100 protein-coding genes, 1 tRNA gene, 1 other RNA gene and 1 pseudogene (2 of these 103 cut by a window edge) are annotated in these 114652 nt (G+C 60.4%); 62 read left to right on the forward strand and 41 right to left on the reverse strand.

From position 1 onward, the window contains the following. The 7 genes and pseudogenes from infB to AAID99_RS01175 form a co-directional block, all read left to right on the forward strand. Positions 1 to 1116: pseudogene (gene infB, locus AAID99_RS01145) on the forward strand (translation initiation factor IF-2); its annotated part reaches 1038 nt to the left of the window's first position; the annotation flags it as partial. Beyond that, positions 1113 to 1541: a 30S ribosome-binding factor RbfA gene (gene rbfA, locus AAID99_RS01150; protein WP_188424804.1), complete on the forward strand. Its 429-nt coding sequence runs from the start codon at positions 1113 to 1115 to the stop codon at positions 1539 to 1541. The pseudogene infB and the gene rbfA, both read left to right, overlap by 4 nt. A gap of 15 nt (positions 1542 to 1556) precedes the next feature. Continuing rightward, the gene (gene truB / locus AAID99_RS01155) at positions 1557 to 2510 is read left to right on the forward strand and encodes a tRNA pseudouridine(55) synthase TruB (RefSeq protein WP_498492842.1); all 954 of its coding nucleotides are present in this window, start codon (positions 1557 to 1559) and stop codon (positions 2508 to 2510) included. Further along, on the forward strand, positions 2494 to 2763 hold the full coding sequence (gene rpsO, locus AAID99_RS01160) for a 30S ribosomal protein S15 (RefSeq protein ID WP_127102740.1): 270 nt from the start codon (positions 2494 to 2496) through the stop codon (positions 2761 to 2763). Before truB ends, rpsO begins: the two co-directional genes overlap by 17 nt. Before the next feature lie 247 nt (positions 2764 to 3010). Then, positions 3011 to 5164 (forward strand): polyribonucleotide nucleotidyltransferase, encoded by a 2154-nt coding sequence (gene pnp / locus AAID99_RS01165; protein ID WP_188425376.1) that lies wholly within the window; start codon positions 3011 to 3013, stop codon positions 5162 to 5164. A gap of 59 nt (positions 5165 to 5223) precedes the next feature. Further along, positions 5224 to 6654 carry an NAD(P)H-dependent flavin oxidoreductase gene (locus AAID99_RS01170; protein WP_188424814.1) on the forward strand — a complete coding sequence of 477 codons (1431 nt, stop codon included), beginning with the start codon at positions 5224 to 5226 and terminating at the stop codon, positions 6652 to 6654. Between the two features lie 31 nt (positions 6655 to 6685). Further along, positions 6686 to 8704: an FUSC family protein gene (locus tag AAID99_RS01175; protein ID WP_498492845.1), complete on the forward strand. Its 2019-nt coding sequence runs from the start codon at positions 6686 to 6688 to the stop codon at positions 8702 to 8704. Here the strand turns inward: AAID99_RS01175 and AAID99_RS01180 are convergent. The 5 genes from AAID99_RS01180 to AAID99_RS01200 form a co-directional block, all read right to left on the reverse strand. Further along, positions 8642 to 9064 carry a DUF1489 family protein gene (locus AAID99_RS01180; RefSeq protein ID WP_188424817.1) on the reverse strand — a complete coding sequence of 141 codons (423 nt, stop codon included), beginning with the start codon at positions 9062 to 9064 and terminating at the stop codon, positions 8642 to 8644. The two genes, AAID99_RS01175 and AAID99_RS01180, sit on opposite strands and share 63 nt — an antisense overlap. Before the next feature lie 2 nt (positions 9065 to 9066). Further along, positions 9067 to 10152: a nucleoside hydrolase gene (locus tag AAID99_RS01185; protein WP_498492847.1), complete on the reverse strand. Its 1086-nt coding sequence runs from the start codon at positions 10150 to 10152 to the stop codon at positions 9067 to 9069. Positions 10153 to 10298: 146 nt separating this feature from the next. Further along, positions 10299 to 11456, reverse strand: a complete 1158-nt coding sequence (gene hemW, locus AAID99_RS01190) for a radical SAM family heme chaperone HemW (protein ID WP_498494233.1) — start codon at positions 11454 to 11456, stop codon at positions 10299 to 10301. After that, positions 11453 to 13441: a potassium transporter Kup gene (locus AAID99_RS01195; protein ID WP_188424822.1), complete on the reverse strand. Its 1989-nt coding sequence runs from the start codon at positions 13439 to 13441 to the stop codon at positions 11453 to 11455. Before AAID99_RS01195 ends, hemW begins: the two co-directional genes overlap by 4 nt. A gap of 128 nt (positions 13442 to 13569) precedes the next feature. Beyond that, positions 13570 to 14247, reverse strand: coding sequence for a YggS family pyridoxal phosphate-dependent enzyme (locus AAID99_RS01200; RefSeq protein WP_188424824.1), 678 nt, complete (start codon positions 14245 to 14247; stop codon positions 13570 to 13572). Positions 14248 to 14325: 78 nt separating this feature from the next. Between AAID99_RS01200 and AAID99_RS01205 the strand changes: the two genes are divergently transcribed. The 4 genes from AAID99_RS01205 to AAID99_RS01220 are packed head-to-tail and all read left to right on the forward strand — an operon-like array spanning position 14326 to position 19286. Then, positions 14326 to 15588, forward strand: a complete 1263-nt coding sequence (locus tag AAID99_RS01205) for an RsmB/NOP family class I SAM-dependent RNA methyltransferase (RefSeq protein WP_267310871.1) — start codon at positions 14326 to 14328, stop codon at positions 15586 to 15588. 31 nt (positions 15589 to 15619) lie between these two features. After that, positions 15620 to 16294, forward strand: a complete 675-nt coding sequence (gene rpe, locus AAID99_RS01210; RefSeq protein ID WP_188424828.1) for a ribulose-phosphate 3-epimerase — start codon at positions 15620 to 15622, stop codon at positions 16292 to 16294. A gap of 26 nt (positions 16295 to 16320) precedes the next feature. Next, on the forward strand, positions 16321 to 18132 hold the full coding sequence (locus AAID99_RS01215; RefSeq protein WP_498492851.1) for a heparinase II/III family protein: 1812 nt from the start codon (positions 16321 to 16323) through the stop codon (positions 18130 to 18132). Continuing rightward, positions 18129 to 19286: a glycosyltransferase family 4 protein gene (locus AAID99_RS01220; protein WP_188424832.1), complete on the forward strand. Its 1158-nt coding sequence runs from the start codon at positions 18129 to 18131 to the stop codon at positions 19284 to 19286. Before AAID99_RS01215 ends, AAID99_RS01220 begins: the two co-directional genes overlap by 4 nt. Here AAID99_RS01220 and AAID99_RS01225 read toward each other — a convergent pair whose 3' ends face one another. From AAID99_RS01225 to AAID99_RS01245, 5 genes are all read right to left on the reverse strand, one after another. Next, a complete protein-coding gene (locus tag AAID99_RS01225; protein ID WP_498492853.1) occupies positions 19287 to 19901 on the reverse strand; it encodes a response regulator in 615 nt (204 codons plus the stop codon). It lies immediately after the preceding gene. Then, on the reverse strand, positions 19898 to 20992 hold the full coding sequence (locus AAID99_RS01230) for a sensor histidine kinase (protein WP_498492855.1): 1095 nt from the start codon (positions 20990 to 20992) through the stop codon (positions 19898 to 19900). The genes AAID99_RS01225 and AAID99_RS01230 overlap by 4 nt, the downstream gene beginning before the upstream one ends. Next, the gene (locus tag AAID99_RS01235; protein WP_498492857.1) at positions 20989 to 21582 is read right to left on the reverse strand and encodes a hypothetical protein; all 594 of its coding nucleotides are present in this window, start codon (positions 21580 to 21582) and stop codon (positions 20989 to 20991) included. Before AAID99_RS01235 ends, AAID99_RS01230 begins: the two co-directional genes overlap by 4 nt. 187 nt (positions 21583 to 21769) lie before the next feature. Beyond that, positions 21770 to 23026, reverse strand: a complete 1257-nt coding sequence (gene tyrS, locus AAID99_RS01240; RefSeq protein WP_188424840.1) for a tyrosine--tRNA ligase — start codon at positions 23024 to 23026, stop codon at positions 21770 to 21772. 158 nt (positions 23027 to 23184) lie between these two features. Further along, positions 23185 to 23850 carry an alpha/beta hydrolase gene (locus AAID99_RS01245; RefSeq protein WP_025841477.1) on the reverse strand — a complete coding sequence of 222 codons (666 nt, stop codon included), beginning with the start codon at positions 23848 to 23850 and terminating at the stop codon, positions 23185 to 23187. A 457-nt stretch (positions 23851 to 24307) separates the two neighbouring features. Here AAID99_RS01245 and AAID99_RS01250 point away from each other — a divergent pair, with 457 nt between their 5' ends. The 7 genes from AAID99_RS01250 (at position 24308) to AAID99_RS01280 (ending at position 29733) form a co-directional block, all read left to right on the forward strand. Continuing rightward, on the forward strand, positions 24308 to 25411 hold the full coding sequence (locus AAID99_RS01250; RefSeq protein WP_498492860.1) for a cysteine desulfurase family protein: 1104 nt from the start codon (positions 24308 to 24310) through the stop codon (positions 25409 to 25411). Continuing rightward, positions 25408 to 26556 carry a cysteine desulfurase family protein gene (locus AAID99_RS01255; RefSeq protein ID WP_188424845.1) on the forward strand — a complete coding sequence of 383 codons (1149 nt, stop codon included), beginning with the start codon at positions 25408 to 25410 and terminating at the stop codon, positions 26554 to 26556. Before AAID99_RS01250 ends, AAID99_RS01255 begins: the two co-directional genes overlap by 4 nt. Positions 26557 to 26579: 23 nt before the next feature. Further along, the gene (locus AAID99_RS01260) at positions 26580 to 26894 is read left to right on the forward strand and encodes a ferredoxin family 2Fe-2S iron-sulfur cluster binding protein (RefSeq protein ID WP_188424847.1); all 315 of its coding nucleotides are present in this window, start codon (positions 26580 to 26582) and stop codon (positions 26892 to 26894) included. 56 nt (positions 26895 to 26950) lie between these two features. Beyond that, the gene (mnmA, locus tag AAID99_RS01265; protein WP_188424849.1) at positions 26951 to 28015 is read left to right on the forward strand and encodes a tRNA 2-thiouridine(34) synthase MnmA; all 1065 of its coding nucleotides are present in this window, start codon (positions 26951 to 26953) and stop codon (positions 28013 to 28015) included. Positions 28016 to 28021: 6 nt separating this feature from the next. Next, positions 28022 to 28690, forward strand: coding sequence for a glutathione S-transferase family protein (locus AAID99_RS01270; protein ID WP_188424851.1), 669 nt, complete (start codon positions 28022 to 28024; stop codon positions 28688 to 28690). Positions 28691 to 29176: 486 nt separating this feature from the next. Then, complete coding sequence (gene dksA / locus AAID99_RS01275) at positions 29177 to 29590, forward strand: RNA polymerase-binding protein DksA (RefSeq protein ID WP_188424860.1); 414 nt, start codon at positions 29177 to 29179, stop codon at positions 29588 to 29590. A gap of 68 nt (positions 29591 to 29658) precedes the next feature. Continuing rightward, positions 29659 to 29733, forward strand: a tRNA-Thr gene (locus tag AAID99_RS01280). Positions 29734 to 29852: 119 nt separating this feature from the next. Here AAID99_RS01280 and AAID99_RS01285 read toward each other — a convergent pair. Continuing rightward, positions 29853 to 30653, reverse strand: coding sequence for an SDR family NAD(P)-dependent oxidoreductase (locus AAID99_RS01285; RefSeq protein WP_188424861.1), 801 nt, complete (start codon positions 30651 to 30653; stop codon positions 29853 to 29855). A gap of 129 nt (positions 30654 to 30782) precedes the next feature. Then, the gene (locus AAID99_RS01290) at positions 30783 to 31574 is read right to left on the reverse strand and encodes an SDR family NAD(P)-dependent oxidoreductase (RefSeq protein WP_498492864.1); all 792 of its coding nucleotides are present in this window, start codon (positions 31572 to 31574) and stop codon (positions 30783 to 30785) included. 719 nt (positions 31575 to 32293) lie between these two features. Here AAID99_RS01290 and AAID99_RS01295 point away from each other — a divergent pair. The 6 genes from AAID99_RS01295 (at position 32294) to AAID99_RS01320 (ending at position 36693) form a co-directional block, all read left to right on the forward strand. Further along, positions 32294 to 33202 (forward strand): methylenetetrahydrofolate reductase, encoded by a 909-nt coding sequence (locus AAID99_RS01295; protein WP_188425378.1) that lies wholly within the window; start codon positions 32294 to 32296, stop codon positions 33200 to 33202. 60 nt (positions 33203 to 33262) lie between these two features. Continuing rightward, positions 33263 to 33535: a putative hemolysin gene (locus AAID99_RS01300; protein ID WP_229719469.1), complete on the forward strand. Its 273-nt coding sequence runs from the start codon at positions 33263 to 33265 to the stop codon at positions 33533 to 33535. A gap of 245 nt (positions 33536 to 33780) precedes the next feature. Continuing rightward, positions 33781 to 34485 (forward strand): HAD family hydrolase, encoded by a 705-nt coding sequence (locus tag AAID99_RS01305; RefSeq protein ID WP_188424865.1) that lies wholly within the window; start codon positions 33781 to 33783, stop codon positions 34483 to 34485. 651 nt (positions 34486 to 35136) lie between these two features. Beyond that, positions 35137 to 35877, forward strand: coding sequence for an HAD family hydrolase (locus AAID99_RS01310; RefSeq protein WP_188424867.1), 741 nt, complete (start codon positions 35137 to 35139; stop codon positions 35875 to 35877). 127 nt (positions 35878 to 36004) lie between these two features. Beyond that, the gene (locus AAID99_RS01315) at positions 36005 to 36217 is read left to right on the forward strand and encodes a hypervirulence associated TUDOR domain-containing protein (protein ID WP_188424869.1); all 213 of its coding nucleotides are present in this window, start codon (positions 36005 to 36007) and stop codon (positions 36215 to 36217) included. Beyond that, complete coding sequence (locus tag AAID99_RS01320; RefSeq protein ID WP_188424871.1) at positions 36214 to 36693, forward strand: DUF3465 domain-containing protein; 480 nt, start codon at positions 36214 to 36216, stop codon at positions 36691 to 36693. Before AAID99_RS01315 ends, AAID99_RS01320 begins: the two co-directional genes overlap by 4 nt. 54 nt (positions 36694 to 36747) lie before the next feature. Here the strand turns inward: AAID99_RS01320 and clpA are convergent, their stop codons facing one another. Both clpA and clpS read right to left on the reverse strand, forming a co-directional pair. Next, positions 36748 to 39084, reverse strand: coding sequence for an ATP-dependent Clp protease ATP-binding subunit ClpA (gene clpA / locus AAID99_RS01325; RefSeq protein ID WP_498492868.1), 2337 nt, complete (start codon positions 39082 to 39084; stop codon positions 36748 to 36750). 120 nt (positions 39085 to 39204) lie between these two features. Continuing rightward, positions 39205 to 39633, reverse strand: a complete 429-nt coding sequence (gene clpS, locus AAID99_RS01330) for an ATP-dependent Clp protease adapter ClpS (protein ID WP_498492870.1) — start codon at positions 39631 to 39633, stop codon at positions 39205 to 39207. A gap of 268 nt (positions 39634 to 39901) precedes the next feature. On the opposite strand from clpS, the gene AAID99_RS01335 reads away from it, so the two are divergent. The 9 genes from AAID99_RS01335 to AAID99_RS01375 all read left to right on the forward strand — a co-directional run bounded on the left by AAID99_RS01335 (position 39902) and on the right by AAID99_RS01375 (position 49574). Beyond that, the gene (locus tag AAID99_RS01335) at positions 39902 to 40930 is read left to right on the forward strand and encodes a D-alanyl-D-alanine carboxypeptidase family protein (RefSeq protein WP_229719529.1); all 1029 of its coding nucleotides are present in this window, start codon (positions 39902 to 39904) and stop codon (positions 40928 to 40930) included. A gap of 122 nt (positions 40931 to 41052) precedes the next feature. Further along, complete coding sequence (gene map / locus AAID99_RS01340; protein ID WP_188425381.1) at positions 41053 to 41850, forward strand: type I methionyl aminopeptidase; 798 nt, start codon at positions 41053 to 41055, stop codon at positions 41848 to 41850. 109 nt (positions 41851 to 41959) lie between these two features. Next, a complete protein-coding gene (gene ggt, locus AAID99_RS01345; protein ID WP_498494236.1) occupies positions 41960 to 43684 on the forward strand; it encodes a gamma-glutamyltransferase in 1725 nt (574 codons plus the stop codon). Between the two features lie 57 nt (positions 43685 to 43741). Then, an RNA gene (gene ffs / locus AAID99_RS01350) (signal recognition particle sRNA small type) lies at positions 43742 to 43838 on the forward strand. A gap of 32 nt (positions 43839 to 43870) precedes the next feature. Then, positions 43871 to 45925, forward strand: coding sequence for a DNA polymerase III subunit gamma/tau (locus tag AAID99_RS01355; protein ID WP_188424877.1), 2055 nt, complete (start codon positions 43871 to 43873; stop codon positions 45923 to 45925). Between the two features lie 18 nt (positions 45926 to 45943). Beyond that, on the forward strand, positions 45944 to 46267 hold the full coding sequence (locus AAID99_RS01360; RefSeq protein WP_188424879.1) for a YbaB/EbfC family nucleoid-associated protein: 324 nt from the start codon (positions 45944 to 45946) through the stop codon (positions 46265 to 46267). Between the two features lie 25 nt (positions 46268 to 46292). After that, positions 46293 to 46892, forward strand: coding sequence for a recombination mediator RecR (recR, locus tag AAID99_RS01365; protein WP_229719471.1), 600 nt, complete (start codon positions 46293 to 46295; stop codon positions 46890 to 46892). Beyond that, positions 46889 to 47650 (forward strand): SDR family oxidoreductase, encoded by a 762-nt coding sequence (locus tag AAID99_RS01370; protein WP_188424881.1) that lies wholly within the window; start codon positions 46889 to 46891, stop codon positions 47648 to 47650. Before recR ends, AAID99_RS01370 begins: the two co-directional genes overlap by 4 nt. A 22-nt stretch (positions 47651 to 47672) precedes the next feature. Beyond that, positions 47673 to 49574, forward strand: a complete 1902-nt coding sequence (locus AAID99_RS01375) for a glycosyltransferase family 2 protein (RefSeq protein ID WP_188424883.1) — start codon at positions 47673 to 47675, stop codon at positions 49572 to 49574. A 25-nt stretch (positions 49575 to 49599) separates the two neighbouring features. On the opposite strand, the gene AAID99_RS01380 is transcribed toward AAID99_RS01375, so the two are convergent. Together AAID99_RS01380 and AAID99_RS01385 are read right to left on the reverse strand one after the other, a co-directional pair. Further along, positions 49600 to 50118, reverse strand: coding sequence for a hypothetical protein (locus AAID99_RS01380; protein WP_188424885.1), 519 nt, complete (start codon positions 50116 to 50118; stop codon positions 49600 to 49602). 44 nt (positions 50119 to 50162) lie between these two features. After that, complete coding sequence (locus tag AAID99_RS01385; RefSeq protein ID WP_188424887.1) at positions 50163 to 50489, reverse strand: FYDLN acid domain-containing protein; 327 nt, start codon at positions 50487 to 50489, stop codon at positions 50163 to 50165. 183 nt (positions 50490 to 50672) lie between these two features. Between AAID99_RS01385 and aroA the strand changes: the two genes are divergently transcribed. From aroA to AAID99_RS01420, 7 genes are all read left to right on the forward strand, one after another. Next, complete coding sequence (gene aroA / locus AAID99_RS01390) at positions 50673 to 52016, forward strand: 3-phosphoshikimate 1-carboxyvinyltransferase (protein WP_498492874.1); 1344 nt, start codon at positions 50673 to 50675, stop codon at positions 52014 to 52016. Further along, positions 52016 to 52648 (forward strand): (d)CMP kinase, encoded by a 633-nt coding sequence (gene cmk, locus AAID99_RS01395; protein WP_188424891.1) that lies wholly within the window; start codon positions 52016 to 52018, stop codon positions 52646 to 52648. Before aroA ends, cmk begins: the two co-directional genes overlap by 1 nt. Positions 52649 to 52992: 344 nt before the next feature. Next, positions 52993 to 54687 (forward strand): 30S ribosomal protein S1, encoded by a 1695-nt coding sequence (gene rpsA / locus AAID99_RS01400; RefSeq protein WP_188424894.1) that lies wholly within the window; start codon positions 52993 to 52995, stop codon positions 54685 to 54687. Positions 54688 to 54884: 197 nt separating this feature from the next. After that, the gene (locus AAID99_RS01405) at positions 54885 to 58241 is read left to right on the forward strand and encodes a glycosyltransferase family protein (protein WP_188424896.1); all 3357 of its coding nucleotides are present in this window, start codon (positions 54885 to 54887) and stop codon (positions 58239 to 58241) included. Positions 58242 to 58261: 20 nt separating this feature from the next. After that, entirely contained in the window at positions 58262 to 61228 is a 2967-nt protein-coding gene (locus AAID99_RS01410; RefSeq protein WP_498492877.1) for a glycosyltransferase, read from the forward strand. Between the two features lie 59 nt (positions 61229 to 61287). Next, entirely contained in the window at positions 61288 to 62301 is a 1014-nt protein-coding gene (locus AAID99_RS01415; protein ID WP_267310843.1) for a CgeB family protein, read from the forward strand. A 132-nt stretch (positions 62302 to 62433) separates the two neighbouring features. Continuing rightward, positions 62434 to 63330 carry a hypothetical protein gene (locus tag AAID99_RS01420; protein WP_498492880.1) on the forward strand — a complete coding sequence of 299 codons (897 nt, stop codon included), beginning with the start codon at positions 62434 to 62436 and terminating at the stop codon, positions 63328 to 63330. Positions 63331 to 63333: 3 nt separating this feature from the next. Here AAID99_RS01420 and AAID99_RS01425 read toward each other — a convergent pair whose 3' ends face one another. From AAID99_RS01425 to carA, 4 genes are all read right to left on the reverse strand, one after another. Then, positions 63334 to 64545 (reverse strand): threonine ammonia-lyase, encoded by a 1212-nt coding sequence (locus tag AAID99_RS01425; RefSeq protein ID WP_188424903.1) that lies wholly within the window; start codon positions 64543 to 64545, stop codon positions 63334 to 63336. 55 nt (positions 64546 to 64600) lie between these two features. Then, positions 64601 to 65074: a transcription elongation factor GreA gene (gene greA, locus AAID99_RS01430; protein WP_025841509.1), complete on the reverse strand. Its 474-nt coding sequence runs from the start codon at positions 65072 to 65074 to the stop codon at positions 64601 to 64603. A gap of 442 nt (positions 65075 to 65516) precedes the next feature. Continuing rightward, entirely contained in the window at positions 65517 to 68771 is a 3255-nt protein-coding gene (gene carB / locus AAID99_RS01435) for a carbamoyl-phosphate synthase large subunit (RefSeq protein ID WP_498492882.1), read from the reverse strand. A 3-nt stretch (positions 68772 to 68774) separates the two neighbouring features. Further along, a complete protein-coding gene (gene carA / locus AAID99_RS01440; protein ID WP_267310839.1) occupies positions 68775 to 70127 on the reverse strand; it encodes a glutamine-hydrolyzing carbamoyl-phosphate synthase small subunit in 1353 nt (450 codons plus the stop codon). A 166-nt stretch (positions 70128 to 70293) separates the two neighbouring features. Between carA and AAID99_RS01445 the strand changes: the two genes are divergently transcribed. From AAID99_RS01445 to AAID99_RS01485, 9 genes are all read left to right on the forward strand, one after another. Continuing rightward, complete coding sequence (locus tag AAID99_RS01445; protein WP_267310838.1) at positions 70294 to 70746, forward strand: GatB/YqeY domain-containing protein; 453 nt, start codon at positions 70294 to 70296, stop codon at positions 70744 to 70746. 14 nt (positions 70747 to 70760) lie between these two features. Further along, positions 70761 to 72569: a DNA primase gene (gene dnaG, locus AAID99_RS01450; RefSeq protein ID WP_498492885.1), complete on the forward strand. Its 1809-nt coding sequence runs from the start codon at positions 70761 to 70763 to the stop codon at positions 72567 to 72569. 248 nt (positions 72570 to 72817) lie between these two features. Next, positions 72818 to 74767 (forward strand): RNA polymerase sigma factor RpoD, encoded by a 1950-nt coding sequence (gene rpoD, locus AAID99_RS01455; protein ID WP_498492887.1) that lies wholly within the window; start codon positions 72818 to 72820, stop codon positions 74765 to 74767. Between the two features lie 2 nt (positions 74768 to 74769). After that, a complete protein-coding gene (locus AAID99_RS01460) occupies positions 74770 to 75360 on the forward strand; it encodes a GNAT family N-acetyltransferase (protein WP_498492889.1) in 591 nt (196 codons plus the stop codon). A 188-nt stretch (positions 75361 to 75548) separates the two neighbouring features. Then, positions 75549 to 76013, forward strand: a complete 465-nt coding sequence (gene rpsF, locus AAID99_RS01465; RefSeq protein WP_188424928.1) for a 30S ribosomal protein S6 — start codon at positions 75549 to 75551, stop codon at positions 76011 to 76013. A 5-nt stretch (positions 76014 to 76018) separates the two neighbouring features. After that, a complete protein-coding gene (gene rpsR / locus AAID99_RS01470) occupies positions 76019 to 76300 on the forward strand; it encodes a 30S ribosomal protein S18 (protein ID WP_023977644.1) in 282 nt (93 codons plus the stop codon). Between the two features lie 10 nt (positions 76301 to 76310). After that, positions 76311 to 76889, forward strand: coding sequence for a 50S ribosomal protein L9 (rplI, locus tag AAID99_RS01475; RefSeq protein ID WP_498492892.1), 579 nt, complete (start codon positions 76311 to 76313; stop codon positions 76887 to 76889). A 137-nt stretch (positions 76890 to 77026) separates the two neighbouring features. Further along, positions 77027 to 78226 (forward strand): class I SAM-dependent methyltransferase, encoded by a 1200-nt coding sequence (locus AAID99_RS01480; RefSeq protein ID WP_498492894.1) that lies wholly within the window; start codon positions 77027 to 77029, stop codon positions 78224 to 78226. 247 nt (positions 78227 to 78473) lie between these two features. After that, positions 78474 to 80675, forward strand: coding sequence for a TonB-dependent receptor (locus tag AAID99_RS01485; RefSeq protein ID WP_498492896.1), 2202 nt, complete (start codon positions 78474 to 78476; stop codon positions 80673 to 80675). A gap of 296 nt (positions 80676 to 80971) precedes the next feature. On the opposite strand, the gene AAID99_RS01490 is transcribed toward AAID99_RS01485, so the two are convergent. From AAID99_RS01490 to AAID99_RS01555, 14 genes are all read right to left on the reverse strand, one after another. Next, positions 80972 to 81178, reverse strand: a complete 207-nt coding sequence (locus AAID99_RS01490; protein WP_188424936.1) for a cold-shock protein — start codon at positions 81176 to 81178, stop codon at positions 80972 to 80974. A gap of 165 nt (positions 81179 to 81343) precedes the next feature. Continuing rightward, positions 81344 to 82162, reverse strand: coding sequence for a 16S rRNA (adenine(1518)-N(6)/adenine(1519)-N(6))-dimethyltransferase RsmA (rsmA, locus tag AAID99_RS01495; RefSeq protein ID WP_498492899.1), 819 nt, complete (start codon positions 82160 to 82162; stop codon positions 81344 to 81346). Further along, positions 82159 to 83646 (reverse strand): peptidylprolyl isomerase, encoded by a 1488-nt coding sequence (locus AAID99_RS01500; protein ID WP_371869807.1) that lies wholly within the window; start codon positions 83644 to 83646, stop codon positions 82159 to 82161. The genes rsmA and AAID99_RS01500 overlap by 4 nt, the downstream gene beginning before the upstream one ends. Before the next feature lie 10 nt (positions 83647 to 83656). Further along, positions 83657 to 85969, reverse strand: coding sequence for an LPS-assembly protein LptD (locus AAID99_RS01505; RefSeq protein ID WP_498492901.1), 2313 nt, complete (start codon positions 85967 to 85969; stop codon positions 83657 to 83659). After that, positions 85969 to 87120: an LPS export ABC transporter permease LptG gene (gene lptG / locus AAID99_RS01510; protein WP_188424942.1), complete on the reverse strand. Its 1152-nt coding sequence runs from the start codon at positions 87118 to 87120 to the stop codon at positions 85969 to 85971. Before lptG ends, AAID99_RS01505 begins: the two co-directional genes overlap by 1 nt. Beyond that, positions 87110 to 88261: an LPS export ABC transporter permease LptF gene (lptF, locus tag AAID99_RS01515; protein WP_188424944.1), complete on the reverse strand. Its 1152-nt coding sequence runs from the start codon at positions 88259 to 88261 to the stop codon at positions 87110 to 87112. The genes lptG and lptF overlap by 11 nt, the downstream gene beginning before the upstream one ends. A 64-nt stretch (positions 88262 to 88325) precedes the next feature. Beyond that, on the reverse strand, positions 88326 to 88679 hold the full coding sequence (locus AAID99_RS01520) for a hypothetical protein (RefSeq protein WP_229719474.1): 354 nt from the start codon (positions 88677 to 88679) through the stop codon (positions 88326 to 88328). Between the two features lie 123 nt (positions 88680 to 88802). Beyond that, positions 88803 to 89537 carry a c-type cytochrome biogenesis protein CcmI gene (gene ccmI, locus AAID99_RS01525; RefSeq protein ID WP_188424946.1) on the reverse strand — a complete coding sequence of 245 codons (735 nt, stop codon included), beginning with the start codon at positions 89535 to 89537 and terminating at the stop codon, positions 88803 to 88805. Next, the gene (locus AAID99_RS01530; RefSeq protein WP_188424948.1) at positions 89534 to 90007 is read right to left on the reverse strand and encodes a cytochrome c-type biogenesis protein; all 474 of its coding nucleotides are present in this window, start codon (positions 90005 to 90007) and stop codon (positions 89534 to 89536) included. Before AAID99_RS01530 ends, ccmI begins: the two co-directional genes overlap by 4 nt. Continuing rightward, entirely contained in the window at positions 90004 to 90564 is a 561-nt protein-coding gene (locus AAID99_RS01535) for a redoxin family protein (RefSeq protein WP_229719475.1), read from the reverse strand. Before AAID99_RS01535 ends, AAID99_RS01530 begins: the two co-directional genes overlap by 4 nt. After that, positions 90561 to 92567 (reverse strand): heme lyase CcmF/NrfE family subunit, encoded by a 2007-nt coding sequence (locus AAID99_RS01540; protein ID WP_498492905.1) that lies wholly within the window; start codon positions 92565 to 92567, stop codon positions 90561 to 90563. The genes AAID99_RS01535 and AAID99_RS01540 overlap by 4 nt, the downstream gene beginning before the upstream one ends. Beyond that, positions 92564 to 93079, reverse strand: coding sequence for a cytochrome c maturation protein CcmE (gene ccmE / locus AAID99_RS01545; protein ID WP_188424951.1), 516 nt, complete (start codon positions 93077 to 93079; stop codon positions 92564 to 92566). The genes AAID99_RS01540 and ccmE overlap by 4 nt, the downstream gene beginning before the upstream one ends. 68 nt (positions 93080 to 93147) lie before the next feature. Further along, the gene (locus AAID99_RS01550) at positions 93148 to 93315 is read right to left on the reverse strand and encodes a hypothetical protein (RefSeq protein ID WP_498492907.1); all 168 of its coding nucleotides are present in this window, start codon (positions 93313 to 93315) and stop codon (positions 93148 to 93150) included. Beyond that, positions 93312 to 94100 carry a heme ABC transporter permease gene (locus AAID99_RS01555; RefSeq protein ID WP_229719476.1) on the reverse strand — a complete coding sequence of 263 codons (789 nt, stop codon included), beginning with the start codon at positions 94098 to 94100 and terminating at the stop codon, positions 93312 to 93314. The genes AAID99_RS01550 and AAID99_RS01555 overlap by 4 nt, the downstream gene beginning before the upstream one ends. Before the next feature lie 178 nt (positions 94101 to 94278). On the opposite strand from AAID99_RS01555, the gene AAID99_RS01560 reads away from it, so the two are divergent. Then, entirely contained in the window at positions 94279 to 94695 is a 417-nt protein-coding gene (locus AAID99_RS01560) for an EVE domain-containing protein (protein ID WP_498494238.1), read from the forward strand. Positions 94696 to 94723: 28 nt separating this feature from the next. Here AAID99_RS01560 and pdxR read toward each other — a convergent pair whose 3' ends face one another. Next, positions 94724 to 96160 carry a MocR-like pyridoxine biosynthesis transcription factor PdxR gene (gene pdxR / locus AAID99_RS01565; RefSeq protein ID WP_498492909.1) on the reverse strand — a complete coding sequence of 479 codons (1437 nt, stop codon included), beginning with the start codon at positions 96158 to 96160 and terminating at the stop codon, positions 94724 to 94726. A gap of 100 nt (positions 96161 to 96260) precedes the next feature. On the opposite strand from pdxR, the gene AAID99_RS01570 reads away from it, so the two are divergent. Further along, a complete protein-coding gene (locus tag AAID99_RS01570; protein ID WP_188424959.1) occupies positions 96261 to 96899 on the forward strand; it encodes a pyridoxamine 5'-phosphate oxidase family protein in 639 nt (212 codons plus the stop codon). Between the two features lie 27 nt (positions 96900 to 96926). On the opposite strand, the gene AAID99_RS01575 is transcribed toward AAID99_RS01570, so the two are convergent. From AAID99_RS01575 to AAID99_RS01590, 4 genes are all read right to left on the reverse strand, one after another. After that, complete coding sequence (locus AAID99_RS01575) at positions 96927 to 97724, reverse strand: siderophore-interacting protein (protein WP_498492911.1); 798 nt, start codon at positions 97722 to 97724, stop codon at positions 96927 to 96929. Further along, positions 97721 to 98332 (reverse strand): PadR family transcriptional regulator, encoded by a 612-nt coding sequence (locus AAID99_RS01580; protein ID WP_188424962.1) that lies wholly within the window; start codon positions 98330 to 98332, stop codon positions 97721 to 97723. Before AAID99_RS01580 ends, AAID99_RS01575 begins: the two co-directional genes overlap by 4 nt. Positions 98333 to 98494: 162 nt before the next feature. Continuing rightward, positions 98495 to 99877: an NAD-dependent succinate-semialdehyde dehydrogenase gene (locus tag AAID99_RS01585; protein ID WP_188424964.1), complete on the reverse strand. Its 1383-nt coding sequence runs from the start codon at positions 99875 to 99877 to the stop codon at positions 98495 to 98497. Positions 99878 to 99882: 5 nt separating this feature from the next. Beyond that, the gene (locus AAID99_RS01590; RefSeq protein ID WP_229719477.1) at positions 99883 to 100365 is read right to left on the reverse strand and encodes a hypothetical protein; all 483 of its coding nucleotides are present in this window, start codon (positions 100363 to 100365) and stop codon (positions 99883 to 99885) included. A 215-nt stretch (positions 100366 to 100580) separates the two neighbouring features. On the opposite strand from AAID99_RS01590, the gene AAID99_RS01595 reads away from it, so the two are divergent. Further along, complete coding sequence (locus AAID99_RS01595) at positions 100581 to 101417, forward strand: EcsC family protein (RefSeq protein ID WP_188424966.1); 837 nt, start codon at positions 100581 to 100583, stop codon at positions 101415 to 101417. A 161-nt stretch (positions 101418 to 101578) separates the two neighbouring features. Here the strand turns inward: AAID99_RS01595 and AAID99_RS01600 are convergent, their stop codons facing one another. Beyond that, positions 101579 to 101743: a hypothetical protein gene (locus AAID99_RS01600; RefSeq protein ID WP_188424968.1), complete on the reverse strand. Its 165-nt coding sequence runs from the start codon at positions 101741 to 101743 to the stop codon at positions 101579 to 101581. 121 nt (positions 101744 to 101864) lie between these two features. Between AAID99_RS01600 and aat the strand changes: the two genes are divergently transcribed. From aat to AAID99_RS01650, 10 genes are all read left to right on the forward strand, one after another. After that, entirely contained in the window at positions 101865 to 102530 is a 666-nt protein-coding gene (gene aat / locus AAID99_RS01605) for a leucyl/phenylalanyl-tRNA--protein transferase (RefSeq protein WP_188424970.1), read from the forward strand. 20 nt (positions 102531 to 102550) lie between these two features. Continuing rightward, positions 102551 to 103183 carry a DUF4412 domain-containing protein gene (locus AAID99_RS01610; RefSeq protein WP_188424972.1) on the forward strand — a complete coding sequence of 211 codons (633 nt, stop codon included), beginning with the start codon at positions 102551 to 102553 and terminating at the stop codon, positions 103181 to 103183. 2 nt (positions 103184 to 103185) lie between these two features. Further along, positions 103186 to 103782, forward strand: coding sequence for a hypothetical protein (locus tag AAID99_RS01615; RefSeq protein WP_188424974.1), 597 nt, complete (start codon positions 103186 to 103188; stop codon positions 103780 to 103782). A gap of 168 nt (positions 103783 to 103950) precedes the next feature. Then, positions 103951 to 104319 (forward strand): hypothetical protein, encoded by a 369-nt coding sequence (locus tag AAID99_RS01620; protein WP_188424977.1) that lies wholly within the window; start codon positions 103951 to 103953, stop codon positions 104317 to 104319. A 21-nt stretch (positions 104320 to 104340) separates the two neighbouring features. Continuing rightward, the gene (bcp, locus tag AAID99_RS01625) at positions 104341 to 104802 is read left to right on the forward strand and encodes a thioredoxin-dependent thiol peroxidase (RefSeq protein ID WP_188424979.1); all 462 of its coding nucleotides are present in this window, start codon (positions 104341 to 104343) and stop codon (positions 104800 to 104802) included. Positions 104803 to 104817: 15 nt separating this feature from the next. Beyond that, a complete protein-coding gene (locus AAID99_RS01630) occupies positions 104818 to 108030 on the forward strand; it encodes a hypothetical protein (protein WP_498492916.1) in 3213 nt (1070 codons plus the stop codon). A gap of 78 nt (positions 108031 to 108108) precedes the next feature. Next, on the forward strand, positions 108109 to 109494 hold the full coding sequence (locus tag AAID99_RS01635) for a replication-associated recombination protein A (protein ID WP_498492918.1): 1386 nt from the start codon (positions 108109 to 108111) through the stop codon (positions 109492 to 109494). Beyond that, on the forward strand, positions 109491 to 110486 hold the full coding sequence (locus AAID99_RS01640; RefSeq protein ID WP_498492920.1) for an RluA family pseudouridine synthase: 996 nt from the start codon (positions 109491 to 109493) through the stop codon (positions 110484 to 110486). The genes AAID99_RS01635 and AAID99_RS01640 overlap by 4 nt, the downstream gene beginning before the upstream one ends. After that, on the forward strand, positions 110483 to 112975 hold the full coding sequence (locus AAID99_RS01645) for an AsmA family protein (protein ID WP_498492922.1): 2493 nt from the start codon (positions 110483 to 110485) through the stop codon (positions 112973 to 112975). The genes AAID99_RS01640 and AAID99_RS01645 overlap by 4 nt, the downstream gene beginning before the upstream one ends. After that, positions 112972 to 113703, forward strand: a complete 732-nt coding sequence (locus AAID99_RS01650) for an ATP12 family protein (RefSeq protein ID WP_498492924.1) — start codon at positions 112972 to 112974, stop codon at positions 113701 to 113703. The genes AAID99_RS01645 and AAID99_RS01650 overlap by 4 nt, the downstream gene beginning before the upstream one ends. Positions 113704 to 114114: 411 nt before the next feature. Here the strand turns inward: AAID99_RS01650 and ispF are convergent, their stop codons facing one another. Continuing rightward, on the reverse strand, positions 114115 to 114652 hold the end of the coding sequence (ispF, locus tag AAID99_RS01655) for a 2-C-methyl-D-erythritol 2,4-cyclodiphosphate synthase (RefSeq protein WP_188425389.1). The gene runs 626 nt beyond the window's last position; 538 of the gene's 1164 nt are visible here — the last part of the coding sequence; the start codon falls outside the window, past its right edge; its stop codon occupies positions 114115 to 114117.

Consider the following 114652-nt stretch of genomic DNA (forward strand, 5'->3'; position numbering starts at 1 on the left):
ATCGTGGTCGAAGCCCTGGGCGGTGACGTGCAGGATGTCGAGGTTTCGGCGCTGAAGCGTACGGGTCTGGACAAGCTGGAAGAAGCCATTCTGCTTCAGGCAGAAGTGCTCGACCTCAAGGCGAATCCGAACCGTGTGGCCGAAGGGTCCGTCATCGAAAGCCGTCTCGACCGTGGTCGCGGTCCGGTGGCGACTGTGCTGGTCCAGAAGGGTACGCTCAACCGCTCCGATATCGTGGTGGCTGGCGCCGAGTGGGGCCGCGTGCGCGCCATGCTCGACGACAAGGGCCGTCAGCTCAAGGAAGCTGGCCCCTCCATGCCGGTCGAACTGCTTGGCATCACCGGTGTTCCGGGTGCTGGCGAGCCGTTCGTGGTTGTCGAAAACGAGAACCGTGCCCGCGAGATCTGCGAGTTCCGTCAGCGTCGCCAGCGTGACAAGATGGCCGCTGGTCGTGCCGCAGCCCGTGGTACACTCGACCAGATGCTGGCCCGTATCCAGGCTGGTGAGCAGAAGGAAGTGGCTCTGCTCATCAAGGCTGACGTGCAGGGTTCTGCCGAGGCGATCGAGGCTTCCGTGCTCAAGCTCGAGCATGAGGAAGTGCGCATCCGCGTGCTGAACGCTTCTGTCGGTCAGATCACGGAAAGCGACATCCAGCTTGCCAAGGCATCCAACGCCATCATCGTCGCCTTCAACGTGCGTGCAACGACGCAGGCACGTGAGATGGCGCAGCGTGAAGACGTGGATATCCGCTACTACTCGATCATCTATCAGGTGACCGACGATGTGGAGCAGCTGGTCAAGGGCAAGGTTGCGCCCAAGCATCGCGAGAAGTTCCTGGGCTACGCCGAGATCCGCCAGGTGTTCAACATCACCAAGGTTGGCAAGGTTGCGGGCTGCTATGTCACGGAGGGCGTGGTCAAGCGCGGCTGCGGCGTGCGTCTGCTGCGTGACAACGTGGTGATCCATGAAGGCGATCTGAGCCAGCTCAAGCGCTTCAAGGACGACGTCAAGGAAGTGGCTCGCAACTACGAATGCGGTCTGTCCTTTGCCGGTTACAACGACCTGCGCGAAGGCGATGTCGTCGAGTGCTTCGAGATGGAAGTGATCCCTGCATGAGGGGATCGCGTTCCAAGGTTCCGGGGTTCTCAGGCCCCGGCGACGCCGCCGGCGGACCGTCGCAGCGTCAGTTGAGAATGTCCGAAGAGGTCCGTCGTGTCCTCTCGGAGATTTTCGCGCGCACTGAGTTCCGCGACCCTGAACTGGTCGACGTGCGTGTGACGGTGACGGAGGTGCGTATTTCGCCCGACTTCCGTCACGCCACAGCGTTCGTATGCCGTCTGGGTCGGAGTGACGTCGAGGAAATCCTTCCTGCGCTGAAGCGTGTCGCCCCTTTCCTGCGGACAGGGCTGTCCAAGACACTGCGTTCGCGCATGGTGCCAGAGATCCATTTCCAGCCCGATACGGCTCTGGAACACGCAATGGACATGGACGCGCTCATGCGCACACCCGAGGTCAAGCGCGACCTCGAATCAAAAGACTGAACGGAGCGACCCATCATGGGACGCAAGAAAGGGCAGGATATCGACGGCTGGCTGGTCGTCGATAAGGGCCTGCATATCGGCTCCACCGATGTCGTGAACAAGGCGCGTCGCCTGTTCGATGCGAAGAAGGCCGGTCATGGTGGCACACTCGACCCCCTCGCGACGGGTATTCTGCCTGTTGCTTTCGGTCAGGCCACCAAGACAATTCCCTACATCATGGATGCGACCAAGCGTTATAGCTTCACGCTTTTCCTGGGCGAATCCCGCACGACGGACGATCGTGAAGGGGAGGTGGTTGCCACGAGCGCACACCGTCCATCGGATGAGGAACTGCGCGCGGCGCTCCCGGCGCTGACGGGTGACATCATGCAGGTCCCACCTGTCTATTCGGCGTTGAAGGTCGATGGTGAGCGCTCCTATGATCTCGCCCGTGCTGGCAAACCGCCCGAACTGCCCCCGCGCCCGGCGCGTGTTGACTCCATCGTTCTGGTCGAACGCCCTGATCGCGATCACGCGATTTTCGAGGTTCAATCGGGCAAGGGCGTCTATATGCGCAGCCTCGCCCGAGACATTGCCCTGGCCTGTGGAACTGTCGGGCATATCGCTGTCCTGCGTCGGACCAAATGCGGTCCGTTCGAGGAGAAACATGCGATAACACTGGACAAGCTGATCCAAAATGACGACAAGGCCGATGCACTTTCAGCGTTTCTGCGCCCGGTCTCGACCGCGCTGGCCGACATCCCGGCTCTGGCCGTGACCGACGCAGAAGCACAGGCCTTGCGCTTCGGTCAGAGCCTCGCTCTGACAGACCGCCTCGATCTGATGCTGACAATGCAGGATGGCGACATTCTGCAGGCCCAGGAGGGGGGGTGTCTTGTCGGGTTGTGCCGCGTCCAGGAGGGCCGTCTCAAGCCGATACGGATATTCGAGTCGTTTAAATACGGAGACAGAGATGTCGATTACAGCTGAACGCCGCACGGCGCTTATCGAAGAATACAAGACCAATCCGACCGATACCGGGTCACCGGAAGTCCAGGTTGCCCTGCTGAGCGAGCGCATCGTCAACCTGACGGGCCATCTGCAGACGCACAAGAAGGACTTCCACTCCCGTCGTGGTCTCCTGATGCTCGTCGGTCAGCGTCGTGGCCTGCTTGACTACCTCAAGCGCAAGGACCAGGGCCGCTACCAGACCCTTATCGAGCGTCTCGGCCTGCGCCGCTAACATGCTCGGGCGGAGCGCCTCGTCTCCGCCACTGCCCGCCGTCCTTCTGGCGGCGGGCCAACAGGCTGCGCCTTTGAACGTTGAAGCTGGAGACAGAACCGGCCTTCGGCGTTTCAGGCCACATGGTGACATGCCGGTCCGATCCCGGTCGTTCTTGCCATGCCGTCCGAAACGCTGCCAGCCAGTCAGGGCCCGTTCCCTCCTTCTCCCCGTTCCCGGTGACAAGCCGCATTCTCAGGACTGAATGATGTTCAACTACTTCCGCAAGGAAATCGACTGGGCAGGCCGCCCGCTCGTCATCGAAACCGGCAAGATTGCCCGTCAGGCTGACGGTGCTGTTGTCGTGACCTACGGCGACACGGTTGTGCTTTGCACGGCCGTTGGCGCAAAGAGTGTCAAGCCGGGTCAGGACTTCTTCCCGCTGACGGTCAACTATCAGGAAAAGGCTTACGCAGCTGGCCGTATCCCAGGTGGCTTCTTCAAGCGCGAAGGGCGTCCTTCCGAGAGCGAAACCCTGATTTCGCGTCTGATCGACCGTCCGATCCGTCCGCTCTTCCCGGATAACTTCCGCAACGAAGTGCAGGTCACGGCGACTGTTCTCAGCCATGACATGGAGAACGACCCCGGTCTGGTCGCGCTCATCGGCTGCTCGGCTGCCCTGACGCTTTCTGGTATTCCTTTCTATGGTCCGGTCGGCGTTGCTCGCGTTGGCATCATCGACGGTCGTACGGTCATCAACCCGACCGTTGCCGAGATGAAGGAAAGCGCCCTCGACCTGGTTGTTGCCGGTACGACCGAAGGCGTGCTGATGGTTGAATCCGAGGCTTCCGAGCTTTCGGAAGAAGTGATGCTCGACGCCGTCACCGCCGGTCATGCCGCATTCCAGCCGGTTATCGATGCGATCATCGATCTTGCCGAGCATGCTGCAAAGCAGCCCTGGAATCTCGAAGGCCCGACCAAGGAGCAGATCGCTCTGCGCAAGCGCGTGGAAAAGATCGGCACCAAGCTCATGGCCGATGCCTACAAGGAAAAGGCAAAGCAGGCGCGTTACGAGAAGATCGCCATCGCCAAGGGGCGCATCATCGAAGGGCTTCTTGAAGAAGGTCTCGACGTCGATTCTGCCAAGCCGATGCTCAAGGAGCTCGAGGCTCAGGTCGTTCGTGGCGCCATTCTGAAGACCGGCCAGCGTATCGATGGTCGCGACACCAAGACGGTCCGTCCGATCGTGTCCGAAGTCGGCATCCTGCCGCGCGCTCATGGTTCCGCGCTGTTCACCCGTGGTGAGACGCAGGCTCTGGTCGTTGCCACGCTCGGCACGACGCAGGACGAGCAGATCATTGATGCGCTTGAGGGCGAATACCGCTCCAACTTCATGCTGCACTACAACTTCCCTCCCTATTCGGTCGGTGAGTGTGGTCGCATGGGCAGCCCGGGCCGTCGTGAAATCGGTCATGGCAAGCTGGCCTGGCGCGCTCTTCACCCGCTGCTGCCGGGCAAGGACCGTTTCCCGTACACCGTGCGTATCGTGTCTGAAATCACCGAGAGCAACGGCTCTTCGTCGATGGCAACCGTCTGCGGCTCGTCTCTGGCCCTCATGGATGCCGGCGTGCCGCTGCCGCGCCCTGTTGCCGGTATCGCCATGGGTCTGATCAAGGAAGATCGCGGCTACGCCGTTCTTTCCGACATTCTCGGCGACGAAGATCATCTCGGCGACATGGATTTCAAGGTGGCCGGTACGGAAGCGGGCATCACCGCGCTTCAGATGGACATCAAGATCACCTCGATCACGCCTGAAATCATGAAGGTTGCGCTCGAGCAGGCCCGTGATGGCCGTCTGCACATCCTCGGCGAAATGGCGAAGGCGATCGACGAAGGCCGTGAAGGCGTGTCGCGCAATGCGCCGAAGATCACGACCATGACCATCGCCAAGGAAAAGATCCGCGATGTGATCGGTTCGGGTGGCAAGGTCATTCGCGAGATCGTCGAGTTCTCGGGTGCCAAGGTTGATATCAACGACGAAGGCGTGATCACCATCGCGGCCTCGAATGACGAGCAGGCCCAGAAGGCCATCTCGCGCATCGAAGGTATCGTGGCAGAGCCGGAAATCGGTCGCATCTACGATGGCAAGGTCGTCAAGACCGCCGATTTCGGCGCGTTCGTGAACTTCCTCGGCCCGCGCGACGGTCTGGTGCATATCTCCGAGCTGAGCGATGCCCGCGTGGCCAAGACCACGGATGTCGTCAAGCAGGGTGACGCCGTGAAGGTGAAGGTTGTCGGCTTCGACGACCGCGGCAAGGTAAAGCTCTCGATGCGTGTCGTCGACCAGCAGACGGGCGCCGATATCTCGGAAAGCGTCGGCGCAAAGCCGTCCCGTCCGTCCAGACAGCGTGACGCTGACTGACCTGCCGTTTCATGAGGGGGCGGTGCAAAAGCCGCCCCACTCGGAGTACAACATAGATTATGATGTCGATTGATACCGTCCGCATGGCTGGCCGGGATGTTCTTCCCCTTGTTGAAGGTGGGAAGGGCGTTTCGGTCTCGACTGGTATTTCTGCCGGGCATTGGGCCGCCGCTGGTGGCGTAGGCACCGTTTCTGCCGTCAATGCCGACAGTTATGATAAAGATGGCAACCGCATTCCGCAGACCTATTCAGGCCGCACGCGGCGCGAACGGCATGAAGAGCTGATTCGCTACGCCATCGAAGGCGGTATCACCCAGGTCAGGATTGCCCGCGAGATCGCAGGCAGCAACGGCATGATCAACGCCAATCTTCTTTGGGAGATGGGTGGCGCCGAGTTGGTGATCGAGGGCATTCTCGAACAGGCTCCCGGACTGATCGACGGTCTCACCTGCGGCGCAGGCATGCCCTATCGTCTTTCCGAAATCGCGGCGCGTCATAACGTTCATTACTATCCGATCGTCTCCTCCGCGCGTGCCTTCAACGCGCTGTGGAAGCGCGCCTATCACAAGACGGCCGAGCTTCTGGGCGCGGTCGTTTATGAAGATCCGTGGCGTGCCGGTGGGCATAACGGGTTGTCGAACACCGAAAACCCGCTGCACCCGGAAGATCCGTATCCGCGCGTTGCTGCGCTGCGCAAGGCGATGAACCAGTTCGGTCTCGAAACCGTGCCGATCATCATGGCCGGCGGCGTGTGGTGGCTCGAGGAATGGGCGCACTGGTTCAATAATCCGGAAATCGGCCCGATCGTGTTCCAGTTCGGCACACGACCGCTTCTGACGCAGGAAAGCCCGATTCCGGATGCCTGGAAACGCCGCCTGCGCCAGCTGCATGAAGGCGATGTCTATCTCAATCGCTTCTCGCCAACGGGGTTCTATTCCTCGGCGGTGAATAACAGCTTCATGATGAATCTGCGTGGCCGCTCGGAACGCCAGGTGGCGTATAGCAGCGAGCCGGTGGGTGAGCACGACACGCCCCATGGCATCGGTGCGCGCAAGCGCGAGGTGTTCATGACCGCAGCCGATCGCGCTCATGTTCTGGCCTGGGAGGCCGCAGGTTATACCGAGGCCATGCGCACGCCGGACTCGACCCTCGTGTTCGTGACCCCGGAAGAGAGCCGCGTGATCGTGGCCGAGCAGGTTGCCTGCATGGGCTGCCTGTCTGAATGCCGCTTCTCCAACTGGAGCCAGCGCGGGCCGAATTACACCAATGGTGCCAAAGCTGACCCGCGTTCCTTCTGTATTCAGAAGAGCCTGCAGGACATCGCGCATGTCGATGACAGTGCCGGTCAGGCACTGGCCGATCAGGTTGTTGATAATAACCTGATGTTTGGTGGCACCAATGCATGGCGTTTCGGAAGCGATCCGTTTTATGCTGCTGGCTTCACGCCGACAGTCAGACAACTGGTCGAGCAGATCATGACGGGGCGCTGAGCGCCCCCTTTTTGCAAAGGAGCGTTGCGGCATGATGAAGACGCATTCCCGTCTTTCTGCCTCTCGCCCTTTTGCTTCTCTGATTACCTCCGCTACCAATCATCTTGCGCGTTATGCTATCACGCTCTCCCCCGAACAGCTCAGCCTGTATGAGGGAGGACGTGCGGCTCTTGTTACGGCGCTGGCGCTGGCGCCGTCACTGTTCTTCGACCAGCCCGTCCTGGCCTGGATCGCCTTCGCCTGTTTCTGGGCCTGTCTGATCGATCCGGGCGGTCCCGACCGCGAACGTTTTCAGGTTCTCGGTGGGTTCACGCTTGCCGGGACGGCGCTGGTTTTCATTGTCTCCGCCCTGAGCGTCTTCGGCTCTCTTGCGACCTTGCCCCTGGTGGCTCTGATTGGTCTGGGCTGCGGGCTGGCGCGCGTCTTTTCTCCTGCGGTCATGCAGCTCTGGGTACTGGCGGGCTGCGCTGCTGTCGCGGCGACGGGATTCCCCTCTGCGCCGGTGAGGGCTGCCGAGATAGCCGGTCTGTTCTTTGCAGGCGGCGCTCTTGCCACGCTGTTCTGCCTCGTACTGTGGCGGCAGCAGCCCTATGCGCCTGCACGGCGCAGCATTGCCGCAACCTATTATATCCTCGACCTGATGGCACGTGAGCTTGCAGCGGGGCGGCTGCGTGAAACGGTGCATCGCCAGGCAGCGCGCAACGCCATCGAGCGTGCCCGTGGATTGCTGACGGTGCTCGATGCACGACACGGCAATTTCCGGCTCAGGCGCCGCATGGAAGCAGCCCTGACGGCCGCCGAGCGTGTCTTTACGGCGCTTCTGGCGCTTGAACACCAGGCAGAGGCCGGGCCTCTCGCGCCTGAGTTGCGCAATCTGCTCGCTCGTCTCGGGATGGCCTGCCATGAATGCATGCGTCAGGCGGCCCGACCCGAACCCGATTTCAGAATTCTCGGGCAGCTGGCCCAGACATTGGATCGCAAGGCGCGTATCGGGGGCGTGGTACATGCCATGCCGATTATCGCCTGTGCCGAGGCGTTCGAGCGCATGATCGCGGCGTTCTCGCGCCGCCATCAGGAGGCGGAGGCAGCGCAGGGCGCTGCTCTGAGAGTGCTTACACCTGCGATATGGCGTCATGCCTGTCGTCTTTCCCTCGCCTTGACCCTGACGCAGATCGTCTGTCTCTACGGGGGGGAGGGATTTTCCTACTGGGCGTTGATCGCCGCCCTGCTCGTGATGCAGCCCGCAGGCAATGTCACGCTGGTGCGCAGCGTCGAGCGTGTGATCGGCAGTGTCGGCGGCAGTCTTCTGGCCGCGCTTTGTGCACTGGTCCTGCCAGGCAAATCGGCCCTTCTGGTCGTCGCAGTCTTCATGTCGCTCGCCGCCATCGCCACGAGGGCGGTCAATTACACCATGCTGGTGTTTTTCCTGACCGGCCTTGTCGTGGTGATTGCCGAGGCCGTGATGCCGGGGGGCGGCATTATCTGGGCGAGAGTGCTGGATAATCTGATCGGCAGCGGTATCGCCCTGTTCTGTGTGCTGCTGCTCTGGCCTCAGCGCAGCGATGCCGATCGTGACGGGCTGGTGAAGCGCGCCATTGAGGCGAATTTCCGCTATGCGAGCCTTGTTCTGCACGGCGACCGTCTGCCGGGTGAGACGGACAAGGCGCAGCGTGAGGCAGGCATGACCACGATTGCGGCCGAATTCTCACGCGGGGGGCTGCCACTTTTCGGCGGGTTGGCCGTGCAGCTGCATGACGGCGATTTTCTGATTCGTCAGGAAACGCTGAAAGCGTTGCGTCGGCTGAGTGGCGAGATGACGCTTTACCGCTTCGATATGCAGAATGGCCTTCGGGATCCGAATGCAGACGAGGCGGCCCGTTTCGAAGGATGGAGCGAGGCGCTCACCAGAGGCGAGGCCCTGCCGGAAATCATCTCTCTGTTGCGTGACGAGGCGCTGCTTCTGCGTCTGGCGCGCCGCCACCCCGCTTCAGATCAGGCAGAGTTCCGAGAGGCTGCGACGCAGGGCGGGCGGCAGATCCTCGATACCTGAGACGGCGCTCCCACCGCCCAGATCGGGTGGGGCGTCCTCCGGCTTGAGGTAGCGCCAGCCCTGAAACGGACGCATGGCCCGTGGATGCACGGGGATGATGTCGTCTGTTACCAGGATATGCGTGCCGAGCTGCCCATCGGGTCTGGTGAAGGGGCGAAACCCGACGATGGGCTGACGGCACAGAACAAGCCCACCCATGACACGATAGAGCGAGCCCTGTCCGCTGATCTCATCGGCCTGTTTCGGCATGGTGCGGGTACGGATCACGCCATATCCCTCGACGCGCTCGCCGCGCTGCATCCAGGCGGCAAGTTCATCGAGTGTGGTGCATCCAACCACCAGTTTGATCATGTTGAGCAATATCAGTGCTTACCCATGAAGCCCTGCGCCCAGTCGGCATAGTCTTTCTTGAACCGGGCGGTGTCGATGGCCTGGATGATACGCACCTTGCGCACGCCCATCCCCCTGGGGGCGAGGGAGTCGGGCCAGACATAGGCATGGCCATAGCCGATGCCCTTGCTGATCTCGACATCCATGTAGGCATCCTGTGCCTTGGTCACGAGTGCCGGATCGGCCACAATGGCGCTCGTGACCTCGTCCCACATCGCAAGCGGCACGTTGTATTTCACCAGATAATCGGTGACCGGCGTCTTGTGGTTGTGTGCGATAGCGGCGACTTCGTCTTTCGACAGCACGACATCGTTGGAGACATTGGCCACCGAAGTGATGCGTGGCCAGGGTGCGGTGAGGGTGATATGCGCCGCTTCCGGATCGAAGATCAGGTTGAAATCCGAGCCGTTATCGGCATTTCCCGTGACGGACATCATCGACAGATCAAGATACCCGCCCATGAAGACGAGCTGCTTGGCCGTGCTGGCAAAGCTCGGGTCGAGCCTGATGGCGAGTGCGAGATTGGTCATTGGCCCCGCTTCAATAATCGTCACCTCATGCGGATGGGCATGAACCTGCTGGATCATGAACAGGGCGGCCGGAATACCCTGCGGCTGGAGCGTGGGGGCACCATCGGGCGTTGTGGCGACGGCGGGTTGCGTGTCAGGCGTATTGCTCATCGAACCCAGGCCGCCCCAGGCCCCTTTCCAGGGAAGGGTGCCGAATTGCTGCTCGCGCAGGCGGGTAAGGGCCACTGTATTGACCAGAGGCTGAGTCGCCCCGTCGAATACCGGCACATCGTGATGGCCGGAAATCTCGAGGAAACGACGGATGCGCGCGCTCTCGGCATTCTCCCAGTCATCACCCGCCACCACTGTCAGGCCGAGCACCCGGAGTTTCGGGTTGTTCAGCAGCGGGATGACGGATTGGATGTTTGAGCCACCTGGGCCGAGATAGTCATTATCGGCAATGACGAGTTCCGGTCCTGAAGAAGCCCCGGCATGGGCTGAACCGATCGTAAGGGCGGCAAGAGCCAGACTGGCAAGGAAACGACGCATGGAAAGCTCTTACTCCGAGAAGGGGGAAGGGTTCCCCCGTTACTCGTTTCTAGCTGATCGGTGTCGCAAGGGAAGCAGGCGTTTGCGCCTTTGGGCCGCAGCCTTGCGGAAAAACAAACGCTGCGTCGTTCAGGGCGGTCGTCGCCCTAGAGGACGAGTGCCCCGAGTAGGGCTTCAAGCCTGATACGCCCTTCATCGGTCGCAATCAGGCGCTGTTCGGTGAGCGTCAGATAGTCTTCCTCCAGCGCGCCTTCGAGAATGCGTGCATCGACGCAATCCTGCATCCTGCGGCCAGTACGCTTTTCGAACCAGTCAAGCGCAATCCCTTCACGCAGGCGCAGGCCCATCAGCAGGGCTTCGCGTCCTCGCTCTTCGGAGGAAAGCGGGGTTTCATCGGTTGAGCCGCTCCCGCGCTGCTCTACCCGATCCGCCCAGATTTCCGGCGCCCTGTGGCGGCGTGTGGCCATAAGCGCGCCATCAAGTGTCAGGCGCCCATGGGCACCCGGGCCAATGCCGATATAATCCTGATAGCGCCAGTAGGTCAGGTTGTGACGGCTCTCCGCGCCGGGGCGGGCGTAGTTCGAGATTTCGTAATCCTGCAGCCCGTAGAGGCCGGCAATCTCGGCGGTCTTTTCGTAAAGAAGGGCTGCATCGTCTTCTTCAGGCAGGACGAAACGCCCTTGCCGGTAAAGCCCTTCAAACTTCGTTCCCTGCTCGATGGTCAGCTGATAGAGCGAGAGATGATCGGAGGCGAGATCGAGCGCCCGACGCAATTCGGCCTCCCATGCGCTCAGTGTCTGGCCGGGGCGCGCATAGATGAGGTCAAAAGACAGCCGGGGAAACAGGGTGCGTGCGGTTTCGAGCGCGGCAATGGCCTGGGAAGCCGAATGCTCGCGCCCCAGAAAACGCAGATCTGTCTCATCCAGACTTTGTATGCCCAGAGAGACACGATTGACGCCGGCCTCACGAAACGCGGCGAGCTTGCCGCGCTCGACGCTGGTGGGATTGGCCTCGAGCGTGATTTCAAGATCCTCGGGCGCGTCGAAATGCTGGCGTGCATCCTCGATCAGCAACGCCACGGTCTCGGGCTGCATCAGGGAGGGGGTACCCCCACCGAAAAAGATCGAGCGCAAGGCCCGCCGCCCCGTGCGGGCGGCGTCAGAGGCGAGCTCCTGCCTCAGCGCTGTCGTGAAGCGCTGATGGGGAATCTCGTCCCGCACATGGGAGTTGAAGTCGCAATAGGGGCATTTCGCCAGACAGAATGGCCAATGCACATAAAGCGAGAGCGGGGTGGGGTCGCTCAGATTGCGATCCTCACGCCCAGCTCGACCACGCGGTCTGGCGGAATGCGGAAGAACTCGGTGCTGGGGGTGGCATTACGCACCATCAGCAGGAACAGCCACATGCGCCAGATCGAGAGTTTGGACAGGGTAGAGCGCACCACCAGCTCACGGGAGACGAAATAGGAGGCCTGTATGGCATCGAACTCGACCCCGGCGGCATTCAGCTCTTCGAGTGCCTTGGGCAGGTTGGGCATTTCCATGAAGCCGTAGCGCACGATCACCCGATAGATGTTCGGTGCAAGTTCCTGCACCATGGCGCGATGGCCGCGCTCTGCTTCCGGCTGGTCGAGGTTCTGCACGGTGACGAACAGCACATGATCATGCAGCACCTTGTTGTGCTTGAGATTATGCAGCAGGCAGGTCGGCACCGTGTCGGGATTGGCGGTCAGGAACACGGCCATTCCCGGCACACGCACGGTGCGCGATTGCGGCAGTCGCGCGAGGAACGACGCCATGGGCAATGAGTCCGCTGCCTGACGGGCGCGGATAAGGCTGCGGCCACGCGCCCATGTTGTCATGAGGATCGTTGCCGACACACCGATCGCGAGCGGCACCCAGCCCCCATCGGGAATTTTCAGCACATTGGCTGCAAAGAACGTGCCGTCACTGATCAGGAAGAACCCGAAGACGAGACCGGCCAGCGGCACGCTCCAGTTGAACACGCGGCGGAACACGACCATCGCCAGCACGGCGGTGCACATGAAGGTGCCGGTCACAGCAATGCCGTAAGCCGCGGCCAGAGCCGAGGACGAGCGGAAGGAGAGCACCAGCAGGATCGAGCCCAGAGCCAGCACCCAGTTGAAGACGGGCAGATAGATCTGCGCTTCTTCTTCTGCATTGGTGTGCATGATGCGCATGCGCGGCAGATACCCGAGCTGAATGAGCTGGCGGCAGAGAGAGAACCCGCCGGAGATACCGGCCTGGCTCGCAATGACTGTTGCCATGGTGGCAAGCAGCAGAAGCGGGATCTGCGCCCAGCCGGGGGCCAGATGATAGAACGGGTTCTGCAGCGCGGCCGGGTTGCGAAGCAGCAATGCGCCCTGACCGAGATAGTTGAGCGTCAGTGAAGGCAGGACGAAGAACAGCCAGGCATAACGGATCGGGGCACGGCCGAAATGCCCCATATCGGCGTAGAGTGCCTCGGCACCTGTCACGGAGAGCACGACCGAGCCAAGCGCGATGAAGGCAAGCCAGCCGTGATAGAAGACAAACTGCGCGGCATAATAGGGCGAGAGGGCCATGAGAATGCCGGGTGTCTGCATGATGGAGTGAATGCCCATCACTGCCAGCGTCAGGAACCACACCATCATGATGGGGCCAAACGCGCGGCCGATCTTGCCTGTGCCAAGAGCCTGCGCGCTGAAAAGCGCGATCAGGATGATGATCGCCACCGGGATGATGATATGCGAGGCCGAGGGCACAGAGACCTCGATGCCCTCGATGGCTGAAAGCACCGAAACGGCAGGGGTGATGATGCCGTCACCGAAGAACAGGCAGGCGCCGCCGATGCCGACAATGCCGAAGATCCATCGGAATTTCGGTGATTTGCAGACGCGCTGGGCCAGTGACATGAGGGCGATAATTCCGCCCTCGCCATCATGATCGGCCCGCATCACCAGCATGACGTATTTGATCGTCACAACCAGCATCAACGCCCAGAAGATCAGGCTTTCAATGCCCATGATCTCCCAGCTTTCTGCCGGGTGACGAATGGAACCGACGATCTGGACCGAGGCCTGAAAGGCGTAGAGCGGGCTCGTGCCGATATCGCCATAGACGACGCCCAGCACACCCAGAAGCCCCGCGAGGCCGACCGGTGCCTTCTTGTGCAGATCTTCAGTCGCACCGAACTCACGGATTGAGCCGTGTCCGTCGGTCGCCGTCTTCGCACTGGCTGGTGCTGCGGCGTTTGTCGAACCTGGCAATCCGTCAGGCCTGTCTGTCATTTCTGTTCCAACTCATGGCAAGCACGCTGCGTCGCACACATAGATGTGAGCGATCACTGACATAAGGCCTGCCATACGATGGTTTTTCCGGCGACCGCAAGCACGCTATCGCAGTGGCTTTTGTGAAATCAGGGTTTGGGACGGGTGCCGAAGATGGCGGTGCCGACACGGACGAGCGTGGCCCCGTGCGCGATGGCCGTTTCGAAGTCGGCAGACATCCCCATCGAACATTCGATTAATTCATGTTCATGTGCGAGCTGCGCCAGAAAAGCGAAATGGGGCGCCGGATCTTCCTCTTCAGGCGGAATGCACATCACGCCTTTCAGGGAGTCGCCGAAACGGGTCTTGCAAAGGGTGATGAACTGCGAAGCCTCGTGGCGAGGCACGCCAGATTTCTGCGGCTCGTCGCCCGTATTCACCTGAACGAACAGATCAGGCAGCTGCCCGAGGCGGTCAGCAGCGCGTGACAGCGCATCGACCAGACCGGGGCGATCGACGGACTCGATGACATCGGCGAGACGACAGGCCTCCAGTGCCTTGTTCGTCTGCAGGCTGCCGATGATGTGCAGCTTCAGATCGGGCCAGTGTTCGCGCAGGGCCGGAAATTTTTCCCTGGCTTCCTGCACACGGTTTTCGCCAAAGATCCTCTGCCCGGCTGTCAGGGCTTCCTCGACGGCAGAGGCCGGGTGAAACTTGCTGACCGCGACCAGCCTGACGGCTTCTGCCGGGCGTCCGACGCGCACGCATTCATGCCCGATACGGGCGCGGATCTGATCGAGACGGGAAGAAAGCGTGTCGTTTGACATGGCCGGTTCCGTAAGTTGTTGCTGTTCGGATGCAGGAAGGGGTAGCGCGCCGCTTCGCGAAATGCCATTGGCAAGGCAATGTCCAAAGCACCTTCACAGATTCCCGCCGATCCGACACGCGATCTGGCCTTCGATATTCTCTGCGGTGTCGTCGAGCATCGACGCATGCTGGAGACGACGCTCGACCGCAGCGCGCTGACCGATCCGCGCGACCGCGCCAGCGCGCATCGTCTGGCGGCTACCGTTCTGCGCCATATGGGCAGCATGACCGAGCTGCTTCAGCCGCTGCTGCGACGCGAGCCGCCTGCGCCCGTACGCTGCGCGTTGCTCATGGGGGTGGCACAGCTTCGTCATCTCGAAACCCCGCCTCATGCCGCTGTCGGCACCATCGTCTCGCTGCTGCGCCGCCGCGGGCTGGCGCCCTTTGCAGGGCTTGCCAATGCCGTTCTGCGCCGTGTCGCGCGTGATGGCGATGAACTGGCGGAAGGACTTGATGCCGATCGTCTGGACGTGCCTGCCTGGCTCTGGACCGCATGGGACAAGCGCGCGCGCGATATCGCGGCAGGCCTGCACCGTGAGGCACCCATCGATCTGACCCTTCGCCCCGGCGCTGCCGCTCCCGAGGGCGGTGAGGTCATGCCCAATGGCAGCCTACGTTTCGCGCCAGGTACGCGCGTGACCGAACTGGAGGGCTTCGACGAGGGCGCTTTCTGGGTGCAGGATGCCGCTGCCACCATGCCGGCGCGTCTGCTGAACATTCAGCCCGGCCAGAGCGTGATCGATCTCTGTGCGGCACCGGGCGGCAAGACGGCCCAGCTGGCTGTGGCAGGCGCCGAGGTTATTGCGGTCGAACGCGAAGAAACGCGGGCGAAGCGTCTGAAACAGAATCTCGACCGGCTAGGGCTGGACGCGAAGGTCGTTATTGCCGATGCGCTCGTCTGGCAGCCTGAAGAAAAGGTCGATGCTGTCCTGCTCGATGCGCCGTGCTCTGCCACCGGCACGCTGCGCCGTCACCCCGATGTGCTCTGGGTCAAGCGCCCGCGTGATGTGCTGGCTCTGGCCAAGGATCAGGACCGTCTGATCGACGCAGCGGGAGCCATGCTCAAGCCCGGCGGTGTGCTGCTTTATGCCGTCTGTTCGCTTCAGGATGAGGAAGGCCCGCAGCGCGTCGCCGCAGCTCTCAAGCGTGGCTGGGTGCTGGAGCCTTTCACAGCGGAAGACCTCGCCTCCATGCCCGAAGCCCTGACGAAACAGGGAACATTCCGTACACATCCCGGCATGTGGGCCGAGCATGGCGGGATGGATGGATTTTTCGCGGCAAGGCTGCGCAAAAGCACCTGAAACAGATCTGCGTTAGAAAAAAGGTAGGATAATGCCCCAGCTGAAAACCCCCCTGATTGCCCCGAGCATTCTCAGTGCCGATTTTGCGTGCATGGGTGCAGAGGTCGAGGCCGTGGTGCGTGATGGGGCCGACTGGCTGCATCTCGATGTCATGGATGGGCATTTCGTACCGAACATGACCTTCGGCCCCGGCATGGTTGCCGCCCTGCGCAACCGAACGGACAAGCCCTTCGACGTGCATCTCATGATCGAGCCCGCCGATGCGTTCATCGAGGCCTTTGCCAAGGCCGGGGCAGACCATATCCATGTTCATGTGGAAAACAATCCGCATGTGCATCGCACGCTTCAGCATATCCGTGCGCTCGGCAAGAAGCCGGGCATTGCCATCTGCCCCGGCACGCCGCCCGAGGCGCTCGAATATGTGCTCGATCTGGTCGACATCATTCTGGTGATGACGGTCAATCCGGGCTTTGGCGGGCAGAAATTCCTCGAGAGCCAGGTGCCCAAGATCCGCAAGCTGCGCCAGATGGCCGATGCGACGGGCCGTGATATCCGCATCGGCGTGGATGGGGGGATCGACCTTACCACGGCGTCGCTCGCAACGGGCGCCGGTGCCGATATGATGGTCGCAGGGACTTCCATCTACGGTCAGGATGATTATGCTGCTGCAATCAACTCTTTGAGACAGGCGGGGAGCCTGTCCTGATCTTCTGACCGAGGGAACCTACCGGCATGTTCGGACGCTGGGCGCGTGAAGCTCGTCTTTCATTAGCCCGGCTTCCATCGAGCGTGCCGGGCATCGCCCGTGCGCCCGATCGTCCCGTTCATGCGATACGCGATATCTGGCCGGGCAATCCTGACCATGGTGCGCTGCTGGTGAGCGGTGCGGCCCGTTTCGAAGGCCGCAACATTCCCCTGCGTGCGCATGACTGGGAATATGCCGATCTGGCCCCTGTCACACGCGAATGGCTTCAGGGCTTCACCTGGCTGCGCGATCTGCGCGCACTCGGCAGCGACGAAGCCCGTCTCTATGCCCGCTCGATCGTCGGCAGCTGGCTCGATCAGCCACCCATCGACCCGCTGGTGCTCAATGCCCCTGCAACAGGGGCGCGACTGGCCTCCTGGCTCGGTCATTTCGATTTCTTTGCATCTTCCGCAAGCGAGGCTTTCCGTCAGAAAGTGATGGATCGCCTTCTGGTCGAGGGACGCCTGATTTCCATCATGCTGCCTCTGGCCGAGCAGGGATGGCGCAACCTGACCGCTCTCAAGGGGCTGCTTGCTGTTGCGGTGGCGATCCCGTCGCAGACCGGGTTTCTGCACCGCTTTCACCGTTATCTCGATCAGGAACTGGATCGTCTGACGCTGCCCGATGGGACGCTGCGCGAACGGAGTCCGCAGGCGCAGATGGAAGCCGCGCGCGAGCTTGCCGAAATCAGCGTGTTCATGCGTATGGCGCAGCTGTCACCTTCCGAAAAAGTACAGAACGCGCTCGCCCGTATCTGCCCGGTTCTGCGCGCCCTGCGTCATGGCGATGGCAGTCTGGCGTTGTTTCACGGCAGCAAGGAGCAGGATGACCGTCAGATAGACCGGATCATCCAGTACGGGGCACGTCAGCGTCTTCTGGCGTCATCCATGCCTGATGGCGGGTTCTGGCGTATTTCAGCAGGCAAGGCGCTCCTGTTCGTCGATGGCGCGCCTCCTGCAGGCGCCCCCCATGACGGCAATGCCCATGCGGCGCCGCTTGCGCTGGAGTTCTCGCATGGCAGACAGCGTCTTTTAGTCAATTGTGGTGCCGCTTCGACCGGGATGTGGAAACAGGCGCTGCGCGAGACGGCTGCGCATAGCTCGCTGGTGGTTGAGGAAACCTCCTGCTGCGACTTTACCCCGGCGGGCACGATCGCCCGTCGCCCCGCCCATGTAACGCTTACCCATCAAAGCCAGGATGGTGCGCACTGGGTCGATGGTCAGCATGATGGCTGGTATCCCGGTTTCGGCGCCAGCTGGCGTCGTCGGCTCTATCTCGGCCCTACAGGAGAGGATCTTCGTGGCGAGGAATGTGTCGATGGCGAACGCCGGGTGGCCTTTGCCCTGCGCTTTCATCTCCACCCCTCGGTTCAGGCCGAACTCGCCCCTGATGGGGACGAAGTGCTGATGCATGCAGGCGGGATGATCTGGCGCTTCCGGCAGGAGGGGGGCGTGCTCTCTCTGGAACGGAGTGTCTATGCAGGGGGTGAAAAGCCGGTAGCAAGCCATCAGATCGTCATTCGTCCGCCGGCGGCCGAGGTGACGGCAGTGTCGACCGGTAGCGATGCAGTGACAACATCGACTTCGCAGGAGCCCAAGGAGACCGAAGGGGCTCCTGAGGGCGAAACAATGCCTTCCTCCCAGCCGGGAGAGCCAAGCGAAGCCGGCGCGGGTGCGACTGCGGATACGCAGTCTCCGACGACTGCCAGCGCGCCTGCATTGCCGGAGCTCCCTCACAGGAACGAGCCTCTACCTGCAAGGCAGGTTGTGCAATGGGTCATGGAGCGCGTACCGGAATGATCTGGCGCCGCAAGCGGGCTCCGAGCCGTGCCGGGGGAGAGGGCAGCAAACGCATTCTCGAAATCGCGAATGTCGATTTTGCCATGAAGCAGTTTCTGCATCCACTCATGCAGGCGCTGCGTGACGCCGGGCATCATGTGGAAGGTGGCTGTGCAGACGGGCCGCATCTTGCGACACTGCGTGAGGACGGGTTCGTGGTGCATGCGCTGCCAATGGCGCGTTCCTACTCACCCATTGCCCAGTTCCGGGCGCTTCGGGCCCTGATCCGGCTGATCCGGCGCATGCAGCCGGATCTCGTTCATGGCCATATGCCCATCAGCGGGCTGCTGGCGCGTGTGGCGGCGTGGTGGTGCGGCGTCCCCTGCATCGCCTATACCTGCCACGGCTTTCTGTTCAATCAGCCAGGCTCCTTCAAGCGTCGCGCCCTTTCTTTTGTTCTCGAATGGGCCGCCGGGCAGATTACCGATCGCTACATGACCGTCTCGCATGCAGAGGCGCGCGACGCACGAAGGCTGTATATTCATCGCGGGGCGCAAGGCATTGGCAATGGGCGCGATCCGGCGCGCTACAGGCCAGATGCCCAGGCGCGCGCGGAGATACGTCAGGCCCTCGGTCTGGGTGACGATCAGGTCGTGATCATCGCCGTGTCGCGTATCGTTCGGCACAAAGGCTACCCTGAATTGCTGCGCGCCATGGAGAGCGTTCCTGACGCCGTGCTCGTGATCGTCGGTGAGCGTCTGCCTTCAGATCATGGAGACATGATGGGGCAGGAATTCGCGCGTGCGACGGAAATTCTGGGGTCCCGTCTCAAATTGCTGGGCTATCGCGACGATACGCAGCGCGTGCTGGCGGCTGCCGATATCTTTACCCTGCCAAGCCATTTCGAGGGGCTGCCGATGTCGGTCATTGAGGCCATGCTGACCGGCCTGCCTGTTGTGGCAACCGATATTCGTGGCCCTGCCGAACAGATTGTGTCGGGAGAGTCCGGGCTTCTCGTGCCGCCGGGTCTCGCCGCGCCTCTGTCAGAGGCCTTGACGGAGCTGGTTCGCGATCCGTCGCGCCGTCAGGCGATGGGGGAGGCAGCCCGTGCGCGTGCTGTCGCTCTCTATGGCCAGAAGCGCGTGCTTGAGCGCGTGGTTGCCATTCTGAGCTGATCAGAGCCAGCCATTCTGGCGGGCGATGCGGCTGGCCTCGACACGGTTTCTGGCCCCGATCTTCTGGATGATGTCTGAAAAGCAGTTGCGAAGTGTGCCGGGCGACAGGTCGAACAGCGTTGCGATCTGTTCGCTCGAACGCCCTGACTCGACCAGTCGCAGAATGGCCCGATCGCGGGAATTGAGCGGATCGTGGGCCGCGTCCCAGACCTGTTGCGCGAGTGTGGGGTCTATGGCGCGCCCGCCGCGGCCGACATTGCGCAAGGCTTCGGCAAGCTGGGCAAGAGGCGCGTCTTTCAGGAGATAGCCTCTGACACCTGCATTGAGCGCTCGCTTCATATAGCCTGCACGCGCGAAGGTGGTGACGATCACGACGACCGTATGGGCCTTGGTTGTATAAAGCTTTTCCGCCAGTTCGATGCCGCCGAGTTCAGGCATTTCGATATCGGTGAGAAGAATATCCGGGCGGAGTGTCTGCACAAGCGCGAGTGCGTCCCGCCCGTTGGCGGCTTTGCCGACGATCTCGAAATCGGGTTCCAGGGAGAGCAGGGAGGCGAAGGCCTCCAGAAGCATGACCTGATCTTCAGCCAGAACAAGCCGCAGCTTCTGTCTCATGGAGCATTCCCTAGCGTGACAAGGAGCGTCGTTCCATCGCGTCGAGGGGTGATGACAAGGCTGCCATCAAGCTCGACCAGGCGCGCGCGCATGCCCGTTATACCATTCCCCTCCCGGAATGAAAGGGTGATTTCCTCTCTCGCGTCCCGCGAACGGGTGTCGCGTATTTCGAGTTCTGCCTGATCGCGGGCATTGCGCCGGAAGGTGATGCTGCATGTCTCTGCCCCGGCATGACGCAGGATATTGGTCAAGGCTTCGCGCAGCACCATGATCAGCACCGCTTCCGAGCGAGGAGGCATCAATGTGGTGTCACCGTTCACGGCGACAGAAATGCCAGCGTCCTTGAGCGCAAGACAGCCGTCGGCCAGTTCCTGCTTCAGGCTGGTGAGGCGTATGGCCGAGACAGCGAGCCTCGTCTCGGCAAGCGCCTGACGCGTTTTCTCGCCGATTTCATGGAGTTCGCAGGCGGCCCCCTGCGGATTATCCGGGAGGTAACGCAGGGCGAGGTCTGCCTTGAGGGCAATCAGGGTCAGGGAGTGTCCGAGCGTATCGTGCAGATCACGGGCGAAACGCTCGCGTTCTGTCATGAGTGTCAGCGCCCTGATCTCCTCCTGCGCGGCCGCCAGAGCCTCGTTCTGTCTATGGAGATCCATCGATAGTCTGGTCGTGGTCAGAACGCCAAGCGCCACGATGAGAGTGATCAGACTGCCGATCAGTCCCTCATCAAAACGCCAGCTCAGGAAGCCATAAGCGGCAAGAATGGGGGCGAGGGCGCAAAAACGGGAAACACGCGAGCGTATGGCTCCGCAGGTAGCGGCCGCCGAGATAAAGAAGATTCCCCAATATCCCCCGAACGGAATGAGCGCAGTGCCGATCAGGGCATAGACACCGGCCCGCAGACCGACCGTGAGAGCAAAGCGCCCCGGCAGGAAAGGCAGGACCATAAAGAGCCCGGCGCCGCAGAGAAAAGCGATGACAGCGAGCGGTGTCGTGCCCCGTGCGAGCCAGGGCAGGGGATAGAGCAGAAGATAGAAGGCGAAACTGAAGCGGCGAACCAGCGCAGCACGGGTAAGGCCTTGCGTCTCGCTCATGAAAGCACCTGTACGTCATGTGCGCCTGTGCGGACGGGCTCAGGCGCTGTATCCCGAACCGCTCGGGGCGGGAGGCTGTTCATGAGACGCAGTACAGCGCCCAGCCAGCAGGATGTCGCGGTACCGAGTCCGGCAACCAGCATGTGCCAGGGCTGAGGGAGCGCCAGAGAAAAAAGTGTGACGAGCAGAATGGCGAGGCCTGTACCGATATGAACAGGTTCTTTCATGGCCCGCCCCAATGGCAGGTAGGAGGCTCCGATCACGAGACCCGCGACGAGCAGCATGAGATCGGGTCTATGCAAAATCGATAACACTGTTCCCGCGGTCATCAGCAGTATGACACGCGCGCGCCTGGTGCGGGCCGCAAGAACACGATCAATGACAAATTCCGGCCGGCCGAGATCGATATCGCGTGTCAGAAAACCCCAGGCAAGGGGAAGGGTGATGGCGGCAAGAAGGGTGGCACATATCCATAGAGGCCAATGCAGCACAGCAAGGCCCCGCATCCCCCAGGCGGCAGCAAAGGCAAGCCCGCCCAGATCGGTCAGGGCATAGCGCCAGTATCGCGGGCGTTTGAAGAAGGCACCCATTTTTCGGTCTCCCATGATCGTCGTGTCACGCAGGCGATCATGGGAGAAGTTTCGATTCGGCAATAGTGTGCTGCGTCACCGCCGTGGCGTGACGCAGCATGACAGGAGGTTCATGCGCTGTGGCAGCAACCCAAACGGGTGCGAAAACAGCGTGTTACCTATATAGGCCGGACCTTGCGGGTAGGCGTCAGACCGGCCGCAGCAGAAGATGGCGCTTCTTGCCGGAAGAAAGCTTGAGAACGCCCTCAACCAGATCATCAGAGGTGATGACGCGGTTCTCATCCTGTATGGGCTCGTCGTTCAGGCGTGCGCCGCCACCACGGATCAGTCGTCGTGCTTCGCTGTTTGTCGCGACCAGGCCAGACTCACCAAAGAGGCGGAAAGCCGGAATTCCTGCTTCCAGATCGGCTTTTGGCAGATCGCGCGAGGGCAGATCGGTCGCCAGACCGCCTGCCTCGAAAGCCTGACGCGCCGTTTCTGCCGCTGCAAGAGCGGCTTCGCGCCCGTGGCAGATTGCCGTTGCTTCCGTGGCCAGGATTTTCTTGGCTTCGTTGATCGCAGCCCCTTCCAGGGCGCCAAGGCGCTCGCATTCCTCAACCGGCAGATCCGTGAAGAATTTGAGGAAGCGCCCGACATCGGCGTCTTCTGTGTTGCGCCAGAACTGCCAGTACTCGAACACTGGAAGCTTTTCCGCGCTTACCCAGGTCGCGCCATTGGCCGATTTGCCCATTTTGGCGCCGGATGACGTGGTGACCAGCGGCGTCGTCAGACCAAAGACCTGTTTGGAATCCGTGCGGCGTGCCAGATCGATACCGGCAACGATATTGCCCCATTGATCAGAGCCGCCCATTTGCAAAACTGCGCCATGACGACGGTTCAACTCGCGGAAATCATAGGATTGCAGGATCGAATAGTTGAATTCGAGAAAGGTCAGGCCCTGTTCGCGGTCGAGGCGCTGCCTGACGCTTTCAAAGGAGAGCATGCGGCTGATCGAGAAATGTACCCCAACATCCTGTAGCAGCTCGATATAGGAGAGGCGGTCGAGCCATTCGGCATTATTGGCCAGCATCGCATCGCTGGGGCCCGATCCGAAGCTCAGAAACTGGCGCAGACTGACCTCGATGCCAGCCAGATTATGCGCGAGCTTTTCGGGGCTCATCAGGGCGCGTGCTTCGTCGCGAAAGGACGGATCGCCGATCTTGGCCGTGCCGCCGCCCATCAGGGCAATAGGGCGATGGCCGTGGCGCTGCATCAGGCGCAGCATCATGATGGAGAGGGCGTTGCCAACATGAAGCGAGTCGGCTGTCGGGTCAAAACCGATATAGCCTGTGACCGGACCAGCGCACAGGGCGTCATCAAGAGCGGCAAGGTCGGTGCATTGGAAAATATAGCCCCGAGCGTCAGCCTCTTTCAGAAAAGGACTTTTCAGCGCGTGCTCTGCCATATCGGTCTATCCACTATCATGAGGCGGGTTGAGGCTGGGGGTCGTAGCATGAAAAGAGCGCAAAGCCGACCGTGACCACCATAAAGCGGTGCGAAACCTCAATAAAAAAGGCGGGGAAAGCCCCCGCCTTTTGAAATATCTGCACCACTGGGCACAGATCAGTCTGCGGCAATCGCCAGGACACGGCGGTTGCGCATCACCGTCACATGGTCTTCGAGCGCAGACGCAACTTTTTCGGCTTCGCTTGCGAAGATATGGTTGGCGCCCTCGAAGATGCGATAATCGACCTCGACATTCTTCTGGGTGTTCAGCTTGTCGACCAGCTTGCGAATGCCTGGCTCGGGGGCCATGTCATCCTTGTCGCCCGCGATCATCAGCCCGCCGCAGGGGCAGGGCGCCAGAAAGCCGAAATCATAGTCATTGGCCGGAGGCGCAACGCTGATCCAGCCGCTGATTTCCGGACGACGCATCAGAAGCTGCATGCCCACGAAGGCGCCGAAGGAATAACCCGCAATCCAGAGCTCGCTGGAATTGGGATTGACCATCTGCATCCAGTCGAGAGCAGCGGCGGCATCTGAAATTTCGCCGATCCCGCCATCATAGCGCCCCTGCGAACGGCCTACGCCGCGCGAGTTGTAGCGCATGACCGAAAAACCCATTTTCTCGAACGACCGATACATCGTGTAGGTGATGCGGTTGTTCATGGTGCCGCCGTGAAGCGGATGTGGATGCAGAACCAGTGCGAGCGGCGCATTCGGCTCGTCAGAATGGTGGTAGCGACCCTCCAACCGGCCATCAGGGCCGGCGAACATGACTTCAGGCATCAAAATGCTTCCGAATTGACCTCTTGCCCGCGATTTGAAGCCGGCAGAGGGATGTGTTTTTATTGTGAGAAATGAACCTGATCGCGCGAGGCTTGCACAAGAAGGGGCAAAAGACCCTCTGCGAAGCGGTTCATGATGAACGGCGCGGAAGCGTCAGCCGTACTGTACCGTGTGAACGGCTGGTCGAGGGTGAAAGCCACGAAGGGATTCGACAGGCGTTGAAACGCACATGGACAAGCTCCTCGACGGTGAGAGAATACCAGGCCGATATTCCCTGACGCGGCGCGGGCATTTTCCGGGGGGTAAAACGCCCACCGCAAACGACCGCCACGCCATCATTGGCGCAGTGTATAACGAGGCTGTAGGGTAAAATTCCACAGAAATCGTCAAAGGGCGCGATTTCACCTGCGTGAGGTTTTGACTTGCACTTGTTCGGCCCAAACCGATTTATAGGCGCATGACGGTTTATCTTGACGCGAATGCTACCGAAATTCTGCGAGATGGCGCCATGGCAGCCATGCTGGATGCTGTGCGCCTTACAGGTAATCCCTCATCGGTACATGGGCCGGGCCGTGAGGCGCGCCGCCTGCTGGAAGCTGCCAGGGAAACGATTGGCCGTTTCTGGAATGCCGGGCCGGAACAGGTGGTTTTCACCTCTGGCGGTACCGAGGCCAATGCACTGGCAATTCATGCTTTCGGTGAGGGCAGGCGTCTGCTGATCGGCGCAACCGAGCATGATGCTGTGCGCATGGCCTCGCCCGATCATGAAGTTCTGCCAGTATTGTCCGATGGCAGTTTGTGCCTCCAAGCGCTCGAGACGGCGCTCCAGCGCGGTGGTCCGGCACTTGTCTGCGCCATGGCTGCCAATAATGAGACGGGTATCCTGCACCCCATCGAGACCGTCAGGATGTTGTGCACGCGATATGGCGCGCTGCTTCATGTCGATGCCGTGCAATTGGCGGGGCGCCATGTCGAAGGCGAGGCAAGATTGACGGTCGAGGGGCTGACCAGCCTCGCCATTTCCGGACACAAGGCGGGAGGCATCAAGGGCGCAGGGGCTCTTGTTCTCGGCGCCGAGGGACATGTTGCGCCCATGCTGCGTGGTGGCGGACAGGAACGGGGGCGGCGTGGTGGCACACAGGCCCTGCCAGCCATTGCCTCAATGGCCGCTGCTTTCGAACTGGCTGCAGCGCAGGACTGGGCGCCTATTGCCGCCTTGCGCGACCGTGTCGATGAGGCGGCATTATCCTGCGGGGCGATAATAACCGGAGGGGGCGGCCGCCCGCGCCTGCCCAATACGACATCGCTGATTTTGCACGGTGTTTCGGCCCAGACGCAGCTCATGATGCTCGATCTGGCAGGCTATGCGGTCTCGACCGGCTCGGCGTGCTCGTCCGGCAAGGTAACGGCTTCTCACGTGCTTCAGGCCATGGGGCTGGATGACGATGCCGCCTGTGCCATAAGGGTATCGCTTCCCTGGAATGCGACAGAAAGCCAGATTGACGGGTTTATTCTGGCCTATCGGGACATGGCGGGCCGTCTGGGGAAAAAAGCGGCATGATCTATCTCGATAATCAGGCCACGACGCGCTGCGACCCGGAAGTGGTATCGGCGATGTTGCCTTGGTTCAGTGAGCATTACGGGAACCCGCATAGCGAGGGCCACAAGGCGGGTGATCTGGCTGCCGAGGCGGTTGAAAACGCCCGTGCGGCCGTGGCGTCGCTGATCGGGGCCACACCGAGAGAGATTGTCTTCACCTCCGGAGCGACCGAGGCCAATAATCTCGCTATCAAGGGGGCCGCGCGCCATCTCGCACGTCAGGGAAGCGAACGCCGGCGGCTGATCACGGTAGCCACTGAACATAAATGCGTGCTCGAATCCGTGCGAGATCTTGCTGCAGAGGGTTTCGAGCCGGTCATCCTGCCTGTCTGTCGTGACGGGCTCGTGAGCGCACGGGATCTCTCTGTGGCGCTCGAGGTGCCGACGGCGCTTGTCAGTATCATGAGCGTCAATAACGAGACCGGCGTTATTCAGAATATCGAAACCCTCTCGGCCCTGACCCGTCAGGCTGGGGCGCTGTTTCATACCGACGCAGCCCAGGCTGCCGGGAAAATGAGCCTCACCTGTGCGTCGAGCGATCTGATGTCGCTTTCGGCTCATAAATTCTACGGGCCGAAAGGCATTGGCGCGCTTTATGTCAGACATAAGCCACGCACGCGCTTGCAGCCGCTTTTTTCTGGCGGTGGTCAGGAGCGTGGCCTTCGTTCCGGAACACTGCCAACGCCGTTGATCGTAGGGTTTGGTGAGGCAGCCCGGCTGGCCCAGAAAGCCCTGTCTGGGGAAGCGCCACGGCTTGAAGGCCTGCGCGCGCAATTGCTCGAGGGGCTCGAGCGCCTCTTTCCCGGCCTCGTGGTGAATGGTGCTCAGGCGCGGCGCATAGCAGGGGCGCTCAATCTGATGTTTCCGCCCGGCTATGCAGCGCGTGACATCATGGCGGCGTTGCCTGATATCGCCCTTTCAACGGGCTCGGCGTGCAGTTCGGCCGAGATCACGCCGTCTTATGTGCTGACCGCCATGGGGCTGGATGCAAAAGACGCTGCACGATGCTTGCGTCTGTCGGTCGGACGCTTTACCTCCACGCCCGAGATCGTGCAGGCCCTCGAGGAATTCGGGTTGGCGGCACGCGAGGCCCGTCGTGCCTCGTAACGAAGAAGCAGGGTGACAAGAACATGCCTCATATGATTTTCGTCGAGCAGGACGGCAGCCGCAAGGAAGTCGATGCCCCTATCGGCCTGTCTGTGCTCGAAATCGCGCATAAGCACGATATCGAACTCGAAGGCGCCTGCGAAGGCTCGCTGGCCTGCGCTACCTGTCACGTGGTGGTCGATCCGGAATGGGCAGACAAGCTCTCTGCGCCGACGGATGACGAAGAAGACATGCTCGATCTGGCTTTCGGGCTCGAAAAGACTTCCCGTCTGGGCTGCCAGATCGTTATGACGGAAGCGCTGGACGGTCTGGTCGTGCGTCTGCCCAAGGCGTCCTGAGTACTGGCGGATCCCATATCGGGGTTCGCCCCTTTTTCAGACAATAGAGAGATCTCATGCGTATCCTAGTTGCCATGTCGGGAGGCGTGGACAGTTCTGTTGTGGCCGCGACCCTGAAACAGGAGGGGCATGAGGTCATTGGCGCCACGCTGCAGCTTTACGATCACGGACAGGCCGTCTCGAAGCCGGGCGCCTGCTGTGCGGGGCGCGATATCCTCGACGCACGCGCCGTAGCAGACAGGCTCGACATCCCGCATTATGTGATCGATGCCGAAGAGCGTTTCCGCAGCAGTGTGATGGCGAGCTTTGCTGACAGCTATGCGCGTGGCGAGACCCCTGTACCCTGCGTTGCCTGCAACCAGGGTGTGAAATTTACCGATCTGCTCAGCATGGCGCGCGATCTGGGCTGCGAGGCCATGGCAACCGGCCATTATGTGCGTCGTGTCGAGGGCGAAGGGCGCGCAGAACTGCATCGCCCGGCCGATCTGTCACGCGACCAGTCATGGTTTCTGTTTGCGACCACGCAGGATCAGCTTGATTATCTTCGCTTCCCGCTTGGCGATATGCCCAACAAGGAAGCGGTGCGTCAGAAAGCGCAGGAATTCGGTCTGGCCATTGCAGCCAAGCCCGACAGTCAGGATATCTGCTTCGTGCCCTCAGGCACCTATGCGTCGGTGGTCGAGAAGCTGCGCCCCGAGACCAATGGTGCAGGCGAGATTGTCGATGAGACCGGGCGCGTGCTTGGCCAGCATGAGGGCATCGCCCGCTACACGGTCGGGCAGAGCAAGCGTCTGGGCGATATCCATACCAAGGATGGGCGGCGCCAGATCGTGAAGCGCATCGACGCCACGACACGTCGTATCATCGTCGGGCCCAAGGAAAGTGCTGGTCGCATCGAGTTCGCGCTGCGTGACATGAACTGGCTGATCGAGCCGCTGCTCGAGGGCGTGCGCTGTCATGTGCAGATCAGGGCGCGTGAAGTCTCGCGTGAGGCTTGGGTCTATCCGCTTGCCGATGGCGCAAAGGTGGTGTTGGATGAGCCCGCCATGCCCGCGCCGGGTCAGGCCTGCGTGCTCTATCAGGGGAGCAGGGTGCTGGGCGGGGGCTTCATTCTTTCCTGAGAGGAAGTGTCTGCCTTGGATCGTCTCGTCATCGGTACGCGCCGCTATTCTTCCTGGTCTCTCCGTGGCTGGCTGGCGGTGCGTTGTGCCGGGCTGGATGTGCCCGATGAGGTGATTGCCCTGCGCGGCGCCGGGCAGACGAGCGAGATCCATGCCATCTCGCCCAATGCCCTGGTACCCTATCTCGAACATCGGGGTGCGAAGATCTGGGAAAGCCTTGCGATCTGCGAATATTGTGCTGAAATCGCGCCTTCACTCTGGCCGAGCGAACGCGTGGCCCGTGCGGCGGCACGCAGCATTGCCTCTGAGATGCATGCTGGTTTCAGGGCCTTACGTCAGGCCCTGCCCATGAATCTCGGCCGCGAAGGGCGTGTGCTGGCTGTCATGCCGGATGAGGCGCAGCGTGATATCGAGACAATCGACCGTCTGTGGAGCGTAACGCGTGGACAATTCGGCGCTTCCGGCCCGTATCTGTTCGGGGCCGATTTCACCAATGCCGACATCATGTTTGCGCCGGTCGTATCGCGCTTCACCTCCTACGGGATCGTGCTGTCACCCGTTGCCGATGCGTATCGCACCGCCGTGCTCGATCACCCTCTGATGCAGGAATGGCAGCGCCTTGCCGCGCTTGAGCCCGTTGAATGGCAGCTCGACCGCTATGAAAGTATTGCCTGAGACTTTGCGGAACCCGGGGTAGTTCCCGGGTTTCCGTTGTGTCTGACCGGGAGGAGCGGGGTCATCGTTTCTCCCCTCGACCGACCGGTCTGGAATTACGGTATTGCCAGATCAGGGCTTTATGGTCCTTCATCCAGTATCGTGAAAATCAGATCAATAAACTGCGGTTGTCAGCATTCTGTTGTGTGGGCAACAGAGACTTGCCGGTTACGATGTGGGATTATTATTTCGTCGAGAAATAAAGCCTGCTCGAAATTTATATGATATTTTTATTTCACTCGCTTGTTGGCGGAAATTCTTTATTCAGTCAGGGTCGGCGAGCGCTATTTTTTCAATTCAGACTTGGCGAACGTTGCGCGTCCAGTTATAAGCCGCGCCAAACGAGCCATGCCGACATGCTCAGGATACGGGTTCGGCCCAAGTTCCCATCCAGAAGGCAATGCGGGGCGGCGCGGCCCAAGCGACTTGCGTTAAGGACAGACGTGCATGATCACGCTCCCACCGGATTATCGGCCCTCTGACGAAGAAGAATTCATGAATCCGCTTCATGTGGAGTTCTTTAAACAGAAGTTGCTCCGCTGGCGCAATGATCTGCTCAAGGAAGCCAATCTGACGCTTGCCAGTCTTTCCGAAGGCGGCATTCATGAAGCCGATGTGACCGACCGTGCGAGCGTCGAAACCGATCGCGCCCTTGAGCTGCGCACCCGGGACCGCGCCCGCAAGCTGATCGGCAAGATCAATCTGGCCCTTCAGCGCGTCGAGAACGGGTCTTACGGCTATTGTGAGGAAACCGGCGAGCCCATCGGCCTGAAGCGCCTTGAAGCACGTCCCATCGCGACCATGACGATTGAAGCGCAGGAGCGTCATGAGCGTATGGAAAAAATTCACCGCGACGACTGATTCTTTTGAAAAAAAGCGCTTTCGGGGCTTGCAGCTTTCGGGCTGAGAAGCTACGAAGCGCTCCAGTTGCTGCTGTAGCTCAGTGGTAGAGCACTCCCTTGGTAAGGGAGAGGTCGCGAGTTCAATCCTCGCTAGCAGCACCACTTTCCCTGAAAGAAAAAATACTCAGACAACCAGCCCGGTCGGCTAGGTTGTTTTTTGTCGTTTGTGCTTCTTGCGGCAGGTTATGCTTCGCCGGAGCGAGGCACAACCCATTGTCAGCTCAGAGAATGCCGCCCGAGATCGGCAGGGTCACGCCCGTGATATAGCTCGAATCCTCGCTCAGCAGGAAAGCGACTGTTCCAGGAATTTCCTCGATATCGCCAAGGCGACGCATCGGCACGCCAGCCACCATTTCGACCTTCACCTTCTCGGGGTCGGTTGAGAAATACTGGGTGTTGGTTGCGGCCTGAAGCTCGGTCTGGCGGTCCCACATGAAGCCGGGGCCCATCAGGGCAGGGGCAATTCCGTTGACACGGATATTATGCGGGGCGAGATCCTTCGAGGCTACCTGCGTGAGGCCAACCACACCGAATTTCGATGAGCCATAGGCAGCCATGTTGGGCGGACCCTGCAGGCCAGCCATGCTGGCCGTATTCACGATGCTGCCCGAGCGGCGCTCGACCATGCGGCGCGACACGGCGCGCAACACGTGAAAGGCCCCCACGAGATCGATATTCACGACGCGCTGGAAATCCTCGACCGGATAATCCTGAACCGGCGCGAAGGCTCCCTGATAACCGGCATTGTTGAACAGGAAATCGATCGGTCCGACCGTTTTCTCGGCGTATTCCACGGCTTCTTCGACGCTGGCGTAGTTCGTGACATCGCAGACAACCGTCTTCACCTTCACGCCGTGCTCGGCAAAGCCCTTGGCAACGTCATCGAGCTTGGCCTGATCGAGATCAAGCAGCACTACATGGCTGCCTTCCTTTGCAAGGCGTCGGGCAACGGCCAAGCCGATATTCCCTGCGGCACCAGTCACAAGGGCGGTCTTGCCTGCGAAGCGTTTCGTATCACTCATTGATTGTTTTTCCTTCGAGGCCTGCACCAGATCGACGATCCCGCGCAGGCAAAACGGCGCCGTCCCGCAAGGAGGCGGCGGGCATTATCTGCTAACTATCCAGAAGCCTTTCGGTCGCATCGGCCTGGATCAAAGTGTCTTGAGCATGCCGCCATCGACGAAATAGGACGATCCTACGCTGTACGAGGCCTTGTCCGAGCACAGGAAGACAAAGAAATTGGCCAGTTCTTCCGGTGAGCCGAAGCGCTTGATGGGGGCATGTTCGTCAGCCACTGACTGCAGATAGCCTTCCCAGTCGCCGCCGCTCTCGCTTGTGAGTTGCTTGGCGGTCTTTACCCAGTCGGGCGTCAGGATCAGGCCCGGATTGACGCAATTCACCCGGATATTGTCCTTGATCACTTCGGTGGCGAGCGTTTTGGAGAACATCATCAATGCGGCCTTGGTGACGTTATAGATCGGCTCGTACCACAGAGGCTGTGCGGCGCAGATCGAGGCGTTGTGGATGATGGCACCACCACCTCGTGTTTTCATGCCCGGCACGAGACCGCGTGCCAGGCGCACCGCCGCCATCACATGCAGCTCCCAGTAGAACTGCCATTTGTCATCGGGCGCTTCCATGATCGTCTCGTTCGAGCCGGTGCCTGCATTGTTGATCAGGATATCCGCGCCACCAAAGGCCTCGTCGATCTGGCGAACCACGCTCTCGACACCCTCGGCCGTTGCGACATCGGCAGAAATAGGCAGGCAGCGCACGCCATGGGTTTCGGCCAGCTGGCGGGCAGCGCTTTCCAGCCTATCCTTGTCGCGGGCAACCATGACGATATGGGCGCCCTCACGGGCCAGGCCCTCGGCCACAGCCAGACCAATTCCGACGCTACCGCCTGTTACGACCGCTACCTTGTTTTTCAGGTCCAGATCCATCTTATCGCTCCTTTGTGAGACTAAGGTGGCCCGAAACGGCCCACCGGATGACTGCGACTGAACGGGGATATTCGTCTTTGCAAAAGGGGGGAGGGCGAACACGATGAAGTGTCATCGAACACGCCACAGTGAGGTGGCCAGAAAGCGTTCCTGATCGAGCTGTCAAAAAGTGTTTTTGCGCTGAAACAGCGAATTTTACCTGACGCACCATTGGAGAGCCCCTTGGTGAGCGGATGGGAGTCATTTGCCTTCTAGGGGCAGTGGCACGCCCGGGCGGCGGGCGATGCAGAGGCAGAAAGAGCATGCTTTCGGGGAAGGCTTCCAACGGTCCGACGATCGGGCGTGCTCTGTCAACGGAGGCCTATGGTGTCTGGGCAGCGGTGGGATGGGTTGTCCTGCCTCGTATATGGCTGACAGGAAGATGGCCAAGGCGTCCTTCAAGTACACGCTCTCGGAAAGAGAGTGTCTCTTGCGGCGGTGCCGATGGCAGAGGGAGGGGATGCCCTCTGTCGCTGACAGCCAGTCGCTGGGGTGCGACGGCACGAAATGTCGCGATCGCTCCCGCTCGCGTTTACCTGCCCAGCCTTGAAGGCAAGCTGCTTGCCGGTGCGGGCTTGCTGAGCAGCTTCTGGATCGCGCAAACAGCAGAAAACAGGGTCTGACAAACAGACTCGCAGGCAAGGTGTATGATGGCTGAAATAGACGCCGTAATTCCCGGAATGATCAGCGAGCCGATATCGGATTGGGCAGCGCGGAGTACCGGAAGTCCTCCCGGGGTTTCTTTTGAGTTTTTTCCGCCCAAGACCGGTCAGGCTACTGAAAATCTCATCGACGTCGCTATGAGGCTTGCCCGCTACACGCCGGAATTCATGTCCATGACCTATGGCGCTGGCGGCGCGGCTCAGGAGCGCACCCGTGTTGTTGCGTCAGCGCTGCAGGCGCGGGTTGCCACGCCCATTGCCGCGCATCTGACCTGTGTCGGGGCAGCGCGCCGCGAGGTTGACGCGGTTGCCGAGGCGCTCTGGCAGGACGGCATACGTTCCATCGTGGCGCTGCGTGGCGACGTACCTGATGGAGGTGCCTATATCCCTCACGACGAGGGGTATCGAGATGCAGCAGAACTGGTGGCGGGGTTGCAGCAGGCGCATGATTTCGAGATTTCGGTTGCGGCCTATCCGGAGCCTCATCCCGACAGCCGGGGCGAAAAAGAGGATCTCGCTTATCTGCGTCGGAAATGGGAAGCTGGCGCGACACGTGCCCTGACGCAGTTCTTCTTCGAGCCGGAGCCCTTTCTGCGTCTGCGCGACCGTGTTGCTGCAGCGGGTATCGGTATTGACCTCGTGCCCGGTATTTTGCCTGTTGGGACTATGGCCCAGACGCGCAAATTTGCCACGCAATGCGGCACGACCCTGCCGCCCTGGCTTGAGAGCCGCTTTGTCGGGCTCGATAAAGACCCCGTGACGACAGGGATGGTCAGCACGGCGCTTGCCGCTTCACTGTGTTTCGAACTTCAACGCGAAGGGGTGGCCGATTTTCATTTCTATACCCTCAACCGTGCCGAACCGAGCATCGCGCTCTGCGCGCTTCTGGGGCGGGTTCCGGTTGCAGTGGAAGAGGCGCATGCCTGAAATGTCATCGACGCGTGGCAGAGTGCTCATTATGCAAATTCAAGGCAGGAGATCGTGATCATGACCCCCATTTCAACGCGCGCTACCAGTGTCGGGGCCTTGCTGATGGTTTGTCTTGCCCTTGCCGGGTGTGGGGGAAAGCCTCCCAGACAGGAGCGAACGGGTATGGCCAATCCGGCATCGGTCTATTGCAAGGAGCAGGGTGGCAAGCTTGAGATCAGACATGAGAAAGAGGGAGAGGTCGGTTATTGTCACCTCCCTTATGGGCGTATTGTCGAAGAATGGGTGTTGTGGCGGGCCGGTCATCACGCGGCGCATGCGCCTGTGCCATGAAGTCTGCCGCTCCAGACCGTCATATGGCGGTCTGGCGGGTGAAGTGCCGAGGATGTGAAGAGCGGCGTTGAACAGCAGCGCGCGGCAATCGTTAAAGATGTGGGGGCAGGCGCTCCCGCGCCGTGAATGTTTTAGCTTCCGGGCTTTCCAAGCTTGGAAGCAGTCAATCGCCTAGGCCCGCTCCGGTGTCTGGGCCATGTGACAGAGGCGTTCCGGCAGGTTTTTTTGACGTTATGAGGGAATGAATGCCCGCCCCCAACTTGCCCGGCCATCTGGTTACCACCCCGCAGATTTCTGTACGCGGTGTCATTTTCGATATGGATGGACTGCTTCTCGACAGTGAGACACTGGCGATGGAGGCCCTGATCTGTGCCGGGCGCGATCTCGGTTACGATCTGACACTCGCTTTCTGCAAGCGCATGATCGGGGTGCCTGAGGATGGTTGTGCCGCTCTGTTGCGTGACACCTTTGGAGAGGCCTTTCCGTCAGAGCGGTTTTTTGCCTTGCAGGCGGAGCATCTGCGCCGGTTCATCAGTGACGGACGCCTCGCGGTCAAGCCTGGCGTCGTTGCACTGCTCGATCTTCTGGATGCGCGGCATATTCCCCGGGCTATCGCCACGTCTTCAGGGCGCGACCGCACTGAAGACCAGTTGCGTCGCGTTGCGCTTATCGATCGGTTTGACGCTATCGTAAGCCGTGATGATGTCACACGTGGCAAGCCTGCGCCCGACCCCTATCTCGTCGCGGCCTCGCGCATCGGTGTAGCTCCCGAGCTCTGCCTGGCTCTGGAAGATTCGACGAATGGCGCTCACGCCGCTCTTGCGGCGGGGATGCGCGTCATTGTGGTGCCCGATATGATTGAGCCAACCGATGAGATAAGGGAAAAAGCCTTGGCAATCGTAAGTGATCTCTCTGTCGTGCAGGACTATCTCATGCGCTACGCCCGCTGACGCATCGGGCGAGATCCCTGATCTTTTTCTGCAGTGCACCAGCGCCGATTATCCGGAGCAGTTTCGCGCCGCGGAATGAGCGCTTCAGCTGAGGCCAATCACTGCAATTCGCGGCATCTGCCCAGCGTCGCCCCTCTTATCGTTCCGCCGATGCAGGGCAAACCTATTAAGGCGGCATGACAAAGTACGACAAAAATTTCACCTGATCGTTGCGAAACTGCAAAGCTGAGCGAGCGCTTTTCTAGCAATGTCGGTGTTACGGCGAACACTTGAAGAGCGACCGCGTGGTTGCTTGAACTGGCAGATTTGCGACGAATAAAAATCGACGGTCATCTGTGTATCGATGTATAAATACAGTAGATACAAATAAAAAATAGAATTATGCCTAATTTACGATTTCATAAAAAAGTAACAAATGAAAAGTCAGTATCACAACAAGTGTGGTGCGTCTGAATGCGCTTGGCAACCGCCTCAAATGACAGGAAAAATTTCTAAAAAATTCATATTTTCGACATTGTTTGACATTTTTTCCTTGAATTATGCTTTCTGGTGACTATCTTAAGGTCATACACACGATTTCGTGATTGCCCCCAAACCTGAATGCAGGCTGTGTCCGATGACACGCGTGCATGCCTCGAAAAGGACAATGCCATGACCGTAGCCCCCGCCCATGCCACCGATATCCCTGCCGCCATTCGCGAAGACGGCTCCCTGAAGCTCGTCATTTTCGACTGTGACGGTGTGCTTGTTGATGGTGAGCATCTCTCAACCGCCAAGATGGCCGAAGAAGCCCGTCACCATGGCTGGGATCTCTCGAATGAAGAGGCCCACAAGATTTTCACCGGCGGTGAACTGGTCAAGATCGGTGAACGCATCGGTCGTGAGACCGGCAAGGAAATGCCCGCAGACTGGGACATGATGATGCAGGACCGCATCGTCAAAATGATGGAGACAGAGGCCGAAACCATCGATGGCGCGCATGAAATGCTGCAGAGCGTTCATGATCTCGGCTTGCCCATCCGCATTGGCTCCAACTCCTCGGGTGCTGAGATGGAGGCCAAGTTCTCCAGCACGGGTCTCGATGAATTGCTTGAGGAAGAGCGTATCCATTCGGGTCGTGACCTCGATATGCCTAAGCCCCGCCCGGATCTCTATCTCCATGCTGCCGAGCTCGAAGGCGTTGGCCCCGAGCATTGCATCGTGCTGGAAGATTCAGACACAGGCGCCGAAGCGGCCCGTCGTGCTGGCATGGCCTGCGTACTGCTGCGCGATCTGGACAAGCCTGCCCCGAGCTGGCCGGGCCTGCTGCGTATTGGTCATCTTTCGGAGTTCCCGCAGATCCTCCGTCAGATCCTTGACGCACAGACCAGCGATCGTCCCATCGCCGCCTGAGCCCTTACTGGATAGTCTCTGGAAAAGCCGCCCGCCTTGGGCGGCTTTTTTTATGGGGGCCTTACTCCGTCTGGAAACATCGGTGCCGTTACGAGCGTTCGCGCCATACACAGCAAGGATCTGGCTCATGTCGGCAAAAGACTTCAAAAAAGGTGACGATGTCACCTGGAAGACCAGCAATGGCGAAACCGAAGGTCATGTGGTCAAAACAGTGACCAAGCCCATGAAGATCAAGAAGAACGAGATCAAGGCATCGAAAGATGATCCCAAAATTCTCGTCGAGAGCGACAAGACGGGCGCCAAGGCGGCACACAAGCCGGAGACACTGCACAAGAAATGAAGATCTCTCATCTTTCCCTCCGTCACGGGCGTAAGCTACTGGCCGCAGGGCTTCTGGCCACATTGTCGTCGGGTGTGGCGCAGGCGCAGGTCGCGTCGGTGCAATGCGACAACCAGAAATTCCTCTCCGATCAGGCGGGATTTCTGCAAACCGGGCCGACACGCGTTGACCTTCCTGAGCATGTTTGTGGCGAGGTGGTTTCTGTGACGCAGAGATCGCGCCGTACGCGAAGCGGGGTGCATGGCTATTTCGTCATGCAGGTGGCGCCAGGCCGTCAGATACGCATCGTGTCTGATCTTGATCGCATGCAGGCGCCAGACTGGCCTTGGGTCAGGCCGGGTGACCCGGTTGAAGTTGTCGGGCGCTACTATTTCGATTCAGCCCGTAGTCAGGGCATCGACTGGACTCATCATGGAACAGGGCGACATTGGGCGAGCCCCGGCTATGTTCAGGTCAATGGAAAGCGATACGAATAAAAAAAGCGGTGGGTTTCCCCACTGCTTTTTTATTGAGGTCCGGGTTATCGGGTCTCAATTATTGCTGGCTGCTTCCGACCGCTCATCGGAATCCTCTTCGCCTGTCTTGCTCGCTGCGGGCGTGGCCTCGAGGAACTCGAAATTGAGCGCATTGTCCTTCAAGCCAATACGCACCGCGCCACCATTGACCAGCGCACCGAAGAGCAACTCTTCTGCAAGAGGCTTCTTGATATTGTCCTGAATGACACGTCCAAGCGGTCTGGCGCCATAGTGACGGTCATAACCACGTTCAGCCAGCCACTCCTTGGCCGCAGAGGTGATTTCAATCGTGACGTGGCGGTCAGCAAGCTGCGCCTCAAGCTGCAGCACGAACTTCTCCACTACGCGTCCGACAGTCTCGGGGGTGAGATTGGCAAACGGGATGATCGCATCCAGACGATTGCGGAACTCGGGGGTGAAGAGCCGCTTGATGGCGTCCTCGTCCTCACCCACGCGATCGGTACGTCCGAACCCAACGGCCTCCTTGCTCAGATCGGCAGCGCCTGCATTGGTCGTCATGATCAGGATGACATTGCGGAAATCGATTGTCTTGCCGTTGTGATCGGTCAGACGGCCATGATCCATGACCTGCAGCAGGATATTATAGAGTTCGGAATGCGCCTTTTCGATCTCGTCGAGCAGCAGCACGGCATGAGGGTGCTGGTCGATGGCATCTGTCAGCAGGCCACCCTGATCGAAGCCTACATAGCCTGGTGGCGCGCCGATCAGGCGGGAAATGGAGTGGCGCTCCATATATTCCGACATATCGAAACGGATCAGTTCGATGCCAAGTGACGACGCGAGCTGCTTGGCAACCTCCGTCTTGCCGACACCGGTCGGGCCGGAGAACAGGTAATTGCCGATCGGCTTCTCGGGATCACGCAGACCGGCGCGCGCCAGCTTGATGGCCGAGGTGAGGACCTCGATGGCGCGATCCTGACCGAACACCATGTTCTTGAGGTCGCGCGAGAGCAGGCGCAGCGTCTCGCGGTCATCGGTCGAGACCGATTTGGGCGGGATGCGCGCAATCTTGGCCACGATTTCTTCGATGTCCTTGAGCGTGACTGTCTTGCGACGCTTGCTCTCGGGCAGAAGCATACGTGAAGCGCCAGCCTCATCGATGATATCGATCGCCTTGTCCGGCAGCTTGCGGTCATGCATGTATTTTGCCGAAAGCTCGACCGCCGCCTTGAGGGCATCATCGGTGTAACGCACCTTGTGATGGCGCTCGTAATTGCCCTTCAGCCCGCGCAGGATCTTGATGGTGTCGCTGATCGAGGGCTCCGGCACATCGATTTTCTGGAAGCGACGCACAAGGGCGCGATCCTTCTCGAAATGCTGGCGATATTCCTTGTAGGTGGTCGACCCGATGCAACGCAGCGTGCCAGCGGCGAGGGCAGGCTTGAGCAGGTTCGAGGCGTCCATTGCCCCGCCCGATGTCGCGCCCGCGCCGATAACCGTGTGGATCTCGTCGATGAAGAGAATGCCGCCCGGTGTCTGGTCCAGTTCGGTGACCACTGCCTTGAGGCGTTCTTCGAAATCGCCACGATAGCGCGTGCCAGCCAGCAGCGCGCCCATGTCGAGTGAGAAGATCGTCGCATCCAGCAGGACTTCAGGCACGTCACCTTCGACAATGCGCTTGGCCAGGCCTTCGGCAATGGCCGTCTTGCCGACACCCGGATCACCTACATAAAGCGGGTTGTTCTTGGTGCGGCGGCACAGGATCTGAATGGTACGTTCGACCTCATTGTCGCGCCCGATCAGCGGATCGATCTTGCCGTCTTCAGCGCGCTTGTTGAGGTCGACGCAATAGGCGGCCAGCGCTTCCTGCGGCTTGGCGGCTTTGCCCTGTTTTTCTTCCCGCTCGCCCTCTTCCTTGTCACGCGACCCGGTGGGGGTGCGACGGCTCGACTTATCGGGGGCCTTGGCAATGCCATGCGAGATGAAATTGACAGCATCGAGACGCGTCATGTCCTGCAGCTGCAGGAAATACACGGCATGGCTCTCGCGCTCGGCAAAAAGGGCCACCAGCACATTGGCGCCGGTTACCTCATCACGACCGGTCGATTGCACATGAATGGCCGCGCGCTGGATCACACGCTGGAAAGCGGCAGTGGGTTTGGGCTCGGTCGGGCGCTCGGAGGCAAGGCCCGCAAGGTCCTTGTCGAGGAATTCCGTGAGGTCGGTGCGCAGCTTTTCGAGGTCGATACCGCAGGCCTTGAAGACAGTTACCGAGTCGGTGTCTTCGGTCAGGGCCAGAAGAAGATGTTCGAGGGTCGCATATTCATGTCGCCGTTCTCCGGCGAGGGTGAGGGCGCGATGGAGCGTCTGTTCGAGCATACGAGACAACATGGGGGCGCTCCTTTGGGTCAGGCGTGACGGGCCAACAGGACTGGATGTAGGCTTATCTTGGTTTAGAAAAAGAATACTCTCTATGTGGTTTCAGGGACTGATGGCCGACAAGGGGCGCGATCAGGCCTTTTCGATCATACATTGCAGCGGGTGCTGGTTCTGCCGGGCGAGATCCATCACCTGTGTCACCTTGCTCTCGGCCACTTCGAAGGTGAAGACACCGCAGATGCCGACGCCCTTCTTGTGAACATTGAGCATGATATTCGTCGCTTCTTCGCGCGATTTGGAAAAAAAGCGTTCCAGAACGTGCACAACGAATTCCATCGGTGTGTAATCGTCATTCAGCATCAAAACCTTGTACATCGCCGGACGGCGTGTCTCGGGTCGTGCCTGGATGACGACGCTGATATGCGATTCGTCGTTGCCGCCATCCTTGCTGGGCGGCTCATCCGGGGTGGAGGCGCAGACAAGCGCAGGCGCGCCGGAAGTAAAGCCGGGCGAGATAAAGGTCTCGGTGGTCGTGGCGCGGTAGTGCATGGTCAGGAGCATATGGGATGAAAACGTCGATCGCAAAGATCTAACGCGGAACAAACCGCCAGATTTCCGCTGAAGGCGCCGTTTACCTTATTTTTCCCGCAATTGGCGCAGATGATCGTGGACGACAGGAAAGGCGTCTGTCTATGATGGGAAAACCGCCAGTGAACCGGGGGCACAAGTGACCTACTGCATGCAATCCGCAAAGAAGAAACGCCTCCAGAAGGCTGAGAATGCGGGTAAGACGCGCAAATGGGTTGTGTTCACGCGCACGGCGCTGGGCATGTGCCTGAGCGCTGGTGTGGTTGCCGTGCCGAAAGTGGCGCACGCCCAGTATGCCGGTCACATCAGTTCCTATGTCGTCGACGTCAATAGCGGTGCCGTGCTGTCGCAGGTCGATCCCGATCTCCAGCGCTATCCGGCGTCGCTGACCAAGCTCATGACGCTCTATATGGCGTTTCGTGCCCTGAAGGCTGGCGAAATCACGCCTGACACCACGGTGCCCGTCTCGATCCATGCCTCGACCCAGGCACCGTCGAAGCTCGGTCTTGTGCCTGGTACGCGTTTTGTGGTGCAGCAGGCGATTCTCGGGCTCGTCACGAAATCGGCCAACGATGCTGCCTGCGCTCTGGGCGAACTGCTTGGTGGCGGCGATGAAGTGCGTTTTGCCAATATGATGACGCAGCAGGCGCGCGCGCTCGGCATGTCCAACACGACGTTCCGTAATGCGTCAGGCCTGCCTGACCCCGATCAGGTGACGACGGCCCGCGACCTGTCGATGCTCGCACAGCATCTCGTTCAGGATTTTCCCGAATATTACCATTACTTCTCGACGCCGATGTTCGCTTTTCACGGGCGCATGATCCCCAACCATAATCCCATGCTCAAGACCTATGCAGGGGCAGATGGCATGAAGACGGGATATACGGATCTGGCAGGTCATAACCTCATCACCTCGGCCCAGCGCAGCAATGTCCGTCTGGTAGGCGTGGTGCTGGGTGCGCGCTCCAATCCGCAGCGCAACGCCATGATGGCCAATATTCTCGATCAGGGTTTCGCATCTGAAGGCGTGGCACCCATGGCGCCGTTGCATCAGCCCACAGTGCTGGCGCGCAATGTGCGTCGCCGTGGTCATGCCTCGGGTGGGTCGAGCGCCGTCTTCGAGGTGGCCGAGGCGCCGACGGGTCCGCGCCGCTACCAGCCGGTTGCGCATGGTGCCAGGCATCACACTGTCGCCAGCGCCAATGTGCGCATGGCGACCTCACGCCATGTCGTTGCGACGAAGAAAAAATCCCGTCACCAGAAGGGCTGAACCCGGACGCCGCGAAAAAACGCGGCGTTGATCTTGCCCCTGACGCCTCGGGCGCGCATTTTCTCTGAATTCTTTGCAAGATGACAGAATTCAGCAGGAGGTGAAATCAGCGCATGGACAGTATGGAGTCGTATCATGGGGTTCCCATCCACACCGAGGAAGATTTTGTCGGTCTGAGAAAGGCGGGGCAGCTGGCAGCTGCGACGCTCGACATGATCACGCCCTATGTGGTGCCGGGTGCCAAGACCGACGATCTCAACCGGCTGATTCATGAGTACACGCTCGATCACGGTGCGATTCCGGCGCCGCTGAACTATCGCGGCTTTCCCAAATCCTGCTGCATCTCGATCAATCACGTTGTCTGTCACGGCATTCCTGGTGAACGCCTTCTGAAGGATGGTGATATCGTTAATATCGACGTCACCTCGATTCTTGATGGCTGGTATGGTGACACGTCACGCATGTATCTGGTCGGGGCTGTGCCGCGTAAGGCTGTCAACCTCGTCGATGCGACCTACAAGGCGCTGATGCTCGGTATTGCCGAAGTCGCCCCGGGCAAGACGCTGGGTGATGTCGGCCATGCCATACAGAGCTTTGCCGAAGGGCTGCGTCTCTCGGTCGTGCGCGATTTCTGCGGCCATGGCATCGGACGCGAATTTCACGCAGAACCGCAGGTCGTTCATTACGGCAAGCCCGGCAAGGGGCTGAAACTGCAGGAAGGTATGGTCTTTACCATCGAGCCCATGCTCAATCTCGGCAAGGAAGGTACAAAGACGCTTGAGGATGGCTGGACAGCTGTTACGCGTGACCGCTCCCTTTCAGCGCAGTTCGAGCACATGCTTGCCGTCACACGCGATGGATGCGAGATTTTCACACTTTCACCCGCTGGTTACACCAAGCCCCCGTACAAGCTGGGCTGAACGGTAAGGAACGATCTACGTGAAGCGTGTCTGCACCCGGACGGCAGCCCTGTCGTTCCTTCTCGCCGGTATTTCCCTGCCGAGCCTGTCCCTCGCAGCTCCGGCTGCGATGCCCTACGATCCGCTGGCCTTCGGGACAGTCAATCCCGAGCTGAAACCGGCCAGGCCGGTCGAGGGGACACGGGGCATGGTGGTGTCGGCGCAGCATCTTGCTTCCGAAGCCGGGCGCCAGATTCTCGCCGCTGGCGGGAACGCAGCTGATGCAGCGGTCGCTGTCGGCTATGCGCTGGCTGTTGTTTACCCGGCTGCGGGTAATATCGGCGGCGGCGGGTTCATGACCCTGCGCCTGCCGGATGGCAAAACGACATTCATCGATTTTCGCGAACATGCGCCGGGCGCAGCGACGCCCACGATGTATCAGGATGCCCAGGGCAAGGTGGACCAGAAGGCGTCGATCGAGGGCTGGCGTGCCATAGGCGTGCCCGGTACCGTTGCAGGGCTAGAGGAAATTCATCACCGATGGGGCAAGCTCAGCCGTGCGAAGGTCATGGCACCGGCGATTGCTCTGGCCGAGAAGGGATTCGTGCTGGGGCAGGGTGATGCCGATCTGCTCCATACCAGCACGGAGGCCTTTCAGAAGGATGCCCATGCGCGTGGCATTTTCTTGCGCCCCGATGGCACCCCGCTCCAGAAAGGCGACCGCCTGGTTCAAAAGGCGCTTGCAAAGACGCTGCGCAGTATCGCGCAATCGGGTGCCGATGTTTTCTACAAGGGCGAGATTGCCCGGCAGATCGTCGCGGCGAGCAAGGAAAGCGGGGGTATTCTGACCCTTGCCGATTTTGCAGCCTATCACCCGCGCGAGTTTGCGCCGATCCATTGCAGCTATCGCGGTTATGACATCGACACGGCGCCCCCTCCGAGCGGTGGTGGGGTCGCGCTTTGCGAGATGCTCGATATCCTCTCCGGCTATGACATGAAGGCTCTTGGCCTACGCAGCGTGGCCGGTGTGCAGCGTCAGGTCGAAGCCATGCGTCATGCCTATTCGGATCGTCGTGACCTAGGCGACCCTGATTTCGTGAAAAATCCGGTCGCCCATCTGATTGACCCGGCTTATGCCGCCGAAATTCGCAAGGGTATTCCCCTCGATCATGCGCTGAATTCTGACGCTCTGGTGGCCGGGGCTGCAATGCCCATGGCGGCGCAGCCCTCCGCAGGCGACACCCATGAAAAGCACGAGACGACGCAGTTTTCTGTCGCCGATCGCTCGGGCTTTGCCATTTCGGCTACCTACACGCTCAATGGCTGGTTCGGTGCCGGTGTGATCGGTGGCGATACGGGCTTCTTCCTCAATGACGAGATGGATGATTTCTCGGCCAAGCCTGGCAGCGCCAACATGTTCGGCATTGTCGGCTCCGAGGCTAATGCCATCGCGCCGGGCAAGACGCCTCTTTCTTCCATGGCGCCCACGATCATCTCTCATGAGGGCAAGCCTTTCATGGTGATCGGCAGTCCCGGCGGGTCGCGCATTCCGACCATCGTGCTGTCGGTTGTGCTCGGGGTGATCGATGGCGGGCTGGATATCCAGCAGGCAGTCGATCTGCCGCGTATTCATGAGCAGTGGAAGCCGGTGGCCATCGAACTGGAGCCGCGTGCGCTCAGTCCTGACGTCATGCAGGCCCTGCAACTCGAAGGCTATTCGCTGTCTCCCCACCGTCCATGGGGTGTTGCAGAGGGTATCCTTTTCGGACGTCCTTCAGTCGCTGCAGCGCAGACCGGCAAGCTTTATGGCGGCTGGGATCGTCGTCATGAGGGTGGCGGCGCGAGCGGGTTGTAAAAAAACCTGCACCTGCCTCTTGCGCAAGAGAGGCAGAATGGTGTTAACCCTGCACCGGGAGGTCGGCCTTGGACGGACGGCTTGCGAACCCGGTCAGGTCCGGAAGGAAGCAGCCGCAGTGAGTTTTGTTCGGGTCATGTGTTCGGCCTCCCACCCTCTGAAGCAGCCGGTCTCGCTTTTCCGCGCATGACCCCTTCAGACGATATCCCCACCCCAGAAGAAATTCCGCTCCCCCCAATGGAAGAGGGCGGTTTTTTCGATGCGCCTCCTGCGCCGACACCGATTCTGACTCCCGAGCCGCAGAAACCGGCAGAGCGAAGCGGGCCCTATCGTGTTCTGGCGCGCAAATATCGCCCCCAGCATTTCGATGATCTGATCGGTCAGGACGCCACGGTACGTATCCTGCGCCGGGCCTTCCAGCTGGGCCGCGTGGCCCATGCCTTCATGCTCACCGGGGTGCGTGGCGTCGGCAAGACCACAACCGCGCGTATCATCGCGCGGGCTCTGAACTGTATTGGCGTGGACGGTCAGGGCGGCCCTACGGCTGATCCATGCGGCGTGTGCGCCAATTGCACCGCCATACTCGCCGATCGCCATCCCGACGTTCTGGAAATGGATGCGGCCTCGCGCACCGGCGTGGACGATATCCGCGAAATCATCGAGGCAACGCGTTTCCGGCCCATGCAGGGGCGTATGAAGGTCTTCATCATCGATGAGGTCCACATGCTCTCGCGCAATGCATTCAATGCGTTGCTGAAGACGCTTGAAGAGCCTCCCGAGCAGGTAACGTTCATTTTTGCGACGACAGAGCTGCGCAAGGTGCCCGTCACCGTGCTGTCGCGCTGTCAGCGTTTCGACCTGCGTCGCGTGCCACAGGAAATGCTGATGCAGCATTTCGCCGGTATTGCAGAAAAGGAATCGGTCGCGTTTGCCGATGAGGCGCTCTCGCTCATTGCGCGTGCTGCCGATGGTTCGGTACGCGACGGCCTCTCCTTGCTCGATCAGGCGATTGCCCAGGGCGAGGGAGAAGGTGCCGCGCGCATCGAAGCGCCCATGGTCAGCGCCATGCTGGGGCTTGCAGACCGCCAGCTTGTCTTTGACCTGTTTGAAGTGCTGATGCAGGGCAAGGCCGATCAGGCGCTTTCGATCAGTGGCCAGGCCTATGCTCAGGGTGCCGATCTCGGCATTCTGCTGACTGATCTGCTCGATCTGATTCATATCATCTCGCGTCTCAAGGCCATCCCGAGCCTTCGCCATAGTCGCGAACTGCCCGAGGCTGAGCGTGATCGTGGCGCGTCTCTTGCCGATCGTCTGCCCAATGCAGAGCTCGGGCGCGCCTGGCAGATCCTGCTCAAGGGCATTCAGGAAGTCGAACAGGCGCCAGACCGGCGTGCGGCAGCCGAGATGGTGCTGATCCGTCTTTGCTATGCCAGCACACTTCCGACTCCCGATCGTCTGGCACGGTTGGTCATGCAGATGCCTGCAGATGGACAGGAGGGCGGCGCCTCTGGCCTGCCCTCAGGCCAGACATCTGACGACGGAGCGGGGCTGACGGCTCGCGGGACGATGGCAGGGCCAGCCGGTGATGGTGGCGATGACCGCCCGCGTGCCGCGCTGCGTCTCGTGGCCAATGGCGGTGTGGCCTATGAAACGCCAGACCTCGCGCCCGCGCCGATCCTGACGCCAGCGCCGCCGCCGCCAGAGAGCGAGCGCGCCGATCCACCGCCGCCGCCTTTGCGCTCGTGGCGTGAGATCGTCGCCTTCGTGGCGCGCGAGTCAGAGGCGATGCTGCACGGTATCCTGCGCCATTCTGCGCATCTGGTGCGCTTTGAGCCACCGCGCGTCGTGCTGCGCATGGCGCGTGGAACGCCGCCGCGCATCGAAACGCGGCTTCAGGCCCTGCTCGAACGCGTTTATCCGGGTCAGTGGCAGATCGAGACCTCGCAGGAAGAAGGCGAGCCGACGCTTGATGAGCAGGGTGCGGAGATTGTGGCTCTGCATCGTGAGGAATTGCATGCTCATCCATTGCTGCGCGCCATTCTCGATGTCTTTCCCGATGCCCGTGTCGGCGAACCCAAGGATCTGTCGCTCGATGAATACGGGTTGCCGCCCGAAGAGCTTGAGGCGCCCGAAAGCTGGGCGACAGAGCCGGTGGCCCCCGATCTGGACTTTGCCCCGATCGATGCCGATCTGATGGATGATGATGACTGGCACGATTTCGGCGGCGGGTCCTCTTTCTAGTCTCAAGGAGCAAACACCATGAAGAATCTCGCAGGGCTGATGAAGCAGGCGTCCCAGATGCAGTCGCGCATGGAAGACGTTCAGAACACACTCAATGCGCTGACGGTTGAGGGCGTTTCGGGTGCGGGTCTGGTCAGTGTCACGCTGAGCGGCAAGGGCGACATGCGCGCGCTCAGGATCGACCCCAAGCTTGCTGACCCGAATGAGGTCGAGATGCTGCAGGATCTGATCATCGCCGCCTTTGCCGATGCACGCACCAAGGTCGAAGCGGCCAATGCGGAAGAAATGCGCAAGGTCACCGGCGGCATCGACCTGCCTGCCGGTCTGAAATTCCCGTTCTGATCAACCCCACAGGGAGCGCAGGGTCATGATGGGTGGTGGCGATGTTGAAAGGCTGATCCAGCTGTTATCGCGCCTGCCTGGTCTCGGGCCGCGTTCCGCAAGGCGGGCCGCGCTGGTGCTGCTGCGCTCACCCCAGACAAGGCTGCTCCCGCTTGCTCAGGCCATGGAAGCGGCTGCGCATTCAGTGCGAAGCTGCCATATCTGTGGCACGCTCGATAGCAGTGACCCCTGCAGTATCTGCGCCGATCCGTCGCGCGATCACGGATTGATTTGTGTGGTCGAGACGGTGGGCGATCTCTGGGCGCTGGAACGCTCGCGTCTGCATCCCGGGACGTATCAGGTGCTTGGCGGCGTGCTTTCCGCGCTCTCGGGCACGGGGCCGGAAGATCTCAATACGGCCTCTCTTCTGTCGCGTGTGGCTTCCGGTGAGGTGCGCGAGGTCATTCTGGCGCTCGGGGCAACAGTGGAAGGCGCCAGTACAGCCCATTGGTTGCAGGAAAAGCTCTCTGCTCACAAGGTTGCTGTGACACGCGTTGGTCACGGTGTGCCCATCGGTGGCGCGCTGGATGTGCTCGATGACGGCACGCTTGCAGCGGCTCTTTCAGCAAGGCGGCCTGCGCAATGAAACATGTCGCACCACGCGCCGATATTGCGCCCTTGATCCCGCGGGCCGCTCTGGTGACGGGAGGCGTCAGGCGTATTGGCAGGGCACTCGTCGAGGCTCTGGCGCAGGAGGGCTTCGCCATCGCGCTTCATTGTCGCAGTCATGCCGATGAAGCGCGTGCGCTTCTGGCGACGCTCGACGTCACGGGCTGTGTGCTCGAAGCCGATCTTTCGAAAGAGGCCGACGTCGCCTCGCTGATGAGTGACGCTACAAAGGCTCTCGGGCCGATTGGTGTGCTGATCAACAATGCGTCGGTTTTCGAACGTGACGAATGGCATGATGCGACCCGTGAGTCGTGGGATCGGCACATGGAGACCAATCTGCGGGCGCCTTTTGTGCTGATGCAGGATTTCGCCCGCGCTCTGCCCGAGACGGCCCAGGGCATGGTGCTCAATCTTCTCGATCAGCGTGTCTGGAATCTGACGCCGCACTTCGTCAGCTATACGCTCTCGAAAGCAGGGCTCTGGACTCTGACCCAGAGCATGGCGCTCGCGCTTGCGCCGCGTATTCGTGTCAATGCGATCGGCCCGGGCCCCGTCCTGCCGGCTATCGGGCAGAGTGATGAGCATTTTGCCCGAATGCGTCAGAATGCGCCTCTGCAAACGGGTGCCGATCCGCAAGAAATTGTCACGGCCATGACCGCTTTACTGCGCATGCCATCAGTAACCGGGCAGATGATTGCGCTGGATGGCGGTCAGCATCTACAGTGGCGCGCTTGATATAAAAGGTGGACCCGGCGAGATGACCTCATTTCAGTGTCGTATGACCAATGGTGAGCGTGTCATCTGCACGATTTCCAAGGTTGTTACAGAGCATCAGACAGTGCTTTGTCTCGATTCTGAAAACCTGACCTTGTCGCACCGTGCGCCTCAGGACGCATCGCGTCAGACATTGGCCATGAGATGGTCCTGCGCGCCTGGTCTGCTATTGCTTGTGACCGCCAATGGCGAGTGGCCTGAGGCGGGCTCTGCATTCCAGCGCGGTGGCTGGACACCGGAATTTGCCTTGCTTTCCGCCATCAGGCAGCAGGGCGAGAAGATGGCCCTCAAAGGTTTCGGGCACCCCAATTTCCTCACGGCGGAAATCGATACCGGGCGTATTTTTACGGATCGCACGGCCGTTTCCGACTGGGAGCGCTTCACTCTCGTGCCTGTGGAACTGCCCGCAAACGCGCGATGGGATGATTTTGCGACGCAGTTTGCGGCCATCTTGCAGGGGAGGAAGAGTTCCGAGCAGCTCCTTGATGCGCTTCTCGAGTGTCCACCGTCATTTCACCCGGCTCTTCTCGATCTGCTGGGCGATCTTCTGACCGCCGAGGCGCTCCAGGCATTTGCGACGCTCTTCGTTTCTGACCTGACGCGGCAGGACAATCCGATTACGCAGAAATGCGCGCGGCTGCTTTTTTCCCTGCCGACGGCCAAATGGCTCGCAGAGGGTTTCGGCCGCCTTAACGACTTCCGACAAGGCCGTCGTCTGGCCATGCAGCGCGCCGATGCCTCCTTTGATTTCATGGGTTTCAAGGAGAATATGCGCGGCAAGAGCGTCCATTGCCGAGGAGCAGGATTACTCAGCGCTGCCAGGCGCGCGATCGCACCGACCAGAACACTGGCCCTTCTGGCGACTGCCCGTGATGAGGGGCTCTATCTTCTTGAGTGGATCGCCCATCACCGGCGTATCGGTGTTGAGCAGTTTTTCATCTATACCAATGACCTGACTGATGGCTCCGATGCCATGCTGCGCGCTCTCGCCGCTGCTGGCGAGATTATCTGGATCGACAATAGCGGGGCGGCCCCAGGGCGTATCAACATGCAGGACAAGGCTTATGACCATGCCCTGATGATTTTGCCCGAGATACTCGATTACCGCTGGTGTCTCGTGGTCGATCTCGACGAGGTCGTCCTTCCGGGCGCGGATGTCGATTACTGTCTGCCCCCTCTGCTGGCTGATCGAGAGCGTGAGGGAGCCGAGGCCATTGCAATGTCATGGCGTGTACTGACGCCAAACGGCCATTTGACATGGGCGCCGGGTCTCTCGGCAGAGCGCTTTGTCGAGACAGAGACGCACCCGCTCATCAAAACCGTTTTTCGGACAAATCTTTTTTCCGGTGCGTCAGCCCATCATCCCACGTCTCGTGAGCGTGCGCTCGTATCCTATATGACGATCGACGGCGAGCGTCAGAAGAGTTGCGATCTGACCGATCACGACATCAATTTTGCGGCGAAGCCGACAATCAATGCTTCTATCTGTCATTATCACGTGCGGTCTCTGGAAGAATATGTCTGGAAATTCGCCCGGGGCGAAAATGACAATAGCGGTGTTCTGAAAGACAAGCATTTTCGCTACAACAACCCCGGTATCTTTGACCTTTTCACGACGCGGTTCAGTCTAGATGGCCCCAAGCCTGGGCGTGTATTGGCTGATGATATTCACCGGGGCATGAGACGTCTTCTTGCCATACCGGGGGTCGCTGCGGCTCAGGCTGAAATTGAAAGTCGTTTCCTGTCCCAGTCTGTCGCCTTCGTTGAGCAGAGTGCGCAGATCATGCAGAATGATGACCGGATAGCGGCAGATGTGCGCGAGCGGTGGTGCGCGCTTGTCGATGAATGGCGAGAACTGCGTGGCCATAAGAGAGAAATGATCTGAAGGCTTGCGTCCTCCAGACCGGGTGTCACTCGGGCGGGAGAGCCACATGGTTGAACCCTGCGGCCAGATAGCTTTCTTCAACCAGAGAGAAAGGCAGTCTGTCTCCGCCCCTCAGAAGCAAAGCCCGATTGCGTAGCAGAACACCCGGAGGCAGATTGCCGGTCTCGCTGGAAAGGGTCAGGCGGGTGAAGTGCAGACTTGCGACGACATGGCCGAACGGCTCTGTCGAATTGTCGAGCGCTTTATTCATTTCTGCCGTCAGACGCTCTGGTACGTACCAGTTCCAGGCATCAGAGAGCACCAGCGCGCCGCAGCGCAGGCTGACATGCCGTGTGCGCAGTGTCTCCCCTTTTCGCAGGGCAAAACGCTCAGGTTCGGAAGGAGGGCGCGCGTCAGGGCCGGTCGGTAGTGCAACGGCCTGAAGCGCAAGGCCGGGAAAACGGCCCTGGCAATATTGTTGCAGCACCCTGGTCGCGCTTGGTTGGGCGTTCAGGGCTTGCTGTAACTGATGCGCGGTCTCTGCCAAAGAAGGGGAAGGGGCCATGCACAAAAGAAAAAAGCCGGTCAGACCGGCTTTCCTCGATAACATCAATTCTCGTTGTCGTCGTTGTCTGTGGTGACTTCGATTTCCGATCCGAGATCGTCGTCGTCGTCATCCAGATCAGACGCGTCTTCCATGACGTCATCATCATCGTCATCATCTGCATCCAGATCGACGTCGATGTCTTCTTCGTCGCTCTTGGGAGAGTCTTTAGTCTGATCGGCGGGGATATCGCCGCCGCGCTTGGGCTGGGGCAGATCGCTGGGCTGCTCTGCGCCACATTTCGGGCAAATCGCGGGAGCGCGATTCAGGTCGTAGAAACGCGCGCCACAAGAGACGCACACGCGCTTCAGACCGAGTTCTGGTTTTGCCATGATGACTACCTGTCGATCCTGAACCGGTTGAAAAAAGAAGAGCGGCTTGAGCCGCGAAGCACGGGGCCATGCCAGCTTGCGCTCGCCATGTCAAATGCAACCTCGGTTTTTCATGCTAAAACCACCCGGAAAACAGATCGCGGCAATTGACAGCCGCGGCGCTGCATCGGAATGAACGCTATCATGGAACATCATCCTTCTGCCCCCGTCATTCCTCTCTCCGTTGCACGCAATCCCGGCCCGCTTCGTGGCACGATTCGCGTTCCCGGCGACAAATCCATCAGCCACAGGGCGCTGATGCTGGCCTCTCTTGCAGAGGGGCGCACCGTCGTGACGGGGCTGCTCGAGGGGGAAGACGTCCTGCGCACCGCCGACGCAATGCGTGCGCTCGGTGCGACCATCACACGTGAAGCCGATCAGTGGGTGATCGATGGCAAGGGTGTCGGTGCCCTCCAGGAGCCAGCCGATGTGCTCGATATGGGTAATTCCGGCACTGCGGCCCGCCTGCTTTCCGGCATTCTGTCGAGCCATGCTATCACCAGCTTCATGACGGGCGATGCAAGTCTCCGCGGACGTCCCATGCGCCGCGTGACCCAGCCTCTTGCAGGTAATGGTGCCTGTTTTGCCACCCGCCTTGGCGAAAAGCTGCCCATGGCCATTATCGGCACGGGCGAGGCGACGCCGCTCTCCTATTGTCTGCCGGTCGCTTCGGCTCAGGTGAAATCCGCCATTCTGCTCGCTGGTCTGAATGCCGAGGGCAGGACACGGGTTGAAGAGCCGGTTGCGACGCGCGACCACACCGAAAACATGCTGCGTCATTTCGGTGTCGGTGTGGATGTCGGGCTGACCCCGACAGGCGGGCGCATCAGCACACTCGAAGGTCGTGCGCGTCTCGTGGCCCGCGATGTGGTGGTGCCCGCCGATCCGTCATCTGCTGCATTCCCCATCGTTGCGGCAAGCCTCGTGCCGGGCTCGGAAATCCGTCTGCCGGGTGTCGGGCTCAACCCGCTGCGCACCGGTCTTTTCACGACGCTGCGTGAAATGGGAGCTGTGCTCGACATTGAAAACGAGCGCGTCGAAGGGGGAGAGCCCGTTGGCGATCTGGTGGTGCGCAGCGCCGCCCTGCGTGGTGTCGATGTGCCAGCCGATCGTGCCCCGTCGATGATCGATGAATATCCTGTTCTGGCGGTGGCCTGCGCTTTTGCCAGCGGCACGTCGCGTCTGCGCGGTCTTGAGGAGCTGCGCGTCAAGGAGAGTGATCGTCTTTCTGCGACTGTCGCGCTGCTCAAGGCCAATGGTGCCGATGTGCGCGTCGAGGGCGATGACATGATCATCGAGGGGCGTGGCAGCGCAGAAGGTCTGGGTGGCGGCCTTGTGGAAACACAGATGGATCATCGTCTGGCCATGAGTGCGATTGTCTTCGGGCTGGCTGCCGAAAAGCCGGTGCTCGTCGACGATACAGGCTTCATCAATACGAGCTTCCCTGGCTTCGTATCGCTGATGGCAGCGCTCGGGGCCGTTCTCTGATGCGCCTCATCATTGCTGTCGACGGGCCTGCCGCTGCTGGCAAAGGCACGCTTGCAAAGGCGCTTGCTGCCGCCCTTGATCTGCCTCATCTGGATACGGGGCTTCTCTATCGTGCGGTAGCGCGACAGATGATTCTCGCTGGGCTGGATCCTGCGGCAGATAGCGGCGAGCAGACAGCTCATGCGCTGCAGCCTGAAGACCTTCAGCGCAACGATCTGCGGGTTCCCGAAATCGATCGTGGCGCAAGCGCTGTCGCGACACAGCCTCCCGTCCGTGCGGCGCTGCTGAAGCGCCAGCGCGAATTCGCCATGGCAAGCGGCGCCGTGATCGACGGGCGTGATATCGGAACCGTTGTCTTTCCCGATGCCGATCTCAAGTTCTTTGTTACGGCCAGCGCCGCCGTGAGAGCGCTGCGTCGCTATCAGCAGATGCATGGCATGGCTGATCCGGTTCAGGCGGAGCTTGAGGAACTGGCGGCAGAGATCGAGGCGCGCGATCGCAAGGATGCCGAGCGCCCCGTCTCGCCGCTGCGCAAGGCCGATGATGCTGTTCTGGTCGAGACGGATCATCTCGACGCAAAGGCCGTGCTCACCCATGCGCTGTCAGTTGTCAGGTCGCGCTTTTCTGCCTGATTGATCTGCCGTCAGGAGACTCCACCTGTCTCCGGCAGATCTGCTCCTGAGAGCTCCTTGCCCTGTTTGCAGGGCTGGGGGTGATCGGGGTGTTTCCGGGGCGGGAATTGGCAAAAACGGCCAGAATCCCGAGGTTTCCATTGACAAGCACCCGGCTGCGGGTGTCTGACGTCATGCAGCGTAACGTCCCCTGCGCTTGCTCGCTCCGTAAAATTGAACGGGCGTCCTTTCTCTTTCCCGAAGGCTCATGGGTGGACCGATGTTCATGAGCACGCCGTCCGGCCAGGGTGTCGGGCGCAGACATTGGCCCGATCGTCACGATCGGCCCAGGATTACGAAAACACATGGCTTCAGCCACCAACACCGTCGAAGACTTTGCAGCTCTTCTTGACGAGACCCTCGGCCAGGACACGGGCTTTGACGGCTCCGTTGTTACCGGTCGCGTTATCCGCCTGACGGATGAGTTCGCGATTGTTGATGTCGGCCTCAAGAGCGAAGGTCGCGTTTCGCTCAAGGAATTCGGACCGCCGGGCACCGCGCCTGACGTTCGTCCGGGCGACGTGATCGAGCTTTATGTCGAGCGCTACGAAGACCGTGACGGCTCCATCGTGCTGTCGCGCGAGAAGGCCCGTCGTGAAGAGGCATGGACCTCGCTCGAGCGTGCATTCGCGAACAACCAGCGCGTCAACGGCACAATCTATGGTCGCGTCAAGGGCGGCTTCACGGTTGATCTCGGCGGCGCCATGGCGTTCCTTCCGGGCAGCCAGGTCGATATCCGCCCCGTGCGCGATGTCGCTCCGCTCATGGGTCAGCCCCAGCCTTTCCAGATCCTCAAGATGGATCGCGCCCGTGGCAACATCGTTGTCTCGCGTCGTGCCGTTCTTGAAGAGACCCGTGCAGAGCAGCGTTCCGAGCTGATCCAGGGTCTGAAGGAAGGCATGATCCTCGACGGCGTGGTCAAGAACATCACCGATTACGGTGCGTTCGTTGATCTCGGCGGCGTCGATGGCCTCCTGCATGTCACCGACATTGCCTGGAAGCGCATCAACCACCCGTCCGAAGCGCTGCAGATCGGCATGCCGGTTCGCGTTCAGGTCATCCGCTTCAACTCCGACACGCAGCGCATCTCGCTGGGCATGAAGCAGCTTGAGGCTGATCCGTGGGAGAACGTGGCGATCAAGTATCCGCCGGGTGCTCGTTACTCGGGTCGCGTCACGAACATCACCGATTACGGTGCATTCGTTGAGCTCGAGCCGGGCGTCGAAGGTCTGGTACACGTTTCCGAGATGTCCTGGACGAAGAAGAACGTCCATCCGGGCAAGCTTGTCGCGACCTCGCAGGAAGTCGACGTCATGGTTCTCGACGTGGACAGCGCCAAGCGTCGTATCTCGCTCGGCTTGAAGCAGGTTCAGCGCAACCCGTGGGAGCAGTTCGCCGAAGAGCACAAGGTCGGTTCGACCATCGAAGGCGAAATCCGCAACATCACCGAATTCGGTCTGTTCGTGGGTCTCTCTGCCGATATCGACGGCATGGTGCACATGTCCGATCTCTCCTGGGACGAAGCCGGCGAAGCAGCCATGGCCAAGTTCGAGAAGGGTCAGGTCGTTCAGGCCAAGGTGCTCGACGTTGACGCCGAAAAGGAGCGCATCTCGCTCGGCATCAAGCAGCTGCAGGAAGATCCGGCAGCCGATACCCTGTCGCGCGTCCACAAGGGCGACATCGTGACCTGCCTCGTGACGTCGGTTCAGACCAACGGCATCGAAGTGAAGGTCGACGACGTTCTGACCGGCTTCATCCGTCGTGCCGAACTGGCTCGCGACAAGGCTGAGCAGCGCCCCGAGCGCTTCGCAGTTGGCGAGAAGGTCGATGCGAAGGTTGTTTCCGTTGATCGCGCTTCGCGCAAGCTGGCTCTGACCATCCGTGGCCGTGAGGTCGAGGAAGACAAGGCAGCTATCAACGAATACGGTTCGTCCGACAGCGGTGCATCGCTTGGTGACATCCTCGGTGCGGCGATCCGTCGTCGTAATACCGAAGTGTAATCTGCAGTCATTCTGCTGAAACACTATGAAAGGGCTGCTTCGGCAGCCCTTTTATTTTTTCTTGTGAACGAGATAGTAAACGTCATCTAAAATCTTCTGCTGAAGACTTTTGCAGTTCCTGTCTTTGGGTTAGACACGATCTTATCGGCAAGAGGGAATTGCCCCACTTGTTGCGAGGATGCGGTGGCGGGGGCTTCATGGCTGTTATCTACAATACTAACTACACCCATAATCCCAACTCCTATCTGACCCTCGCGGTTGAGCGCGCAGCCCGCGCCCTTTTTGGCGCCGATCAGGTTCTGCTGGCCGATAACATGACGCTGGCGCAGGCAGCAGCTTCGGGTGAACATGACACGCTGATCTGTATTGATGGTCAGCGGATCAATACTCAGCTGATGCGGCGTATCCGCCCGGCCTTTAAGACCATGATTCTCTGGACGTTCGAAGATCCCTTCATGCGGGACTTCAATGTCGAGAATTCAAATCTCTTCGATTTCGTTTTCACGAATGACCCTTCCTGCGCGGATCACTACCGCGGCAAGGGGCATTATCTGCCGCTCGGTGCCAGCCGGACCATTCACCAGCGTGAGGTGAAAGACGGCGAAGCCCTCGATTACGATATCTTCTTCGCGGGCACGATGTGGCCAAATCGCGTCGAGACGCTGCGTCGCATCATTGCGGCTTTTCCGAAGGCCCGTCTCAAGCTCATCTGCCCCGGCAACGAATATCTTCCGCCGCTGCCTGCCGATCTGGCCGAGCTGGCAATCCAGCGTCCGGTCAGCCATGAGGCCTTTATCGATTTCGCGAATGCCAGCGCCGTGACGCTGACCATGTTCCGCGACTATGCGAGCCATGGCGATGTCAGTCAGGCGACGGCCCCGGGGCCTCGTTTCTACGAACTGGCTCTTGCCGGTGCGGCTCAGGTGGTCGAAGCCCCTGAGAGCATGGACACGAAATACTTTGCCGAGATCGAAGGCACGTTCCTTGCGCGTGATGTCGATGGCGTGGTGAGCGCCGTGGCGGCTCTGCTCAATGACCGCACCCTGCGTCGCAACATGGCGCTTTCCGGCCAGAACTCGGTTCTGGAAGGGCATCTCTACGAGCATCGCCTCCGCAGAATGGCCGAGATCACCGGCGCGAATTTCGGTCGTACCGTGCCCGGTATTGAGCTGGCGCCCCGCCGTCGTCGCCTTCGCGTGCTGATGTGCACCCACTCGACCATTCATGAAGCGGCCTGGGGTGGTGTCGAGGTCTATCAGCAGACACTCTGCTCCATGCTCGGCCGTGAGATAGAATTTTTCTACTGGTTGCGTCGTGGCACACATTGCCGTCTGACCACAGCCAACGGGCAGGAAGTCGAGCGTTACGACGTGCCTGAAGTGGGCTGGATGGATGCTATGTGTGACGGGCCGGAAGAAATGGCCTTCTCCAATGCGATCAGCCAGTACAATTTCGATATTGTCCATTTCCAGCATCTCGGCCATCACGCCCTGTCGCTGCCGATCATTGCCAAGGCCTGCGGCGCCGGTGTGGTCTTCTCGGCGCATGATTTCTGGCTGATCTCGTCCCGCTACAACCTGCTCAACCAGGATCTGCGTTATATTGAAGACGAGGTGAAATCGGTCGTTGCGAGCGATATCATCCTGAAGGTCGCAGAAAACATCGAATATGGCGGTGAGCAGACCCGTCGTGCCTTCATCGCCAAGATGCTGCACTCGGTCGATCTGATCCTGTTCGGGACCAAGCATTCGCGCAATCTGACACATGAGATCTATCCGATCCTTGACCAGAAGCGCAGCCTGACGCTTGGTATTCCGTCACCCGAAAACACGATCCCGATCGTGCCCAAGGCTTATGAACCGCTTGGCGAGCGCCCGCTCAAGGTCGCGATCGTGGGTAACTTCCTGCGCACCAAGGGGGCGGACACCATTCTGAACCTGATCGAGATCGCGCATCCCGATCACTTCGAATTCCATATCTTCGGCTATATTCACCCCGAATATGATGCTGTCATCAATGGCAAGCCGCGCCCGAATGTGAAGGTCTATGGTCGTTATACGGCTGGTGATATCGCCGCTCTTCAGGTTGCCGATGTCGCGCTCAACCTGTCTATCTGGCCCGAAACCTATTGCATCTCGCTGTCAGAAGCCTGGCAGAATGGCCTCATCCCCATCGTGACCGATGTCGGCGCTCTTGGCGACCGAGTGGAAGATGGCGTCAATGGCTTCAAGGTGCCGATCGGTCGCGCCAATATGGTGCTTGAACGCCTCGAATTGCTGCGCTCGTCAGAAGTCATTCGTCGTTCGATCATGGGCAATATTTCCCCTGCACTCTGGACGCAGGCCGAGACCTACGCGAATGACATGAGGGAGGTCTATCGTGAGGCTGCCCCGGTTCGTGAGCTCGGCACGGCCGAAATGCAGATCGATGCCGGGCAGGTCCATCTGCTTCCGCATGCGTCGTGGCGCCATCAGGCCCCGCCGCGCCACATCTTTGATCCGCCGACCATTCGCGACCTCTCTGTCGAGATGCCTGAGCCTGTTTCCGACTGGTTCTCGATCCAAGGTGCCGAATATTACATCGACGATGTCTGCCACTTCGTTCTTGCCGAAAACGAGCCGGAGGATTTTGCTGGCGCCTACGAGTTCCATATTCGTGGCTGGCACGTTCTGCCCGGTGTCAGTTCTGCAGGGTCGATGTATGCCGTGCTGATCGGCGACGATACGTCACCTCTCGTATTCCTGCCCTGCATTCGCGAAGCGCGTGGCGACGTTGTGTCCATTTACCCCAATGCCCCCCGTCGTTCCGGTTTTGCCGGTCAGGCAGCGCTGCGTGGCAAGTGGTGTGAGGGCACGTTCCGCGTTGGCCTGATCAACGTCGTCAATGGCGCAGGTGCGTTTATGGTCACCTCGGTCGAGATCACGGTCAAGGATGGCAAGATCAACGAGATTCAGGTCGAGCGTCCCTCTAATGACCAGATCATGCGCGATTTCGATCGTATCTCGCATGCTGACGGTCATCTGCGTGGCATCAAGCTGAGTCGCCTGCATCGTCATGCGCAGTATCATCGCGCTGAAAACGACTTCCAGCATTATATCGATTCTCTGAGCGGGCTGATCGGCGATCCGGCGCCGCTTCTGACCGATGACGGCAATCTGTTCATCCGTGGCTGGGGCTTCCTGCGTCAGCTCGAGCGTGCTGGGACGATGTCGGTGGCGCTCGTCGGGGGCACGACCAATGAGGCATTCTTCTTCGCTCTCAACCGTTTCCTGCGTCACGATGTGAAGACCATTTTCCCGGATGCGCCGCTCTGCGTCGGGTTCGAGGGATGGCTGTCGATCGCCTCTGGCTATGCGAGCGATATGGATGGCGCCTACAGGCTGTGCCTCGTCAATACGGTGGGTGAGCAGATAGGGGTCAAGCCGCTCGATGTGGTGGTAACCGTCTCGAACGGTATCATCGCCTCAGTCACGCAGGCAGAAGTAACCGAGGCTATCGTGGATCATGTCAATCGGGCGATCGAAGCAAGTCTTGCTCCGGCGTTGGCTGGCTGAGTCGCGCACGAGACGCCTCCATGACCAGCGAGCGCAAGCCCCGATGGCAGATCGTCGATGAGGAATGGTACCTCGCGCAATACCCGCAAGCGGCTGATGAAATCACCGCCAGCGAGTGTCGTGATGCGGCCGACCATTATGAGGCCATAGGCAAGTCGTTTGGATTTTCACCCAACAGGTATTTCGACGAGACCTGGTACCGACAGGCCTACCCGGAGCTCTACGCCGAAATCTGCCGTGGCGAGCTGAGCTCGGGTTTCGATCATTATTGCGCGAAGGGCTACGCCACCCACGCCCCTCACTGGCTCTTTTCCGAAAGCTACTACCGCGCTCGTCAGGGGGCGCTTGTGTCTGACGTTATTGCAGATGGTTTATATCTTAACGGGTATGATCATTTTCTCGAAACGGGCGATGCACAAGGGCTGGCCGGGCACTGGTTTCTCGACCCCTCCTGTTTTGCGACACTTGCAGAGCAGTCCCAACTTGAGACGAGTGCGGGAAAAGGCGCGTTTCATGCCGTCACCGAACGCGTACCGTCTCTCGCCGATCAGGGCCGTCTTTCCTGGTATTTCGATCCGATCTGGTATCGCGAGACCTATCCTGATGTGATGCGCGAGATCGAGGCGGGGCGTTACCACTCTGTTTTGCATCACTATCTGACCAATCAGACGCCACGTCATTTCAATCCTCAGCAGTTTTTCGACGAGGGTTACTATGCGCGCGTTCATGGTGACGTGCTGCCCAGCATCGAAAGCGGCAGTTTCCGGAACGCGTATGATCATTTCGTACGCTTCGGGGCAGAAGAGGGACGCAGCCCGGCGGAAGGCGTCGCCTTGAAGCCCTTTGGAGCGCGTCCGGAAATCGGTGCCCTCATCAAGGCAGGGCTTTATGACAGTCTTTACGCCTGCTGGATTGCGCTGCGGACGCGCTACGGCGAGAGCGTCGATCTGCCTCCGGCGGATGAAAACCAGACACGGCGCTATTTTCAGGCGGAGGCATCGCTACAGCAGAAGATCATCGGTCGAAAAGGCCCTGATTTCAGCTACGAGGGCGTGCCTGAGCTTTCGGTCATCATGGTTCTCCATGACAAATATGCCTTGTCGATCCAGGCCCTGGCTTCGCTTCGTGCCAATTACCCCGGTGCAATCCAGCTAATCCTCGTTGATTCGGCCTCGAGCGATGAGACCTCCCGGATCGAGCATGTCGTGCGTGGCGCGCAGGTACTGCGCTTTCGCTATAATATCGGCTATCTCGATGGGTGTAACGAAGCGCTCAGCCATGTGCGTGCGCCCGCTCTGCTTTATCTGAACAACGATTTGCGTCTTTATCCGAATGCCCTGCGCAATGCGCTGGCGCGTCTCTATCAGTCGGAAGATATCGCAGCCGTCGGTGCCAAGCTGATCCGCAGTAATATGTGGCTACAGGAAGCCGGGTCGATCATCTGGCGCGATGGCGCGACCTACGGATATCGCCGTCAGGACAACCCGAATATTCCCGAAGCCAGCTTCGCGCGTGATGTCGATTACTGCTCGGCCGCATTTCTGCTTGTGCGCAGCGCCATGGCGCGTGCGCTCGGCGGTTTCGACCCGTTGTATCGTCCGGCTTATTTCGAAGATACGGATTTCTGCCTACGCATGATCCGTGCAGGTAAGCGCATCGTCTATGACCCGACCGTGATGGTCGAACATCTCGAGTTTGGTAGTTCCGGCACTGTGGGTTCGCAGGCGCAGATTGCCATCAATCATCGCGTTTTCGGTCGGCAGCATCAGGAATATCTGCGCAAGCAGTTTCCGGCGCATGTTCGTAATGCGGTTCTGGCACGGTCGCAGCGCAGCGCACGCCGTAAGGTATTGTTTATCGAAGATCGTATTCCCCTGCGTTCGCTCGGTTCGGGCTATGTCCGCTCGAATGATCTCGTCTGGGCAATGAGTCAGCTGGGCTTGCAGGTAACGGTTTTCCCGGTTCTGCCGCGCGCAGCCAGCCATGCGGATCTTGCTGCAGATTTCCCCGACGATGTGGAGTTGATGGCCGGGAGCGACCTTTCGGGCCTCGATCCGTTCATTGAGGAGCGCGCCGGATATTACGATCTCATCTGGATTGGACGGACGCATAATCTGACCCGGCTGCTGCCGGTGCTGACCGAGCAGAGCCGGCACCTGCCGGTGGGCAGCGTCATTCTCGATACGGAGGTCATCGCCGCACCGAGAACCATAGAGAAGGCCCGGTTTCATCCTCCGGCCGAAAAGCTCGCGCCCGTGGAAGAGATGGTCGCGACCGAGCTGGAGTCGGCACATTACTGCCAGCAGATCGTTGTCGTCTCGAAGCATGACGCAGCCCTTGTTCGGGATGCTGGCTATGAGAATGTATCCATTCTCGGGCATTGCCTGCCACTGCGTGCCGGAGAAGCGTCGTTTGCCGAGCGGCGTGATTTCCTGTTTGTGGGCGCGTTGCATGACGAGGACGCCCCTAATTTCGACAGTCTCTTCTGGCTCATCCATGACGTATTGCCTGAGCTTGATGAACACCTGCCTGAAGACGTGAAACTGACCGTCGCAGGCTTCGCCCATCCGTCGGTGGATGTGTCGGCCCTTCGTGCCTCGAAACGCGTGAACTGGCTCGGTCCGGTTGATGACCTCACGGCGCTTTATGCGACACACCGCCTGTTCGTAGCCCCGACGCGTTACGCCGGTGGGCTGCCATACAAGGTGCATGAGGCGGCTTCGTATGGCTTGCCTGTGATTGCAACCCGTTTGCTCGCCCGTCAGATGGGCTGGGTAGATGGGCATGACCTGGTCAGCGCCTCAGCTGAAGACCCCATCGCTTTTGCGCTGGCGATGGCAGAGACTTACGAAAACGAAGAAAAATGGACCATGATCCGCTCGGGAGGCCTGCACGCTGTCGAGCGTGATTGTGATCCCGCACGGTTCAAGGCAACGCTGGGCGAAATCATTGATAAGAGCGTGGCCCATCCCGGCGGCCATATCTGATATCAAGGTCGGCAGGCCATTGGGTCGGCCGATCGGAACGTGAAACGGATTGAGAGATCATGTCAGCAGCAAAGAAGAATGCAAAATCCCGAGCCGCTGGCACCACGCAGCGCGTGCTCGTCTGTAGCGGCGGTCGCTACGAGTCACAGGCCAATGCCCAGATCCGTGAGTCGATCATGGATGGCTGGGCAGAATGCTTTGGCGAAGAAAATGTCATTGCCGTGCATATCAGCGGCGCGGCGGCATCGATCGAGCGTCTGAAGCCGACCATCGTTTTCGCAATCGGATCGTATCTGCCCGAAAGCACCTATTTTGGTGAGGTATGCCGCGAAGCCAAGAAGATTGGTGCCATTACCGTCTTCTGGGCGACAGAAGATCCCTATGAGCAGGATGCGAATTACCGCATCACCGATGATTTTGATGTGATCTTCTCCTGCGACCGCTGGGGGCACAATTTCTATCAGCGCGACCGGGTCTTCCATCTGCCTCTCGCGGCAAGCCGCAAGCTGCACTATGCGCCGCTGGAGGCCGAGGTGGAGAAATCCATCGACGTGCTTTTCTGTGGTGTGGCGTTCACGAGCCGCAAGGATATCGTGCGCAACCTGATGCCGACCCTGCGCAATCTTAACGTCAAGATCATCGGTCCGGGCTGGGGCGAATTCGGTATCGGCTTTTCGGATGCCCGCATTGAAAAGGCACAGCTCATCGAATTGTATCGCCGTTCGAAGCTGGTGCTGAATCTGGGACGCTCGCTGCATTTCGAAAACAAGCGTTTCATGATCGCCCCTTCGACGCCTGGCCCGCGTACATTCGAGGCCGCAGCGGCCGGAGCGTTTCAGGTCTTCCATGAAGACACCTACGAACTGCGTCGCTATTTCACGGCGGAGGAAATCCCGACCTTTTCCAACAAGATCGATTTCGATCGCATCGTCGCTCGTTATATCGATGATACGGCGCTTTGCATCGAAATGGCCCGTCGCGCACAGGCACGCACCATGAACGAGCATACCTACGGGCATCGTATCCGTGCCGCGATCGAGGTGCTCAAGAGTGAAGGTTTCCTCGAGGGCTGAACCTCGAGGCTGTTTCGTTTCTGTCGGCAAAGATTTCCTGCTGACAGAAACGAAACAATGATTTCAAATAATTTACATCCGACATTCGTAACTGCGCAGTAACGTTGACCTTCCTGTCCGAGGAGGATCGACATGACGCGACTGGTGAGCCGTTTGTTTTTCGGCGTGGCGGCCCTGGCGATTATGTGTTCCGGTGCGTCGCGATCCGTAGGGCAGGAAAACTACACGGTCCATGGCATGAGCCGTGATGCGCTTGAGCACCATATCGACGCTGAACTGGGTGAACGTCAGTTCGACACCATGCCGCGCTGGCACGGAGGTGTCTGCATGGATATTCACGGCATTCAGGATCAGTTCGCCTCGACGGTTTTTGACCATTTGCAGTCGGTTGGCAAAAGCTTGGGGTTGCAGGTCAGCAGGAACTGCAAAGACCCTCGGCTATTCGTTTTCTTCACCGATCAGTCCGACGCGCTCGCAGCAAAGATCGAGCAGCTCAACCCGACTCTCTTTGTCGGTCTCGACACCTCGGATGTCTTCCATGAAAACAAGGTCACGGCGACGCCAGACGAACTCCGCGAATTTCTCAGACCACGAGCTGTACGCTGGCTGACCTCCTCGGCCATGCGTATTGCTGATGATGCGCCGCCGCTCGTCATGCCCGGGTCCGTAGGAAATATCTATGCCACGCAGGGGTACGCCTCTTTTCTCTCCAATGAACAGACACGACGGGATATCCAGATCGTTCTGATTATTGTCGATATCAACCGGCTGAATAACGAGCCCTGGGGCATGCTGAACGAATTGCTGTCTGTCGTCGCTTTTGCCGGGCCCCATCTGCGGACAGGTTATGATGGATCGAGTCTGCTGCGTTTTACCGAACTGCCTGTTCTGCAAGGCCCGACCGGGCCCATGACGCCCTATGACAAATCCCTGCTGAGCGCTCTCTACGCCTTGCCCGAGGGGTACAGCCGATCGGACGCCGTCGACTGGATGGCCGATAATTTTCCAGCTGCGAGCCGCTCGCGCTGAGGGTCAGCCACGTGTCAGGTGATAATGGCTGCGCAGATCAGCTTCGATTTCATCGGCATGGGCTCCGTCGCGTGCCTCGATCATGATTTCGAGTTCGGCAGTCTGGACCGAAGGCGCTGCAAAAAGGCGCTGATGGGAGACTTCGATAATGTTGCCGCCAGCATTGCCGATACGCGTCGAGATATCTGCCAGAACGCCTGGGCGATCGGGGATCTGCAGGGTGAGGGACAGGAGCCGTCCATCCCGGCGCAGGGCGCGCAGCAGCGTATTGGCGAAAATCCGCGTGCCGATATTCCCGCCTGTGATCGGCAGCGCCACACGCTTGCCGGCAAAGATTTCAGGATAGGCCATGACAGCGGCCAGGGCCGCGGCGCCGGCGCCCTCCGAGACCTGCTTGGCCTGCTCTGCCAGATGCGCGATGGCGGACTCCACCTGAAGCTCCGTCACGACCAGAACACGGTCCAGAAGCGGGCTGACAGCCTCCAGGCACTGATTGCCTATCTGCATCACGGCAATGCCCTCAGCAATGGTCGAGCCTCCTCGTGCCGCCACGGCAGCCTCAGGGAAGGCAGAAAGCGAGGCATGACTCTCGACCTGAACACCGATGATCCTGGTCGTGGGGCTGAGTGCTGCCGCGGCAATGGCGGAGCCACTGATCAACCCGCCGCCGCCGATAGGAAGAACCAGAATATCCAGCGCAGGGCTGTCTTCGATCAGTTCAACGGCAAAAGTGCCTTGCCCCGCCATAACGGCGACATCATTGAACGGATGGACCAGAACCAGGCCTTCCTGCTCGCGCAGCACTTCGGCAACCTTCGAGGCCTCGGCGAAATCCTCTCCTTCGGTCACCACGCGGGCGCCCCAGCCGCGTGTGCGTTCTACCTTGGCTGAAGGCGTATGGCGCGGCATGACGATTGTGGCGTCAATGCCAAGCAGGCTGGCATGACGGGCAACACCCTGCGAGTGATTGCCTGCCGAGACCGCAATCACACCACGCTTTTTTTCTTCTTCGCTCAGCAGCGCCAGCTTGTTGGCAGCACCGCGCTCCTTGAACGAGGCAACGGCCTGAAGATTCTCCAGCTTCAGCCAGATATCCGCACCCGTCATTTTCGAGAGCGCGGCGCATCGAATGCTTGGCGTGCGAACGATATGCGGCGCAATCCGCTCATGAGCGGCAAGGATATCGGCGAAGGTAAGAGAATGAACTTCGGACACGTTCTTCTTTTCGTGTTAGCGGGCCTTGTTGGCCCGCCCGGTTTCAGGACGCGATTTACTTGTAGGTGACAGTCAGGATTTCGTAGCTCTTGTCGCCTCCCGGCGTAGGCACGGTAACGCTGTCACCGACGGACTTGCCGATCAGCGCCTTGGCGAGCGGCGAGGAAACGGAAAGGCGCCCCAGCTTGATATCGGCTTCGTGCATGCCGACGATCTGGTAGCCGCTTTCCTTGTCGGTTTCTTCATCCACCAGCTCGATATGCGCACCGAACTTCACCATATCGCCCGAGAGCTGCGAGGGGTCGATGACCTCGGCGGTGGAGATGATCTCCTCAAGCTCGAGAACGCGCCCTTCGATGAACGACTGACGATCGCGCGCCGCGTGATATTCGGCGTTTTCGGACAGATCGCCATGAGCGCGGGCTTCCGCGATGGCGCGGATGACAGCCGGGCGGTCTTCGCTCTTCAGCCGACGCAGTTCATCTTCTAGACGGGTCAAACCTTCACCGGTCATCGGAATCTTCTGCACAGCGCATTCCCCAAAACGAGTTCAGCCCACGCGCAAAGCCTCTGGAACACACCGTCCCGAGGCCCTGCACGGGGCATAACCGGGCATGAGACAATCCCAGCCCGCAAATTGATCATCTAAGCTAGGTCTTCCGGGGGGCAAGTTCAAGGCAAGCCGAGGGTTCTGCCCCGGTTTTATGCAGAGTTGATCGGCGATTACCGATAGCGCGCAGGGTGTCGTCCTGAAACGCAAGGGCGGAAAGGTTCGCTTCGTTTGACCGCAAGCGGAAATGAGGAGCGGGCTTCTTTTCGTCATGCAAAGGCATGGATTCGGAAAGAGGCCTGAGGGAAAGCGCCTTGTGCTTACCCTTCAAAACGGTAGAAGCCGGCCCACTGACGATCCTTTCGAGAGGATTGCAGGGGTAACCGGCTTCCACGGAAAGCGGGGGCGAGCCCCGCCGCTTTCAGAATTCCCGCTTGAAGTATGACTGAAGCGGCGCAACGTCCAGTCCGCCATCCTTGATGGCAGAGATGGCGTAGATAGCCGCACGGGCACCCGCGAGAGTTGTGAAATGCGGAACGCCTCCGAGCAGGGAGGAGCGACGGATATCAAAGCTGTCGCGCACGGCCTGTGCGCCCTGCGCCGTGTTGATGACAAGCTGAACATCACCAGAGCGGATGGCATCCACGCAGTTCGGGCGCCCTTCGAGCACCTTGTTCACGCGCTTGACGGGAATGCCTGCCTCTTCAAGGCGGGCTGCCGTGCCGCGTGTGGCAAGAATGCTGAAGCCCATCTCGATCAGCTTGCGACCGAGTGCCTGGACCTGGGTCTTGTGACCATCGCGCACCGAAAGCAGCACGGCGCCCGACTGGGGCAGCACCACGCCGGCAGCAAGCTGCGACTTGGCAAAGGCACGCTCGAAGCTGCTGTCGAGCCCGATGACTTCACCCGTCGAGCGCATTTCCGGCCCGAGGATGGTGTCAGTATCGGCAAAGCGATGGAACGGGAAGACAGCTTCCTTCACCGCTACATGCGGCGCAATGGCATCGCCATCGAGCTTGAAGCTCGAAAGCTTGGCCCCTGCCATCACGCAGGCACCAATCTTGGCCACCGGCACGCCGGTCGCCTTGGCAACGAAGGGCACCGTGCGCGAGGCGCGCGGGTTCACTTCGAGCACGAAAACCTCGTGGTCCTTGATGGCGTATTGCACGTTCATCAGGCCGACAATGCCCAACTCACGCGCCATGGCCTCGGTCTGGGCCTTCAGCTCGGTCACGATGGCGGGTGACAGGGTATAGGGCGGCAGCGAGCAGGCAGAGTCACCGGAATGGATGCCGGCTTCCTCGATATGCTCCATCACGCCCGCCACATACACGTCCTGACCGTCGCAGATGCAGTCCACATCGGCTTCGATGGCGTCGTTCAGATAGCGGTCGAGCAGGATCGGGCCGGAAGAGACCTCGGCACCGGCCAGAACGAGCGTATTGCGCAGATAGCGTTGCAGCCCTGCCGGATCATAGACGATCTCCATCGCGCGGCCGCCCAGCACATAGGACGGACGAACCACGACCGGGTAGCCAACCTTCTCGGCCACGGCTTCCGCTTCACCCGGTGTGCGGGCAATGCCGTTTTCGGGCTGACGCAGGCCGAGCTTGCGCAGGAGTGCCTGGAAACGCTCGCGGTCTTCTGCACGGTCAATGGCGTCAGCCGGGGTGCCGAGCAGCGGAATGCCAGCGGCTTCCAGAGCTCGGGACAGTTTCAGCGGGGTCTGGCCGCCATATTGCACGATGCAGCCCAGAATTTCGCCGCCAGCCTGTTCGGTGCGGATGAGAGAGATCACATCCTCATCGGTCAGCGGTTCGAAATAGAGACGGTCCGAGGTGTCGTAGTCGGTCGAGACAGTCTCGGGGTTGCAGTTGACCATGATGGTCTCGAACCCGGCCTCGCGCAGTGCATAGGCGGCATGCACACAGCAATAGTCGAACTCGATACCCTGCCCGATACGGTTCGGGCCACCGCCGAGAATGATGATCTTCTTGCGGTCGGTCGGACGGCTTTCGCATTCCGGCACGCCGAACCCGCCCTCATAGGTCGAGTAGAGATAGGGTGTGTCAGAAGCGAATTCGCCTGCGCAGGTATCGATGCGCTTATAGGCTGGGGTCACAGAAAGCTTGAGACGGAACGCGGCCACATCCTCGACGCTCTGGCCCGTCAGGCGGGCAAGCTGGCGATCGGAGAAGCCCTGCGCCTTGATGCGGCGCAGATTGCGGGCATCCTTGGGCAGGCCGTTGGCGGCGATCTCGTTTTCGGTAACGATGATATCGTGCAGCTGACGCAGGAACCATGGCTCGAAGCGGCAGGCTGCGTTGATGTCTTCAAGAGACAGCCCGGCGCGCATGGCCTGGGCGGCCATGAGAATACGCTCGGGGCGCGGCTCGGAGAGCGCGGCACGATAGGCATCGAGCGAGCCGTCTCCCGGGGCTTCGACGGGGTCGAGGCCTGTCAGACCCGTCTCCATCGAACGCAGACCCTTCTGCAGCGCTTCGGCGAAGGAGCGACCGACCGACATGGCCTCACCCACCGACTTCATTGACGTCGAGAGCAGGGCAGGGGCGCCGGGGAACTTCTCGAAGGTGAAGCGCGGAATCTTCACCACGACATAATCGATGGTCGGCTCGAAGCTGGCAGGTGTCGTGCCGGTAATGTCGTTGGCGAGCTCGTCCAGCGTGTAGCCCACGGCCAGCTTTGCCGCGATCTTGGCGATGGGGAAGCCCGTCGCCTTGGAGGCAAGTGCCGAAGAGCGCGAGACGCGCGGGTTCATCTCGATGACGACGATACGGCCATCATCGGGGTTGATGCCGAACTGAACGTTCGACCCGCCGGTCTCGACACCGATCTTGCGCAGGCACGCGATCGAGATGTCGCGAAGCTTCTGGAATTCCTTGTCGGTCAGGGTGAGTGCAGGGGCGACGGTAATGGAGTCACCTGTGTGCACGCCCATCGGATCGATATTCTCGATCGAGCAGACGATGATGCAGTTATCCGCCTTGTCGCGGACGACTTCCATCTCGAATTCCTTCCAGCCCAGCACGGATTCCTCTATGAGAACCTCGGTGGTGGGGGAGGCATCTAGACCGCCCGCCACGATCTGGTCGAACTCTTCACGGTTATAGGCAATGCCGCCACCGGCGCCGCCCATGGTGAAGGAAGGGCGGATGATGGCGGGCAGGCCGACCGATTCCAGCGCTGCACGGGCTTCTTCCAGCGTGTGGGCGATGGTGCTGCGCGGGGATTCCACGCCGATCTCGTCCATGGCCTCGCGGAATTTCTGACGGTCTTCCGCACGATCGATGACTTCGGCATTGGCGCCGATCAGTTCGACGTTATGCTTCTTGAGGAAGCCCGACTTGTCGAGCGCCATGGCGGCGTTCAGCGCCGTCTGGCCACCCATCGTCGGCAGAACCGCGTCGGGCTTTTCCTTGAGAATGATGCGCTCGACGAATTCCGGGGTGATCGGCTCGACATAGGTCGCATCGGCCAGACCCGGATCGGTCATGATGGTGGCCGGATTGGAGTTGATGAGGATGACGCGATAGCCTTCCTCTTTCAGCGCCTTGCAGGCCTGGGTGCCGGAATAGTCGAATTCACAGGCCTGACCGATCACGATGGGGCCGGCGCCGATGATGAGGATCGACGAGATATCTGTACGTTTCGGCATGGGTCAGGCTGCCTTCTTGTCCATGAGGGCGACGAAGCGCTCGAAGAGATAGAATGAATCGGACGGTCCCGGGCTGGCCTCGGGATGATACTGAACCGAGAACGCATCGAGCTTGGTGCTGCGAATGCCCTCATTCGAGCCGTCGAACAGGCTGGTATGAGTGATGATCACGTCTTCGGGCAGCGACTTGTCATCAACCGCAAAGCCGTGATTCTGGCTGGTGATTTCGACGCGGCCCGAAGCGAGGTCCTTGACCGGCTGGTTGGCGCCACGATGGCCGCGTTCCAGCTTGTAGGTTCTGGCTCCAAGGGCCTGCGCCAGAAGCTGATGGCCGAGGCAGATGCCAAAGACCGGCACATTTGCAGCAAGCACTCCCTTGATGGCGGGCACGGCATAAACGCCGGTCGCGGCCGGGTCGCCGGGGCCATTGGAGAGGAACACGCCTTCGGGATTATGGCGCAGGATCTCTTCAGCCGTTGCCGTGGCAGGCACCACGGTCACGTCGCAACCTGCGGTCACGAGGCAGCGCAGGATGTTGCGCTTGGCACCGTAATCGACAGCCACCACGCGGCGACGCGTGCTGCGCTCTGCCGCAGGCTTCTGCCAGACGCCGAGTTCCCAGGAATAGCTCTGGGTGCAGGTCACGTCCTTGGCCAGATCCATGCCTTCAAGGCCGGGCCAGGAGACAGCCTGGGCGCGCAATGCCGCAATGTCGAACTGGCGATCCTTCGGGAAGGCGAGCACGGCTGTCTGCGGGCCGCCATCGCGCAGGCGGCGCGTGATCAGGCGCGTATCGATGCCTGCGATGCCGGGCAGGTTCTGGCCGATCATCCACTGGGCGAATTTCTGGGTCGAGCGCCAGTTGGCAGGCAGGGTGACGTCTTCCTTCACGACAACGCCGCGTGCGGCAACGCGCTGCGCCTCGTCATCTTCGGCGTTCGTGCCGACATTGCCGATATGCGGGAAAGTGAAGGTCACGATCTGACCGGCGAAGGACGGATCGGTGAGCGTCTCCTGGTAGCCGGTCATGCCGGTGTTGAAGCAGAGCTCGCCAATGGCTGCGCCATCCGTATGGGCGCCGAAACCGACACCCCACAGAACGGTCCCGTCGGCAAGAACGAGGGCGGCATTGGCGCCTTCAGGGCAGGTGTCGGTCATGGTCGGGGTCTCCTCCTGAGGCGTCTGCGGATCGAGGTCCGCAAGAGTGATGCCGGGCAGACGCAGCAGCGCCCCCCAGTGCTTGCCGGGAATGGCGCGTGACTGGCGCCATTTGCGAATGGCTTCGGTGCCGACGCCGGTCAGGCTGGCCAGCGCCTCTGCGCCTCCTGCCTTCTCGATGATCTCTTCGATATCCATACCCGTCTCCCTTGCGTCCTTTTCCACTCGGACGCTCGCGTGGTTGGTGCTAGATAAGCCTTTGAGATGAGATTGGGAAGTTTTTTCCCACTCTCAACCACCGCCCGGTATGTGGGAAAAATATTCCCGCACTTGTGTGGCGCAGGTCAGGAAAAGGAAAAAGACAATGTCCCTGAGAGAACAGATCTCGGCCGATCTCAAGACCGCCATGAAGGCGAAGGAAATGGATCGTGTGGCACAGATCCGCGGCATCACGGCCCGTATCAAGGACCTTGATGTTGCAGCGCGCGCCAATGGCAAGGAGATCGGGGATGAGGATATTCTCCCGATGCTGCGCAGCATGATCAAGTCGCGCACCGAATCAGCCACGATGTATCGCGAGGGTGGCCGCCCCGAACTGGCGGAGAAGGAAGAGGCCGAGATTGCGACGATCAAGACCTATCTCCCGCCAGAGATGGACGAGGCCGCGCTGGCCGCTGAAATCGACGCTGCCATCGCCGAGTCCGGTGCCACAAGCATGAAGGAAATGGGCAAGGTCATGGCCGTGCTCAAGGCCAAGTTCGGCAGCGCGCTCGATATGGGGCGTGTGAATCCGGTCGTCAAAGCCCGCCTGTCCTGATTTCGGGCTGAGAGATGGCGTTCGACCCCGGCTTTCTCGACGAACTGCGTGCCCGTACCCCGATCGCTGCGGTGATCGGGCGTCGGACAAAGCTCAGCCGCTCGGGCCGCAACTGGAAGGCCTGCTGCCCCTTCCATGGGGAAAAAACGCCTTCTTTCTATGTCTATGACGATCACTTCCACTGCTTTGGCTGTGGTGTGCATGGCGATGTCATTTCCTTCGTCATGCAGAGTGAAGGTCGCAGCTTTCCCGAGGCGGTCGAGCAACTCGCCAATGAGGCGGGGCTCGACATGCCCCGTCAGGACCCCCGTCAGGAGGCCCGTGCGCAGGAGGCGCGTTCGCTTGGCGATGTGCTCGAGGCTGTGCAGGCCGTCTATCGTCAGGCGCTTTATCAGCCCGGCGGGCGTCAGGCGCTGGCTTATCTTCGCCGACGCGGCCTGTCTGACGCGACGATCGAGAGTTTTGGTCTGGGTTGGGCGGGCGAGGGACGTGGTGCGCTTCTCGAAGCCCTGCGTGGGCAGGATATCGGGGCCGAGCAACTGGTTCAGGCCGGGCTCATGCGCGTGGATGAGCGCGGTGTCCCGAGGGGCGAACTGTTTTTCTCGCGTGTCATGTTTCCCATACGCGATCGACGCGGCAGGCTCATTTCCTTCGGTGGGCGCACGCTTGGCGATGCTCAGCCCAAATATGTGAACGGGCCTGAAACGGCGCTCTTTTCCAAGCGTCGGGCGCTTTACAATCTTGATCTCGCCCGCGCTGCCCTGCGCGATCCGGCACAGAAGCTGATCGTCGTCGAAGGCTATATGGATGTCATTGCTCTGGCCCAGGCGGGTTTCGAGGCGGCGGTAGCGCCGCTCGGGACAGCGATGGGGGCCGAGCAGCTCGAACTGCTCTGGCGCGAAGCCTCGCACCCCATTCTGTGTCTCGATGGTGACGCGGCTGGTGCGCGTGCAGCATTGCGCGTGGCTGAATTGGCCATGCCTCTGCTCACTCACGAGCGCAGTCTGAATTTCTGCCGTCTCGACCCCAAGGACGACCCGGATAGTCTGATCCGCCGCGAAGGCCCTCAGGCAATGAAGCGCGTTCTGGATGGTGCGTCGTCTCTGGCAGAAGAGCTGTTTCAGCTCATGATGGCTGGCGTTCAGCAGGACGTGCCCGAACAACGCGCCGCATTGAAGAAGCGTCTCGAGGCCGCTGCGGCCCTGATTGCGGACAAGGATCTCGCATCGGAATATCGCCGTGCGCTGATGGAGCGGTTTTTCGCCTCCTCACGCCGCGGCGGTCGGACCGGGGGGGCGAGACCCGGCGCTGCGAAGCCTCCCGTACGAAGTACGGCTATCGATACCGGCGCGCACGAGCGCCTGCGTCTTCTGACCGTGCTTGTCCTGCGTTCACCCGCGTTATTGCCTGAGATTGAAGACCAGTTCGGGCGTCTCGATCTGCCGTCGCCTCTCGATGAGATACGGGACACGGTTCTGGACTGGTTTGCCGAGCTTCCTTCTGAAGAAGGGCTGACAGCTGAGGCCTGTCTCGAGGCGCTCGAGCAGCAGGGCCTTGGCGACGAGGCGCGCAGCCTGCTTCATCACGGCCTCGTGCCAGCATCTCAGGCTGAGAGAAACGGCCTCTTTTCTCTCGAACCCATTCAGCAATGGTGGCATTTCTTCGGCCTGGTGAATTTTCCGGCTTTCGTGCGGGAGGTCGAGCAGGACATGCAGGCGGCGCTCGCCAACCCCTCGCTGCAAGGCTTGCCGGAAGCCCTGGTGGTGCGTCTGCGTACGCTGGACCGTCTTCGCCGTGGTGAGGAGAACGATGACGAAGATTGACGCAGCGCGTCAATCCGGGATGAAAAGACAGTGCTGGCCCTTGACTTCGGGCGTTGGATCGCCCACCTGCACGCTGCCGAAATTGCTAGCGCTGACGCTGGTGGATCGCAGTTGGAAGAAGGGCGACCGGTGGGTCTGCCGTGTCGGACGGCGCATTGCTCTTGCAGTGCGCTGGGTTGACGCGTTTCTTACATGGCTGGTTTTTAGCGTCGCGCTCGATAGGGCGTGCGGGGAGCAGGGAGTAGGGTATGGCGACGAAAGCGGCCACGGGAACGGAGCGGAACGCGCAGGACCAGGACGGCGATACCAATGTCCTCGACACGCAGTCCGGTGCGGTCAAGCGGCTTATCGCCAAGGGACGTGAGCGCGGCCATATCACCTTCGATGAGCTGAACGCGGTTCTTCCTCAGGACCAGATGTCTTCCGAGCAGATCGAAGACATCATGGCCATCTTCTCCGAAATGGGCATCCAGGTTGTCGAGAACGAAGACAATGAGGAAGCCGACGACTCCGAGGAAAAAACCGAGGAGAAGGAAGAGGCTGAAGAGTCCGAAGAATCGCCTACCGGCAATGTGAGCGAAAGCGCAGGCCGTACCGATGATCCGGTGCGCATGTATCTGCGCGAGATGGGCTCGGTCGAATTGCTCTCGCGCGAAGGCGAAATCGCCATTGCCAAGCGAATCGAAGCGGGTCGCGACGAGATGATCGGAGGGCTCTGCGAGAGCCCGCTGACATTCCGCGCCATCATTTCCTGGCATGACAAGCTCAAGGAAGGCGAGATGTTGCTGCGCGACATCGTCGATCTTGAGGCCATGCAGGGCGGTCCTTCCGAGGAAGAGACGGCTGAAAACGAAAACGGCGAAGAGAACGAGGATAATCTCGACGAAGAGCCCACAAACGAGGAAGGCGGCGACCCGGAAAGCTCCGGTCTGTCGCTCTCTGCGCTTGAGGAAAAGCTCAAGCCCGAAATTCTTGCCCATTTCGAAGCCATCGAACCGCTTTACGACACACTGCGCGCGCTTCAGGTGCGTCGCATCGAAACGCTGACCAGCGGCTCTGAAGCGACTGGCGCCTCGGAAGCAGAGTACGAAAAGCTCCGCACCGAACTGGTGAAGATGGTCGAGCAGGTGCATCTGCACAATAACCGGATTGAAGAGCTGGTGACCCAGCTCAAGGTCCAGTTCCAGCGCCTGAACACGCTCGAAGGCCGTATGCTGCGTATGGCGGAAAGCTGCCGCGTGTCGCGTGATGACTTCCTGCAGAAATATCGCGGCTACGAGCTCGACCCCAACTGGCTGGCTTCGGTTTCTGCGCTGACCGGCAAATCGTGGAAGAATTTTACCACGCGTTATGCCGAGCAGATTATCGATCTGCGCAATCAGGTCGCTGATCTGGCACACAGCACGGGTCTGCCGGTTGGCGAGTTCCGTCGTGTCTATGCGGTCGTTTCGCGTGGCGAGCGCGATACGACGCGCGCCAAGAAGGAAATGATCGAGGCCAATCTGCGTCTCGTGATTTCGATTGCCAAGAAATACACCAATCGCGGCCTGCAATTCCTGGATCTGATTCAGGAAGGCAATATCGGTTTGATGAAGGCGGTCGATAAGTTCGAATACCGTCGCGGCTACAAGTTCTCGACCTATGCGACCTGGTGGATTCGTCAGGCCATCACGCGGTCGATTGCCGATCAGGCACGCACCATTCGTATTCCGGTGCATATGATCGAGACGATCAACAAGCTGGTGCGTACCTCGCGTCAGATGCTGCACGAAATCGGTCGCGAGCCTGCGCCTGAAGAGCTGGCCGAGAAGCTTGGCATGCCGCTTGAAAAAGTGCGCAAGGTGCTCAAGATCGCCAAGGAGCCGATCTCGCTCGAAACCCCGATCGGTGACGAGGAAGACAGCCATCTTGGTGACTTCATCGAAGACAAGACGGCGGTTATTCCGCTCGATGCCGCGATCCAGACCAATCTGCGTGAAGCCACAACGCGCGTTCTGGCCTCGCTCACTCCGCGTGAAGAACGCGTGTTGCGTATGCGCTTTGGTATCGGCATGAATACCGACCATACGCTTGAGGAAGTCGGTCAGCAGTTTAACGTGACCCGCGAGCGTATCCGTCAGATCGAGGCCAAGGCGTTGCGCAAGCTCAAGCATCCGAGCCGCAGCCGCAAGCTGCGTTCGTTCCTCGACGATAACTGATCATGGAGAAGTGGCTTGAGGTGGCTCCGGAACGTCCGACAACCGACATAACGGTTGATGTGACCTTCCTCGAGCGCCTCAGGCCGCCTCTGCCACGCCGGGTCATCTGGCCCGAAGGCTACCGTCTGGAACGGTGGCACCCGAACACCACCGATTATCTCGCGCTCTATCGCCTTGTCGGCGCCCCCCATTGCTGGTGGATGCGCTACCTGATGCCCAGCGCGACGCTGCATCGTATTATTGCATCATCCCATACGTATATCTGCCGTCTGCTGGGGCCGGAAGGAGTAGCCGGTTTTTTCGAACTCGACCTCGAAAAGCCCGAGACACCCTATCTCTCCTATCTCGGTCTTGTGCCTGAGGCTCAGGGCAAGGGGTTGGGCAGGAAATTGCTGAATGCCGCGATCCAGCAGAGCTGGCAGAAAGAAACACGTGTGCTGCGCGTCAATACCTGCACAGCCGATCACCCCAATGCCCTGCCCACCTACAAGGCCGCGGGCTTTGTGCCGATCATGGTCGAGCAGGAGCACTGGAGCATCCCCGACGATCTGGGGCTCGTCCCGCCCGAACACCTGCGTCAGAAGGTGAACTGAGGAAACGGGCGTATATTCGGCATGCAGCGGTGCTTTTATCTTGCCCCTGTACGGCAGAATGTGCTCTATGCCGCCTTCCCCTGCCGGACGAAGGCATCGTCCCGGCTATACCCGAGCCTTGTGGAAGAGGCGCTGTTCTGACCGGTTGCGGTCGGCAGTTGGGTTGAAGCAATCCGAAGGGAGCACATATGCCTTTGTATGAAAGCGTGCTTATCGCACGTAATGATATCTCGCAGGCGCAGGTCGAAACCCTCGTCGAGCAGATTGAAACCCTCCTCACCCAGGATGGCGGTTCGATCGAGAAGCGCGAATTCTGGGGTCTGCGTTCGCTCGCATACCGCATCAAGAAGAACCGCAAGGGCCACTACGTCCTTCTCGGCCTGAATGCCCGCCCGGACCAGATCCGTGAGCTGGAGCGTCAGCTGAGCCTGAACGAAGACGTTCTGCGCGTTCTCACGCTGCGCGTTGAAGAAATCACCCAGGACCCGTCTCCGATCCTGTCCCGCAAGGGCGATGATCGTGGCGATCGTGGCAATTTCCGTGGTGGCAATGCCAAGCCGGCTGGTCGTTTCGACAGCGGCCGTGGTGGCCGTCGTGGCGACGATCGTGAAGAATACCGCGCCCGTGAGGGTGCCGAGATGGATGCGGAGTGATCGCGATGTCTGACGAGAACACCAACGAAATCAACCCGGCCGCCCGTCGCATTGCCGTCGGCGCCCGTCGTCCGTTCTATCGCCGCCGCAAGTCCTGCCCGTTCTCCGGCCCCAACGCGCCGAAGATCGACTACAAGGACGTGCGTCTGCTGAGCCGCTTCCTTTCCGAGCGCGGCAAGATCGTTCCGAGCCGCATCACGGCGGTTTCGGCCAAGAAGCAGCGTGAGCTGGCGCAGGCGATCAAGCGCGCCCGCTTCCTTGCCCTGCTCCCCTACGTGATGAACTGAGGAGACAGGCATGTCACAGACTGAAGTCATCCTGTTGCAGCGCGTTGAGCATCTGGGCCAGATGGGCGAAATCGTCCGCGTCAAGCCCGGCTATGCGCGCAACTTCCTGCTGCCGCAGGGCAAGGCGCTTCGCGCCAATGCCCAGAACCGTCAGCGTTTCGAAACCGAGCGCGCACAGCTTGAGGCTCAGAACCTCAAGCGTCGTGAAGAGGCCGAGCGTCTTGCCGAGCGTATGCACGGCCTGAGCGTCGTCATCATCCGTCAGGCTGGTGACAGCGGCAGCCTCTATGGCTCCGTCACCACGCGTGACATCGCGCTTGCCGTGACCGCAGCTGGCCTCACGATCGGCCGCAACCAGGTTGTCCTGGCTGAGCCGATCAAGATGCTGGGTCTGGTCGAGGCACGCGTCGATCTTCACCCTGAAGTGTCGATCCCGGTGACCGTCAACGTTGCCCGTTCGGAAGAAGAAGCCGAGCGCCAGGCACGTGGCGAAGCCATCGTTGCTGAAGAGGACGAATATGTCCTCGAAACCGAAGTCGAGGGTGACGAATCCGAGGCTGAAGGTGAAGTTGAAGGCGCCCCCGTCTAATAGACGCCGCGTTTGAAGACTGATTACAAAACCCGGCTGCCTCTGGCAGTCGGGTTTTGTTTTATATGGCTGTGTTGACGATCACGCATTTTAGACGTTCAAATACTTGAACTGTCTGGGAATGGTCGGGGTCTATCATGGTATTTCTGCTTGATCAGGTATTGAAGCGGTTCATCAAGGCCGGTGCTCTTGATGTCATCCTGCCCGATGGCAGGAAGCGTCACTATCAGGGAAGACTGCCCGGACCCGCTGCCACCATTCACGTCAGGACCGAGAAGGCGCTCAAAAGCCTCCTGCTGAATTCGGGACTCGCCTTTGGCGAAGGCTGGATGGACGGCGAGATCGTCGCTGTCGGCTGTACGCTCGAGGATGTCCTGAATGTACTGATGCTCAACATCCATGACAGTCACCATCTTCTGAGCAAGCTGGAAGAAAAGGCGCGTTTCGGTATCCGTTTCTTCAGGCAATGGAACAATCAGCGGCGCTCCCGCAGCAATGTTGCCCATCATTATGACCTGAATGGTGCGCTCTACGATCTGTTTCTCGATGAAGACCGTCAGTATTCCTGCGCCTATTTCACGTCCGACGGCATGACGCTGGAAGAGGCGCAACTGGCCAAGAAGCGCCATATCGCCGCCAAACTGCGCCTCGATCGGCCTGGGCTGGAAGTGCTCGATATCGGCTGCGGCTGGGGAGGCATGGCGCTTACCCTGGCTAAGGAATACGGGGCGAAGGTGACGGGCATCACTCTCTCGCGCGAGCAATTGCAGGTGGCCCAGCAGCGTGCGCGTGAGGCGGGACTTGAAGGGCAGGTGCAGTTCCTGCTGCTGGATTATCGCAAGCTGAACCGCAAATTTGATCGTATCGTCTCGGTTGGCATGTTCGAGCATGTCGGTATTGGCCAGTACGATCTCTTTTTCCGGACAGTGCGGAAGGCATTGAAATCCGACGGTATCGCCCTGATCCACTCGATCGGCCGCATGGACTGCCCCGGATCAACCAATCCCTGGCTGGATAAATATATTTTCCCGGGTGGTTATTCCCCTGCGTTGAGCGAGGTTCTGCCCTCAATCGAGCGCGCGGGACTGTGGATGACGGATTGCGAAATCCTGAGGCTGCATTACGCCAAAACCATCAGGATCTGGCGTGAGCGCTTTGCGGCCAACCGGGACAAGATTCTGGCACTTTATGATGAACGCTTCTGCCGGATGTTCGAGTTCTATCTGACCGGGGCAGAGCTTTCCTTCCGCCTTCAGGGACATATGAACTTTCAGATCCAGCTTTCGCCTGACCTGAATGCCGTGCCACTGACGCGCGACTATCTTTATCAAAAATAGGCCATCCGACGTCGTTCCCGTGATTCTGGCGTCATCCTTCGGTAGCTCTGGCGCCAGATTTTCACGAGTACAGAGCGGTGGTAACGATAAGTAACAGTTTGGGCTCTCGGAATCGTGATTCCGTGTTTCGTTCTGTCACGATTTGTGCCGTAATTGGCGAATGAGACCTATTCGCAATAAAAGGATGGTGAGGGGATTTCGCCCCTCATCGTCGCTCCTCATTGCCTCCTGCGTCACGTCGCTGGGATTGGCGGTTTCCTCTGAAACTCTGGCGCAGCCCGGCGCGACAGGAGGAGAGGCAGGTGTCACATCAGGCGATAGCGGTGCAGGCGGGGAAACGAGACGCGCTCGCCATGGGCAAAGCGTGGCTCCGCGAGCAGAGCGTCAGGAAAAGCGCGAGGGTCAGGCGGCTCATAAGAAAGCGCATCGCGAACTGATCACCGTACGGGGTGAGCGTGGGTCTTACGCGGCTACCGAGAGTGGATTGGGCGATAAGAGAGCGACGCCCTTCCTTGAGCAGACCCAGACGACCAACGTCGTGACCCACCAGACGATCGTCGATTTTGCGCCGCAAACCATGGAAGACATGACCAAATATGTGCCTGGCATGGTGGTTGGCAATAATTTTGGCGGAACCCAGGACGCCCTGATCAAGCGCGGATTTGGTGCCATTGATGACGGGTCGATCCTGCGCGACGGCGTAAGAATGCCGATTGGCCGCAATTACCAGGGCGACACGACCGAGCGTGTGGAAGTGCTCAAGGGACCCGCTTCCCTTTTCTACGGCATGCAGGAGCCGGGGGGCGTGATCAATGTCGTGACCAGAGCCCCCGATTTTCATCGCTGGGGTGCCGGATTCGGCACGCAATGGAGTTCGCTGGGCGGCGGTAATGGCCATCTCGATTTCACCGGGCCGCTTGGCAAGGATTTCGCCTTCCGTCTGATCGGCAGTTATCGCAACGAGAATTACTGGCGCAATTTTGGCGCCAACAAGCAGGTGCTGGTGGCGCCGACGCTCAATTGGCGGCATGATCGCTGGGATGGCGCCCTGTCCTATGAATTCGTCGATTATGACAACGTGCTCGATCGTGGTGCGGTGTTCGTCGGCAATAATCCGGTTTCAGGCCCGCAGAAGCGTCTGGATGAAGCCTGGACGGCCTCTTTCGGCGCGCGTCATCTGATTGCGTCGCACCTTGGCTATCGCCTGAGCGCACATGACCGGCTACGTCTGTCAGGCGGCTACAACCGCGATGATTATCATGACCGCCAGGCTGATCCATCCAGCTATAATGTACGCACCGGCATTCTGATGCGCCGTTATCGTGCCAATACCGGCACGCTGCGTGCCAATGGCAGCGTGGCCCTTGATTATCTTGGCACGCATGAACTCTGGCATATGAAGCACGAGATCACTGCCGGTGCGGATTATGAAAACCGTAATCAGGACCAGGGTGATTTCGTTCAATCGGCTAATCAGGGTGGGTTCAATCCGACCAGGCCTGTCTATGGCGGGCTGGCCCCTGTCGGGCGCGTCAATCCGTCCAACAGCAATCTGCAGCAGAATATCAATAGCGCCTCAGGCTATCTGAAGGACAACATCCATCTTACGAAGAGCCTGATTGCGAGTGGCGGTGTGCGCTATCAGTGGTTCTCGCTGCGCTATGGCAGCGGTATTCCCTTCGTGCAGACGACAAATGCTTCCTATACGAAAGCATTGCCTTTCGCGGCTCTGGTCTGGCAGCCATTCAAGACCGTCTCGTTCTATGGCGACTATTCACAATCCTTCGGTGCCAATCTGCTTTCCGCCGGTACGGTGCTTCAGGGCGGCTACAAGCCGACGACGGGGCGCGAGTTCGAGGTGGGCGGCCGTTACGAGAACCACGGGCTGACGGCTGATGTGGCGCTGTACCATATTCGCAAGAAGAACGTGCTGCAGAGCGCAGGCCTCGATTCCAACGGTAACATGATCCAGCGCCTGACCGGGCTTGCCGGGTCCAAGGGGCTTGAAGCCAGTCTGACCGGTGCTCTGACCCGTCATTGGAGCGCGATCCTGTCTTATGCCTGGACGGATGCCCGTACCCTGCGGGACACTCCCCAGACAGAGGGACACCAGCTGATCGGCGTGCCGAAAAACAGTGGCAGCTTCTTCCTGACCTGGAATGGCACCTTGCCATGGTACAGAATTGCGATGCGTGCGGGCGGGGGTGTTCATCTTGTCGGCACGCGCGCGGCGACGCTGGATAACAGCTTTCAGGTGCCCGGCTATGGCACGATTGACGGCTTTGCCTCCTGGACGGTGCCCAATCTGCTGTCGCATCAGGTCCGTCTGCAACTTAATGCCGTCAATCTCCTGAACCAGGGCTATATCATTGCCCCAACGGGCTCGGCTTTCCGTAACAGCTGGGGGCAGGGGCGCAGTTTCGCTGTCGCCACGAATATTGCTTTCTGAGTTTTTCGAAGAATGCAGTGAGGAATGAGCGTACTGGTTACGCTCGTTTCAGCAGCCGGATAGCTGCTTTCCGGCTGGAACTGCCTGCATCCCGGCGGCATCAGGACAGGACTGCAGTTGCACGATCCTGCGACCGCTGCGCACTGACGATCCGGATCCGCGTGAGGCATTGGACCCCACAATTCTTGTAGGAAATCGGGGCCCTGAAATGCCGAAAGCGCGTTGCGATACCCCAAGGAGTACCGATCCGCGCTTTCCAAAGCTTTCTCGTTCTCCCCTTGAGAGGGGAGGCGATCTCAGCTCAGCTTGAGCGAGACAGCAGAGGTCTTGCCGTTGCGGCCGACTTCGGTCTCGTAAGAGAGAGCCTGGCCATCGGCGAGGGTGGAGAGGTTGGCTTTCTCAACAGCAGAGATATGGACGAACACGTCATCACCACCGGCATCCGGTTTGATGAAGCCGAAGCCCTTGGTTGAGTTGAACCACTTGACGGTGCCTGTTGCCATAACGAGGCTCCTTGATAGTACGACGGGCACGCAGAAAAATTTTACGTGCAGACATGCTCCTGCGAAACGACCCGATATGCCACATGCATTCGAAGTTTCGGGCAAGTGCACCCGTCTAGGTCTTGTATGGGCGCTCGCAGGGGCGAGTGCAAGCGCCTCGCGCTCTCAGCTTTCTGCGCAGACAAGTTTTGCCAGTGTGGCAAACTCATCAATCGAAAGTGTTTCCGCGCGGCGTGTCGCAATAATCCCAGCCTTTTCAAGCAGGGCTTCCCCCCCGATCGGCCTGAGCGAGGCACGCAGCATCTTGCGTCTCTGACCAAAAGCCAGATTCGTGACATGCTCCATTGCCTTGAACAATGCGGCTGAGGGTTGCTCTGCCTTGGGTACGATATCGACGACAGCCGAGTCGACTTTTGGCGGGGGCGAGAAGGCGCCGGGAGGCACCCTCATGACGATATTGCAGGTTGCACACCACTGGGCGATCACGCCAAGCCGGCCATAGGCCGACGTATCGGGGGCGGCGCAGATGCGCTCGGCGACTTCGAGCTGGAACATCAGCGTCATGCGCTCCCAGAGCGCTGCCTGACGGAGCCAGCCAATCAGAAGGGGGGTGCCGACATTGTAAGGCAGATTGGCAACGATCTTGCGAGGCGCCGGGCAGAGTGTCGCCGTGTCGAGGGCGGTCGCATCTGCCTTGACCAGAATCAGCCTGCCATCGGCATGGGCCACAAGCTCATCGAGCAGAGGCCATGCGCGCTGATCGATCTCGACGGCATGAACAGCACCGGCCTTCGTGTCGAGCAGGGCGCGTGTCAGCCCACCGGGCCCCGGGCCGATTTCGACCACATGCCGCCCGGCCATGTCACCAGCGAGAGCCGCAATCCGGGCGACGATACTCGGATCGAGAAGAAAGTGCTGGCCGAAGGATTTCTTGGCGTCGAGACCATGAATACGGATGGCATCGCGCAGGCTGGGAAGGGTCATCCCTGACCCGGCGCAGGCTTGCCGTGCGGCTTCTTGGCGGGGGGCTCGTCGTTCTGCGTGTCGTCAGCCGGTTTGGCAGAGGCGGTCTTGTCATCCTTGCGCATTTCGATGACCGAGCGGCGCTCCAGATCACGTTCGAGCTGACGCGAGGCCTGCTCGACGCGCTCATTCATCAGGCTGTCGGCGATTTCGCTCGGGCTTTGCTGGGCAATGTTCTTCTGCCCCTTCGAACAGACCGTCAGCAGCGCGATGCCGTCCGTCGAGACCAGCGGACGGCTGGACTGACCGACAGGGAGATCGGACAGAACCTGTCGCATCTGGGGGTTGAGACGCTCAAGCACCAGCTGGCCACCCGGGTCGGAGGGGTGCTTTTCCCCGAGGGAATGGTTGAGGGCTTCCATCGCGTCGCATCCATGAACCGACTGCGCGGCAGCGGAAGCCTTCTGCAGAGCCATCTTCTGCTGATCCGTCGGGTCCTGAGGATTCAGGGGTGACGAGAAGGGGAAGAAAGCCTGACGCACGGTGACCATGGTGACGTTCTGATGGCCAATCGTCCGCTTGCCGTTGACGGTAACGATGACATAGCCACCCGCCACCTTGACCGGGTTGGAAATGGCGCCGATCGGCATCTGGCGCACAATCTCGACCACGGGCGGGTCAAGGCTGTCTTCCTGCACCCAGCCCATCGTACCGCCGTCAAGCGCGGTCTGTGCCTGAGAGAACTGCGCCGCGACAATCGGGAAGGGCGCGCCGTTGCGCAGCTGCGTGATGATCGTCTTGGTGAATTCGAGCTCGGTTTCTGAATGGCGCGGATCGGCCACAGGAATGAAGATCTCGCTCACGTTGTACTGGGGGCGACCTTCCTCTGCGCGAAGCGCCTCCTCACGCTGCGCGATTTCGCGGGCCGTGATGCGGCCGCGCCCTGAAATCTCTTCGCGAAGCACCTGCATCCAGCCTATCTGCACGCGGATCTGGTCGATCAGGGTGGTGAGCGACACACCATCCTGCGCTAGACGGTCGCGCAATGCATTCTTGGGCATGCCATTGCGTGATTCGATGTTGTTGATCGCCTGGGCAATCTGCTGCGGCTCGACATTGATATGACGCTTGAGGATTTCCTGCGTCTTGATGCGTTCATCGACCAGCTGGCGGATGATCTGCGGGCGCAGGCGCTGCATCAGGTCGGGGCTGATATTCAGCCCGGTCGACAGGGCGAAGAGCTTGCCGCGGTTATCGACATCGCGCTCGGTCAGAACCTGACCGTTGATCGTGCCCAAGATGGCATCTTCAGGCGGTGTGACCGGCTCGACCACCGAGCCATGCCCGGGATGGGCGTGCTGCGCATGGGCGTGATGGGCCGGGGCCGCCTGGGCACCGAGCACCGGAAGGGCGAGCAGGGCCGAAAAGCCGAGAAGCGTCTTGCGCATCGACAGGGAGCGGCCGGCAGGCAGGGCAGCCCGAAGGAAGGGGGCAGAAAAGCTCATTGCGCGTCCGTCAGCCATTGATTCCGAAGGTACCGATTGTCTTGAAGGTGAGATTGAACAGCACGGTCGTGTTGCGCTGCTGACCACCAATCGAGGTATATTGCTTGATCGCAAGGATGTCCAAGCCGAAGCAGTCATTCGAATAACCGATATCACCGCCGAGACTGACGAACTCTTTGCGCGAGAGCGACCGGCGCCCATAAACCGACGCATGATACTGCTTGTACGAGGTCGAAACACCCGCTGTCACTTCATTGGTCTTGGTATAATAGACCTGTGTCGGGCCGTTCAGGCGGTAATTCGTCGCGTAGAAGTAATAAGGTGTGACCGGCTCATAGATATACCCGGCATTCACGTGGAAGATCGGCACACCGACGCTGACGAGACCTTCACCGTAATCGAAGCTCTTCCGCCAGGGATCGTAACGGCCACGGGCTGTCAGGTCGAGATACTGGTTGGGGCTCACACGGACGCGGGCGACAGGCGACGAGAGATGATGGTCCAGCCCTGAATAGGCGATGCGATTATGGGTGATGTGCTGCTGGATGCTCTCGCCCACCAGAAAATCGACCACATGACCGCGCCATGTCCAGTTGCCATGCACGCCTACATTGCCGCGTAACCCGCCATCGAGACGGTCGGTGCCGGTGTAGCGGTTGAGCGCAAACAGCGTGCTGTCGGTAAACTCGTATTGCAGACTGTCTTCGTTCGGGATCATGCGTGCCGCGCTGTTGCCCATATTCGGAGCGGCAATCGCCTGCACGATCGGCTCCAGAATCTGCGAGCCATGCCCATGGGCAAAGCGGCGCATGAACGGCCAGTTCATTTTCAGCGCGACAGTGGGCAGAACCCAGCCAGTCGTGTGCCGGCCTGTGGCAGTGTAATAGAGCGGCTGCTCGGTGAGATGGTTTGCACTATATACCGTAGCATCGAGACGAGCTGTCAGAAGCCAGATCTGCCCGAGAACGTTATGGAACGGGCGGTTCCAGTTCATCTGGATCTGTCCGCGCTGATCGCGGGTACCTTCCGGGCGATAAACGTTGAAGTCGTTTGTATTCAGCGAGAATGTGCCACCCAAGGGATCGGTCTGCCCCTGAAAGGCGTAGTTGAAGCGCGGCAGAACGAATGGCAGATTCGAGTTGCGAATGACGCCCTGGTTCAGGCCCTGGTAGAACTGCCCGTCCAGACGCGCATAGGAGCCTACCCCGAAACCATCGATATAGGCAGTCGATTGCAGGGTTTCGTTACCGTACCCTGTGATACGGTAATCGCGCATGTAATTGGCGGACGAGGCAAGATTGATATTGGCACCGGCACGCCAGTGGTCGTTGATATCGAACACGGCATTACCGCGCGCGTAGCCCTGGATACCGCTATCGTTTGTTCCGTCCACCGTATTGCCGAAGGTGTTGACGTAACTGCCTTCCTTGCGCGTGCTGTACGCCACCCCGCCGGTAAAGTTGATCTTGCCGAAATTGAGCTGGTTTCGGTACTGCCCACTGATCTGCGGGCCTGTACGGGTGGAGACCAGCCCCTGAACCGTCAGATCCTGCTGGTTATCGATCGCCCAGAAATAGGGGATGGTGAAATACGTACCGAGATAGCGGTCATGCGGATTGATGCCCGGCATGAGAAAACCGCTCTGACGTTTCACACTCGGATCGGTCATCGAGAAAATGGGCAGATACATGATCGGTAGTCCGAACATGTCGAGATAGGCATGGCTGAAATTGATGCGCTTGTGCTCTGTGTCCTGCGTCGCGTTATAGGCACGCAGCTGCCAGAATGGCGCGCGCGACGGGTCTTTGGCGCATGTTTCGCAGGCCGTATAGACGGCCTTTGCCATATCGTTGATCTTGCCGTTCGTGCGGCGCATCCCGTTGGCTGCCATCTTGGCATTATCTTCCATGCGCAGGAAAATTGCCCGGGCAATCCCGTCATGCATGCCATTGCTCAGCTCGACATAACTGGCATAGCTCGTGCTGCCATCGGGCTCGACCATCGCAACATGGCCTATTGCGGTCATGACACCCGTGTTGCGGTCATAGACGATCTTGTCGGCGCGAAGGGCATGATCGCCCTGCCATACCTGAACATTACCTGTCCAGGTGGCAACGCCAGCGCGGTCATAGCTCTCATGATCGGCCAGATAAGTGACCGGGTCTGATTGCGAAGAGGGTTTGCCTACGGCAACTTTCGGGCCGGTCTGGCGCTGCATCGTTGCATCGGCTTCCGGAATGGCGCCGAAAGTCGCGGTGCCAGCCAGCATGGACGCAGCCAGCCAGGACTTGCGCCTGTGATGCGCAACGCGCCGTTTCGACATCAACCATCCTCCAGATGCAGAAGCAAGGCTACCGCCAAGCAAAGACCTGCGCCAGTGGGCGCCCAGGCCGCCATGACGGGCGGCAGGGCACCGGATTCACCAAATTGCGCCGCCACCTTCGAGATGGTGAACAGCGCAAAACCCGCAGCGATTCCCGAGCCAAGCATGCGCGCCACACCGCCACGACGCGAGGGACGCATGGAGAACCCAGCCGAAACGAGTGCCATTGTACCGCACAGGATCGGAAGAGCTAACAGAGTCTGGAAGTGCAGTCGATGCCGTATGGACGAAAAACCCGACCTTTCCAGCAAGTGTATGAAACCGGGTAGCGTCCACACAGACAGCGTATCGGGCGAAGCAAAACTCTGTTCCACGCGGGTCAGAGAGAGATTGGTCGGCAGAAGATAGTCGCCTATGCGCGTCGGAAGATGATTGGGACGTACCGTCGCGGCGTCTTCGAGTTTCCAGGCGCCAGCGACGAGCTCACCGCGCGGGGCTTCGATACGCACAACAAGCTGATCACGCGCATCAAGGCGGAAGATGCTGATATCATTGATACTCAGTTTCCGGTCATGCATGAAAACATGGCGTGCATGCAGAATGGCGACGCCCTGGCCGCCTTGCTCGTCATCGAGCTGGCGCAGCCATAGCGCGCCGCCATTGAGCGAGAGCGGTCCGCCACCGGTTTTGAGATAGGCTTCATCCAGTAGTTCGGCCTTGCGGAACATCATGGAGGAAAGCGGCGACAGGGCCATGGTGCCGAACATGCCCAGCATGATGGCGCAGGCGAGCGGCGCAGCGAGAAACTGCCACGCCGAAATGCCTGCGGCGCGCGCAACGATCAGTTCGGAAGATCGTGTGAGACGCCAGAAACAGACGATGCCGCCCAGAAGGATGCCGAAAGGCATGATCATGATCATGAAAAACGGCACGTGCAATCCGGCGATCTCGGTGACGAGGCTCGTCGGCACGTCAGGCTTGGTCGCAACACGGCGCAGCAGATCGATGAAGTCGAAAAGCGAAACGAGCCCTGTCAGCGCAGCAATCATGGCCAGGGCGAAGAGCGTGAAAATGCGCGAAATATAAAGCGAGAGCGTGACCGAAACGCCGGCTGAACTCCCCCGGAGAAGGGCCAAAGGACTACGCGCCATGTTTCTTCTTTCGTGCTGCGGTCAGGCCTTTGGGTGAGAAGAGCCAGTAGCCGCATCCGATTGCTGGCACGACGGCAATAATCCAGAGCAAGGGCACAAGCCCCAGATTACGACCTGCCAGATTTTGCAGCATCAGCGACAGGGCCATAAGCCCGACGACCGACAGAATCGCGGCGAGAGGGCGCTTGATATTGCCATGACGCGAGAAGGCACCACTCAGAATGGCCACAAGCGCAATCATGCTGAAAGAGAGCGTGGTGAGCGGGGCTGTCAGGCGGCGCCAGCCCTCTACGGCAAACTTGCCCCAGTCACGCTGGGAGACAAGGCGCGGATCAGGATGGAACAGCTCTGGCAGCGACATTTCCGAGGCATCACGCACTTCGGTCTCGGCCTGTTTGCTGCTTGAAAGGTCGATCGAATTGCGTTGGAAAGTCAGGACATTGAGCCGCCCGGTGTGGTGATCGATTTCCTGTCGCGATCCGTTGAAAAGGACGACGCGCGGCTGGTTATCAACCACCACCATGGTGCCGCGCTCGGCGATGATCGTCGCTCTGGCTTCGGGCATGCGGTCGTCTTCGACGAAAACACCGTGCATCTGGCCATCGCGGTCGCGTTTGCGCACATAAACGGTCATGTCTTTCGAAAGCTGCGCGAAGACGCCGTCCTGAAGCAGAAAGGCCGCCATACGATTGCGGATCTCGAATTCGTAGCGTCTGAACGCGTGATACGAGACCGGCACAAGCCATAGATTGAGAATATAGCCCAGAATCGTGGTGATGAGGGCGCAGGCCATGGCCGGGCGCGCCAGCTGAAACGGAGACAGGCCAGCGGCCTGCATGACGGTCAGTTCGCGATCGCCAGACATGCGCTGATAGCCGAAAAGCACGACCAGAAATGTCGTGATGGGCAGGATGACCGCCAGAAACGACGGGATCATCAGCGAGGTCAGCTGGATGAACACGCGAAGCGACAGCCCGCGGTCAACCACAAGCGAGACAAAGCGCAGTGATTGCATCAGCCAGATAAGAGCGATGGCGCCGCTGGTAATCCCGACCAGCCCAAGAAAAAGCTGACGCAGGATGTAGCGTTCGCGCAAGAGCAGAAAGGAACGACGTTGGGGGCGTGAAGCCGTAGCAGACATAACTATTGCCCTTAGCGTTTCGCCAGACTTGTCGAAAGCTGCATCTTGTTACGAAATCTTCTGATCAGCGCGGATTACGCAGCCAGCGATCACTCGCATGTCGGCTATGGGCAACATAAAATCCCCCCAGCAATCCAACCACTGCAACGATGGCGGTCCAGTATGATGGACGGATGATCAGCAACGATATGGCCGGGGCGCCCGTCACCCCGATAAGGGCGCTCAGTACGGTCTCACGCCGTGTCGGGCCAAAATGGCGCACGGCATGGCAATTGGGGCATTCCTCATCGGTGCGCTGCATCTTGCCGCGACAGACAGGGCACAGCACCACCGTCTCCTGCGCGGGAGGGCGCGGTACGGGCAGATAATTCCCGGTCAGCACGGATCGCTGTCGGGGCAGGGGAGAGAGACGCACCATGGAACCGCTCTTGCCGTTATCGAGAACGTTTTTGCAACAGCAAAATGGCAGCATCGTGCCCATCATGTTTCGCTGACGTATTTTCCGAAACCTGACGGTCTCCCCTGCACACCGAGCCGAAGATCAGGGATTCTGATCGTGCTCCCCTGCGGCGATGCGCGCTTCGACGGCAAGGCGCCAGGGCGCGTCGGCTGGCGCGGCATCGAGTGCCTTTCGATATAGCGCGAGGCTTTCGGCCGAGATATGCCCGTCCTGCTGTGTCTGAAGCTCGGCAATCTGCACGGCCAGTTCCGGAATGAACCGCGCAGACAGGGCCTGACGATAGGCGCGCAGTGCATCATCGGGGCGGTTGAGCGCCTCATCGACCTGACCCAGCAGAACAGACTGACGCACATACTCGAGATCGTCCGGCGTCATGCTGGCGACCTGTCTGTCGAGCTTTTCGAATAGCGCCTGCATGGCGGGAGGGACGTTAACCCCGCTCGTCTTGTGAGGCTGGGCAGGCAGGGAAGGGTGACCATTGGCAAGATAGAGCGCAAAGCCAAAACAGGGCAGGGCCACCAGAAGCACGGCGAAACGCAGTCTCTGATGAGACTGGATCCTGAACGTGGTTTCCTGAAGACGATCTGCAGCCAGAATGCGTCGCTGTATCTCCAGTTCGGCGCGGGAAACTTCACCGGCATCCATCAACCCGTTTTCATGGTCCCGGTCGAGATCGCGCAGTTGGTGACGATAGAGGGCCAGCGCGGAGGCTCTCGCGCTGACGGGTGATGCGACGTCCCGTCGTCTGGGCAGAAGCAAGCTCAGAAGGGGCAGCAGGATGACGAGCGTCGGGATGAGAAAGCCGAGCCAGTTCATCGCGTTATCTCCTGCTCGCGCAGGAGTTCGGCAAGCCGCTTCTTTTCCTGGTCATCGAGGGGCTCGGTTTTGCGCGGGCGGCGCAGCATCAGGGTGGCCAGAATGCCGCCGAGGGCAAGAGCAAGAACCGGCATTGCCCATAGCAGCAGGGTCGAGGCGGCAAGCCGAGGCTTCAGCCTGATGAATTCGCCATAGCGCTGCGTCATCCAGGCCATGATCTGCTGGTTGCTTTCTCCGGCAGCGACATGCTGACGCACCACATGACGCAGATCGCGTGCCAGAGAGGCCGAGCTGTCTTCGATCGACTCATTCTGGCAGACGAGGCAGCGCAATTGCGCGCCGATTGCTTCGGCACGCTTTTCCTGAGTCGGGTTGGGCAGCATCTCTGACGGGTCATCGAGGGCGCGGGCAGGCAGCGCCATGACGCACAGACCAATGGCAAGAGAGGCAAGGACGGCCAGTTTCTTCATGGCGTGGCGTTTGCCAGCGGCAGGATTTCGCGACGGAAAAGCGTTTCATCGAGCGCCGAGGCGCCGTGCCAGGCGATACGACCGCCAGGTACGATCAGAAAGCTTTCCGGTACGCCGCTGACACCCCAGTCGATGGCGGTCATGCCGCTTCGATCGAGTGCCACGCGCTCATAGGGCGAGCCGTCACGGGTGATGAAACGCCGGGCGTCTTCCGGCTTGTCCTTGTAGGCGATGCCCCAGAGCGGAATCTGACGGGCGATTTCCCTCAGCGCAGCCATTTCGGCGACGCAGGGGATGCACCAGGAGGCGAAGAAATTGACCAGAACCGGTTTCGCATTCTGACTGAGAGCGGCGGCATCGAAACCGTCATCCGGGCCCGACAGGCCGGGAAGGGCAAAATCGGGAATGAGAGCGTCGCCCTTGTCCCGCCGAATGGCATGGGGGTCGAAAGAGCCATCCTGCATGGCCGAGAGCATTCTCCAGCAGCCAAAACCGGCCAGCCCGGCTCCCGCGACCGGCAGGGTCATGAGCAGGCGTCGCCTCGTCGAGATCGTCATGAGCGGCTTTCCTGAACGATGGGGGCGTGGGCGCTTCTGTCACGTGCTTTCCTGGGTGCGCCGAAGCGATGGCGCCTGTCGGCGAGGGAGAGGGCACCGCCGAAGGCCATGATGACGCCGCCCAGCCATATCCATGGGGCAAGGGGGTTGTTGTGCAGGCGCAGCACATAGCGGGCATCGGCACCGCTGCCCCGGCTCTCGCCAAGCGCGGCGTAAAGGTCACGTAGAAGATTGGTGCGAATAGCGACATCGGTCGTCACCTGATGCTGGCTCGTGAAATCGCGTCGTGATGGATGGAGCGTGGCAATCACCCGACCGTGGCGCGATACGGTTAGGTCGGCCACAAGGGCCTTGTAATTCGCCCCTGTCTCACGCCTGACCGAAACCAGCCGCCAGTCGAGTGCGCCCTGATGGATTGTCTGGCCGATCCCGATCTCGACCACGGCGTGACGCGCCTGGGACATGCCGGTGATGCCCAGTACCGTTACCCCTACTCCGATATGGGCAATTGCACTTCCCCAGACCGCCCGCGGCAGCCGGGGCAGGCGTTGGCGCACCACGCTCAATCCGTCGCGCAGGCCGAGACGGGCAGCCAGATCGGTCAGGCTCGCCATGATCACCCACAGGGCAGCGGCGGCGCAGAGGATCGGCAGGATACCGTCAAGCAGAAAACAACCGGCTATCAGCGCCATCAGCGCGACCAGAGCCGCCACACGCAGGCGGCGCAGCAGCGGGCGGAGATTGCCGCGCTTCCAGGGGAGCATGGCTCCAAGCGCCATCGCGACCATCAGAGGCAGGGCCAGCGGAATGGTGGTCGCGTCGAAAAACGGCTTTCCGACAGAGAGGGTGCGCCCGGTCAGGATCTGCATGAAAGGCGGATACATGGTGCCGGTCACGACCACGGCGCAGAGTGCGCAGAGCAGGATGTTATTGAGCACCAGCCCGCCCTCTCGCGAGACAGGCGCAAAAATGCCTCCGGGGGCGAGGCCCGGCGCCCGCCAGGCAAAAAGAAGAAGCGACCCGCCGATAACCAGCGCCAGAAGGCCGAGAATGAAGACGCCCCGTGCGGGATCATTCGCAAAGGCATGAACCGAATTGAGAATGCCCGAGCGCACGAGAAAAGTGCCGGAAAGCGAAAACGAGAAGCTGGCGATGGCGAGCAGCACCGTCCAGATACGCAGCGCGTCGCGTTTTTCGACCACGATGGCCGAATGCACCAGCGCCGTGCCTGTCAGCCAGGGAATGAGCGAGGCGTTTTCGACCGGGTCCCAGAACCAGTAGCCGCCCCAGCCGAGCACGTAATAGGACCACCATGACCCCATGGCGATGCCGCAGGTCAGAAAGCACCAGGCAGCCACCGCCCATGGGCGCACCCAACGCCCCCAGGCTGCGTCGACCCGGCCCTCGATCAGTGCGGCTACGGCAAAGGCAAAGGGTACGGCAAAGCCGACATAGCCCGTGTAGAGAACAGGCGGATGAAAGGCGAGGCCGGGGTCCTGAAGGAGGGGGTTCATGCCTTGCCCATCGGCCGGGGCAGGCCAAATGCGGGCAAAGGGGTTGGAAGTCAGAAGGCAGAAAAGCTGAAACCCTGTCGAAACACCGCCAAGAATGGCCAGAACGCGCGCTTTCAGGATCAGCGGCAGGCCCCGTCCGAGCAGGGCGACAGCCCCGCCGCACAGGGCAAGAATAAGAGCCCAGAGCAGCACCGACCCTTCGTGATTACCCCAGACCCCCGTGATTTTATACAGAAGCGGTTTGCTCAGGGCAGAGTTGGCGGCAACATTCTGCACCGAGAAATCATCCTGCACCGCACAGGCGATCAGGCTCAGGAACGAATAGGCCAGCGCCAGAAGCTGCGCAAAGGCCAGACGTGGCGCGAGATCGAGCAGAAAGCGCTGCCCACGCCACGCGCCCCATAGCGGCAGGATGCATTGAGTGAGCGCGAGAACGCAGGCGAAAGCGAGGGCATAATGCCCCTGTTCAGGTCCGAAAAAACTGCTCATCGACCGTTCGAGCCACCTGTTGCCCCACGGGCCATGCTGTTCAGGCTTTCGCTTGATGGCGGCTTGCCGAATCTCGGGTCCCACTTACCGCTGCGCTGCAGGGCAGCGGCGACTTCCTTGGGCATATAGGTCTCGTCATGTTTGGCCAGAACTTCTGACGCGATAAAGGCGGAGCCGCCTCGATAGGTGCCCAGAGCCACAACGCTTTGTCCCTCGCGAAACAGATCGGGCAGAATGCCTTCATAGCGCACGTCGATAGCGGCCTGTCCGTCCGTCACCTCGAACTGGTTGATTGGTGTCTGCCCCTCAAGGCTGCGCCTGAGCGATCCTGCAACAACCATTCCCCCGAGGCGGATCACCCGGTCAGAGGCAGGTGGTGCTTTCAGGACCTGCGATGGCGCCATGAAAAACACGATGCTGGATGAAAACGCGTTCAGCACTAGTCCGGTAGCCACGGCGAAACACCCCAGACAAGCCAGAACCAGCCACAGGCGGCGGCTCTTGCGTGTCATACGTCTTTTATGGCGGCTGCCTTGCGGCTCAGGTGAATGCCGTGACGTCCCGGTTGAGGAAGGAACTGTCATGCTGTCGGCTTTCTGCGTGCGTCAGGGCGCTCGAGCAGGGCCAGTCGCGTTGTGGCGCGATGCAGGCGCAGGGCCAGTCCTATGCCAAGCCAGAGAGTGGCGAGCAGCGCACAGCCGTAAGAGGCGGCGATATAGGGCCAGTGGGTATAGGCGATATGAATCATGCCGACTCGCTCAGAGGGCGGGCGCGTCTGGTCAGCATCTGTTGCGCACGTGTCTCTATGATGGCGGCTTTCAGACGTCCTGTTACGAGCGCTGCAAATCCGGTGGCAAAACCGATCATGCAGAGCGAGAGCGGCAGCAGCATCGATGACGGCATGGTGGGCGCATGGGTGAGGGTGATGCTGTCTGGCTGATGGAGCGTGTTCCACCAGGTCACGCTGAACTTGATGATCGGCAGATCGATAACACCGGCAATCGCCAGCACGGCGGCCGCGCGGTAGCCGCGCTGTGGGTCATCGAAGGCCTGAATGAGCGCGATATGGCCGAGGTAGAGAAAAAAGAGCACGAGTACCGAGGTCAGTCTGGCGTCCCAGACCCACCAGGCGCCCCACATCGGCTTGCCCCAGAAGGCGCCTGTCAGCAGGCAGAGCGCCGTGACCACAGCGCCGACGGGACCGATTTCAACAGCAGCGAGATCGGCCAGAGGATGTTTCCAGACCAGAGACAGCACGCCGCAGACGGCCAGAGTGGCGTAGCCCGCTGAAGCCAGAATTGCCATGGGCACATGCAGATACATGATGCGCACCGCATCGCCCTGCTGCCAGTCTGCGGGCGAGAAGAGCAGAGCCCAGACCAGACCGATGGCAAGGAATACGCCTGAAAAGGCGCATAGTGCAGGGAAGAGCCAGCGAGACAGGCGCAGGAAGCGACCAGGATTGGCGAAGCGATGCAGGAAGGCCCCCTGCGCGGGTCGCCCTGACAGGGGCTGATGCGTCGCTTTCGTCACTCTTGGCCTCTCTCCTGCGGCGTTCGGGCATGGTATAGCCCGAGAACGCCCCTATCCGATGAAGTTTTTTTGATCGGAATTCGTTTTGATAATGCAAAAAAATCTGCAGGGGGAGCGGGGCAGGGGCAATTAATTCAGGCATTTTCCACAGACCGAGCCGATGGAAGAGGGGGCGTTGATGCAGTACTGGTTGATCAAATCCGAGCCAGAAACATTTTCATGGCAGCAGCAGGTCCAAAACGGGGTCGAACCCTGGACCGGGGTGCGGAACTATCAGGCGCGCAACAATCTCTCGGCCATGCGCTGCGGCGATCTGGCTTTCTTCTACCATTCGGTCTCGGACAAGGAGATCGTGGGTGTCGTCGAAGTGGTGCGTGAGGCCTATCCCGACCCGACAGCGGAGGGAGAGAAATGGGTCTGCGTTGATGTGAGGGCACGCGGCGCTTTTGCCAATCCGGTATCGCTTGCGATGATCAAATCCGATCCAACCCTCTCGGAAATGGCGCTTCTGCGTCAGTCCCGCCTTTCCGTCGCGCCAGTGCGTGAAAGCGAATGGATCTATCTCTGCCAGCTTGGGCAGTGGCAGGGAAAATAGCCTTTCGGGCCCCTGATCTCTCTGTGGGTCAGGCTTTTGCCGGGGCAGAGAGACATTGTCCGAGCAGCGAGGCAATACGCTGTGGGTCATCCGGGCGCAGTGTCGCAAAACCGATCACAAGTCCCTCCTGTGTTGCGGCGTGGCAGAGGGCCGAAAGCCGGGCAACACGGTAGCCCGCTTGCGCAAGGGCTGTCTGACTGTCCAGTTCGAAGCCTTTTTCCACAAAGCGGAGACCCAGTTGCACGCCGCCGCGTGGCCGGGTGACCACAACGCCCTCGCAATTTTGCAGCGCCTCATAGAGGGCTTCACCACGACTTTGATAAAGTCGTGCGATATGGCGCAGATGTCTGCGGTAATGACCCGATTCCATCAGTTCCGACAAAGCAAGCTGGGCGTGAAGATTAGCGGCGCAGCCCATCGTGCGATGCGCGGCCCGCATCGGGTCGATCAGGGCTTCGGGTACGACTATCCAGCCGAGTCGAAGGCCCGGCAGAAGCGCCTTCGAGGCCGAACCGAGATAGATGCATTCCGTAAAGCTGCCATGCGCGGCAAGGGCCGCGATTTCGCGCCCATGCCAGAGAAACTCGCTGTCGTAATCGTCTTCTATGATCAGCGCGCCCTGACTGCGCGCGCGCTCAAGCAGGTCGAGGCGACGCGCAAGCCCCATCCGCCCACCCAGCGGATACTGATTTGAGGGGGTGATGTAGATGAGGCGCGCTTCGGGTGGCAGGGCCTCAACCTGCATTCCGTCGCTATCGACCGGCACAGGGCAAAGCGTCGCGCCTGCTGCCAGAAAGCTCGCTTTCGCGCCGACATAGCCGGGGTCTTCCATGGCGATGACATCCCCCGGATCTGTCATGATCTGGGTAACAAGGCTGAGAGAGGCCTGCGTACCGGGCGTGATCAGTATCTGTTCTGGCCTGATGGCAAGGCCTCGATCGCTGGCCAGTCGCGTGCAGAGGGTTTCCCGAAGGGCCTGCGTGCCATGATAGCCGCCATATCCCGCTTCCTCTCCCCGTGCGGGTCGTGCCTGGCGGCGTAGGATCTGGGCCCAGAGACTGGCAGGGAACTCATGCTCGTCAGGCAGGCCGGGCGCCAGTCGCCCCGTCTCTGTTACATAGGTCGCCTTGCGCGGGTCATGTGCCAGACGTTGCCCGCGTGTCGAGACCCTTGGCGTGATGCTTTCGACCCTGTCGGTCGCGGGGGTGGTCGGCAGGCATGCCCTAGGCCGACTGCCTGGCCGCATCTCGATAATGCCTTCTGCGCGTAGCAGGTCATAGGCCGTGGTGATGGAGCTGCGCGAGAGACCGAGCATCTGCGCGGCATGACGTGTCGAGGGCAATACGGCCCCGTCGGCAATACGTCCGGCGCGTATGGCTGCCCCGAGAGCGGCAAAAAGCTGAACAGGTAACGGCTCGCTGCGTGTCGGATCGGGCAGGAAAAAGGCGGGGAGAAAAACTGGCATGAAGAAATATCGATAAACCGGATCTCGAATCAGTCCAGTTGGCGCGCTAGATCCGTTTCGGTCAAGCGACGATTGCTCAGGACAGATCTAGGAGGCAAGAATGGTTCCCGATTATGCGAAGGCCCGTCAGGGCAAGCGCGCGCATTATGACGAGGCGACCATCCACGCCATTCTCGATACGGGGCTCGTCGGGCATGTTGGTTTCGTGGCCGATGGCAGGCCGATGGTCATGCCGATGGCCTATGCGCGTTGCGGCGGCACGCTCTATCTGCATGGCGCTTCCAAGACGCGGCTGATGGGGCTGGATGGGCTCAAGCTCTGTGTAACAGTAACGCAGCTCACCGGCATCGTGGTGGCACGCTCGTCCTTTCATCACTCGGTCAATTATCGTTGCGCCGTGGTGCATGGGCAAGCGAGGAAGGTGAGGGGCGAGGAGCACGCACGGGCTCTCGATGCGATTACCGACCATCTTCTGCCCGGTCGCAGCAGCGAGTTGCGGGGCATGACCGTGCAGGAACTCAAAGCGACAGGAGTGATCGCGCTCGATATCGAGGCGGCAAGTGCCAAGATACGCACCGGCCCGCCGGTAGAAGATCCGGCAGATCTGCCCTCGACACTCTGGGGGGGGGTCGTGCCGGTTGTGACCGCCCTCGGTACGGGCATTCAGGATGCTCATACGCCAGAGGGGACATTACCCCCTGAGTCCCTGCGAAAGGCGCAGGCGAAATTCATCGCCTGAATTTCGCAACCCGGCGAGGGCGCGTCGTCATGTGTCGAGACGGCCGCCTCCGGCAGCATCCCCCCGCCGCCAGTAACCGGCGGCGCGTATCTGCGTACGGGGTACGGCTTCCTCATTGACCAGATGATCGCGCAGCGTGCGCACGACCTCGATTTCGGCCGCAATCCAGACATTGAGCTTTTCGACCGAGGGCAGAACCACGTGGCGCAGCAGGTCTGGCAGCGTCTCATCGCCACCCTTTTCGCAACGATGCACCTCGATCCAGGCATTGCTGATCAGCGGATAGGTCTTTTCGGTCTCGCGCGTGTCCAGAAGGACGATGGCCCGATGGTTGGGCGCAAGGGTCTCGAGGGTGCGGGCGATGGCGGGCAGGGCGGTATCATCGCCGATCAGCAGATGCGTCGTCAGCGCCTCAGGCGCGATATGCGAGGCTTTGGGGCCCCCCATCCCCAGAACATGGCCCGGCTTTGCCTGGGCAGCCCATTGCGTGGCGGGGCCTTCATCATGCAGCACGAAGTCGATGACGAGTTCCCGCGTCTCTTCATCGAAACGTCTCGGCGTGTAGTCACGCGCGATCAGGCGCGGGTCACGCGGTGCGCTGCGGTCGGCGCCAAGATCGGGCAGAACCGGCGTGTCACTGCCTGGTTGCGGGAAGAACAGCTTGACGTGATCGTCCACGCCAGCGGTCACGAAGTCATGCAGATCTTCGCCGGTGAAGACGATACGGCGCATCGTATCGGAAAGCGGAATAATCTGCGCGACCGTGATGCGTCTAAGCCGCAGCGCATGACGGATCTTTGTGGGAGCCAGGCCGTCCTGAGTCATGCGCTCTCTCCTTCGGCAATCTCGGCAGCGGCACGGGTCAGGATAGCCGCGATGCGACGCGCCTCGATCGGGCTGCACCCGCGTCGTGCGTAAAGCGTGGTCTTGAGAAGATGCCGGGCCTTGTGGAGACCGTCGGCGGCTTCAGGGTCCAGATCGTGCAACCCGGCAAAAGCCTCGCGCACCTCGCTCATGCGGGCGCCGATACGCTCGAGGATATCGAGAATACGATCGGCTTCTGCCTTGTTTTTGGCCAGATGCGCCCCGCCGGGTTCGGTAATCGTATAGAGCTTGCGTGTGCCTTCCTGCGTGACAGCGGCGAGGCCGATTTCCTCGAGATAGGTCAGGGCCGGGTAAACCATGCCGGGGCTCGGCTTGTAGAAGCCGTTCGACCGCTCCTCGAGCCTGCGGATGACTTCATAGCCATGGGCAGGGCTCTCTTGCAGCAAGGCGAGAATCACGAGCTGCAACTCCTCGGCGCTGAGCTTGCGACCGCTCGGAATATCGCCGCCGCGATGGCGGCCGAACCGCCCGCCGAAACGATGGCCTGACCCGCCGCCGAAGCCGTCGTGACGGCTGAAGACATGGCGTAGATGATGGCGAAAGGGCATTTGTATCTCCTGTTATATCTTAAGAGTGTCTTATCTTAAGATATAACGCAAGATGTTTTTGCGCGCGTTGCTGTTTGAGAGAGGTTCCGGCGGGCGTCAGTCGGTGAAAGGGACCTGCCCTCTGAGGCATTTCAGAAGGCAGGCTGAGGCTGGGCGAGGCGTTCAGCAGGCCCAGACGGTCTTGATGTTCATGAACTCGTAGAGACCGAGTTCGGTCAGTTCGCGACCATAGCCGCTGGCCTTGATGCCACCGATAGGCAGGGCCGGGTCAGACGCGGTAATCCGGTTGATGAAGACCCCACCCGCTTCGATGCGCTGCGACAGCGCCTGACCGAGCGCCGCGTTCTGGGTCCAGAGACTGGCGCCCAGCCCATAGGTGCTGTCATTGGCCAGAGCGATGGCGTGATCGGTATCGTGTGCTTCGATCAGACAGGCGACCGGGCCGAAAAGCTCTTCCCTGAAAGCCGTCATCTGAGGTGTGACACCGGCGAGCACGGTCGGCTCGTACCAGGCGCCGGGGCGATCGCCCGGTTCGCCACCCACCACAAGCCGGGCCCCTTCAGCGACGCTGCGACGCACCTGCTCATGTAGCCCGTCGCGAAGGTCAGTGCGCGCCATGGGGCCGATGAAGGCGTCATCATCCAACGGGTTAGTGAGAGAGAGGGCACGCACTTTCGCGAGAAACTTCTCGCTGAAGGTTTCGGCAATCGGTGCCTCGAGAATGATGCGCTTGGCAGCGATGCAGACCTGACCGCAATTGGCGAAGCGGGCAGCCACGGCGGCATCGACGGCCTTGTCGAGATCGGCGTCGGCAAGCACGATGAACGGGTCCGACCCGCCAAGCTCCAGCAGGGATTTCTTGCCATATTGTCCGGCGATACCGGCCAGAATGCGCCCGACACGCACGCTGCCTGTCACCGTCACACCGCTGATGCGCGAATCCGCAATGACATGGGCAGTCTGTTCGCGAGAGAGATTGGCGCTCATGAAGACGTCATCGAGGTCGCAATCGGCTGCGATCTCGTTGAGCAGCAGGCCACAGCCCAGCGTGTTTTCCGCCGGTTTGACGATGAAGCCATTACCCCCGACCAGAATGGGCACGGCCGCCCTGATGATCTGCCAGTAGGGGAAGTTCCAGGGCATCACGGCAAGAACGATGCCGGTCGGCGCATAGCTGAGATGGGCCTCACCCATGGGCACAGGCATAGGCTTGTCACGCAGCAGGGCAGGAGCGTGCTTGCCATACCAGTCGATCACTGCAGCGCATTTCTCTATCTCTGCCCGCGCAGAGGTGATCGATTTGCCCATCTCGAGCGTGGCCAGACGCGCCAGCTCTTCCTTGCGTTCACGCAGGCGGGTGGCGAAGCGATGCAGAAGATCGAGGCGTGCGCCGAGCGATTTGGCCCGCCAGCCCTCGAAACCCCGCTCGACGCGTCGCAGCATGTCCTGCAGGGCGCCATCCGTCAGAAACGGATAATGCGCCAGGGTTTCACCACTGGCCGGATTGACTGTTGTAACACCGTCATTCGGGTGCGGGCTGGTCATGATCTCTACCTCTGGTTGTTGGTCCATAAAGCCGTGCCGGCGGCGTCAGATTGCGCGACCACATCCGTCTGCCCGTTGCCCGGTGAACCGGCATAATTGTGATACGCCGAGTTTTCATAGGGTGGGCGTACCGGCGCATTGAATTTCACCGGCCAGCCCAGAAACGAGAAATGCGACGGTGCATCATTCGGCAACTGGGTGGATTGATGCGCTTCCGACCCCGGCAGGCCGAGCGCCTGATGGGATCGGACGGTATAGGAATAGCCACGCAACGAATTGTCAAAATCATCTGTCACCTCATAGCCATGGGGCGGCGGCGGCGCGCCACCATCGGGCAGGGCGACTTTTTCGACCGGGGTGAGCGGGCGTTCCATGGCATGGAGTTGTGACGCGGGATCGGCAGCAGCGCTTCCGAGACCCAGAGGCAATGAGGCGGCCAGCGCGGTCATGCAGAGGCCGAACTGGTAAAGGGGGAATGTCCTGAGCATCGGGGTGTCCTGTTTGCGATATCCATCCACCTAACAGGGGAGCCGCTGTTTCGTTTTCTCCTGACGTTGTAGGATGAAAAAAAAGCAGCCTCGCGACAAACTTTGGTGACTGCCGGGTGTGTCAGGCGTTGCGTCGGGTGCAACGGACCTTATGTCCACACGCCCGTGCCAGGCCTCGCCGTGCAGGCGCGCTCAGTTCAGGGAGAACAGAATTCATGGCTTCAGCGACCGGATCGACAATCCCGGGAATCGGCGAAATCGCCCCGCTTTCTCTCGACAGCGAGTCTCTGGCGCAGCTTCAGTCTGCGCTGGCCAAGGTCGAGCACGGGCGCGGTGTGCTCGTGCGTCTGGCCGACCTGATGGGCGGCGCCGTCGGTCAGGCGACTCGTCTGGGTATGCAGGGCCTTGGCATGGCGCCCAATATCCAGGCCAAGCTGCAGGGTCTGGCCGAGGCATCGATCACGCGGGCTTTCGACATCGCCATTCTGGGTATGGCCCAGGAATCACCGGTCAAGGCGCCGAAATGGCGTGATCCCGCGGCTCAGGCCGCTGTCGCCGTATCGGGCGCGCTCGGTGGCTTTGGCGGTGTCGTCGGGCTCATGCCTGATATCGGGTTTACGACCCTGACGATCATGCGCGAAATTGCCCGTGTCGCACGCGAAGAGGGTGAGGATCTGAGCGATGAGGATACGCGTCGCGCCTGTCTTGAGGTCTTCGCTCTGAAGGGTTTTCTGGCTGGTCAGGCGGGTGACGAGAGTGAACTCGGGTTCTTCTCGGCGCGGGCCTTGATGCGCGGCAAGCCCATTGTGCTGCTGATTGCCGAAGTCGCCTCACATTATGGAATCGGCCTGTCGCGTAAATTCGCCCTGCAGATGGTGCCTGTGGCGGGCGCGCTCTGCGGTGCGTCGCTGAACGCGGCCTTCCTGTCCCATTATCGCGCTGTAGCGCGGGCGCAGTTCACGATCAGGCGTCTTGAGCGCCAGCACGGGCCCATCGTGCGCGATACCGCCCAGCACATGCGCCATACAGGGCCGTCCGACGCCACCTCGTGATGCCGCGCATTATGGGGTTTCCGCGTGGGATCTCCCGGTCTGAACGCCATGGATCCGGAAACGCCTGTGCGGGTTTGTCCCGCCATATGAGGGTCCGATGTGGGTCGGGCCCGCTTTGTCGCATGGTGGCAGGGGGAAAAACCCAGCCCCCGGCGGCATACCTATTTCGGGTGCGATGCGCGAAAGGCCTCGATCAATCCGGCTGGAACAAGTTGGATGGAAAAGAGCGCTGTCATGACAAAAGCCAGCCCCTGATAATGCGGGGCGAAAAAGGCGAGAACACCACTAAGGGCTATACCGATCAGATAAACGAAAGTGAGGGGCATACAGAAAGTCCATCTCGCGGTCTGAGGGGGGTGCCCTACCATGATGAGCCGGTCGGTGCCCATGATAAACCGTATCGGCGCCCGGGGTTCCGTCGGGCTGCGCTTCGGGAGAATGCCCGCCATGCCGCCTGATCCGATCGCCCCGCAGTATCTTCTGGGCGCTTATCGGCAGGGGATTTTCCCTATGTCCGAATCACGCGATTCCGATGAGATCAGCTGGCATCGCCCGTACGAGCGCGGCGTTCTCCCTCTCGACTCGCGCTTTCATCTCTCACGCAGGCTGGCCCGTACCGTGCTTCAGGGGCGTTTCGACGTTACGAGCAATCGCTGTTTCGATGAGGTGATCCGCTGCTGTGCCGAGACACCGGGGCGAGGCGGCACTTGGATCAGCCTGCGTCTGCAGGCGCAGTACGATCTTCTGCATCGCCTCGGTTACGCCCATTCGATCGAGACATGGTCTGACGGTCGGCTGGTCGGCGGCCTTTATGGCGTGAAGCTGGGTGCAGCCTTTTTCGGGGAGAGCATGTTTTCGCGCTGCACGGATGCCTCGAAAGTGGCGCTGGTCCATCTGGTTGCCTCACTGCGCTGTTCGGGATTCGCGCTGCTCGATACGCAGTTTCCAACGGCGCATCTGGAAACATTCGGTTGTCTTGCCGTTCCTGATGCAGCCTATCGGTTGATGCTGGACCACGCGGTCGCGATTGAGGCATCGTGGGATGAAGATGTCACGCTGGGCAGACTCCGGCAGGAGATCATCCGTCTTCGTGACGGTATCGACGCTCGCTAGGGCGTATTGGAGGGAATAAAATGTCGATGTTCCAAGTAAAGGGCGCTGCGGCGCTTTCGCTGGCCGCCCTTGTCACGGGTGGGGCTGGCACGGCTCTGGCGCAGCAGCATCCGCGACTTTCGCCCTCTCGCGACGTCACGGTCGTTTATTCGGTGCAGCCGGAAAAAATGCCCAAGCCTGTAGAGGCCATCGTCCAGTTCAAGGCCGAGGGCGACAAGCTGCGCATCGACGCACCGGACCACGCGGGTTCGACCATTCTTGACCGGCCTGCCCAGCGCGTCACGCTGATCATGCACAAGCAGCGCGTCTATACGAGCTTTGCGCCCAAGCACGGCCTGCGCAACCCGTTCATGCTCGATATGTCGATGCAATATGCGCCCGATGGCACAGGCACGGTGGCAGGGCTTGCCTGTAACAAATGGACCATCACTTCCACCCACGGCAACGCGGTGGCCTGCGTCACGGAAGACGGGGTTATTCTGAGCGAGGAAGGCGTCGATGCGGACGGGCTGCATGGCAAGCTTGAAGCGCAGAAGGTCACGTATGGACCGATCGCCGAGACATTGTTCGTTCCCCCCTCCGATTATCAGCAGATCACCGCCCAGATGCCGATCCCGCACGGTGCCGGCCCGCAGAGCTCTGCCAAGCCGTGATCATGAAGGCTTCCGTCCTTTGCGGCCTTGCCCTTGCCGCGCTTTCTTCTGCGGCCTCATCGGCTCTCGCCGATGAGGCTGCTCCGCCAGCCGCGACCACGCCTTATGTGACGCCTCAGGTCGATGTGGATGTCACCTATGAGGCCACCGGGCCGGACGGACACGTCTATCCACAGCGCATGCGCTGGAACGCGGCCCATTGGCAGCAGCGTCTCGACATGACGTCGACAGGGCTCATCATGCTGACCGATTATCGCGCTCATCGCCTGTCTGTGGTCGATACGCGCGAGAAAACCTACACGGTTTCGGGCGCACCGGATTCGCAATTTGCGCCACCCGGACAGCGGGCTTCGGGCCAATGGATCAGAGGAGTGGCGGATCGCGTGGCGAACCAGGCCTGCACCCACTGGACCACGACCGATACTGACGGTCGGACTGCCGATTTCTGTTACGCAGAGAACGGCGTGCTGCTTTTGGCGACGCATGATGGCACGCCGCTCATTCGTGCTGTCGCTTATGCAGAGACGCCTCAGGGGCCCGAAATCTTCAGGGAGCCGGAAGGCTTTCACGAAATCGATGCGATGAAACTGGCCCAGTAGGCCGTTTCAGACGCCTTGGGACGGCAAACGGGCCATTTTGCGCGATTATGTTACATTTCTGCCCGTTTTTCGTCCTGTTCGGTCCAAAATTCGACACCATATGGAGGGTATAACGTTCATGTCGGATCGGCCGCTCTGTTTGGCCCGATCTGTCGAGGAGGTTTCCAAATGCGTCATATCCTGAAAATTGGCCTTGCGGCTCTGCCTCTTGCAGGTCTTCTGGGAGGCGCTCCCTTGGCTCAGGCTCACCCCTATGGCTGGGGCGGTGGCCCCGGCTGGCACGGTGGTGGCCCCGGTTGGCGTGGTGATCGTGGCTGGCGTCGCGGTGGCGGTGGCAATGCCTTTGTCGGTGGGCTGGTCGGCGGTCTTGTCGGTGGTGCCGTGATTGGCGCAATTGCGCGTCCCTATGTGGCACCGCCCCCGCCGCCGGTCGTTTATGCACCGCCCCCGCCAGTCGTTTATCAGCCCCCGCCGCGGGTAGTTTACCCGCCGCCAGTTGCGGTCTATCCCTCCTACCCGGCATATCCCGCATATTGAGCACGAGGTCTCGATTTCATCATGGTAGCTATTGGCGATAGCGCGCCCGCTTTTTCCCTTCCCGCTGCCGGTGGTCAGACCATCGACAGCGAGGGTCTCAAGGGGCAGCCCTATCTGGTTTATTTCTATCCTAAGGCCGACACGCCGGGATGCACGACCCAGGCCTGCGACCTGCGCGACCAGAAGCAGACACTTGGAACTCTGGGGCTGAAGGTCATTGGCATCAGCCCCGACCCGGTCGAAAAGCTGGAGCGTTTCGCCAAGAAATACGGGCTCGACTTCACGCTCGCCAGCGATGCCGAGCATGAGCTGGCCGATCGTTACGGCACCTGGGTAGAGAAGACCAATTACGGCAAGACCTATTTCGGCATGGAGCGCAGCTCCTTTCTGGTCGATGCCGATGGCGTCATCCGCGCCATATGGCGCAAGGTGAAACCTGCCGAGCATGTTGCGCTGGTGACAGAAGCCGCCTCCGAATTGTAGGTTTCTGAAAGAATAGTGCCGCACGATCTTTTCCATCGTGCGTCCTGGCGGGCGTTCCGTCTTGGGGCGCTTGTGCTGATCCTGCCGCTGGCTCTGGTGCTGGTGGCGGGCGCCGCACTTCTGTGGCGCCTCGCTGCCGGACCTCTGGATGTGACGGCCATTGCCCGTCATTTTTCCCCCGTGGCCATTCAGGCAGGGCAGCAGCCCGGTCACCCTGCGGGCAGGCTGGTCTGGCAGCAGGTCTTCCTGAGTTGGCAGCCCGGCCTGAGGCATATCCATCCTCTTCTGATCATCGACGCGAAAGATCTCCGTATCCTTCGTCAGGATGGCACGGCCACACTCGCTGCGCGGAATGCGCGCGTGGCCTTCAGGATGGCACCGCTCCTGCGCGGTAGTCTGGAGCCGAGGACGATCGCGCTCGATGGGGCTCGAATTATCCTCAAGCGATCGCAGGACGGGTCGATCGACCTCGACTGGCCCGGCGCGGTGCACCGATCTTCCCATTCCGGCGGGTTTTCGATCGATTTTCTGCGCGGGGTAGCGCTGCATGATGTCAGCGTAACCCTGCGCGATGCTCTTCCTGATCATGCGCAGGGCGCGGGTGATCTGACGCTGCAAATTGCCAGGGCGGCGCTTTCCCGCCCGCCTTCGGCAGATCTGTCGCAATGGCTCGGCACGGTCGAGGGTGCCTTCGGCCCGGCTTCGTTACCCCGGATGACTTTCGTGGCTCATGGTGCTGCAGGTGAAGGTGGTTCTACTGCCTGGGACCTGAAACTTGGCCCTGTATCGCCTGCGCTTTTTGCTGGGCTGCTGCCCCACGCCGCATCATGGCGCCTGCCGGTTACGGCCGAGTCTCATGTCGTCATCCCGCCATCGGGTCATGTCCGCAATGGCAGCCTTCCCGTCTCCGAAGCACGGCTTTCAGTCACTTTTCGCGCAGGGCAGATCGATCAGAAAGAAGGCTCACCGCTACAGGTTTCTGAGGCGGGTGTGGCGGCCCATCTTGCCCTGAAGGGCAAACAGGCTGTTCTCGACGATTTCCACGCGGGCATCACGCTTATCGATGATCAGGGCCACCCGACGCATTTCGCGGCAAGTGGAACCCTTGCTGTCGACTCCCTGATGCAGGCGAAACAGATCGACGGCCACGTCTCTGCTTCGGCAACGACGCTCGATGTGCCCCATCTCGCTTCCATCTGGCCAGCTATCGTGATGAAGGGCGCCCGCCGCTGGGTGACGCGTAACCTCACCGAGGGAACAGGCAGCAATCTCTCAATCGACGCGACGGTTCACAGCGGCTCGGGCTGGGCGCATATACGGCCAACACAGACGGCGGCGACGCTGGATGTGAAAGATGCCGTCGTGAACTGGCTTAGGCCCATCCCCCCGGCGCGCAATGTCTCTGCACGTTTCAGTTTCGCCGGACCCGATACGCTTAGGATTGATTTTCTTGGGGGAATCCAGCCCAGCGGTGATGCGGCCAACGCGCCACTTCTGCATCTTGATAGCGGAAGCATGTTGATCAGCGATCTTCTGGCGCGTGATCAGATGGGTACGATCAATCTGGCCATGTCTGGCGATCTCGCCGCCCATATGGGGCTGCTGGCGCATCAGCGACTGCATCTTCTGTCGCGCCATCCGTTGCCTTTCACGCATCCCTCCGGCCCGGTGATAGTCACCGGACAGATCACGCTGCCTTTGTCGTCCCATATCGAGAATGACCAGATTCACGTGAATGCAGAGGCGCGTTTCCGGAACGTTGCGCTGGGCAATGTCGTGCTCGGCCGCGATCTGACAAATGCCAGCGGCACGATGAAGGCGACCGAACGTCATCTTAGCCTCACAGGAGAGGGGCTGCTCGATAATGTGCCGACGACGGCACGGCTCGAAGAGAATTTTCTGAGTCGCGACGGCGGGTTGCGTGAAGATGTGCACGCTGTCTCGGTTTTCGACGAGGATGCGCTCCAGCGCTCCCATATTGGCAGCCAGTCTCTCTTTCATGGCACGGCCCAGCTTGTGGCCGATTACAAGGCGCGTTTCGACGGGCGTGCTGATCTGCACTTATCGCTCGATCTTGCTGACTCGGCCCTGTCCATTCCGGTCTGGCGCAAGGCGCGTGGCGACAAGGCGACCGCCGCCGCACATATCGGGCTGAAACAGGGGCAGATTGTCGCTCTCGACCAGATTGCGGCAGAAGGGCCCGAACTGCATGTCGAGGGGAGAGGGCTGGTCAGCGACGGGAAGGTGAAAAGCCTTGCACTCGATAATTTCGTTGTGGGGCGGTCGAACGGAGATGCCGTGATCGAGCTGCCCGGCTTCGATAACGCGCCAGTCAATGTGCATGTGCATGCCCATGATCTCGATCTGGCGCCGCTGCTCCATGGGGATGACGCAAAGGAAGCGACTGCTACAGACAAGCCCAGTCCTTCGGGGCCTGTGTCAGGCCCCAGGCCTGCCGGGGCCGGAGCACCGGAGATGCGCTGGAGTGTCGATCTGGCGACGGATCGTCTCTACTATAGCCAGACCGGGTCGTTTGGCGGCGTGGTGGCTCATCTCGAACATCGTAATCATCGCCTTGAGAAGGGGCATTTTTCTTTCAGGCAACCTGTCGCCGTACAGATGCAACTGACGCCCCATAAGGACGGGCGGTATCTGCAGCTCAATGTCGATAATCTCGGCACGCTGCTGAGCCAGACCGGTATGACGGAAAGGCTTGAGGGGGGAGAAGCCCAGATTGCCGGGTCTGTGGGGGATGGTGGCACAGGTCAGTTGCCGCCCTTCAAGGGGGTCATTTCGGTCTCCCCCTTCACCTTCAGGCAGCCACCGGCTGCGCTGACGGCAGCGACCCATCTTTCGGTGTTCAACTGGTCTCAGGCCAGCAGCGACCGTTTTGAGGTGCAGCATCTGCATCTTCCGGTCAAAATCACTAATGATGTCATGACCATCCATGATGGACATCTCGGCAATCCGGCGCTCGGGGCGACGCTCGAGGGCAAGATCGGCCTCGATCAGGGCAAGCTTGATCTTCAGGGCACGGTAGTACCTGTTTTCGGAATAAACGCAGCACCTGGTCGCCTGCCCAATGTCGGCAAGCTCTTTTCTCCCGAATCCGGGGGCGGGGTTCTGGCGGCGACATTTACGGTCAAGGGCACGGCGGGCAATCCGACACTCTCGGTCAATCCCTTTGCCATGCTATTACCCGGTGTGATGCGTCAGCTCGCCAAATAACAGGCAGCAGGGCGTAAGGCCCGTCCGGGTGAAAGGTGTTTCAGCCAGTTTCCGGACAGCAGAACAGGGAGAGGCGCGATGCGCGACGACAGCAATGCAGATCTGTTTGGCGCACCGCCGCCCCGTCAGGGCAAGGCTTCTGTGCAGGCTCATCAACAGCGACCGTCCGTATCGGCCGCACCTGAGATGGCGCGCCAGACGCAGCCGCTGGCAGATCGCCTGCGCCCCAGACAGCTTTCAGAAGTCGTAGGGCAGGATCACCTGCTCGGCCCGACGGGTCTGCTTGCGCAGATGCTCAGGCGCAACACGCTGCCAAGCCTCATTCTCTGGGGTGGTCCAGGCTGCGGCAAGACAACCATCGCCCGTCTGCTTGCACGAGAGGCCAAGCTGCGTTTCGAGCAGATCTCTGCCGTTTTCTCTGGCGTCGCCGATCTGAAAAAAGCCTTCGAGACCGCCTCGCGTTTCCAGCAGGAGACGGGGCGGGGCACATTGCTCTTTGTCGACGAGATCCATCGTTTCAACCGCGCCCAGCAGGACGGGTTTCTGCCCTATGTCGAGCGCGGAACGGTCATTCTCATAGGAGCGACAACCGAGAATCCGTCATTCGCCCTCAACGGCGCCCTGCTTTCGCGCTGTCAGGTTCTGGTGCTCAACCGTCTGGATGATGCGGGGCTCGAAAAACTGCTGCAGCGCGCGGAGCAGGAGGCAGGCAAGGCATTGCCGCTGACGGAAGAGGGGCGGGCGTCTCTCAGGGCCATGGCTGATGGTGACGGGCGCTATCTGCTTAATCTGGTCGAGCAGATCCAGGCCCTGCCCGAGGGCGAGCGCCTCGACACGGCGGGTCTGGCCACAGTGGTCGCGCGACGGGCGGTGCTTTATGACAAGGACCGCGAAGAGCATTACAATCTCATCTCGGCGCTGCATAAATCGCTGCGCGGTTCTGACCCCGATGCAGGTCTCTACTGGTTTGCCCGCATGCTGGAAGGGGGGGAAGACCCTCGCTATATCGCCAGACGCATGACACGATTTGCCGCCGAGGATGTCGGGATGGCCGATCCTTCAGCGCTTCCTCTGGCCGTAGCAGCATGGGAAACCTATGAGCGCCTCGGCAGCCCGGAAGGGGAGCTGGCTCTGGCGCAACTCGTCGTTCATCTCGCCACGGCGCCAAAGTCGAATGCTGTCTATCGGGCCTATAATCAGGCACGCAAACTGGCCCGCGAGACAGGCAGCCTTGGGCCACCGCATCACACTCGCAATGCTCCTACCAAGCTGATGAAGAGCATCGGTTACGGCAAAGGCTATGAATACGATCATGATACGGAAGAGGGGTTTTCGGGTCAGAATTACTTCCCCGATGAGATGGAGCGCGTGGCGCTTTACCAGCCGACCGACCGCGGGCAGGAGCGGAAGATCAGAAAAAATCTGGACAGGCAGGCCGCAATACGGGCAAGCCGTCGCCCATGAGTGTCACAACCCGTATTGTCAGTGAAGACGAGGCCGATATGCGCCTCGATCGCTGGTTTCGCCGCCATTTCCCCGATCTCACCCAGGGTGCGCTGCAAAAGCTGTGTCGCACCGGGCAGGTGCGCCTTGATGGCAAGCGCGTGACCGGTGCCAGTCGCCTCGCCCCCGGCCAGAGCCTGCGTATTCCGCCGTTGCCTGCGCCGACAGCGCCCCAGTCCGATCGTCCCGCTCCTCTCGACCCGCAGCTGGCGCGCGAGATCGAGCGCATGGTGATCTATCGCGACGGCCATGTGATCGTGCTCGATAAACCCTCCGGCCTGGCCACACAGGGCGGTCCCGGCATCACCAAGCATATCGACATGATGCTCGATGGTCTGCGTGGCGAATTGCATGACCGCCCGCGCCTGGTGCATCGCATCGACCGCGACACGTCGGGGTTGCTGCTTCTCGCCCGTACCCCGGGTGTTGCCGCCAAGCTCGCGGCAGCGTTTCGTGGGCGTGATGTCGACAAGACCTATTGGGCAATCGTCGTCGGTCGCCCGATGCCCGGCTCTGGTGTCATTGACCAGCCTTTGGCCAAGCTCGGCGCAGGCAACGGCTCGCTGATGATCGCCGCAACGCGTGAAGACGAAGACGCGATGGTCGCCAAGACCGATTATGAAGTCGTTGATGCGGCCGGCAAGAGACTGTCCTGGCTGGCGCTCAAGCCCCTGACCGGGCGCACGCATCAGCTGCGCGTGCATTGCGAGACACTTGGCACACCTATTCTTGGCGACCCGAAATACGGTGGCAAGGCCGCGCATATGGAAGGTTTCGTCGATCGGCTGCATCTGCACGCCCGGTCTCTCGAATTCCCGCATCCGGCGGGTGGGCGCCTGCGTGTAGCGGCCCCCTTGCCACCGCATATGCGCACGACATTCAAGGATCTCGGCTTTACTCCGGGCGATACGCCCAAACCCGAGCGTATCGGCTTCAAGGGAGTCAGAAAATGAAGCGTCTGGCTGCAGTACTGATCGTCGTTCTCGTGCTGGCGACCGGTCTGGCCGTTTCGGCCGATTTTCTGATCGATCGCTCGAATCTGAAATCCGACGTCATTGCTGCGGTCAAGCGCCAGACCGGACGCGATCTGACCATGGCCCGGTTCTCGGTGGGCATTCTGCCCTGGCCGAGCGTGAGCGCGCATGAGGTCACCTTCTCCGATATCGGGGGGGCTGCAAACACACCCATGTTGCAGGCGCGCGATATTCGCGCCTCCGTGGCGCTCATCCCGCTTCTGTGGCGGGAGATCCGTCTGGAAAATGTGACCCTGCAACGCGGCACGGTTGTCCTGCACCGTGATGAGGCAGGTCAGGCGAACTGGGATTTTCATGCTGAGCCAGCCGACAAGGCGACGGGTTCGGCCAAGCCCTCTCATCCGACCGCGCGTTGGAGCCTCAAAATCGGTTCAGCGAAGCTTGATCGTATGGCCTTCTCTCTGGACGATCGCTTTGCCCATCACGGCGGCTCGGTGACGATCACTCATGCGGAATTTGATGGTCTCGCTTCAAGCGCCCCCTATCTCGATATCCGTGGCACGCATGGCGAGATGCCATTTCGGGTAAATGGCCATATCGGCCCGCTTTCCCTGTTTCAGGGCGCCAATCCTCCCTGGGCCCTCAGCCTGGGTGCCACTCTGGGCAAGGAGAGCAAGCCGCAGGACTGGCTGAATTTCGACGGCCAGATCAGCGATATGCGCCATATGCGCGGGTTTTCCGGTGTGTTGCGGGGCGAGATGGCCTCGCTCAAGGATGCCGAGATGCTCTTCCCCAATGCCAACCTGCCCGCAATCACGGGGCTGGGGGGTGAAATCGGGATTTTCGACGCAGATCCGCAGAGCGACAGGCAGAAGCTCGATCTCTCGCGACTTGGCGTGAACCACGTTCATCTTCATCTCGAATCGGCCCCTCCCTTGCATGGTCTGTCGGTCTCGGCTCTTCATGCCGATGCCGAGACCCTCTCGTCTGCTCTGACGGTAACCGCCACCGTGCAGGGGCCGATGCCGGCGCTCGCGGTTCAGGGCGCATTCGGTACGCTGGCTCAGGCAGGGACTTCCTGGCAGACGGCGCTCGAAACGCCTCTCGCTGTTTCGCTCGATCTGCGTGAAGCCAATCGACTGGGCAAAGCCGAGGGCCTTCACGGTCATGTTGCGGGTCAGATCGGAGCCTCCCGGACCGCGCTGTCACTGGACGGTGGGGCTGATACCCTGCCATTGCGTCAGTCAGTCCTGCATGACGTCACGCTCAAAGGCGCCTTCGAGCGTGATGTATCGGGTCGGATGACGCTCAAGGCGTTCACGCTGAACAGTCATGAGGCGACTGCGGTTCTCGATGCCGCGGCACAGAACGAGGCTCAGCCCGAGATGGAGGGCAAGCTGCATTTCCAGCATCTCGATCTCGATGCATTGGCCGCGCTCTGGACCAGACCCAAAGCCGCGCAGCCAAGTGCGCAGGCTCAACCGGCTCTGCCTGGTCCTGTCGCTTCTCTGACCGCGCCGCAGCAGCAGGCTCCTTCAGCTGGCGCGTCTCCTCAGGCGAGCGCGGCGGCGGGGCAGAATTCAGTATCGCCTCCTCCGGCAACGGACGCATTTTCCTGGTCGCGGCTCGTGTCGACAGGGCGCGGGACGCTGGATATTTCCGCCGATACGGTGCGTTTCAATGCTGCCGATTACAGCGGGATCTCTGCTCAGGCGCGTCTGGAATCGGGAAAACTGTCGCTCGATTCGGTCAAGGGGAGCGGGAATGGCATGACCCTGTCGGGGCGGGCGGTCTATGACATGAGCGTCAAGCCTGCATCCTTGACCCTCTCTCTGACACCCCTCCTGTTTCCTGCAACGTTGGCCCAGAACCTGCTCGCCATGCCCGGATTTTTCCGAGGGCCGCTGATGCTCGTCGGGCAGCTGGAAGCCCATGGCGATACCAGAGCGTCGCTGATCGCATCGCTTACGGGCCATCTGGGCCTCTCGATGGTGGGCGGTTCGATCGCGACCGGCCCGCTTGGCCCCTATCTTGGCGATTCGGTCCGGGCACTGCTGCCGCATGACAATCTCTCGGTGCGTTGCCTTGGGCTTCACGCCAGCTTCGCCGATGGTCGCGCGCAGTTCGATACACTAGGTATGGAAGCAGGGGCTCTGAGCCTGTCCGGCCATGGCAGCTATGGTCTGGTCGACCAGACACTCGATCTGCATCTGCTGCCGCGTATCGGCATCGCTGGTACCGGCGCCTCAACGCCTGTGCTGGTGACGGGCACCCTCGATGCCCCCAAGGCGAAGCAGGAAGCGAATACGGGTGGTCGCTTCGAGCTGACAATTGGCGGTAGCGAGCCCGATACCTGTCCGACTGTGCTTGAGGCCGCTCGTGAGAACCTTCCGGGTGAGGCTGCACCCGAACGCAAGAAGCATAACAAGGCTTCCGAACTTCTTCATGGGCTGGGGCTGCTGCATTGAGCCAGACAATCAAACGCTTCTGGAAAGAGGTCCACGTCGTACCGAGCGCGGTGCCTCCGGGTCACGAGATACGCCTCGATGGGCGCTCCTTCCGTTTACCGGGGGGCAACCCGCTTATCGTGGCTTCAAGAGCGCTGGCTGACCGTATCGCCGAAGAGTGGCGCAGTATTGTGCCCGGCGCAGCGTTCAGAACCAGCGACCTACCTCTGACGCAGATGGCTGGGACGCAGATCGAGCGTATTGCACCAGACCGTCAGCAGATCATTGGTGGGCTGATGGCCTATGGTGAGAGCGATCTCCTCTGCTATCGCGCGACCGGGTCGCTCGGACGCGAGCAGGATGCACTTTTCGATCCGGCTCTCGATCTGTTCGAGGCCCGCTACGGCGTCAGGCCGCCGATCACGAGAAGTCTTCTGCCCAGTCATGCTGGAATCGAGGTGCAGGGTGCGTATGCGGCCGCTCTTGATGGACTCGATGATGCGGCGCTGACCTGTGCGGCAGTCTGTGCCCCGGCGACAGGGAGTCTCATCCTGGCGATCGGTCTGGCAGAGGGCTGGATCGATGTGGTCACGGCCTGTGCCATGGCGAGCGTTGAGGAGCGTCACCAGATGGCGCAATGGGGCGAGGATAACGCGCTTCTGCAGGAAATGGGGCGCAATGCCGACGACATAAGTGCGGCGTTGGATTTTGTTACTCTTTCGCATGAAAAAGCGTCAAACGAGGCATGATTTCGCCACGATTGCTGCCTAACTCCTGACCACGCCAGCCATCACATTAGGTGACCATTGGTTACTCGACTGGTCTTGGGGTGATGACTAGAACCGATCAGGTAATCAGGCGTTATCATGGAAGGATGATCGATGTCTTCTCGTATTCACGCTGTAATCGAAGACAACATCTCGGCAGAGGCTCTTATCCGCAGAATCCCTTTCAAAGTGAGATCCGCTCATTTCGTGGCGCGCTGCGTCCAGAACGTATGGCTCCTCCTCGCTGCAACGCCGGTCATCGTTATTATCTGCGCCATCAAGGGATAGGACCGGGCGATTTCCGGTTTTGGTCGCAAGAGTAACCGCCAATAAAAAAGCCCGGCTGATACCGGGCTTTTTTTTGCGCTCGGACTGTTCTGGAAGAGGCCTTTCTCAGGGCACCAGAACGGTCGCAACTGCGGTCGCAGCAATGCCTTCCTCGCGCCCTGTGAAGCCGAGGCGTTCGGACGTGGTGGCCTTGACCGAGATCCGCTCAACATCGACCTGAAGCAGGGCAGCAAGGCGCTCGCGCATGGCCTGTGCGTGGGGGCCGATCTTCGGTCGCTCGCAGATGAGCGTGACATCGGCGTTGATCAGCATTCCGCCGCGCTGGCGGATACGCTCACCTGCATGGATCAGGAAGCGGGCTGAATCCATGTCTTTCCATTCATTGTCGGTCGGGGGAAAATGCCGCCCGATATCGCCCTCGGCCAGCGCGCCATAGATGGCATCACACAGCGTATGAATGCCGACATCGGCATCCGAATGACCCGCAAGGCCGCGATCATGGGGAATGGTAATGCCGCAAAGGATCAGGGGGCGCCCTGCCTCGAAGGCATGAACATCATAGCCCAGCCCGGTGCGCGGGAGTGGGGTCGAGCCGAGCAGTCGTTCCAGACGCACGAGGTCCTCCGGTAGGGTCAGTTTGATA

Source organism: Asaia sp. Ae19-3, from assembly GCF_059801175.1.

What these genes read in the sequence shown, in the direction of transcription:
- rbfA (WP_188424804.1), top strand. Translation starts at nt 1,113, where the DNA reads ATGAGGGGATCGCGTTCCAAGGTTCCGGGGTTCTCAGGCCCCGGCGAC.
- truB (WP_498492842.1), top strand. Translation starts at nt 1,557, where the DNA reads ATGGGACGCAAGAAAGGGCAGGATATCGACGGCTGGCTGGTCGTCGAT.
- rpsO (WP_127102740.1), top strand. Translation starts at nt 2,494, where the DNA reads ATGTCGATTACAGCTGAACGCCGCACGGCGCTTATCGAAGAATACAAG.
- pnp (WP_188425376.1), top strand. Translation starts at nt 3,011, where the DNA reads ATGTTCAACTACTTCCGCAAGGAAATCGACTGGGCAGGCCGCCCGCTC.
- AAID99_RS01170 (WP_188424814.1), top strand. Translation starts at nt 5,224, where the DNA reads ATGATGTCGATTGATACCGTCCGCATGGCTGGCCGGGATGTTCTTCCC.
- AAID99_RS01175 (WP_498492845.1), top strand. Translation starts at nt 6,686, where the DNA reads ATGATGAAGACGCATTCCCGTCTTTCTGCCTCTCGCCCTTTTGCTTCT.
- AAID99_RS01185 (WP_498492847.1), bottom strand. Translation starts at nt 10,152, where the DNA reads ATGCGTCGTTTCCTTGCCAGTCTGGCTCTTGCCGCCCTTACGATCGGT.
- AAID99_RS01195 (WP_188424822.1), bottom strand. Translation starts at nt 13,441, where the DNA reads ATGACAGACAGGCCTGACGGATTGCCAGGTTCGACAAACGCCGCAGCA.
- AAID99_RS01200 (WP_188424824.1), bottom strand. Translation starts at nt 14,247, where the DNA reads ATGTCAAACGACACGCTTTCTTCCCGTCTCGATCAGATCCGCGCCCGT.
- AAID99_RS01205 (WP_267310871.1), top strand. Translation starts at nt 14,326, where the DNA reads ATGTCCAAAGCACCTTCACAGATTCCCGCCGATCCGACACGCGATCTG.
- rpe (WP_188424828.1), top strand. Translation starts at nt 15,620, where the DNA reads ATGCCCCAGCTGAAAACCCCCCTGATTGCCCCGAGCATTCTCAGTGCC.
- AAID99_RS01215 (WP_498492851.1), top strand. Translation starts at nt 16,321, where the DNA reads ATGTTCGGACGCTGGGCGCGTGAAGCTCGTCTTTCATTAGCCCGGCTT.
- AAID99_RS01220 (WP_188424832.1), top strand. Translation starts at nt 18,129, where the DNA reads ATGATCTGGCGCCGCAAGCGGGCTCCGAGCCGTGCCGGGGGAGAGGGC.
- AAID99_RS01225 (WP_498492853.1), bottom strand. Translation starts at nt 19,901, where the DNA reads ATGAGACAGAAGCTGCGGCTTGTTCTGGCTGAAGATCAGGTCATGCTT.
- AAID99_RS01230 (WP_498492855.1), bottom strand. Translation starts at nt 20,992, where the DNA reads ATGAGCGAGACGCAAGGCCTTACCCGTGCTGCGCTGGTTCGCCGCTTC.
- AAID99_RS01235 (WP_498492857.1), bottom strand. Translation starts at nt 21,582, where the DNA reads ATGGGTGCCTTCTTCAAACGCCCGCGATACTGGCGCTATGCCCTGACC.
- tyrS (WP_188424840.1), bottom strand. Translation starts at nt 23,026, where the DNA reads ATGGCAGAGCACGCGCTGAAAAGTCCTTTTCTGAAAGAGGCTGACGCT.
- AAID99_RS01245 (WP_025841477.1), bottom strand. Translation starts at nt 23,850, where the DNA reads ATGCCTGAAGTCATGTTCGCCGGCCCTGATGGCCGGTTGGAGGGTCGC.
- AAID99_RS01250 (WP_498492860.1), top strand. Translation starts at nt 24,308, where the DNA reads ATGACGGTTTATCTTGACGCGAATGCTACCGAAATTCTGCGAGATGGC.
- AAID99_RS01255 (WP_188424845.1), top strand. Translation starts at nt 25,408, where the DNA reads ATGATCTATCTCGATAATCAGGCCACGACGCGCTGCGACCCGGAAGTG.
- AAID99_RS01260 (WP_188424847.1), top strand. Translation starts at nt 26,580, where the DNA reads ATGCCTCATATGATTTTCGTCGAGCAGGACGGCAGCCGCAAGGAAGTC.
- mnmA (WP_188424849.1), top strand. Translation starts at nt 26,951, where the DNA reads ATGCGTATCCTAGTTGCCATGTCGGGAGGCGTGGACAGTTCTGTTGTG.
- dksA (WP_188424860.1), top strand. Translation starts at nt 29,177, where the DNA reads ATGATCACGCTCCCACCGGATTATCGGCCCTCTGACGAAGAAGAATTC.
- AAID99_RS01285 (WP_188424861.1), bottom strand. Translation starts at nt 30,653, where the DNA reads ATGAGTGATACGAAACGCTTCGCAGGCAAGACCGCCCTTGTGACTGGT.
- AAID99_RS01290 (WP_498492864.1), bottom strand. Translation starts at nt 31,574, where the DNA reads ATGGATCTGGACCTGAAAAACAAGGTAGCGGTCGTAACAGGCGGTAGC.
- AAID99_RS01295 (WP_188425378.1), top strand. Translation starts at nt 32,294, where the DNA reads ATGATCAGCGAGCCGATATCGGATTGGGCAGCGCGGAGTACCGGAAGT.
- AAID99_RS01300 (WP_229719469.1), top strand. Translation starts at nt 33,263, where the DNA reads ATGACCCCCATTTCAACGCGCGCTACCAGTGTCGGGGCCTTGCTGATG.
- AAID99_RS01305 (WP_188424865.1), top strand. Translation starts at nt 33,781, where the DNA reads ATGCCCGCCCCCAACTTGCCCGGCCATCTGGTTACCACCCCGCAGATT.
- AAID99_RS01310 (WP_188424867.1), top strand. Translation starts at nt 35,137, where the DNA reads ATGACCGTAGCCCCCGCCCATGCCACCGATATCCCTGCCGCCATTCGC.
- AAID99_RS01315 (WP_188424869.1), top strand. Translation starts at nt 36,005, where the DNA reads ATGTCGGCAAAAGACTTCAAAAAAGGTGACGATGTCACCTGGAAGACC.
- AAID99_RS01320 (WP_188424871.1), top strand. Translation starts at nt 36,214, where the DNA reads ATGAAGATCTCTCATCTTTCCCTCCGTCACGGGCGTAAGCTACTGGCC.
- clpA (WP_498492868.1), bottom strand. Translation starts at nt 39,084, where the DNA reads ATGTTGTCTCGTATGCTCGAACAGACGCTCCATCGCGCCCTCACCCTC.
- clpS (WP_498492870.1), bottom strand. Translation starts at nt 39,633, where the DNA reads ATGCTCCTGACCATGCACTACCGCGCCACGACCACCGAGACCTTTATC.
- AAID99_RS01335 (WP_229719529.1), top strand. Translation starts at nt 39,902, where the DNA reads ATGTGCCTGAGCGCTGGTGTGGTTGCCGTGCCGAAAGTGGCGCACGCC.
- map (WP_188425381.1), top strand. Translation starts at nt 41,053, where the DNA reads ATGGAGTCGTATCATGGGGTTCCCATCCACACCGAGGAAGATTTTGTC.
- ggt (WP_498494236.1), top strand. Translation starts at nt 41,960, where the DNA reads ATGCCCTACGATCCGCTGGCCTTCGGGACAGTCAATCCCGAGCTGAAA.
- AAID99_RS01355 (WP_188424877.1), top strand. Translation starts at nt 43,871, where the DNA reads ATGACCCCTTCAGACGATATCCCCACCCCAGAAGAAATTCCGCTCCCC.
- AAID99_RS01360 (WP_188424879.1), top strand. Translation starts at nt 45,944, where the DNA reads ATGAAGAATCTCGCAGGGCTGATGAAGCAGGCGTCCCAGATGCAGTCG.
- recR (WP_229719471.1), top strand. Translation starts at nt 46,293, where the DNA reads ATGATGGGTGGTGGCGATGTTGAAAGGCTGATCCAGCTGTTATCGCGC.
- AAID99_RS01370 (WP_188424881.1), top strand. Translation starts at nt 46,889, where the DNA reads ATGAAACATGTCGCACCACGCGCCGATATTGCGCCCTTGATCCCGCGG.
- AAID99_RS01375 (WP_188424883.1), top strand. Translation starts at nt 47,673, where the DNA reads ATGACCTCATTTCAGTGTCGTATGACCAATGGTGAGCGTGTCATCTGC.
- AAID99_RS01380 (WP_188424885.1), bottom strand. Translation starts at nt 50,118, where the DNA reads ATGGCCCCTTCCCCTTCTTTGGCAGAGACCGCGCATCAGTTACAGCAA.
- AAID99_RS01385 (WP_188424887.1), bottom strand. Translation starts at nt 50,489, where the DNA reads ATGGCAAAACCAGAACTCGGTCTGAAGCGCGTGTGCGTCTCTTGTGGC.
- aroA (WP_498492874.1), top strand. Translation starts at nt 50,673, where the DNA reads ATGGAACATCATCCTTCTGCCCCCGTCATTCCTCTCTCCGTTGCACGC.
- cmk (WP_188424891.1), top strand. Translation starts at nt 52,016, where the DNA reads ATGCGCCTCATCATTGCTGTCGACGGGCCTGCCGCTGCTGGCAAAGGC.
- rpsA (WP_188424894.1), top strand. Translation starts at nt 52,993, where the DNA reads ATGGCTTCAGCCACCAACACCGTCGAAGACTTTGCAGCTCTTCTTGAC.
- AAID99_RS01405 (WP_188424896.1), top strand. Translation starts at nt 54,885, where the DNA reads ATGGCTGTTATCTACAATACTAACTACACCCATAATCCCAACTCCTAT.
- AAID99_RS01410 (WP_498492877.1), top strand. Translation starts at nt 58,262, where the DNA reads ATGACCAGCGAGCGCAAGCCCCGATGGCAGATCGTCGATGAGGAATGG.
- AAID99_RS01415 (WP_267310843.1), top strand. Translation starts at nt 61,288, where the DNA reads ATGTCAGCAGCAAAGAAGAATGCAAAATCCCGAGCCGCTGGCACCACG.
- AAID99_RS01420 (WP_498492880.1), top strand. Translation starts at nt 62,434, where the DNA reads ATGACGCGACTGGTGAGCCGTTTGTTTTTCGGCGTGGCGGCCCTGGCG.
- carB (WP_498492882.1), bottom strand. Translation starts at nt 68,771, where the DNA reads ATGCCGAAACGTACAGATATCTCGTCGATCCTCATCATCGGCGCCGGC.
- carA (WP_267310839.1), bottom strand. Translation starts at nt 70,127, where the DNA reads ATGGATATCGAAGAGATCATCGAGAAGGCAGGAGGCGCAGAGGCGCTG.
- AAID99_RS01445 (WP_267310838.1), top strand. Translation starts at nt 70,294, where the DNA reads ATGTCCCTGAGAGAACAGATCTCGGCCGATCTCAAGACCGCCATGAAG.
- dnaG (WP_498492885.1), top strand. Translation starts at nt 70,761, where the DNA reads ATGGCGTTCGACCCCGGCTTTCTCGACGAACTGCGTGCCCGTACCCCG.
- rpoD (WP_498492887.1), top strand. Translation starts at nt 72,818, where the DNA reads ATGGCGACGAAAGCGGCCACGGGAACGGAGCGGAACGCGCAGGACCAG.
- AAID99_RS01460 (WP_498492889.1), top strand. Translation starts at nt 74,770, where the DNA reads ATGGAGAAGTGGCTTGAGGTGGCTCCGGAACGTCCGACAACCGACATA.
- rpsF (WP_188424928.1), top strand. Translation starts at nt 75,549, where the DNA reads ATGCCTTTGTATGAAAGCGTGCTTATCGCACGTAATGATATCTCGCAG.
- rpsR (WP_023977644.1), top strand. Translation starts at nt 76,019, where the DNA reads ATGTCTGACGAGAACACCAACGAAATCAACCCGGCCGCCCGTCGCATT.
- rplI (WP_498492892.1), top strand. Translation starts at nt 76,311, where the DNA reads ATGTCACAGACTGAAGTCATCCTGTTGCAGCGCGTTGAGCATCTGGGC.
- AAID99_RS01480 (WP_498492894.1), top strand. Translation starts at nt 77,027, where the DNA reads ATGGTATTTCTGCTTGATCAGGTATTGAAGCGGTTCATCAAGGCCGGT.
- AAID99_RS01490 (WP_188424936.1), bottom strand. Translation starts at nt 81,178, where the DNA reads ATGGCAACAGGCACCGTCAAGTGGTTCAACTCAACCAAGGGCTTCGGC.
- rsmA (WP_498492899.1), bottom strand. Translation starts at nt 82,162, where the DNA reads ATGACCCTTCCCAGCCTGCGCGATGCCATCCGTATTCATGGTCTCGAC.
- AAID99_RS01500 (WP_371869807.1), bottom strand. Translation starts at nt 83,646, where the DNA reads ATGAGCTTTTCTGCCCCCTTCCTTCGGGCTGCCCTGCCTGCCGGCCGC.
- AAID99_RS01505 (WP_498492901.1), bottom strand. Translation starts at nt 85,969, where the DNA reads ATGTCGAAACGGCGCGTTGCGCATCACAGGCGCAAGTCCTGGCTGGCT.
- lptG (WP_188424942.1), bottom strand. Translation starts at nt 87,120, where the DNA reads ATGGCGCGTAGTCCTTTGGCCCTTCTCCGGGGGAGTTCAGCCGGCGTT.
- lptF (WP_188424944.1), bottom strand. Translation starts at nt 88,261, where the DNA reads ATGTCTGCTACGGCTTCACGCCCCCAACGTCGTTCCTTTCTGCTCTTG.
- AAID99_RS01520 (WP_229719474.1), bottom strand. Translation starts at nt 88,679, where the DNA reads ATGGTGCGTCTCTCTCCCCTGCCCCGACAGCGATCCGTGCTGACCGGG.
- ccmI (WP_188424946.1), bottom strand. Translation starts at nt 89,537, where the DNA reads ATGAACTGGCTCGGCTTTCTCATCCCGACGCTCGTCATCCTGCTGCCC.
- AAID99_RS01530 (WP_188424948.1), bottom strand. Translation starts at nt 90,007, where the DNA reads ATGAAGAAACTGGCCGTCCTTGCCTCTCTTGCCATTGGTCTGTGCGTC.
- AAID99_RS01535 (WP_229719475.1), bottom strand. Translation starts at nt 90,564, where the DNA reads ATGACGATCTCGACGAGGCGACGCCTGCTCATGACCCTGCCGGTCGCG.
- AAID99_RS01540 (WP_498492905.1), bottom strand. Translation starts at nt 92,567, where the DNA reads ATGAGCAGTTTTTTCGGACCTGAACAGGGGCATTATGCCCTCGCTTTC.
- ccmE (WP_188424951.1), bottom strand. Translation starts at nt 93,079, where the DNA reads ATGACACGCAAGAGCCGCCGCCTGTGGCTGGTTCTGGCTTGTCTGGGG.
- AAID99_RS01550 (WP_498492907.1), bottom strand. Translation starts at nt 93,315, where the DNA reads ATGATTCATATCGCCTATACCCACTGGCCCTATATCGCCGCCTCTTAC.
- AAID99_RS01560 (WP_498494238.1), top strand. Translation starts at nt 94,279, where the DNA reads ATGCAGTACTGGTTGATCAAATCCGAGCCAGAAACATTTTCATGGCAG.
- pdxR (WP_498492909.1), bottom strand. Translation starts at nt 96,160, where the DNA reads ATGCCAGTTTTTCTCCCCGCCTTTTTCCTGCCCGATCCGACACGCAGC.
- AAID99_RS01570 (WP_188424959.1), top strand. Translation starts at nt 96,261, where the DNA reads ATGGTTCCCGATTATGCGAAGGCCCGTCAGGGCAAGCGCGCGCATTAT.
- AAID99_RS01575 (WP_498492911.1), bottom strand. Translation starts at nt 97,724, where the DNA reads ATGACTCAGGACGGCCTGGCTCCCACAAAGATCCGTCATGCGCTGCGG.
- AAID99_RS01580 (WP_188424962.1), bottom strand. Translation starts at nt 98,332, where the DNA reads ATGCCCTTTCGCCATCATCTACGCCATGTCTTCAGCCGTCACGACGGC.
- AAID99_RS01585 (WP_188424964.1), bottom strand. Translation starts at nt 99,877, where the DNA reads ATGACCAGCCCGCACCCGAATGACGGTGTTACAACAGTCAATCCGGCC.
- AAID99_RS01590 (WP_229719477.1), bottom strand. Translation starts at nt 100,365, where the DNA reads ATGCTCAGGACATTCCCCCTTTACCAGTTCGGCCTCTGCATGACCGCG.
- AAID99_RS01595 (WP_188424966.1), top strand. Translation starts at nt 100,581, where the DNA reads ATGGCTTCAGCGACCGGATCGACAATCCCGGGAATCGGCGAAATCGCC.
- AAID99_RS01600 (WP_188424968.1), bottom strand. Translation starts at nt 101,743, where the DNA reads ATGCCCCTCACTTTCGTTTATCTGATCGGTATAGCCCTTAGTGGTGTT.
- aat (WP_188424970.1), top strand. Translation starts at nt 101,865, where the DNA reads ATGCCGCCTGATCCGATCGCCCCGCAGTATCTTCTGGGCGCTTATCGG.
- AAID99_RS01610 (WP_188424972.1), top strand. Translation starts at nt 102,551, where the DNA reads ATGTCGATGTTCCAAGTAAAGGGCGCTGCGGCGCTTTCGCTGGCCGCC.
- AAID99_RS01615 (WP_188424974.1), top strand. Translation starts at nt 103,186, where the DNA reads ATGAAGGCTTCCGTCCTTTGCGGCCTTGCCCTTGCCGCGCTTTCTTCT.
- AAID99_RS01620 (WP_188424977.1), top strand. Translation starts at nt 103,951, where the DNA reads ATGCGTCATATCCTGAAAATTGGCCTTGCGGCTCTGCCTCTTGCAGGT.
- bcp (WP_188424979.1), top strand. Translation starts at nt 104,341, where the DNA reads ATGGTAGCTATTGGCGATAGCGCGCCCGCTTTTTCCCTTCCCGCTGCC.
- AAID99_RS01635 (WP_498492918.1), top strand. Translation starts at nt 108,109, where the DNA reads ATGCGCGACGACAGCAATGCAGATCTGTTTGGCGCACCGCCGCCCCGT.
- AAID99_RS01640 (WP_498492920.1), top strand. Translation starts at nt 109,491, where the DNA reads ATGAGTGTCACAACCCGTATTGTCAGTGAAGACGAGGCCGATATGCGC.
- AAID99_RS01645 (WP_498492922.1), top strand. Translation starts at nt 110,483, where the DNA reads ATGAAGCGTCTGGCTGCAGTACTGATCGTCGTTCTCGTGCTGGCGACC.